Origin of the sequence: Paenibacillus sp. PDC88, assembly GCF_900106725.1 — a bacterium.
In the GTDB taxonomy this organism is placed as follows: Bacteria; Bacillota; Bacilli; order Paenibacillales; family Paenibacillaceae; genus Paenibacillus; species Paenibacillus shunpengii.
On record NZ_FNNT01000006.1, the window covers coordinates 115,343 to 230,685 of the forward strand.

106 protein-coding genes, 1 pseudogene and 1 riboswitch (2 of these 108 running past the window's edge) are annotated in these 115,343 nt (G+C 45.5%); of the genes and pseudogenes, 32 read left to right on the forward strand and 75 right to left on the reverse strand.

The window, feature by feature from the left end; all coding sequences use genetic code 11:
- Window positions 1-1,662, forward strand: partial view of an ABC-F family ATP-binding cassette domain-containing protein gene (locus BLW49_RS18465; RefSeq protein ID WP_076312008.1) — the 3' portion only. Its footprint begins 285 nt before the window's first position; the window shows 1,662 of its 1,947 coding nt (coding positions 286-1,947); its start codon lies beyond the left edge, outside the window; it ends in the stop codon at window positions 1,660-1,662.
- A 637-nt stretch (window positions 1,663-2,299) separates the two neighbouring features.
- On the opposite strand, the gene tsaD is transcribed toward BLW49_RS18465, so the two are convergent.
- From tsaD to BLW49_RS18495, 6 genes are all read right to left on the reverse strand, one after another.
- Window positions 2,300-3,346: a tRNA (adenosine(37)-N6)-threonylcarbamoyltransferase complex transferase subunit TsaD gene (gene tsaD / locus BLW49_RS18470; protein WP_090726073.1), complete on the reverse strand. Its 1,047-nt coding sequence runs from the start codon at window positions 3,344-3,346 to the stop codon at window positions 2,300-2,302.
- Window positions 3,343-3,864: a ribosomal protein S18-alanine N-acetyltransferase gene (gene rimI, locus BLW49_RS18475; RefSeq protein WP_076312010.1), complete on the reverse strand. Its 522-nt coding sequence runs from the start codon at window positions 3,862-3,864 to the stop codon at window positions 3,343-3,345. The genes tsaD and rimI overlap by 4 nt, the downstream gene beginning before the upstream one ends.
- Before the next feature lie 20 nt (window positions 3,865-3,884).
- Window positions 3,885-4,706 carry a tRNA (adenosine(37)-N6)-threonylcarbamoyltransferase complex dimerization subunit type 1 TsaB gene (tsaB, locus tag BLW49_RS18480; RefSeq protein WP_090726075.1) on the reverse strand — a complete coding sequence of 274 codons (822 nt, stop codon included), beginning with the start codon at window positions 4,704-4,706 and terminating at the stop codon, window positions 3,885-3,887.
- 2 nt (window positions 4,707-4,708) lie between these two features.
- Window positions 4,709-5,191: a tRNA (adenosine(37)-N6)-threonylcarbamoyltransferase complex ATPase subunit type 1 TsaE gene (gene tsaE / locus BLW49_RS18485; RefSeq protein WP_090726077.1), complete on the reverse strand. Its 483-nt coding sequence runs from the start codon at window positions 5,189-5,191 to the stop codon at window positions 4,709-4,711.
- 162 nt (window positions 5,192-5,353) lie between these two features.
- Window positions 5,354-5,539 (reverse strand): H-type small acid-soluble spore protein, encoded by a 186-nt coding sequence (locus tag BLW49_RS18490; RefSeq protein WP_370510356.1) that lies wholly within the window; start codon window positions 5,537-5,539, stop codon window positions 5,354-5,356.
- Between the two features lies 1 nt (window position 5,540).
- Window positions 5,541-5,864, reverse strand: a complete 324-nt coding sequence (locus BLW49_RS18495) for a hypothetical protein (RefSeq protein ID WP_090726079.1) — start codon at window positions 5,862-5,864, stop codon at window positions 5,541-5,543.
- Between the two features lie 173 nt (window positions 5,865-6,037).
- Between BLW49_RS18495 and BLW49_RS18500 the strand changes: the two genes are divergently transcribed.
- The 4 genes from BLW49_RS18500 (at window position 6,038) to ligD (ending at window position 9,898) form a co-directional block, all read left to right on the forward strand.
- Complete coding sequence (locus BLW49_RS18500) at window positions 6,038-6,967, forward strand: non-homologous end joining protein Ku (RefSeq protein ID WP_090726081.1); 930 nt, start codon at window positions 6,038-6,040, stop codon at window positions 6,965-6,967.
- A 182-nt stretch (window positions 6,968-7,149) separates the two neighbouring features.
- Window positions 7,150-8,013, forward strand: a complete 864-nt coding sequence (locus BLW49_RS18505) for a VOC family protein (protein ID WP_090726083.1) — start codon at window positions 7,150-7,152, stop codon at window positions 8,011-8,013.
- Between the two features lie 31 nt (window positions 8,014-8,044).
- Complete coding sequence (locus BLW49_RS18510) at window positions 8,045-9,001, forward strand: ATP-dependent DNA ligase (RefSeq protein ID WP_090726085.1); 957 nt, start codon at window positions 8,045-8,047, stop codon at window positions 8,999-9,001.
- Window positions 9,002-9,004: 3 nt separating this feature from the next.
- Window positions 9,005-9,898, forward strand: coding sequence for a non-homologous end-joining DNA ligase (gene ligD / locus BLW49_RS18515; protein ID WP_090726087.1), 894 nt, complete (start codon window positions 9,005-9,007; stop codon window positions 9,896-9,898).
- Window positions 9,899-10,037: 139 nt separating this feature from the next.
- Here ligD and BLW49_RS18520 read toward each other — a convergent pair whose 3' ends face one another.
- Together BLW49_RS18520 and cls are read right to left on the reverse strand one after the other, a co-directional pair.
- Window positions 10,038-10,925 carry a YitT family protein gene (locus BLW49_RS18520; protein ID WP_076312598.1) on the reverse strand — a complete coding sequence of 296 codons (888 nt, stop codon included), beginning with the start codon at window positions 10,923-10,925 and terminating at the stop codon, window positions 10,038-10,040.
- 184 nt (window positions 10,926-11,109) lie between these two features.
- A complete protein-coding gene (gene cls, locus BLW49_RS18525) occupies window positions 11,110-12,549 on the reverse strand; it encodes a cardiolipin synthase (RefSeq protein ID WP_090726089.1) in 1,440 nt (479 codons plus the stop codon).
- A 277-nt stretch (window positions 12,550-12,826) separates the two neighbouring features.
- On the opposite strand from cls, the gene BLW49_RS18530 reads away from it, so the two are divergent.
- Entirely contained in the window at window positions 12,827-14,179 is a 1,353-nt protein-coding gene (locus BLW49_RS18530) for a hemolysin family protein (RefSeq protein WP_090726090.1), read from the forward strand.
- Window positions 14,180-14,283: 104 nt separating this feature from the next.
- Here BLW49_RS18530 and BLW49_RS18535 read toward each other — a convergent pair whose 3' ends face one another.
- The 4 genes from BLW49_RS18535 to BLW49_RS18550 all read right to left on the reverse strand — a co-directional run bounded on the left by BLW49_RS18535 (window position 14,284) and on the right by BLW49_RS18550 (window position 17,546).
- Window positions 14,284-15,363 carry an AI-2E family transporter gene (locus BLW49_RS18535; RefSeq protein WP_076312019.1) on the reverse strand — a complete coding sequence of 360 codons (1,080 nt, stop codon included), beginning with the start codon at window positions 15,361-15,363 and terminating at the stop codon, window positions 14,284-14,286.
- A 47-nt stretch (window positions 15,364-15,410) separates the two neighbouring features.
- Complete coding sequence (locus BLW49_RS18540; RefSeq protein WP_076312020.1) at window positions 15,411-16,190, reverse strand: ABC transporter permease; 780 nt, start codon at window positions 16,188-16,190, stop codon at window positions 15,411-15,413.
- The gene (locus BLW49_RS18545; protein ID WP_090726092.1) at window positions 16,187-17,092 is read right to left on the reverse strand and encodes an ABC transporter ATP-binding protein; all 906 of its coding nucleotides are present in this window, start codon (window positions 17,090-17,092) and stop codon (window positions 16,187-16,189) included. The genes BLW49_RS18540 and BLW49_RS18545 overlap by 4 nt, the downstream gene beginning before the upstream one ends.
- A 73-nt stretch (window positions 17,093-17,165) precedes the next feature.
- Window positions 17,166-17,546 (reverse strand): hypothetical protein, encoded by a 381-nt coding sequence (locus BLW49_RS18550; RefSeq protein ID WP_090726094.1) that lies wholly within the window; start codon window positions 17,544-17,546, stop codon window positions 17,166-17,168.
- Between the two features lie 314 nt (window positions 17,547-17,860).
- Between BLW49_RS18550 and BLW49_RS29265 the strand changes: the two genes are divergently transcribed.
- Entirely contained in the window at window positions 17,861-17,986 is a 126-nt protein-coding gene (locus BLW49_RS29265) for a hypothetical protein (RefSeq protein WP_256209821.1), read from the forward strand.
- Window positions 17,987-18,111: 125 nt separating this feature from the next.
- On the opposite strand, the gene BLW49_RS18555 is transcribed toward BLW49_RS29265, so the two are convergent.
- The 20 genes from BLW49_RS18555 to BLW49_RS18650 form a co-directional block, all read right to left on the reverse strand.
- A complete protein-coding gene (locus BLW49_RS18555; protein WP_083655764.1) occupies window positions 18,112-18,603 on the reverse strand; it encodes a hypothetical protein in 492 nt (163 codons plus the stop codon).
- A 59-nt stretch (window positions 18,604-18,662) separates the two neighbouring features.
- Complete coding sequence (locus tag BLW49_RS18560; RefSeq protein WP_090726096.1) at window positions 18,663-19,190, reverse strand: VanZ family protein; 528 nt, start codon at window positions 19,188-19,190, stop codon at window positions 18,663-18,665.
- Window positions 19,191-19,503: 313 nt separating this feature from the next.
- Window positions 19,504-20,808: a hypothetical protein gene (locus BLW49_RS18565; protein WP_090726098.1), complete on the reverse strand. Its 1,305-nt coding sequence runs from the start codon at window positions 20,806-20,808 to the stop codon at window positions 19,504-19,506.
- A 36-nt stretch (window positions 20,809-20,844) separates the two neighbouring features.
- Window positions 20,845-21,792 carry an LCP family glycopolymer transferase gene (locus tag BLW49_RS18570; RefSeq protein WP_371264581.1) on the reverse strand — a complete coding sequence of 316 codons (948 nt, stop codon included), beginning with the start codon at window positions 21,790-21,792 and terminating at the stop codon, window positions 20,845-20,847.
- Between the two features lie 99 nt (window positions 21,793-21,891).
- The gene (locus BLW49_RS18575; protein WP_090726100.1) at window positions 21,892-23,226 is read right to left on the reverse strand and encodes a UDP-glucose dehydrogenase family protein; all 1,335 of its coding nucleotides are present in this window, start codon (window positions 23,224-23,226) and stop codon (window positions 21,892-21,894) included.
- Between the two features lie 33 nt (window positions 23,227-23,259).
- On the reverse strand, window positions 23,260-24,279 hold the full coding sequence (gene rfbB, locus BLW49_RS18580; protein ID WP_090726102.1) for a dTDP-glucose 4,6-dehydratase: 1,020 nt from the start codon (window positions 24,277-24,279) through the stop codon (window positions 23,260-23,262).
- A 20-nt stretch (window positions 24,280-24,299) separates the two neighbouring features.
- A complete protein-coding gene (gene rfbC, locus BLW49_RS18585) occupies window positions 24,300-24,845 on the reverse strand; it encodes a dTDP-4-dehydrorhamnose 3,5-epimerase (protein ID WP_090726104.1) in 546 nt (181 codons plus the stop codon).
- 30 nt (window positions 24,846-24,875) lie between these two features.
- Window positions 24,876-25,625 (reverse strand): sugar phosphate nucleotidyltransferase, encoded by a 750-nt coding sequence (locus BLW49_RS18590; RefSeq protein ID WP_090726106.1) that lies wholly within the window; start codon window positions 25,623-25,625, stop codon window positions 24,876-24,878.
- A 38-nt stretch (window positions 25,626-25,663) separates the two neighbouring features.
- Complete coding sequence (locus tag BLW49_RS18595; protein WP_090726108.1) at window positions 25,664-27,112, reverse strand: oligosaccharide flippase family protein; 1,449 nt, start codon at window positions 27,110-27,112, stop codon at window positions 25,664-25,666.
- A complete protein-coding gene (locus tag BLW49_RS18600) occupies window positions 27,105-28,019 on the reverse strand; it encodes a glycosyltransferase family 2 protein (RefSeq protein ID WP_177178787.1) in 915 nt (304 codons plus the stop codon). Before BLW49_RS18600 ends, BLW49_RS18595 begins: the two co-directional genes overlap by 8 nt.
- A complete protein-coding gene (locus BLW49_RS18605) occupies window positions 27,988-29,205 on the reverse strand; it encodes a glycosyltransferase family 4 protein (RefSeq protein WP_177178788.1) in 1,218 nt (405 codons plus the stop codon). The genes BLW49_RS18600 and BLW49_RS18605 overlap by 32 nt, the downstream gene beginning before the upstream one ends.
- Window positions 29,206-29,231: 26 nt before the next feature.
- Complete coding sequence (locus BLW49_RS18610) at window positions 29,232-30,059, reverse strand: glycosyltransferase family 2 protein (protein WP_090726114.1); 828 nt, start codon at window positions 30,057-30,059, stop codon at window positions 29,232-29,234.
- A complete protein-coding gene (locus tag BLW49_RS18615; protein WP_090726116.1) occupies window positions 30,052-31,242 on the reverse strand; it encodes a DUF1972 domain-containing protein in 1,191 nt (396 codons plus the stop codon). The genes BLW49_RS18610 and BLW49_RS18615 overlap by 8 nt, the downstream gene beginning before the upstream one ends.
- 8 nt (window positions 31,243-31,250) lie before the next feature.
- Window positions 31,251-32,669, reverse strand: coding sequence for a glycosyltransferase (locus tag BLW49_RS18620; protein ID WP_090726118.1), 1,419 nt, complete (start codon window positions 32,667-32,669; stop codon window positions 31,251-31,253).
- Window positions 32,670-32,688: 19 nt separating this feature from the next.
- Entirely contained in the window at window positions 32,689-33,348 is a 660-nt protein-coding gene (locus tag BLW49_RS18625) for a sugar transferase (RefSeq protein ID WP_256209840.1), read from the reverse strand.
- 29 nt (window positions 33,349-33,377) lie between these two features.
- Window positions 33,378-34,286, reverse strand: coding sequence for a UTP--glucose-1-phosphate uridylyltransferase GalU (galU, locus tag BLW49_RS18630; protein ID WP_076312032.1), 909 nt, complete (start codon window positions 34,284-34,286; stop codon window positions 33,378-33,380).
- 251 nt (window positions 34,287-34,537) lie between these two features.
- Window positions 34,538-35,227: a CpsD/CapB family tyrosine-protein kinase gene (locus BLW49_RS18635; protein ID WP_076312033.1), complete on the reverse strand. Its 690-nt coding sequence runs from the start codon at window positions 35,225-35,227 to the stop codon at window positions 34,538-34,540.
- Window positions 35,208-35,957: a YveK family protein gene (locus BLW49_RS18640; RefSeq protein WP_090726120.1), complete on the reverse strand. Its 750-nt coding sequence runs from the start codon at window positions 35,955-35,957 to the stop codon at window positions 35,208-35,210. Before BLW49_RS18640 ends, BLW49_RS18635 begins: the two co-directional genes overlap by 20 nt.
- Window positions 35,958-35,995: 38 nt before the next feature.
- Window positions 35,996-36,754, reverse strand: coding sequence for a tyrosine-protein phosphatase (locus tag BLW49_RS18645; RefSeq protein WP_090726122.1), 759 nt, complete (start codon window positions 36,752-36,754; stop codon window positions 35,996-35,998).
- Window positions 36,755-36,872: 118 nt separating this feature from the next.
- Window positions 36,873-37,304 carry a hypothetical protein gene (locus BLW49_RS18650; RefSeq protein WP_076312035.1) on the reverse strand — a complete coding sequence of 144 codons (432 nt, stop codon included), beginning with the start codon at window positions 37,302-37,304 and terminating at the stop codon, window positions 36,873-36,875.
- Window positions 37,305-37,527: 223 nt separating this feature from the next.
- On the opposite strand from BLW49_RS18650, the gene BLW49_RS18655 reads away from it, so the two are divergent.
- Window positions 37,528-37,899 (forward strand): helix-turn-helix domain-containing protein, encoded by a 372-nt coding sequence (locus tag BLW49_RS18655; RefSeq protein WP_076312036.1) that lies wholly within the window; start codon window positions 37,528-37,530, stop codon window positions 37,897-37,899.
- Between the two features lie 244 nt (window positions 37,900-38,143).
- Here the strand turns inward: BLW49_RS18655 and BLW49_RS28855 are convergent, their stop codons facing one another.
- The 4 genes from BLW49_RS28855 to BLW49_RS18670 form a co-directional block, all read right to left on the reverse strand.
- Window positions 38,144-38,290 (reverse strand): hypothetical protein, encoded by a 147-nt coding sequence (locus BLW49_RS28855; RefSeq protein ID WP_177178789.1) that lies wholly within the window; start codon window positions 38,288-38,290, stop codon window positions 38,144-38,146.
- A 206-nt stretch (window positions 38,291-38,496) separates the two neighbouring features.
- A complete protein-coding gene (gltB, locus tag BLW49_RS18660) occupies window positions 38,497-43,092 on the reverse strand; it encodes a glutamate synthase large subunit (protein ID WP_076312037.1) in 4,596 nt (1,531 codons plus the stop codon).
- 586 nt (window positions 43,093-43,678) lie between these two features.
- Window positions 43,679-45,970 carry a YhgE/Pip domain-containing protein gene (locus BLW49_RS18665; RefSeq protein ID WP_090726124.1) on the reverse strand — a complete coding sequence of 764 codons (2,292 nt, stop codon included), beginning with the start codon at window positions 45,968-45,970 and terminating at the stop codon, window positions 43,679-43,681.
- A 170-nt stretch (window positions 45,971-46,140) separates the two neighbouring features.
- Window positions 46,141-46,731 carry a TetR/AcrR family transcriptional regulator gene (locus tag BLW49_RS18670; protein ID WP_076312039.1) on the reverse strand — a complete coding sequence of 197 codons (591 nt, stop codon included), beginning with the start codon at window positions 46,729-46,731 and terminating at the stop codon, window positions 46,141-46,143.
- 239 nt (window positions 46,732-46,970) lie between these two features.
- On the opposite strand from BLW49_RS18670, the gene BLW49_RS18675 reads away from it, so the two are divergent.
- Entirely contained in the window at window positions 46,971-48,128 is a 1,158-nt protein-coding gene (locus BLW49_RS18675; protein ID WP_090726126.1) for an MGDG synthase family glycosyltransferase, read from the forward strand.
- A gap of 123 nt (window positions 48,129-48,251) precedes the next feature.
- Here BLW49_RS18675 and BLW49_RS18680 read toward each other — a convergent pair whose 3' ends face one another.
- From BLW49_RS18680 to thpR, 3 genes are all read right to left on the reverse strand, one after another.
- Complete coding sequence (locus BLW49_RS18680; protein ID WP_090726127.1) at window positions 48,252-48,944, reverse strand: metal-dependent hydrolase; 693 nt, start codon at window positions 48,942-48,944, stop codon at window positions 48,252-48,254.
- A 120-nt stretch (window positions 48,945-49,064) separates the two neighbouring features.
- Window positions 49,065-49,958 (reverse strand): cell wall hydrolase, encoded by an 894-nt coding sequence (locus BLW49_RS18685; RefSeq protein WP_076312042.1) that lies wholly within the window; start codon window positions 49,956-49,958, stop codon window positions 49,065-49,067.
- A gap of 314 nt (window positions 49,959-50,272) precedes the next feature.
- The gene (thpR, locus tag BLW49_RS18690; protein ID WP_090726128.1) at window positions 50,273-50,827 is read right to left on the reverse strand and encodes an RNA 2',3'-cyclic phosphodiesterase; all 555 of its coding nucleotides are present in this window, start codon (window positions 50,825-50,827) and stop codon (window positions 50,273-50,275) included.
- 612 nt (window positions 50,828-51,439) lie between these two features.
- Here thpR and BLW49_RS18695 point away from each other — a divergent pair.
- Window positions 51,440-52,396, forward strand: a complete 957-nt coding sequence (locus tag BLW49_RS18695) for a D-2-hydroxyacid dehydrogenase (RefSeq protein ID WP_090726130.1) — start codon at window positions 51,440-51,442, stop codon at window positions 52,394-52,396.
- A 151-nt stretch (window positions 52,397-52,547) separates the two neighbouring features.
- Here the strand turns inward: BLW49_RS18695 and BLW49_RS18700 are convergent, their stop codons facing one another.
- A complete protein-coding gene (locus BLW49_RS18700; protein WP_256209823.1) occupies window positions 52,548-53,582 on the reverse strand; it encodes a TRM11 family SAM-dependent methyltransferase in 1,035 nt (344 codons plus the stop codon).
- Between the two features lie 21 nt (window positions 53,583-53,603).
- Window positions 53,604-55,316, reverse strand: a complete 1,713-nt coding sequence (locus tag BLW49_RS18705) for a methyl-accepting chemotaxis protein (RefSeq protein WP_177178790.1) — start codon at window positions 55,314-55,316, stop codon at window positions 53,604-53,606.
- A gap of 258 nt (window positions 55,317-55,574) precedes the next feature.
- Between BLW49_RS18705 and BLW49_RS18710 the strand changes: the two genes are divergently transcribed.
- Window positions 55,575-56,840 (forward strand): glycosyltransferase family protein, encoded by a 1,266-nt coding sequence (locus BLW49_RS18710; RefSeq protein ID WP_090726134.1) that lies wholly within the window; start codon window positions 55,575-55,577, stop codon window positions 56,838-56,840.
- Between the two features lie 71 nt (window positions 56,841-56,911).
- A complete protein-coding gene (locus BLW49_RS18715; RefSeq protein WP_090726136.1) occupies window positions 56,912-57,967 on the forward strand; it encodes a glycosyltransferase WbsX family protein in 1,056 nt (351 codons plus the stop codon).
- Here BLW49_RS18715 and BLW49_RS18720 read toward each other — a convergent pair.
- The 9 genes from BLW49_RS18720 to BLW49_RS28860 all read right to left on the reverse strand — a co-directional run bounded on the left by BLW49_RS18720 (window position 57,955) and on the right by BLW49_RS28860 (window position 67,525).
- The gene (locus BLW49_RS18720; RefSeq protein WP_076312048.1) at window positions 57,955-58,353 is read right to left on the reverse strand and encodes a hypothetical protein; all 399 of its coding nucleotides are present in this window, start codon (window positions 58,351-58,353) and stop codon (window positions 57,955-57,957) included. The two genes, BLW49_RS18715 and BLW49_RS18720, sit on opposite strands and share 13 nt — an antisense overlap.
- A gap of 113 nt (window positions 58,354-58,466) precedes the next feature.
- Window positions 58,467-59,411, reverse strand: coding sequence for an MsnO8 family LLM class oxidoreductase (locus BLW49_RS18725; RefSeq protein WP_371264585.1), 945 nt, complete (start codon window positions 59,409-59,411; stop codon window positions 58,467-58,469).
- 20 nt (window positions 59,412-59,431) lie between these two features.
- On the reverse strand, window positions 59,432-60,844 hold the full coding sequence (locus BLW49_RS18730; protein WP_047912221.1) for a deoxyguanosinetriphosphate triphosphohydrolase family protein: 1,413 nt from the start codon (window positions 60,842-60,844) through the stop codon (window positions 59,432-59,434).
- A gap of 325 nt (window positions 60,845-61,169) precedes the next feature.
- Window positions 61,170-62,066: a nickel transporter permease gene (nikC, locus tag BLW49_RS18735; protein WP_090726138.1), complete on the reverse strand. Its 897-nt coding sequence runs from the start codon at window positions 62,064-62,066 to the stop codon at window positions 61,170-61,172.
- Window positions 62,067-62,077: 11 nt separating this feature from the next.
- A complete protein-coding gene (locus tag BLW49_RS18740) occupies window positions 62,078-63,082 on the reverse strand; it encodes an ABC transporter permease (RefSeq protein WP_090726386.1) in 1,005 nt (334 codons plus the stop codon).
- Window positions 63,083-63,219: 137 nt separating this feature from the next.
- Window positions 63,220-64,875, reverse strand: a complete 1,656-nt coding sequence (locus BLW49_RS18745; protein WP_090726140.1) for an ABC transporter substrate-binding protein — start codon at window positions 64,873-64,875, stop codon at window positions 63,220-63,222.
- 13 nt (window positions 64,876-64,888) lie between these two features.
- Window positions 64,889-65,887, reverse strand: coding sequence for an ABC transporter ATP-binding protein (locus BLW49_RS18750; protein ID WP_090726142.1), 999 nt, complete (start codon window positions 65,885-65,887; stop codon window positions 64,889-64,891).
- Window positions 65,884-66,873, reverse strand: a complete 990-nt coding sequence (locus BLW49_RS18755) for an ABC transporter ATP-binding protein (protein ID WP_090726144.1) — start codon at window positions 66,871-66,873, stop codon at window positions 65,884-65,886. Before BLW49_RS18755 ends, BLW49_RS18750 begins: the two co-directional genes overlap by 4 nt.
- Window positions 66,874-67,351: 478 nt before the next feature.
- Window positions 67,352-67,525 (reverse strand): hypothetical protein, encoded by a 174-nt coding sequence (locus BLW49_RS28860; RefSeq protein ID WP_177178791.1) that lies wholly within the window; start codon window positions 67,523-67,525, stop codon window positions 67,352-67,354.
- Window positions 67,526-67,885: 360 nt separating this feature from the next.
- Here BLW49_RS28860 and BLW49_RS18760 point away from each other — a divergent pair, with 360 nt between their 5' ends.
- Window positions 67,886-69,715 carry a 5'-nucleotidase C-terminal domain-containing protein gene (locus BLW49_RS18760; RefSeq protein ID WP_076312054.1) on the forward strand — a complete coding sequence of 610 codons (1,830 nt, stop codon included), beginning with the start codon at window positions 67,886-67,888 and terminating at the stop codon, window positions 69,713-69,715.
- A 441-nt stretch (window positions 69,716-70,156) separates the two neighbouring features.
- Here the strand turns inward: BLW49_RS18760 and BLW49_RS18765 are convergent, their stop codons facing one another.
- The gene (locus BLW49_RS18765) at window positions 70,157-71,908 is read right to left on the reverse strand and encodes a proline--tRNA ligase (RefSeq protein ID WP_090726146.1); all 1,752 of its coding nucleotides are present in this window, start codon (window positions 71,906-71,908) and stop codon (window positions 70,157-70,159) included.
- Between the two features lie 485 nt (window positions 71,909-72,393).
- Here BLW49_RS18765 and BLW49_RS18775 point away from each other — a divergent pair, with 485 nt between their 5' ends.
- On the forward strand, window positions 72,394-73,068 hold the full coding sequence (locus BLW49_RS18775) for a 3'-5' exonuclease (RefSeq protein ID WP_076312057.1): 675 nt from the start codon (window positions 72,394-72,396) through the stop codon (window positions 73,066-73,068).
- Window positions 73,069-73,079: 11 nt separating this feature from the next.
- On the opposite strand, the gene BLW49_RS18780 is transcribed toward BLW49_RS18775, so the two are convergent.
- From BLW49_RS18780 to BLW49_RS28865, 3 genes are all read right to left on the reverse strand, one after another.
- Window positions 73,080-74,084, reverse strand: a complete 1,005-nt coding sequence (locus BLW49_RS18780; protein ID WP_076312058.1) for a helix-turn-helix transcriptional regulator — start codon at window positions 74,082-74,084, stop codon at window positions 73,080-73,082.
- Between the two features lie 231 nt (window positions 74,085-74,315).
- Window positions 74,316-75,080, reverse strand: coding sequence for a hypothetical protein (locus tag BLW49_RS18785; RefSeq protein WP_143042136.1), 765 nt, complete (start codon window positions 75,078-75,080; stop codon window positions 74,316-74,318).
- Between the two features lie 198 nt (window positions 75,081-75,278).
- On the reverse strand, window positions 75,279-75,434 hold the full coding sequence (locus tag BLW49_RS28865) for a hypothetical protein (protein WP_177178792.1): 156 nt from the start codon (window positions 75,432-75,434) through the stop codon (window positions 75,279-75,281).
- Window positions 75,435-75,731: 297 nt separating this feature from the next.
- Between BLW49_RS28865 and BLW49_RS18790 the strand changes: the two genes are divergently transcribed.
- The 7 genes from BLW49_RS18790 (at window position 75,732) to BLW49_RS18820 (ending at window position 81,558) form a co-directional block, all read left to right on the forward strand.
- Window positions 75,732-76,172, forward strand: a complete 441-nt coding sequence (locus BLW49_RS18790; RefSeq protein WP_090726151.1) for an MreC domain-containing protein — start codon at window positions 75,732-75,734, stop codon at window positions 76,170-76,172.
- Between the two features lie 63 nt (window positions 76,173-76,235).
- Complete coding sequence (locus BLW49_RS18795; protein WP_090726154.1) at window positions 76,236-76,940, forward strand: AIM24 family protein; 705 nt, start codon at window positions 76,236-76,238, stop codon at window positions 76,938-76,940.
- A 118-nt stretch (window positions 76,941-77,058) separates the two neighbouring features.
- Window positions 77,059-77,102: riboswitch (PreQ1 riboswitch) on the forward strand.
- Between the two features lie 250 nt (window positions 77,103-77,352).
- A complete protein-coding gene (gene queC / locus BLW49_RS18800) occupies window positions 77,353-78,015 on the forward strand; it encodes a 7-cyano-7-deazaguanine synthase QueC (protein ID WP_076312061.1) in 663 nt (220 codons plus the stop codon).
- Window positions 78,015-78,509, forward strand: coding sequence for a 6-carboxytetrahydropterin synthase QueD (gene queD, locus BLW49_RS18805; protein ID WP_047912229.1), 495 nt, complete (start codon window positions 78,015-78,017; stop codon window positions 78,507-78,509). Before queC ends, queD begins: the two co-directional genes overlap by 1 nt.
- Window positions 78,502-79,281, forward strand: a complete 780-nt coding sequence (gene queE / locus BLW49_RS18810) for a 7-carboxy-7-deazaguanine synthase QueE (RefSeq protein WP_076312062.1) — start codon at window positions 78,502-78,504, stop codon at window positions 79,279-79,281. The genes queD and queE overlap by 8 nt, the downstream gene beginning before the upstream one ends.
- Before the next feature lie 291 nt (window positions 79,282-79,572).
- Window positions 79,573-80,070 carry a preQ(1) synthase gene (queF, locus tag BLW49_RS18815; RefSeq protein ID WP_090726156.1) on the forward strand — a complete coding sequence of 166 codons (498 nt, stop codon included), beginning with the start codon at window positions 79,573-79,575 and terminating at the stop codon, window positions 80,068-80,070.
- A 219-nt stretch (window positions 80,071-80,289) separates the two neighbouring features.
- Window positions 80,290-81,558 (forward strand): MFS transporter, encoded by a 1,269-nt coding sequence (locus BLW49_RS18820; protein ID WP_090726158.1) that lies wholly within the window; start codon window positions 80,290-80,292, stop codon window positions 81,556-81,558.
- Between the two features lie 104 nt (window positions 81,559-81,662).
- Here the strand turns inward: BLW49_RS18820 and BLW49_RS28870 are convergent, their stop codons facing one another.
- The 3 genes and pseudogenes from BLW49_RS28870 to BLW49_RS29515 form a co-directional block, all read right to left on the reverse strand.
- On the reverse strand, window positions 81,663-81,839 hold the full coding sequence (locus BLW49_RS28870; RefSeq protein ID WP_177178793.1) for a hypothetical protein: 177 nt from the start codon (window positions 81,837-81,839) through the stop codon (window positions 81,663-81,665).
- Between the two features lie 82 nt (window positions 81,840-81,921).
- A complete protein-coding gene (locus tag BLW49_RS18825; protein WP_090726160.1) occupies window positions 81,922-82,704 on the reverse strand; it encodes a helix-turn-helix transcriptional regulator in 783 nt (260 codons plus the stop codon).
- A gap of 17 nt (window positions 82,705-82,721) precedes the next feature.
- Window positions 82,722-82,991, reverse strand: a pseudogene (locus BLW49_RS29515) (AraC family transcriptional regulator ligand-binding domain-containing protein); the annotation flags it as partial.
- A gap of 76 nt (window positions 82,992-83,067) precedes the next feature.
- On the opposite strand from BLW49_RS29515, the gene BLW49_RS18835 reads away from it, so the two are divergent.
- Complete coding sequence (locus BLW49_RS18835; protein WP_076312063.1) at window positions 83,068-83,661, forward strand: NAD(P)H-dependent oxidoreductase; 594 nt, start codon at window positions 83,068-83,070, stop codon at window positions 83,659-83,661.
- A gap of 112 nt (window positions 83,662-83,773) precedes the next feature.
- On the opposite strand, the gene BLW49_RS18840 is transcribed toward BLW49_RS18835, so the two are convergent.
- On the reverse strand, window positions 83,774-84,733 hold the full coding sequence (locus BLW49_RS18840; protein WP_090726388.1) for an EcsC family protein: 960 nt from the start codon (window positions 84,731-84,733) through the stop codon (window positions 83,774-83,776).
- A gap of 187 nt (window positions 84,734-84,920) precedes the next feature.
- On the opposite strand from BLW49_RS18840, the gene hmpA reads away from it, so the two are divergent.
- Window positions 84,921-86,126, forward strand: a complete 1,206-nt coding sequence (gene hmpA, locus BLW49_RS18845; RefSeq protein ID WP_090726165.1) for an NO-inducible flavohemoprotein — start codon at window positions 84,921-84,923, stop codon at window positions 86,124-86,126.
- Here hmpA and BLW49_RS18850 read toward each other — a convergent pair.
- Complete coding sequence (locus BLW49_RS18850) at window positions 86,121-86,642, reverse strand: Crp/Fnr family transcriptional regulator (RefSeq protein ID WP_090726167.1); 522 nt, start codon at window positions 86,640-86,642, stop codon at window positions 86,121-86,123. The two genes, hmpA and BLW49_RS18850, sit on opposite strands and share 6 nt — an antisense overlap.
- A 112-nt stretch (window positions 86,643-86,754) precedes the next feature.
- On the reverse strand, window positions 86,755-87,657 hold the full coding sequence (locus BLW49_RS18855) for an S-layer homology domain-containing protein (RefSeq protein ID WP_090726169.1): 903 nt from the start codon (window positions 87,655-87,657) through the stop codon (window positions 86,755-86,757).
- Window positions 87,658-88,033: 376 nt separating this feature from the next.
- On the opposite strand from BLW49_RS18855, the gene BLW49_RS18860 reads away from it, so the two are divergent.
- From BLW49_RS18860 to BLW49_RS18890, 7 genes are all read left to right on the forward strand, one after another.
- Window positions 88,034-89,779 carry an ABC transporter ATP-binding protein gene (locus tag BLW49_RS18860; protein ID WP_076312068.1) on the forward strand — a complete coding sequence of 582 codons (1,746 nt, stop codon included), beginning with the start codon at window positions 88,034-88,036 and terminating at the stop codon, window positions 89,777-89,779.
- On the forward strand, window positions 89,769-91,565 hold the full coding sequence (locus tag BLW49_RS18865; RefSeq protein ID WP_090726171.1) for an ABC transporter ATP-binding protein: 1,797 nt from the start codon (window positions 89,769-89,771) through the stop codon (window positions 91,563-91,565). Before BLW49_RS18860 ends, BLW49_RS18865 begins: the two co-directional genes overlap by 11 nt.
- Before the next feature lie 243 nt (window positions 91,566-91,808).
- A complete protein-coding gene (locus BLW49_RS18870) occupies window positions 91,809-92,876 on the forward strand; it encodes a WXG100 family type VII secretion target (RefSeq protein WP_090726173.1) in 1,068 nt (355 codons plus the stop codon).
- Between the two features lie 114 nt (window positions 92,877-92,990).
- The gene (locus tag BLW49_RS18875) at window positions 92,991-93,458 is read left to right on the forward strand and encodes a DUF5381 family protein (protein ID WP_090726175.1); all 468 of its coding nucleotides are present in this window, start codon (window positions 92,991-92,993) and stop codon (window positions 93,456-93,458) included.
- Window positions 93,459-93,581: 123 nt separating this feature from the next.
- On the forward strand, window positions 93,582-94,052 hold the full coding sequence (locus tag BLW49_RS18880; protein ID WP_090726177.1) for a hypothetical protein: 471 nt from the start codon (window positions 93,582-93,584) through the stop codon (window positions 94,050-94,052).
- Window positions 94,053-94,244: 192 nt separating this feature from the next.
- Window positions 94,245-95,072, forward strand: coding sequence for a hypothetical protein (locus tag BLW49_RS18885; RefSeq protein ID WP_090726180.1), 828 nt, complete (start codon window positions 94,245-94,247; stop codon window positions 95,070-95,072).
- 107 nt (window positions 95,073-95,179) lie between these two features.
- Entirely contained in the window at window positions 95,180-95,353 is a 174-nt protein-coding gene (locus tag BLW49_RS18890; protein WP_170862328.1) for a hypothetical protein, read from the forward strand.
- A gap of 75 nt (window positions 95,354-95,428) precedes the next feature.
- Here the strand turns inward: BLW49_RS18890 and BLW49_RS18895 are convergent, their stop codons facing one another.
- From BLW49_RS18895 to BLW49_RS18925, 7 genes are all read right to left on the reverse strand, one after another.
- A complete protein-coding gene (locus BLW49_RS18895; RefSeq protein WP_076312075.1) occupies window positions 95,429-96,202 on the reverse strand; it encodes an ABC transporter permease in 774 nt (257 codons plus the stop codon).
- A 27-nt stretch (window positions 96,203-96,229) separates the two neighbouring features.
- Window positions 96,230-97,006: an ABC transporter ATP-binding protein gene (locus BLW49_RS18900; RefSeq protein ID WP_090726182.1), complete on the reverse strand. Its 777-nt coding sequence runs from the start codon at window positions 97,004-97,006 to the stop codon at window positions 96,230-96,232.
- Between the two features lie 13 nt (window positions 97,007-97,019).
- Entirely contained in the window at window positions 97,020-98,027 is a 1,008-nt protein-coding gene (locus tag BLW49_RS18905; RefSeq protein WP_090726184.1) for an ABC transporter substrate-binding protein, read from the reverse strand.
- On the reverse strand, window positions 98,020-99,477 hold the full coding sequence (locus BLW49_RS18910; protein WP_090726186.1) for an aryl-sulfate sulfotransferase: 1,458 nt from the start codon (window positions 99,475-99,477) through the stop codon (window positions 98,020-98,022). Before BLW49_RS18910 ends, BLW49_RS18905 begins: the two co-directional genes overlap by 8 nt.
- Before the next feature lie 71 nt (window positions 99,478-99,548).
- The gene (locus BLW49_RS18915; protein ID WP_090726189.1) at window positions 99,549-100,106 is read right to left on the reverse strand and encodes a MarR family winged helix-turn-helix transcriptional regulator; all 558 of its coding nucleotides are present in this window, start codon (window positions 100,104-100,106) and stop codon (window positions 99,549-99,551) included.
- Between the two features lie 468 nt (window positions 100,107-100,574).
- Window positions 100,575-100,823 carry a hypothetical protein gene (locus BLW49_RS18920; protein WP_090726192.1) on the reverse strand — a complete coding sequence of 83 codons (249 nt, stop codon included), beginning with the start codon at window positions 100,821-100,823 and terminating at the stop codon, window positions 100,575-100,577.
- A gap of 708 nt (window positions 100,824-101,531) precedes the next feature.
- Window positions 101,532-103,046, reverse strand: a complete 1,515-nt coding sequence (locus tag BLW49_RS18925; protein WP_090726194.1) for an arabinosylfuranosidase ArfA — start codon at window positions 103,044-103,046, stop codon at window positions 101,532-101,534.
- A 198-nt stretch (window positions 103,047-103,244) separates the two neighbouring features.
- Between BLW49_RS18925 and BLW49_RS18930 the strand changes: the two genes are divergently transcribed.
- A complete protein-coding gene (locus BLW49_RS18930) occupies window positions 103,245-104,150 on the forward strand; it encodes an ArsR/SmtB family transcription factor (RefSeq protein WP_083655773.1) in 906 nt (301 codons plus the stop codon).
- Between the two features lie 44 nt (window positions 104,151-104,194).
- Here BLW49_RS18930 and BLW49_RS18935 read toward each other — a convergent pair whose 3' ends face one another.
- The 8 genes from BLW49_RS18935 to BLW49_RS18975 form a co-directional block, all read right to left on the reverse strand.
- Window positions 104,195-104,980: a C40 family peptidase gene (locus tag BLW49_RS18935; protein ID WP_076312081.1), complete on the reverse strand. Its 786-nt coding sequence runs from the start codon at window positions 104,978-104,980 to the stop codon at window positions 104,195-104,197.
- A gap of 407 nt (window positions 104,981-105,387) precedes the next feature.
- Window positions 105,388-106,551, reverse strand: a complete 1,164-nt coding sequence (gene mmsB / locus BLW49_RS18940) for a multiple monosaccharide ABC transporter permease (protein WP_076312082.1) — start codon at window positions 106,549-106,551, stop codon at window positions 105,388-105,390.
- Entirely contained in the window at window positions 106,544-108,094 is a 1,551-nt protein-coding gene (gene mmsA, locus BLW49_RS18945) for a multiple monosaccharide ABC transporter ATP-binding protein (RefSeq protein ID WP_076312083.1), read from the reverse strand. The genes mmsB and mmsA overlap by 8 nt, the downstream gene beginning before the upstream one ends.
- A gap of 36 nt (window positions 108,095-108,130) precedes the next feature.
- On the reverse strand, window positions 108,131-109,216 hold the full coding sequence (gene chvE, locus BLW49_RS18950; protein WP_090726197.1) for a multiple monosaccharide ABC transporter substrate-binding protein: 1,086 nt from the start codon (window positions 109,214-109,216) through the stop codon (window positions 108,131-108,133).
- Window positions 109,217-109,476: 260 nt separating this feature from the next.
- Window positions 109,477-110,682, reverse strand: coding sequence for a response regulator transcription factor (locus BLW49_RS18960; protein ID WP_076312086.1), 1,206 nt, complete (start codon window positions 110,680-110,682; stop codon window positions 109,477-109,479).
- Entirely contained in the window at window positions 110,679-112,538 is a 1,860-nt protein-coding gene (locus tag BLW49_RS18965) for a cache domain-containing sensor histidine kinase (protein ID WP_256209827.1), read from the reverse strand. The genes BLW49_RS18960 and BLW49_RS18965 overlap by 4 nt, the downstream gene beginning before the upstream one ends.
- On the reverse strand, window positions 112,528-113,529 hold the full coding sequence (locus tag BLW49_RS18970) for a substrate-binding domain-containing protein (RefSeq protein WP_076312607.1): 1,002 nt from the start codon (window positions 113,527-113,529) through the stop codon (window positions 112,528-112,530). The genes BLW49_RS18965 and BLW49_RS18970 overlap by 11 nt, the downstream gene beginning before the upstream one ends.
- Before the next feature lie 147 nt (window positions 113,530-113,676).
- Entirely contained in the window at window positions 113,677-114,354 is a 678-nt protein-coding gene (locus tag BLW49_RS18975; protein ID WP_090726205.1) for a nitroreductase, read from the reverse strand.
- Window positions 114,355-114,578: 224 nt separating this feature from the next.
- On the opposite strand from BLW49_RS18975, the gene BLW49_RS18980 reads away from it, so the two are divergent.
- Window positions 114,579-115,343 carry the 5' portion of an acyltransferase gene (locus tag BLW49_RS18980; protein WP_090726207.1) on the forward strand. The gene runs 435 nt beyond the window's last position, so only the first 765 of its 1,200 coding nucleotides appear in the window; the start codon lies at window positions 114,579-114,581; its stop codon lies off the right edge, out of view.

The following is a 115,343-nucleotide window of genomic DNA, read 5'->3' on the forward strand; positions in this document are numbered from 1 at the left end:
GCAGAAGCTGAGCTTCGGCGCATGGAGCAGCAGATCTCGGATCCGAAGTATATGGAAGACGAGAAGAAATACGCAGAATTACTGGAGCGATACGCCAGACGTTCCGATTGGTTCAAGGACCGGGGCGGTTACGAGATTGAAACGAAGATTCGCAGCGTGCTGCACGGGATGGGATTTGGCGAATTTCCGGCGGACACGAAGATATCTACACTTAGCGGCGGTCAGAAGACAAGACTGGCACTTGCCCGAATATTGCTCCTGGCTCCGGATCTGCTCATGCTGGATGAGCCGACGAACCATCTGGATATCGAAACACTGACCTGGCTCGAAGACTATCTTCGCAGTTACTCCGGCGCACTGCTCGTCGTATCCCATGACCGGTATTTTCTTGACCGGCTGGTAACGAGCATCGTCGAAATCGAACGTCATCGCTCCAAGAAATATACAGGCAATTACAGCCGCTATATGGAGATCAAAGCTGCAGAATACGAGTCTCAGCTGAAGCAATATGAGAAGCAGCAGGATGAAATCGCGAAGATGGAGGCTTTTGTACAGCGGAATATCGTCCGTGCATCTACGACCAAGAGAGCCCAGAGCCGGCGCAAGGCACTGGAGAAAATGGACCGTCTGGATCGTCCGCAGGGCGAGCTGAAGAAGGCACACTTCTCATTTGACATCGCTTATATGTCCGGCAAAGAGGTGCTCCAGGTTCGAGACCTCTCGGTAAGCTTCGAGGATCCCAGCAAGCCGCTGTTCGAGCATGCCCAATTTGATCTGCGCCGCGGCGAGACAGTTGCCCTCATCGGACCGAACGGAATTGGCAAATCTACATTACTGAAATGTCTCACCGGACAGATGAATCCACGAACCGGGACTATTAACTGGGGCACCAAGATTAAGGTAGGCTACTACGATCAGGAGCAGACCGGCCTTAATCCGCAAAATACCGTGCTTGAAGAGCTGTGGAGCGAGTATCCTCACATGGAGGAGGCGCGTATTCGGACTGTGCTTGGTAATTTCCTGTTCAGCGGAGATGATGTGACCAAGAAGATCAGTTCCTTGAGCGGCGGGGAAAAAGCACGTGTCTCGCTTGCCAAGCTGATGCTGCAAGAGTCCAACGTTCTCATTCTCGATGAGCCGACGAACCATCTGGATCTGTTCAGCAAGGAAGTGCTGGAGTCTGCTCTGATCGACTATGAAGGCACCCTGCTGTTCATCTCACATGACCGCTACTTCCTGAACAAGATGGCAGAGCAGATCATTGAATTGAATCCGGACGGCACACAACATTTCCTAGGAAATTATGATGACTATGTTCAGAAGAAACAGGATCTTGAGGAGATTGCCCAGGAACGTCTTGAACAGCAAGCGGCTGCCAATAAGACCGTCGTGGTAGAGACAACACCAGAGAAATCCGGAGCTGCCACCTTCCAGGCGGAGAAGCAGGCGAAGCGTGAGGAAAGAAACCGGCAGCGGAAGCTGGACAGCCTGGAGGTACAGATTGCAACCCTTGAGGAGCAGATTGAAGTGCAGCAGGCCGAAATGGCCAAGCCTGAAGTGTATCAGGATTACATGAAGCTCCAGGAAATTCAACAGCATATTGAGACATTAAAGTCGAATCTCAGCACTGCTTATGAAGAATGGGAAGCTTTAGCCGATTAAAAAAGGTTTCAAATTATGATCACAATTTGCAGCATTCCAATAATTAACAACATTATCCACAACAAAAGTGGATAATATATCCATTGAAACAGCCGATGAGGCTGTTTTTTTGGCGTTATGGTAGGTGTTTTATAGAAAAAACCAATATTATCCACTAAATTGTCCACACTATCCACAATTTTATGGTTACTGGATGAAGTTATTTTCATTCATTTTCGAAAACACGTCCAATTTCGACTTTTGCTATTTATCCCCAAAATCTTCCGGATATGTGGATAATTTTGTGCACATATTGACATTTTACGACTTTTGAGTAATTGCTGTGTTTAATTTCGACATAAGAAAAAATACATGGCGTGATTGCACACGCAAGTGGCTATTATAATTCGCTAGTTTATAGGCTGTATTCTTCCTTATTTATTATCTTAGCTAATGCTCGTTCAATTCCGCCGTAACTCACAATCCTCCATGCTATTTTCCGCCCTTCAACAACAAAAAAATCGTAGTCACATACATTGGACCAAAAATAACCGAAACCAATATCCTGGCGAGTGAAATGATTCCTCGACAAATGCAAAGAAGCTCGTCTGTATTGAGAGACGAGCTTCTATTGTCTTCTATATAAACTTTACCACACTTACGACTTAACGGACCACGCTTCGAGTGACAATCCAGGCTGAGCCTGCAGATCAAGACCGGCCAGCTCGCCTCGCTGCCATTTCAGATGTGCTGCCGCGCCAATCATGGCTGCATTATCTGTACAATATTCCATCGGTGGAATCAGCAGATGAATACCTTCCTTGGCGCAGCGCTCTTCCAGCGCCTTACGAAGACCACGGTTTGCAGCGACGCCTCCGCTTAACAGGAGCTGCTTCGAACCGTAGGCACGCACGGCTCGAATGGCTTTTTCAACCAGCACCTCAACAACGGATTCCTGGAATCCCCGGGCAACCGCTGCCGGGTCCAATGTCTCCTTCTTCATAGAGGCCTGGTTCACCACGTTAAGCACGGCGGATTTGAGTCCGCTGAAGCTGAATTCATAGGAATCGGCCTCGAGCCAGACTCTAGGCAGGGCCACAGCGTGATCTGCCTCATGCGCCATACGATCCACATGGGGACCTCCCGGATACGGGCAACCTAGTGCACGCGCCACCTTATCATAGGCTTCGCCTACCGCATCGTCACGAGTCCGGCCGATGACTTCAAATTTCCCTTCCGCTTCCATATGAACCAGCTCCGTATGTCCTCCGGACACCACCAATGACATAGCTGGATACTGCAGCTCCTCGATCAAACGATTCGCATAGATATGCCCCGCAATATGATGGGTTGCAATGAGCGGCTTGCCGAGTGCCATCGCCAGTGTCTTCGCGGCAACAATACCAACGAGCAGTGCCCCGACAAGACCTGGTCCCTGAGTGACTGCAATGGCTGATAGATCCTGCGGCTTCACTCCCGAAGCGGCAATCGCCTCTTCGATCATTAGTGTGATGACCTCAACATGCTTGCGGGATGCCACCTCCGGAACGACACCGCCAAATGCCTTGTGCGTCTCCACCTGGCTGGAGATGAGATTTGCTAATACCTCGCGTCCGTCCTTGACGACAGATACCGAGGTCTCATCACAGCTGGTCTCGACTGCAAGTATATAACTGGATTGTAATGTATCGGATGAATGTGTCATGAATCCTTTAAACTTCCTTCCTCTTTACCATCAGAACCATGATCGATGCTGGCAGGCAAGTCCGCCCACATGATCAGCGCATCTTCATTATTATCGGAATAATACCCCTTACGAAGTCCTGATGGCTTGAATCCTTTTTTCTTATATAGGTTCTGGGCTACGGTATTCGATATCCGAACTTCAAGTGTCATTCTCGTCATGCCGAGGTAAGCTGCCGTCTTCATCATCTCATGGAGCAGCTTCTCGCCCAGCTTGCGTCCACGATAGGCTTCTCTCACCGCAATATTCGTAATATGGGCCTCATCCACGATGGTCCACATTCCGCAATAGCCGATAGCCTGACCGTCCAGTTCCATGATCATATATTTTGCAAAATGATTCTGTGTCAGCTCATTCACAAAAGCCGTTTCCGTCCACGGCAGGGTAAAACACTCTTGCTCTATGACGAGTACATCTGGAATGTCCTCCAGCTTCATGAATCTAAATTCTAACCGCCCGGTCTGCTCCTTGCTCTCCATGCCTCAACGTACGACTCCCTTCATCCTTTGCGTAGAAGATTCGCTTCTGCTTCCGCAAGCTGTGTGTAATTCGGTATGAGCGTATGCACATCATCGTGTTGACCTGCCTTAAGCTTCAGCGAACCCAGCTTGCCCACATATCTTCCTTCCATGTCATACGGCATCAACACAAGCTCGCAAGACAAACGTTCTCTCAGTTTCTCGATCGTCTCTTCGTGCTGCGACACGTCCCCTGCAAAAATAATGCCAGCAGGCCGGCCCGCAGCATCGGTCTGTTCATACTGCGCAGCAAGCTTCTGCGTCCATGGCTCGACCAGCCGGATGCCATCCTCTTCAAGCCGGTGCACCGGCTTATCACCATCGGACCCTTCAAACCATGCAGTGTAGGCCTGTCCTCTTCTTGCATCCATCAGGGGAACGACCCAGTATTTGGACTGCTCTGACTTCGCCCGATTTCCGGAATCTGTTACAGCTGCTTCGATGCCCTTATTGCCCTTGAAGGAACCGAGCCCTCCCCAAGCAAGTGCCTCCAGACTGGACACAGCTGCAACAGGCACATCCCATGCCCAAGCCAGCGTCTTCGCCGCTGTAACAGCGATGCGAATACCAGTGTAGGAACCAGGTCCGATCCCAACGGCAATGCCGCCGATTTCAGATCGCTCTATATGTTGTTCTTTCATTAGATCCTCCAGTGCCTGAACCACATGGACGGCATGATTCCGCTCCGCACGTGAATTCGACTCAGAGAGCACCGTCTCGTTCTCCATTAATGCCGCAGCGAGTACCGCTGTTGACGTATCCAACGCCAAAAACCGCTCACGCGGCTTCCGTTCTTCCTTCATCCTCAATCGACTCCACTTCTCTTCAAATCTTCGCACCAATCCGTGTACGGCGAGCCATAACCATTCAAGCGAATGATACGATCTCCCGTCTCTGTTACCGTCATCTGGATATGCAAATGTGCCTCCGGCAGCAGCTCCGAGATAATGCTGGACCATTCAATCAAGCTTACTCCACTGCCATAGAAATATTCATCCAGCCCGAGTCCCTCGGCTTCGTCAAGCGTTATCCGGTAGACATCCATATGATATAACGCAAGTCTGCCTTCATATTCCTTAATCAATGTAAAGGTCGGACTATTCACAACGCCCTCTACACCTAAATACTGTGCAAAATATTTGGAAAATGCCGTCTTCCCTGCACCCAGATCACCATCAAGGGCGATAACCGAGCCAGGCACAGCGAGCTTGGCCAGACGGGCAGCGAGCCGCTCCGTATCCTGTACACTACTGGAGTGGTACACCCACTCCTGATGCTCGTATTTCAATATGCTAACCTTCTTTCGATCTATCGTAAGCAAACCATTCGCTAGTTATCAGGGCAAATCCTTCACCTCATTATATAGTTCCCCATCTGTCCAAGCAAGGTAAGGAAGACACACAAAACCCGGGGTACCATAGCCCCCGGGTGCATATTCACTATCATATGATTAGCTCTCGACCAAACGATCCACTCGTACCGTATGTGTCTCCAGCGGGTTGTTGCCGATCTGCACGGTTGCCATTTGGTTTTCTACATCCACATGCTCAATCCATATAGGCTGTTCACCATCCAGCTTAACCGAGATATTTTCCTTCGCTTCATAAATCGCTTTTGCACGGTTTGCATCCATCATGTTATAGGTCTCCTTCTTCATTATTAATCTCCAGCTCATGCTCATCAAATAGGGCATCTGAAGTGCTGTCTCCGATATAACCATTGTCGTCAGTGACCTGGCCACCGCCCAGGCCTTCGTTCACCATACGATCCACGTCAAATGCCGTCTCTTCTATACTCTCTTCGTCTCTTGCTTCCGGCGTGGTGACCTCTTCCCAGTCCACCATATCGGCTGCGAGCATATCCGTGCCGCTGAGCGCATCCCAGAATCGATCCGATCCAGCCGCATCTCCATTTTCCCTGTCTCTTCTGTCCGGCTCGTACATATCACTTGTTCTGGACATGTCTTCTCTCCTTCACCCTTTTTAATCCGTAATATGTCCGGATGAAGCACCAATCATGCATCATTCTCTGACTAAGCCATTCTTCACGTTCCATGAATAAGATTACAAACGTCTTTTTTTGCCCATAATATGAAGAAAGATCACGCTACAGATTATTTGAAGGAGGGATCGTCATGCATACCGTTTGGAAAGGAGCCATCAGCTTCGGACTGGTTCACGTCCCTGTCAAAATGTTCTCTGCTACGGAGGACAAGGATATTTCGATGCGATACATTCATACCGAATGCGGCAGTCCGCTCAGCTATATTCGTAAATGTCCATCCTGTGAGGTTGAAGTCAAATGGGAGGAGATTACGAAGGGATACGAGTATGAGAAGGGAAAATTCGTACTGTTTGAGAAGGATGAGCTCGATCAGCTGTCTGAGCAGGCCAATAAGAACATTTCGATACTGGATTTTGTGAATCTAACGGATATTGATCCGATTTATTTTCAGAAGACCTACTATTTATCTCCTGATCAGTCCGGAGGTAATGCGTACCAGCTGCTGATGACGGCTATGCGGGAAACGGGCAAGATCGGAATTGCCAAGATCTCCATCCGTTCAAAGAGCAGCCTTGCCGCCATTCGGGTGCTTGAGGATTGCCTTGCCATTGAAACGATCTTCTACCCTGATGAGATCCGCCCTGTATCCCAGGTGCCTAATCTGCCCGAGAATATTGCCGTGAACGACAAAGAGCTGAACATGGCCAAGCTGCTGATCGATCAGCTTAGTACGCCATTCGACCCGGAGAAATATACCGACGATTATCGTGAAAGACTGCTTGAACTCATTAATCATAAAGTCGCAGGCGAAGAGTACAAGATTGCTCCTGCCAAGCCGGAAGCGAACGTCGTCGATCTTATGGCTGCGCTTCAAGCTAGTATTGAGGCCACGCAGCAGCAGCCGCCGATTGTTACCGATCCAGGACCGGCCAAGCCTGCCAAGAAACGGACGACTCGTAAAAAGGCCGCCTCCGCAGAAGACAACCATCGCGATGAACCCGTTGTCAAGCCAAAGACAACGAAGCGAAAAACCGCCAAAAAGAAAGAGACCGGAGCTTAAGCGTTTCCAGTTCCACAGGCAGATTAATCGGGTTCTGCATCAGGATATTCAGCACAGCTGCCATTGACGCGTCCAAGGGTACACTATATACTAACTTACATAAAGTAACTTAGTGTAGGTTAGTAATTTTAGTTTCTTTAACTACTCCATCTATGGACATGATCAAGGAGGCAAATACAAACATGACATACTCTATTCATCCCGCAACGACACTCGGTGAAGTGAAGCTTCGCGTCAGCGAGCTTACACGCTCTATTGATTTTTATGAACGGGTCGTAGGACTCAAGGTGCTGTCTCAACAAGGGAATCAGGCTGTACTGACCAGTGACGGTGTGCGCTCACTTGTCATACTGGAAGAGCTTGCGGACGCCAAGCCGATCCGCCCAAGAAGCCACGCTGGACTGTACCATTATGCAATTCTTCTGCCGGACCGTGAGTCTCTGGGCCTTGCGCTTCGCCACCTGATCGACAGCGGAATTGAAATTGGGCAAGGCGATCACAGTGTTAGTGAAGCACTCTATATTAATGACCCGGACGGGCACGGCATTGAGATATACGCTGACCGGCCACGAAGTGTATGGCGCCGCGATGAGAACAATCATTATATTATGGGAACCGATCCTGTCGATGTTCACGGACTGCTCGCGCTGGCGGGCGACAAACCGTTCACAGGACTGCCTGCAGACACCGTTATCGGTCATGTGCACTTTCATATATCCAGTCTCCCAGCAGCCCGCGAATTCTACAACAAGCTGCTCGGGTTTGATATCGTGCTGGATGATCCGCGCTTTCAGGCTGTATTCGTGTCGGCTGGCGGGTATCACCATCATATCGGACTTAATATTTGGGCGGGTCAAAATGCTCCGGCTACCCCTCACGATGCGGTAGGAATCGATTATTTCACCATCGTATTTGAGGGTAAAGAAACGTTCGAAGATACACTGCTGCGTCTTCAGTCCGGCGGATATAACGTAACTACTCAGGATTCAGAAGGCTATGTTACCGATCCATTTGGTATTGGCATTCGTTTGACCTATCAATCATAAATAATTTCAGTATGTAAGGAGAAGCAGCTGCATGGAACTTAAACCGGTCATTCCTTTTGAACCGATTCGAACGAATCTATTTCCTGTCGGCCCTCCCTGGATTGCTCAAGTAAAATGGGACGGTGTCCGGATGCTAACGTATTATGACGGGCAAGAAGTGAAGCTCATTAATCGCAAACGGAATGACCGAACCCTGCAGTATCCCGAATTCACACAAGCGGATGTCTATTCATCCGCTTCTTCTTTTATCCTCGATGGTGAGCTGATTGCATTCAGAGAGGGCAAGCCGTCTTTTCATGAAATCATGAGGCGAGACAGTCTTCGAAGCGAGCGCAGTATCCGGCAAGGCCTGAAGAGTGTTCCGGTTACCTACATGGTCTTCGATATTCTGTACCTCAATGGAGTATGGGTTACGGACAGACCGCTGTCGGAACGGCAGCAGCTGCTCGCTGAGATAATCAAGCCTCATCCGCAGGTTCAGCTGGTACAGAATTTTCCGGATGGCAATGCCTTGTTTGAAGCGGCCAAAGCACAGCAGCTCGAAGGTGTCGTCGTCAAGGATCTGAACAGTACCTACGCGCTAGACGGCAAAGACAATCGGTGGCAGAAACGCAAGAAGAACGGAGATTTGTATGCCGTAATTGGCGGCGTTACATTCAGAGACAAGGTCGTTAATTCTCTTCTGCTTGGTCTGTATAACGAACAGGGAGAGCTGGAGTATATCGGACATGCCGGAACCGGCAGATTTACAGTGCAGGACTGGCGGAACCTTACCGAACAAGTGCTGAGCATGGGTGTACAGCATATGCCTTTTGTCAATGTACCGGGTAGAAATCAAGGGGCACTGTGGATACAGCCCAAGCTGGTCGTACGTGTTACCTTTCTCGAATGGACTCCCGGCGGAACGATGCGCCACCCTACAATAGAGAGCCTCGCCCCTCACGTCCCTGCAGCAGAATGCCAAGTATCACAGAAGGAGGAGAGCTGACCTATGCCGCGTTCGATCAAGGGCACGATTCAAATTGAAGGACAGGATATTACGATTACGAATCCAGACAAGCCGCTCTGGCCAGAAGCCGGTGTTACCAAAGCCATGTATTTGCAGAAGCTGGCAGAGCTCTCCCCCTATCTGCTGAAATACTGCAGGAACCGCCTGCTCACGACGATCCGGTATCCGCATGGGATTCATGGAGAATTTTTTTATCAAAAAAATGCGCCTGAGCCCCTCCCTCCCTATGTCAAGACAGCTGTCCACGAAGGGATCAATTACATCGTAATGGAGGACCTGCCAGTCCTTCTATGGCTTGGCAACCTTGCCGCGCTTGAGTTTCATCCTTCGCTTCATTATGCAGGCAGTCAGCTGCCCTGTGAATGGATGATTGATCTCGACCCCAGCCTGCCGGAAGAACCCCGAATAATGGAAGCTGCGCACATCGTCGGGCAGACCCTAAGTTCACTTGGCATTCAATCCGTACCCAAGACATCGGGCGCTACAGGTGTGCAGATTATTGTGCCCATCCAGAGCGGGATTACGTTCGAGGAGCTTCGGACGCTTGGTCATTTTGTCGGCATGTACGTGTGCCAGAAGCATCCAGACTTATTCACATTGGAACGACTGAAGAAGGATCGGGGCAACAAAATATATTTTGATTATCTCCAGCATTATGGTGGTAAAACCTTGGCCGCCCCCTACACTCCACGCGCCAGGGAACACGCCTCCGTCTCGACGCCTCTGTTATGGGATGAGGTGGCCGCAGACGTACGACCGAAGGACTTCCATTTGCTCAATATTGGCGCTCGTCTGGCCGAAAAAGGTGATCTCCTCTCCGCTCTGCCGCCGCAGCCACTGGAGAATATATTGAAGCACCTGAAGAATAAGAAGTAGATCACAACCGCACAAAAAGTGTGTATATCACGTATCTCGTACACCGGACTTCCGCGCATAATAAAATACCCGGTACTCCTAAAATGTTAGGAATACCGGGTTTCTTTATACAAATACCAATAGCCGAACGAATCGCTCGCTAATGAATGCCTTTTTTCTTGAAACGTCCGCCTTTTACATCATGAATATTACCAATCGCTACGAAGGCCTGTGGATCCCAGTCCTCTACGATGCTCTTCAGCTTGGCTTCCTCCAGACGCGTAATGACGACGAAGATCACCTTCTTCTCATCCCCGCTGAATCCGCCTTCTCCATCCAGGTATGTAACCCCTCGGCCAAGACGATCTGTAAGAGCTTCTCCGATATCCCGGTACTTCTCACTAATGATCCATACCGACTTGGATTGATCCAAACCTTCAATCGTGACGTCAATCATCTTCATCGCAATATAATATGCAATCATGGAATACATCGCGTTCGGCCATCCAAACACGAAGCCTGCCATAACGAAGATGAACACATTAATGACCAGCACGACCTGTCCGACCGAAAATGGAGATCTTGCACTTAGCAGAATGGCAACAATCTCCGTCCCATCCAGAGAACCTCCTGAACGGATGACGAGTCCTACCCCCACGCCGAGGATCACACCGCCAAATACAGCACCAAGAAGCGGCTCATTCGGCGTTAACGCCTGAACGTGATGCAATAGATGCGTTCCGATCGACATAATAACAATACCGAACAATGTAGATACCGCAAAGGTCTTGCCAATCTGCTTATACCCAATCAGAAGAAACGGCAGGTTGAACAAGGTCAGCAATACACCAAGCGGCAGGCCGGAGAGCTGTGACACCATAATGGATATCCCTGTGATACCACCATCAATTACGCCATTGGGAATTAGAAAAATCTCAAGAGCTATAGCCATAAGCGATGCACCGACCAAAATCATGATGGCACGCTGCAGCAGCTTCAAGCTAATTGGAGAACTGTTTGCCTTCGTCTGTTTGCCCGGACTCGGCATCATTTCCTTCGTTGTCATATTTGACATAGAATCCCCCCTATTCTTTTAAGCTTTCTATGTCCGCAAGACATGACCTGAGACTTTATTATATCATATTCCGACTCCATAAAACACTAAAAGAGTAAGCAAAGACGAGATAATGGAATAGAAAGCAGGTTTTTATGACAGAAATCATCCCAAATCCTTAGAGTAGAGGAGATAATAACCTACATAGGATTTCGGTGGATTTGCCTAATTTTGAACGCTGACTAAACGTGCTTAATTCGACCTTCATGCTGTGCGTAAGATCGCCTGTAAAATCCTGCACCAGCCTATCGATCGCACTCTTTGAATACATGACCGACGTCAGCTCAAAATTGCTGTAGAAGCTGCGCATATCCAGGTTGGCCGAGCCCACTGTAGCGAGCAAATCATCGACGATAATAACCTTCGAGTGAATGAAGCCTTTCTTATAACGATAGAACTGAACTCCCGCCGTCAGCAGCTCTTCTACATAAGACAGCGTTGCCTGCAGCACAATCGCGTAATCCGCCTCATACGGAATTAGAATGCGTACATCCACACCCGCATAGGAGGCTGTCTTCAGTGCAGTCATCAGCGCATCGTCTGGTATGAAATACGGTGTTGTAATGTAGATCCGCTTGCTCGCTTGTGTAATGGCACTGAAGCATACCTCCTGAATCAGATGCCGCGTCTCATCCGGTCCGCTCTCCACAATCTGAACCTGCTCATTGACCTGGCAGTCATGCGGCGGAAATAAGGAAGATATAAGCTCCTCATCTACGGTCTGACCGGATACCATCTCCCAGTCCTTGAGAAAGGTTGTCTGCAGGAAGTACACCGCATCCCCGCTGATCCGCATATGCGTATCACGCCAAAATCCCATTTTCTGCGATTGACCCCGGTATTCATCCCCGATATTCATCCCACCGGTATATCCGATCGTTCCGTCGACGACAACAATCTTGCGATGGTTGCGGTAGTTCAGCTTGCGAAGCTTCATCGCAAGGCCGGGCGGCAGAAAGAAGTGGATCTCGATCCCCTCATTCTTCATTCTCTGAATGAAGGGCTTAGGGAGGGTTTTGCTGCCGAATCCATCACAGATGATGTTGACTTTCACGCCCTGCTTGGATTTTTCAATGAGGAGATCCTGAAACATGGTGCCGATAATGTCATCACGAAAAATATAAAACTGAATGTGAATATGATGCTGCGCCTTCTCTATATCATGCAGCAGGGAAGCAAACAGCGGTTCACCTTCTGTAAAATACTTCGTTTGGTTGCAGCCCGTAATCGCACTGTTCGGAGTATGGGACAGCAAGTTAAACAGCCTGGTGTGTGTTGTAAATGTCTCTCTCTGCATGTCTTCTGCCTTCGTTATTACGTTGGTCTGCGAAGCAAGGTGCTGATGAATGTGCTCCCACACCTCCGTCTTCACATGCTTTCTCATTCGCTTGTAGGGACGGCCGGCCAGGAAATAGAGAGCTATTCCAATAACAGGCAGGGTGATGGAGATTAGAATCCATACTCCTGCCTTGGCCGGTCTCTCATACTCCAGTACAAACAAGAGGACGGTTTGCAGGAAATAAAATAAGATCAGTATAACGATGACCAGCCACATCATATGCCAGCCCCCTTCTTATGTAAGGATTCGGAGTCATCTATACAGTGTGACAATTTTTTGCAAGAAACATGCATGTCAGAAGGAAAAAATATAGGCTGTCCGCACAAAAATAGCTTTGTAATTAAAGTACTTGACATTCACTGTACTTTAGGGCGTATTTCCACGCGCACTGAATTGAGCTATAATATTCGATAAACTGAATCAAGTTCATACATGATTTATCTGTTGAATTTGATTCGCTTTATAGTTTAAATTCATGAAGAGGAAGAGATGTGAAATGGAAGAAGGTAGTAGGTACGCGTTATACCTGGTCCTAGTGGCCGTATTGATTGGTTTTTCGGCATTTTTTGTCGCAGTAGAGTTTGCGATTGTACGTGTAAGGACGAGTCGATTGGATCAACTGATCGCAGAAGGGAATAAAAGAGCCGCCGCGGTTAGGCAGGTGGTTGCTAATCTGGACGGCTATCTATCCGCCTGTCAGCTGGGGATCACGATTACCTCGCTGGGACTCGGATGGCTGGGGGAACCGACCATAGAGAAGATTCTGCACCCTCTATTTGAAAGAATGCAGTTACCGGAGGCCGTAGGATCATTATTGTCCTTCTTTATCGCCTTTATGGTGATTACTTACTTACATGTCGTTGTCGGCGAGCTGGCACCGAAGACGGTTGCAATTCGAAAGGCAGAAACGGTCGCAATGTTAACGGCCAAACCGATCATTTGGTTTAACAAAATCATGTACCCATTTATTTTCGTCTTGAACGGCTCTGCCAATGGTCTTGTGAAGCTGTTTGGCGTTAAACCTGCTTCTGAGCACGAAGAGGCTCATTCTGAGGAAGAGCTGCAGATTATTATTAACGAGAGCTTCGAGAGCGGCAAGATTAATCAGAGCGAATTTGGATATGTAAGCCGGATCTTCGCCTTTGATGAAATGCTCGCTAAGGAAATCATGGTTCCCCGAACCGATATGGTATGCTTGTACGTCAACAAATCCGTCGAAGAGAATCTTGCCATCATTCGTGAAGAGCAGTACACCCGGTTCCCGGTCGTGAATGAGAATAAGGATGATATTATCGGCATCATTAATACGAAGCAATTTTTCCTGGAATATTACGGAGGCAGCTCCTCCGACATTGATATCGCCAGCCTCATTCATCCGATTCCTGCAGTTCACGAAACAACTCCGGTGAAAGAACTGCTTCACAAGATGCAGCAGGAAGGCAATCATATTGCCATCCTGGTTGATGAATATGGCGGAACCTCGGGTATGGTTACGATTGAAGACGTGCTGGAGCAGATCGTCGGAGAGATTCGGGATGAATTCGACGCCGATGAGGAAGAAGAAATCCAGTTCGTGGATGAGAACTACATCATATTTAACGGGAAGGTATCCTTGTCCAAGGTGAATGATCTACTCCTCGCCAACCTGGACACAAACGAATGGGATACGATTGGAGGATGGCTGTATAGTCATCAGCCGGAAATGAATGAACAAGAAGAATACGAATTTGAAGGACTTACCTTCGTTCTGCTGGAGGCAGAGAAGAACCGCTTCCTGAAGGTCGCTGTTATTCCTAGAGAACCTCTGACTACCGCAAAAGGCGAAGAAGAAGCCGCACTCGCAGAGTAATTCGTTATTATATAAAGAATAAGGCCCGCATGTCTGTTCGTGACAGATCTGCGGGCCTTATTGGTTTTTATTTTTAATAGAATACGAATTCCGGCGCTGTAAGGCTATGCCTTCTCCCATTTGTCCTTGAAGAAGATATGATACACCTTGGTGATTACGATCTTCAGCGTCATATAGAACGGAATGGCAAGAATAACCCCCATCAAGCCTGCAATGTCGCCACCCACTAGCACCACAACAATCGTCGTGATCGGATGGATATCGAGCGATTTGTTGAAGATATACGGTGCCAGCAGGTTATCCTGAATTTGCTGTGCAGCAAGGATAATAACCAGTGCCCAGATCGCCATCGAAGGGGACTGGATAAAGGCAATGATCACAATCGGCACCGATGACAGGAATGCCCCGATGAAGGGGATGAAGTTCATAATGACCGCGATCACGGTCAGCAGCAGGGCATACGGCAGATCGATAAACAGAAATCCGATGTACATCAGTACGCCAAGCGCCACATTGATGATGACACGCCCGACGATGAATCCACTGAGAGAGCTGTCGATCTCATCCATCAGATCCGTCCCCACGTCACGGAAACGCTTTGGCATGAAGCCCACAATCTTCTCCCCGAATTTCCCGCCTTCCTTCAGCATGAAGTAGAGAATAATCGGAGTGACAAACAAGACCATAATGAAGCTGGAGAAGAAGGAGACTACACCGGACATGTAATCGGTAAGCACGGTAAACCCTTGATCAATAACCTCAGTGATCCGAGACAAAATATTGCTTCCCTCCGGCAGGAACTGAGCCAGTATTCCGCTCTCTTCCAGCTCCTGGACCTGCTCTGTCAGCATTTTAATCAAATTCGGCGCATTCTCGATGAACGCGAGGAACTGCTCCCGCAGCGACGGCCAGATCCCGATAATAAATCCAGCCATAATCAGACCGAATACCAGGTAAATGAGGAAAATGGCGAGCGTCCGATTGACTCTTCGTTTATGCATCAGCTCAACGAGCGGCCTCAGCAGATAATAGAAGAAGCCTGCCAGCATCGCCGGCACTAAGATTACGCTGAGTAAAGAAATCAGCGGATTAAAAATAAATTTGACCTTGTCACCCAAGAAGATAACAAGCAGGATCAGGATTATACCGATACAGAATCGGAAAAACCTGTTGGTTTGAGCCAAGTTCACTTCCTCCATTCATGTCCTAATCGAATGACCAGACTTCTATTCTAGGCTGCCACGTCTCTCTTGTGAAAGACATACCAGGCTATACCCATAAATAGAACATAATAAACAGCAAGCACCGTAATGGAGAAGCCCAGACTCATTACACTGTCACTCGAACCGAACATATATTGACTAAGGTCCATATTGGTGAACAGAATGTATTTCGCCCAGGAATACCGTTCCGGATCGAAGATTAGACCAAAGATCCCTTGGGTGAACAAGATAAATAGAGACAACCCGATGGCAAGCGCTCCAGATCTGAATACGGTGGATACCATGAATGCGATCGCCAAGGTGATAAACAAGTCCACATATTCATACAGCCAGCTGACGAGCGCATAGCCTGCAGGTGTGTAATCCCCCGGCATCTCTGACACAACAGGCTCTGTAGACATCAGCACCGAGGAAGTAAGCAGCGATAACCCTGTCATCAGCAAGGTCGTCAGCAGACTGAATAGCAGTACCGACACATATTTGGAAGCCAGAATCTTGCTTCGGGTCCATGGCCGAATCAGCAGCAGCTTAATCGTCCCCCAAGAGAATTCACCTGCCACCGAATCTGCCGCAATGACGACCGCAAAGATCGTATTCAGAAAGCTGATGAACGACACCGTCAGCATGGCGCCTTCCCAATAGTGGGTTGAAGCACCACCCCCTGTGCTGGACAGCAGATAAGGAATCAGAATCGACATCACAATAATAATCCCGAGCATCACCCAAGTCCGTACACGGCGATAGATCTTCATATTCTCATTATGTACCAGCATCAAAAAGTTACTCATGGACGCTTACCTCCCGTCATGGCCAGGAACTGATCTTCGAGGGTGCTTGTTCGCGCCCGTATACCATACACCTTGATGCCATGTTGGACTAGTCTTGCATTCAGCTCGGCGGCGTCATCTCTTGTACAAGATATGCTCAGCACCGGACCCTCAGTACGTCCCTGTCCTGCCAGCTCGAATGCCGACTCGGGATCACTCACCTCAAACGTATATTCTAGGACTTCAAGAGCTCCACTCTCCGGTCTCAGCTGCCGAACATCAATCAGCTTCCCATCCTGAATAACCGCGACCGTATCACACATCAGCTCCATCTCGGACAGCAAATGACTCGATACGAAGACGGTCGTCCCTTCGGTAAGGGTGAGCTTGCGCAAATAATCTCTCAGCTCGCGAATACCCTGCGGGTCTAATCCATTCGTCGGCTCGTCCAGCACGAGCAGCTTCGGACGATGCAGAATGGCTTGTGCGACGCCAAGCCGCTGACGCATGCCGAGAGAGTACGTCTTGACCTTGTCATGGATCCGGTCTCGGAGGCCAACGAGCTCAATCGCTTCCTGGATCCTCTCTTTGGTCACGCCCGGTGACATCCGGGCAAAATGAACCAGGTTCTGGTAGCCTGTCAGGAACTTGTACATCTCCGGATTCTCTACAATCGCGCCAACCTCACGGATGGCATCCTCAAACTGCGTCTTCACACTGTGACCGGCGATGAAGATATCCCCGCTACTAATGGACATCAAACCAACCATCATGCGGATTGTGGTCGTCTTCCCCGCGCCATTGGGCCCTAAAAAACCAAAGACCTGGCCTGGATAAATATCCAGAGTCAGGTCTTGCACGAGATGGCGGGAAGAAATGACCTTACTTACACCTTGCATACGAACGACAGGTTCTTGGTGCATGTCATAGTTCACTCCCTCTTGATCATGCTCGAATCGTAATTCGAGCAAGGATTCTCACTTATAAGCTTCGTGCCTAGTGTAACATAATCTGTGAGAACCTGTCCCGCGTATTCGAGGGAATGAAGCAATTCTGTTCCTCTTGCGCTGCTTCGGGAGACGGCGAATGCTCCTCTTCTGCAGTGGGAGCGGCTTCCTGCTGCTCTTCCACAGCCTCTTCACCGTTCTGGCAGCAGATACAATAGCCTAGCGGCATTTCATTTCTGTAGAATCCGGTCCGGAAGACCTGATTAGGTATGATATGGGGAAGGTCTTTCATCCTGGATATGGACTGTTCATATGATAGACTACCTGAGACTTTGGCCTCTTCTATTCCTCTCGACTCCATTGGATATTCCGTGTCTACCGACAATATCCTCCCACAGGCGACACAATAAAATCGACTTGTCACGATCACTTCAGCCGTCCTCCATTCATAAAGACACATAGTTTCATTTCCTGTGAAACCAACTTCAGGGGCAATCGTCCAACCAACCGCATAAATCGATTCTTTTCGATACAAATTGTATCTTGAACATAATAGAGTCCCATATTTTTGTCAAGAATTTTCGAGGGTTACTAGATATTTAACCAGGAAAAGGGCGGGAAAACGCTTATCTAAGAGATATTTTCACTTGTTTTCATGAAAAACATGCCATAAGCATTCACAGAGCAGGACTTCCAATGATACAATTTGTATTGAAGTACATTTTTCTCTAGGGGGAACGTGTGTTGAAGAAAACGATTCGTAAACTAAGGAGAAGCGCATCAAGAACGATCTCCGTGGTTCCGGTCGCTGTTATCGTTGGGGCTCCGGTCTTGACCTACTTTATTGTACGTATGGTTCTGCAGAAATAGGACAAATTGTAAAAATATTCGTCTTATGACCTATGTACGAGCACACGACAAAAAGCACCTCATTGCTAAGAGAGAACAGGCTCTTGGCAATAAGGTGCTTTTTCCCCATTAAATACGAATCTAAGCTAGAACTCTTGTGCCTTATCAAACGACCACAGGACGCGCCATTCTCCGGACTCCTGAGAAGCATATACGGGCTGTACAATCTTAAAGTTACCAAAGGAAGAATGGTAGATCTGGGTCACGGTGAATTCATAGACTTCGGCCAGCGCTTCTTTTCCTTCTATGAGCTGAACATCAAACAGCCTCTTCGGTTCAGATACTTCATATTTAAAGGTATTCGTACCAAAATGCTGCATGAACACATGGGCCCTGGTCTGGACATAGTCCGGCTTCTTATATCGTTCCTGCAGCAGAGAATGAAACAGCTCCCATGAGCTCCCGAAATCGCCCTCTTGCTCATATGTATAGAATTGTTCAATGGCTTTACGTGCATCTTCTTCTTCATTAGACTTCATAACCCCTTGAATACTGAAGAAGAGCAGAGCTAACAGACCCACGATGAGTAAGGTAGCCGCGATCTTAAGCAGACCATTTGCTCGTCGTTTACGCAACATCAAATAAGCCTCCTCCTCTCTTGTCCCTTGTAACTCAAGGTATGAGAGAGGAAGAGGCTTTAGACCTTCCTTTTGTGCTGCACATACTGAACCAATACATATAGAAGAATAGCTATACAACCTCCGGTCAAGTCCAGCAATACATCATCGAAGGAGGGCGTCCTGCCTGCGGAGAATCGCTGCAGAAACTCATCTGCACATGCAATAAGTAAAGTAATGACCAACGGCACCCAATAGACTTTAAGGGCAGGTCCCCACCGCTTTTTCAGGATCATATGAGCGGCCAGCGTTAAGATACCATACACGAACATGTGAGCACATTTGCGGAATACGAACTCCGTGAAGCCATATGGATTATTGCGGAGCGAATTGGTATGACCTCCATAGCTGATTCGGATATCAGGCAGCTCGAAATCAATATCCAGCTTCTGAACCGTTTGGATGAGAAGAGGGCGAATGGTCTGCTGCTGATATGTCCTTGTGGACATGAACAGAATGAACAGAACCCAGAATAGCAGGAAGAGAGCTACGATTATTACTTGCTTTATTCCTCTTATATTTGATCTATTCTTTTGTCTGCTCAACATAACCACCTCTAATACTAAATAATAATGACGGATTTTATAATGGAATTGCGACAACTAATTCAAAATTATACATGGACAAAATGTCTGATTCGTGTAGACGAAGTTCCAAAAGAATATAAAGGGCGAGGTTTGCGTCATTTACCTTTGTGTATTAGCTGTTGAAATGTATTTAGATTTTAACGGCTTTTTAAAGCCACTGGTAGATCGCTCTCCAAACAGCTAATTAAGAAACTGTTTAGGCTGGAAATACCCTCAAATCTTATTATATTGAACTATCGCACTAGAATAGACAATCTGTCTTACGAAAATATTTTCAAGCAGTATTTGTTTCTTTTTTATTAGAGGTAAGGTAAAAAATAAAAGTTATTAAAAACAAGGCTATTGTAATATATTGGTCTCTAAAAATTTGTGTAGCATAAGCACAAGTAGTAATAGTAATCAATAATGACAAATAGATTATTATTTTTTTTATTCTTCCCCCTTTTATTTCTATGCACTTATACAAAACTAAAGTATATATATGAATTGTAAAGCCTAAGAAAAACAAGCCACCCAGTATTAATAATAATGAGGAACTATTTATTCCTAAATGTACATGTATTGTTTGATTATTTAAATTAACATTTGAAAAACCAATTCCTTGACTAGAGGCATCAAATTTATAGTAAGCTAAGTAGTTTAAATAAGCTCGTTCATTATGAGGACTTGGGACAGAATTTGGATCATAAATAAAATTACTAATGAAAGTATCTTCAGAAACATATTCGTATTGTGAATTAGAAAACGTAATGCCAACGAAAGCAATAGATATGAATAAAAGAGTCAACAGTGTAATTTTAGTTATTACGAATTTATCAGAAGTCAAAAAATTTATTAAGAAAAATATAAAAACGAATATCAATAGGGTTTGAATTAACATTTTATTATCTATTGCTATAGACAAGTATCCCATTATTGAGAATTGAACTGCAAGCCAAACAATCATTAATTGTGACTTAGTCTTCTTGATTTTATACATGTTAAATAACACAGTAACTATCCATAAAAAATTTAGAACACTTACTCCATTCATCCCAACTAATCCAGTCCAATGGTCAAATGGATGTGGATTCCCTGCTAAAAATCTACCTATTAGAAACGAAGTAGTCTTAATTTGAATAAATATAATTATAGTATTTATAACAAAATGAATGTTGAGCAAATAGAAACATACACTATAAAGTTTTTCCAATACATCTAGCGAGTAAGTTTTTTTCAGGTACGAAAAATATGCAAAATAACATAAAGGTGTATATATCATCAAAAGATTATTTATTACATTTTCATTAAACCCGAATTTTTCGATATTCGATCCAATAATCATCAATAGCACTAAAAAAGAAGTATAACCTACAAAGGATATATTAAATCTAATATTTCTTAAATGAATTAGAGAATATATCAAGAGGAAAAAATCCAATATATAGAACAGCTCATAATTAACTTTAATAAATCTCAACAGAAACAAATTTGATATTATAAAATAAAATAATATCATATCAATTGTTCTAATGTGTTGTTTTACTAGCTGTTTATCATCATAGTTATAGATATTAAGCCTTCTGTATACATATTCCATGTATTGTTACACCTCAATATATCTCATCTTTGAAATTTAATTACGATCTAAATTTCTATTTATAACTTTAGTGATTCTTTCACGTTCATTTTCATCTACAATAAAGTAATATAATCCGTTAATTCTTTGTCCATGCCCCTTAATTTCAACCATTTCTAATCTCTCTAGATTCCTAGAATAATTAATTATAAAGTGTTTCATATCTTCGAACGTAACATCAGTCTTAACATATGTCTGCAATTCCTCTAGTATTTTTTCCAAATTAGTCACGGTAGATATCTGCATACCATTTTTAATAACCTGTTGCAATATTGTACGCTGGCGTTCATTTCTTCCTAAATCACCACGAGGATCACTAAATCGCATCCTCGAATATTTTAGAGCACTTTCTCCATCAAGTTTGATAGTACCTTTTTCAAAAATCTCACCTTCATATTCGAAGTGGAATGGATTGTCCACTTCTATACCTCCTAATATATCAATCAAAGAGGAAAATCCTTCCATATTAATTTTCACATAATAATCAATAGTTGTATCCAAAAATTGTTCCACAGTTTCTATAGACATATTCACTCCACCAAAGGCATATGCATGGTTGATTTTATCCATTGATTCCATGCCGACAATCTCAGTTCTAGTATCACGAGGAATGTTGAACATCAACATTGTTTTCTTTTTTGGATTTACAGTAAGCACAATCATTGTATCTGAACGACCAATATCATTCTCACGTTCATCAACACCTAATAGCAAAACCGAAAATGGAGTGGTCTCTTTAATTTTTTCTGCATAAAGTTCTTTAGGTTCTTCTTCTTGACCACCGCTAATTATGGACACCGGATTAAATGGTTCACGAGGCTCATATATAGAATTAGCTGTAGATTTAAGTGAATCGTATGTATACCATACAAATCCAAATCCTATCAAAACTACAGCAGCTATACATCCTAGTGTAACTTTGAACCATCGTTTAATTTTGACCATATCCTTTCTTAAATATATTCTTTCGCCATTACTAACATAAAATATAGGTTTTCCTTACATAATGGTGTTTGCTTTAAAATACATAAATACAGCTATGTCCTAGGACATAGCTGTAGTATAAGAATCTGAAATATTGTCCGCATTCGGACGTCCGACAGAGTAGTAGATAAATGAGGCTTCCTTCACCTTCGCAGGATCATATACATTTCGACCATCAATCAGTATTGGCCGATACATCGATCTGGCTAACTCGGTCAGATCCACTTCACCGAACTCCTGCCATTCCGTGAGCAAGCATAAGGCATCACTGTCTTTTGCAGCAGATTGAGCATCATCACACCAGTAGATAGAGTCATTATTTACTTCACGCCGGAAATTTTCTGTAGCTACGGGATCATATGCGTATACCGAAGCACCTGCACGAACCAGTTCCTGAATAATCTCAATCGCAGGCGCATCACGAATGTCATCCGTATTTGGTTTAAATGCGAGTCCCCAGATCCCAATCCGCTTCCCTGTCAGAGAACCAAGGGCTAGCTGCAGCTTGTGAATAATATTAAACCGCTGATCCTTGTTCACTTCTACTACGGATTTCAAGAGCTTGAATTCATAATCCACATTACCCGCAATTTGAATAAGCGCCTGAGTATCCTTCGGGAAGCAAGACCCTCCATAACCAATCCCTGCCTTCAAGAAGGAGCTTCCGATTCGACGGTCATACCCCATTCCCTCTGCAACTCGGGTAACATCGGCTCCTACCTTCTCACAGATATTTGCAATCTCATTAATGAAGGAGATCTTGGTCGCAAGAAATGCATTTGAGGCATACTTAATCATCTCCGCAGATCGGATATCAGTCTTGACGATATTATTTGTGAGTGGAGCATGAAGTGCAATCAGCGTATCTGCCGTCTCTTGATCCTCACTACCGATAACAATACGGTCTGGATTCATCGTATCCCAGATGGCCGTACCTTCTCTAAGGAATTCTGGCAGAGAAGCAATAGAGAATGAATACTGACTATACTCAGAGATGATATGCTTGATACGTTCGTTCGTACCTACTGGCACTGTACTCTTCGTTGCAACAATCTTACGTCCGTTCATCGCAAGGGCTACTTCACGCGCTGCCTGTTCAATAAATTGCAGGTTCGCTTCTCCATTCGGTAATGATGGAGTACCTACGGCAAGAATGATCAGATCCGATGCCTGAACCGCAGTTTGCGTATCAAAAGTAAAAGACAGCCTTCCGGCTGCCTTGTTCTTGTCTATTAATTCTTTTAGTCCTGGTTCATATATTGGAACTTCACCACGTTCCAGCATTTCGACCTTGGCAGGGTTATTATCGACACAAATAACTTGATTGCCGATATCCGAGAAACATACACCTGATACCAAGCCAACATATCCGGTTCCAATGACGGTAATGTTCAAATTGGTTCCCTCCAATTTCTAATACAATCAAATTTATGCTTTGAGAGAAGTTGCATACTGAGATTTGTAGTATTCTTGATATACACCAGATTTAATTCTAGTCCACCATTCTTTGTTGTTTAGATACCATTTAATTGTGTCCTCAATTCCTAGGTCAAATGTATATTTAGGTTCCCACCCTAATTCATTAGTTATTTTTGTAGGATCTATAGCATATCTCCGATCATGTCCCTGGCGATCATCAACATACCTTATTAAATCATATGGTTTATTTAATGCACTTAGAATAATTTTCACTATATCAATATTCTGTCTTTCATTATGCCCACCGATATTATACACCTCACCTGGTTTACCTTTCTGAATTACTAAATCAATCGCTGCTGCGTGATCAGAAACATGAAGCCAATCTCTAACATTCAAACCATCTCCATAAACTGGAAGGTGATTATCCTCTAGAGCATTCGTAATCATGAGTGGTATTAATTTCTCAGGGAAGTGATATGGACCATAATTATTTGAACACCGAGTTATATTTACATTCATTCCATATGTTTCATAATAAGAACGCACTAACAAATCTGCTCCTGCTTTACTTGCAGAATAAGGACTATTAGGCGATATAGGAGTTTTCTCTGTAAAGTATCCTGTCTCTCCAAGAGACCCATAAACTTCATCAGTTGAGATTTGAATATATTTATTAATTTTATTTATTCTAGCTGCCTCTAAGAGAACTTGTGTGCCGACAACGTTCGTATGTACAAATATGGTCGGATCAGAAATACTTCGATCAACATGTGACTCAGCTGCAAAGTTTACAATAACATCAACTGCCTCTTGTTGTATCACTTGATTTACTAACTTAGAATCACAAATATCTCCCTGCACAAAAGAATAGTTAGGAAGATTTTCAACAGTCGTTAAATTCTCAAGATTCCCAGCGTAAGTAAGTTTATCAAAATTGATTATATATATATCAGAATGTTGTTTTAACATATAGTGAATAAAATTACTCCCAATAAATCCTGCTCCGCCTGTGACTAACAATTTCATGATTTTTCGTCCCCTTCAATTTAAAAGTCATTATCTGCTTCTTTAAATGTAGGATGAAGCTGATCTTTATCAGACAGAATTACATTAGTAGACGGCCAATCGATGCCTAACTCATGATCAGACCACAAGATTCCCCTGTCATTTTCTTTAGAATAAAGAGAATCTACTTTATAAGCCACTTGAGTATGAGGGCTGATCGTACAGAAGCCATGAGCGAATCCCTTGGGAATTAGCAGTTGCCTTTTATTACTTTCACTTAATATTACTGCCACCCATTCTCCGTAGGTAGCTGAATTTTTACGAATATCTACTGCAACATCATAAATAGCTCCTGCCAAAACCCTCACTAGTTTGGTCTGAGCTGCGGGACTTAATTGGTAATGAAGGCCTCTTAAGGTTCCAGCTTCTGCAGAATAAGAATGATTATCTTGAATAAAATCATGCTCAATCCCTGCTTTACTAAAAACTTGCTTGTTATAGGACTCCATAAAAAAACCCCGGTTGTCACCAAACACCGGGGTTTCAATGATTAGAACATCAGGTATTTTTGTCTGTATGATATTCAATTATTTCACTCCCGAAATTTTTTTAATAACTTATTTGGATGCAACAGCTCTACCGAATGTTAAATCAAGTTCCTCTTTATTCATCAACTCGTTCGCATATGCTAGAGAATCATGTGTACCAGCGTCAGTCCACCAACCTGAGAGTATATCGTAGGTCAACATGCCTTTCTCAATATATGCATTATTTACATCTGTTATTTCTAATTCTCCACGACCAGAAGGCTTTAATGTGCTGATTATATCAAAGACATCTGCATCATACATGTACACTCCAGTTACTGCATAAGGACTTTTCGGAGATTTAGGTTTTTCCTCAATTGACGTTATTGTATTGCCATCGAGTTCAGCAACTCCATAACGTTCAGGGTCTTGTACTTGTTGCAATAGCACCTTCGCACCTGTTCCCTGCTTCTTGAAGTTGTTTACATACTCTGTTAAGGAGTCTGAAAAAACATTATCTCCAAGAATAACAACCATAGACTCATCTTTAGCAAAATTCTTAGCCAATCCAAGTGCTTGAGCTATTCCACCAGCTTGATCCTGCACCTTATAAGAGAACGTAACACCAAACTCAAACCCACTGCCTAATAAATTAACGACATCGCCCATATGGTCACGTCCAGTGACAATGAGGATGTCGTTAATGTCAGCTTCTTTTAATTTGTAGATTGAATGATAAATCATTGGATACTTACCAACAGGAAGCAAGTGCTTGTTTGTTACCTTTGTAAGTGGGTACAATCTTGATCCTGTTCCGCCAGCTAAGATTATTCCTTTCATGCATATCACTCCTATATTTTATTTATTAAGTCTATATTTCAAGACTGTAATACCTTTGATCTTTTAATTGATTTTCTTAATTTATCTAGAATCATAAATAAATAACTATCTTTAAATAATACCAGTCCAGTAAGGTAGACAACTGTACCAATTAAAATCTGTACAATAGTCATGGTAATAGAACTAACGTTAAATAATGGTGAAATATAGTAGATAGCAAAAAACATGACAAGACTTGCAGACAGATATTTCAAAAAGGAAATTGAAAGAGATTTAAGATTAAAATATTTTCTTGCAAAATACATTGACATTACTGCACCAACTCCTTCAGCTACTAATAAAGCAATTGTAGTTCCTGTAGCTGCAAGAGGTTTTACTAATAAGAAATTAACTATCAAACTGCATATTGCTCCAAAAGCTATAGAGATCGAGTATTTATTTTGTTGATCAGTAGCAATTAACGTTTGAATTCCGAATACATTTGCTAACCCTACAAATATAATAACTGGACTCATAATCATTAATACTTGATTGACTTCTATATAGTCGGCTCCAAAAAACCAGTTTACAAAATTCGGAGTTATTGCAATTAATCCGAAAGTCATTGGTATTGTTGTTATTAAGACAAATTGTAGAGAGATGGAAATATACTTTTTAATAGTCCCAATATTTTGATTTAAAAATTCTGTAGCCATTCTCGGCAAGAATATAATCCCAATTGAAGTTACAATCCCTTGTACTAATCGTATAATTTTATTAGATTGAGCATAAAATCCAACTTCCGTCTCTCCTGAGACATTTCCTAGAATGATTCTGTTAACTATAACGTATATTTGGATCATTAATTGAGGTATAAATAATATGAGGATTGGTTTGACATGCTTTGTAATGTCACCCTTTCCAACCTTTAAAAACTTCAATTCTTTAAGTAAGGGAACCCACATTATCAATTGACCTACAAAAAGAGTTATTGCATTTAAAAATACAAATAACAGCAGATCTTCATCATCTCTTACAAAAGCAAAAATCAATCCAATTCCTAATATTTTCACAGCCAAGTTTCTTAATGTAGTTTTTTTAATTTGCTCTTTTCCTATAAAGTACCATGAAATATCTAGAGTTGAAGCAAGGATGGAAAGTACGTTTGCTAAATATAGTGCTTTATGATTACCTGATGCGAATAAGAAAACAATATAACAAATCATGACGAATATAGAAACAGTAGCCTGAATAATGAAAATAGAAAAAAATTCTTTTGATAGAGCATGGTTATCAGATTGTATCGCTATTTGTTTACTCCCATATAACGGTATACTTAGGACAGAAAAAAGAATAAACAATTGTACAACTGATGTGACATATGCATCAATACCTACACCTTCAGGTTGTAATACTCTTGATACATACGGAATTGTAATAAGTGGAGTAATCATTATTAGAATTTGATAAGATAACGTGAATAGATAATTACTAATTAATTTATTCATTTCGTGTTTCCCGACTCATGTGATGTAATGGCTTTAAGATATGTCTAATACGCATTTTTTTTAATCTAAGTTCGTACCTTAAACGATCTTTTATTGGAACCCTAAGCTTTCTGGATAAATTTATTCTCATATATTTTAATGGGTGATTATATTGAAATTGCATAATTTCAGTATGATAATATGGGTATTTTTTATTAATGATCTTAGTTGACCGTTCTATTAATTTGGTTTTTTCATCTCCAAATGAAGAAGCACCGATATGTTTTACATAACAATCATCACATATAATTAATTTATACCCTAAATTTTTCGCTCTCAGGCACCAATCAGTTTCTTCACCATATCCTCTGTTAAATGTTTTCGCATCAAAAATACCAACTTCATTTATAGCTTTCCGTTTCATATACATACAGAACCCAACAAGCATAGGTACCTCTGGATAGTTTGTTTCCTGTAAACTATCTATAGCATTCGTTATTTCATCAATTGTGAATTCATTATTAACTTTTTCATAAATAGTAGGAATAGATGAAATTACACCATAATTCGTTAAAGGATTTACTGCAGCTATCTTTTCATTCAAATTAGATGCATCAATAAGTTTAGTTAACCAATTTTTAGTAACAATAGTATCACTGTTTAAAATTACAACATCATTTTGAGTAAGATTAAGTCCAAAGTTAACATTCCCAGGGAAACCCAAGTTAACTTTATGTCTGTAACTAAATATATTTTTGTATTCATTTGTATAATACTCACTGATCTCCATCACTTCTGGGTCGGTACTGCAATCATCCAGTAAATAAAGATCGTAATGTGTTGCTGATGTATTGTTTAATATACTCTCTATACAATTACGCACTTCTGATACTGAATTATAAATCGGTAAAAGAATATCCACTTTCATGCGCATTGGCTCCTCTGTATAGCTGCGCGATATTATTTGCGCAGTTAGTTATATTGAATTCTTCCGCTCTACTTCTTCCCCGATCTACAAGTAACTGCACATCTATTTCGTTATTCAAAATCATACTTACACAATTGTATAATTGTTTAATATCACCAGGCTTATATTTCAGTCCATTTATCCTATCCTCAACTATCTCATCTAGTCCTCCAACATTTGTAACAATAATTGGATTTCCAAACCTAAGTGATTCTACTGCAACTCTGCCGAATGCCTCGTCCCTAGAACAAACAACTTCTAAATCCGCTTTATTCCTTAATGAATTCACGTCAGACGTATAGTCTACAAATTCAATAAAGTCAACAATCTGGTATTCTTCAATTTTTTTCATTAACATTTCATAATACTGTTCTTTACGCTCTCCGACTATTGAGATCTTAAAATTGAATATTTTTTCATCTCTCATCATTTTTGCTAATTCAATTAAATCTTCTTGTCCTTTGATTTCATATACAGTACCAAAGCAAAATATATTGAAAATTTTATCTTTTGATTTAGTTAAGTTAACTTCATATAGAGGTATTCCATTATAAATAACTTCTATTTTTTCGCTAAATAACTTAAATTTTGAATTTAAATTAAAAAAATCTTCTTTCAGATTTCCTGAAATGAAGATTATCTTATCACTTTTTGTTATAATATTGTTTGAATATTCAATTAAATCCTCTCTTGTGAATCCAAACATAGATTCCGCATTTTCTCTAATATGCCAAAAATGTGGCTTATTAGTCATTTCAGCTAAGTCACTTCCAAAGCTAACCACACTCGAGTTTGTATGAATTATTTCAATATTTTCATGTGTTATAAAGTTCGCAATCCTTTTTAATTCTTTTTTTCTTAAGAGTTTAAACACTAATTTCTTTAGTATATTAATAGGGAAATTAACGTTGTCATAAAAATAGTAAGCACTTCTAAAATTGATATCTCTTTTTTTTAGTTCGGAGTCTAAAGTTCCCGCTGCCATTAGAGGTTTTTTTTCCTTGCTAAATCGATCCTTGAAACTAAGAGTTTTTGGTATCAGTACAAATGCTTCGATGTCCTTAGGTAAACTATCTAATAAGTTTATCAAGGAATATGTTGCTCCTCCTTTAGTATTTTCATGTGCAACGTACAATACTTTTATCATAACTCCATCTCCATACCCCATATTGATTACATTGTACTTTCTCGTTTAATTTCATTTGTTATATTTTCACAAATCATTCGTACTTCTCTATTAAAAAGTACAAATAATTTAGTTTTTATTTGACTGACGAAATGTCGCTTAATTATTATTTTCCTATTGTTCTCAATCAGTAGCCGTTTTTCTTCTTTAAATGATGTGCTTCCATAATGAAAAATAAAAGTATCGTCTGCAAGGATATTTAAATATCCTTTTTTAGCAGCTCTATAAGAAAAATCCACTTCTTCTCCATATCCTTTCCCAAAAGTTTCTTCATCAAATAATCCAACTTCTTCTAATACTTTTCTTTTTATGAACATTGCATGCCCCACCCCTGTGGGAATTATAGGGTACTTCTTTATAGATATCCTTTCAATTAATTGAGAGAACCCTTCAACAGTGTAACCATCTGGTAATCTATTGTCCTCATTAAAATTAGGAACGGAACTAATTGTACCGTTATTAGTTAGGGAAGTAACGGTTCCAATTTTGTCCTGCATGTAAGCTGCATTATGTAATTTATCTATCCAGTAGTTTGTCACAATAGTATCAGCATTCAGAATGATTACATCATTTTGAAGTGATTGCTTCATACCCAAATTAACAGATTTAACGAATCCTAAATTCTTAGCATTATTAATAATGGTTACTCGATTATCACAAATACTGTTTAATAAATCATTTATTCGCTGATCAGGAGTAAAGTCGTTGATAATTATTACTCTGAAGGGAATTTTGTTGATTTTTTCTAATACAGAGACTAAACATTCCTCTGTTTCGTGGAATCCACTATATACAGGTATAATGACGTCAATCATTTATAGCTATCTCCCTTGTTTTGATTATAGCACTTGATTGGACATTACTTTCCTGACCTAAATAATCGAGGTATTGGGTAAAAGTTGAATTTGCAACATTGAAATATGCTTCTGACACCGCACTCCAAGAATATCTTTCATTAAGTCTCATCCTTGTAATCGATAATTGGTTTGGAGTATTGAGTGAATTCAAAAATGCCTCATCAATTCTATCTCGATTGAACAGCATACCTGCACTTCCTAATACCTCAGAGCTAAATGGACCATCAATAGCAATTATTCTTTTACAATAAGCCATCGCTTCGAGCAGGGCAGGATTTGTTCCTCCTACTGAATTTCCATGAACATATGCAAATGCTTCACTTCTTAATACAGCCAATTCTTCTTGATCATAATTAGCAGGCAATATAATAACCCCTGCATTATTATGGTAATTCATTATTTTTTCTGAATAATCTGTCCCTCCTTTGTAACCAACAAGGACAAATTTATAGCCTTTCTTATATAGTTCGGATTTTTGAAAACCCTTGATTATTTCTAATGGTAAGTTATCTGGTTCAAACCTTGTTATTTGAATGAAATATTTATCTGTTATCAAATCATATTTTTTGAGAACTTCTCTGGATACTGAAGTAGAAACTTCCAGCTGTTTTGGTGCGCCATAAGGAATAAATATAGTATTTTTCTTAAATACACTTTTATAATAATTCTGTATAGCTTCAGAATCTGAAATTAGATTTTTGCACATTATACTTATTAAAAATGAGGATAAAAAATAATATAATTTAAAAGGTAACGACCACTTAGCTCTTCGCCATTCCAATCCGTCTGTATTTACGGCCATAGGGATTCCTGATAATCGGGTCATTAATATCCCTGGTAAATTTGCATTGTTAAACCAAAAAACAAAATCGAATTCATTTCTATGCGACAAAATATATTTACCAGTTCTGAACGAAGTAATAAATGTGTCTAGAATTCGAGATTTACTTCCTTTAATATATAGTAATTTACTATTTCCATATGTTACGCTTTGCTTGAATGGCTCATTGGATCTACAAAAAATTATATTTTCAATATCTTGACTATTCAAATTCTCAGTAATTTTCTCAACTGCAGTCTCAAAACCACCGTAGTTAGCTGGTAATCCTCTTGTACCGCAATATCCTATTTTTTTCTTCATCTTACTCCTTACCTTTCTGTGAGTTGAGTTTGATAAAGTCTATTTATATTTACTGCATGATGATGAAATAACCTCTCTTCAAAACTGCTGTTTACAATCCGCTCATTCATTTCAGTTAAAACTATAGGATTTTCTAAAATAGACTGAAGTACCTTTTCCAACTCAGATACTTCAACAATAAATCCATTCTGTCCATTAATTAATTGATCTTTAAAACCGACATTATTTGTCACAAGTACTGGAATTCCAAATGATAGTGCTTCTAGTCCTATAAAACCATAGGTTTCTTTCCATAGACTTGGTACAATTAACAGATTGATGTTACTAAATATGCTTTTCAATTCACTATGTTCATATTTACCGTGAAAGCTAAAAAAATTCGAATCGTAAATTTCTTGAAATTGCTTATTATCTCCGTGAGAATGTAAATGCCAATTCACAACGCCTCTTTGCGCTAATGATTGTAGTGTACTAACCAAAAGTCCGAACCCCTTATAGTTTTCCATCGGTCCCAAAAAAGCGAGGTTCACTTTAGCCCTATCCAAAGGAATTATTCTTCTTTGATCCCGTATATCTCCATGAGTAATATTTATTACTTCTCCAGTTGAGATGGAATGTTGTGAATAAACTTCTTTTGAAACTACACTATTAAAGTGGATGGTATCAATTTTGTGTAACATATTCTTATAAAAAGATCTTAATTCTGCGTATAAAACACCTTGTCTTTTCTTTTCTGACGAATCATTGAGTTGACTATAATTAGAACTGTAATTTGAATTAGTACTTAATCCAGAAGAAACCTCACTATTTTTTTTAGCTGTACTTTCTTTTTTTCTTTTCCGAATCAATTTCATTAATTTATTTTCCTTAAATCTTCTATAAGCCGAAGATTGCATAATTACAATTTGTTTGATGCTGTAGCTTCTGCCAAAATTACATTTCACACATGAAAAACCTTCATTAAAGTCTGAACATATTTCGTTTTTGTGGTTAAGTAGATTTACTCGAGGACATATTCCATAATAATCATGAGTTGTAAATATTGTTTTTATGCCCTTCCTTTTGGCCTCTTCAATAAAATCAGGAGGAAGGCCCATTAGAGTATGAAAATGAATAACATCAGGTCGTTCATTTGATAGAAACAAATTAAAATTATTATCCTTGCTATGCATCATAAATTTTTCAGGTGAACCTACACCGCCTAAAAGTGCAACTGGTAACGGATTTACCATTTTAAATACTTTAATACCTTGATATGTTGACTCTTGTTTTATTCTAGTTTTTTTACCTAAAATGCTATATTCAGCTGGATATAACAAAGAAACATTATGCTCTTCTTTCTGTTTAAGCATTAAGTCTGTAGCATACTTTGTTAATCCTCCAGTTCTATATGGGGGTAATCCGAGTGAATAATGCAAAACTCTCATAATATTCTCCCTTTTCTAGCTAAAATGCATCCTTTGCTCCAAACAACAACCTTACCGTCTTCATAATAATTCCGATATCATACCAATACTTCCGCTTGCGAATGTACTCCAGATCCATCTCAACCATTTCTGCGAAGCCAACACTGTTACGGCCGCTAACCTGCCACAGACCTGTACAACCCGGTGTTACATGCAGTCGTTGCTTGTCGTATAAGGAATATTCTTCGACTTCTCTTGGCAGCGGTGGTCTTGGACCGACCAGGCTCATGTCACCACGAACGACATTCCATAGCTGAGGAAGCTCATCCAGACTTGTTTTGCGAATTAACCGTCCGATCTTGGTGACTCGCGGATCATTCTTCATCTTGAACATGGCCCCACTGACTTCATTCTGAGATAAGAGCTGCTCTAGCAGCTCCTCCGCATTGTGAACCATGGATCGGAATTTATACATATAGAAGACTCTCTCATTCTTGCCTACACGTTGCTGCTTGAAGAATACCGGACCTTTCGGATCCTCCAGCTTAATCAATAGGGCGAGCAGCAGAAACAGCGGAGATAGTATAATTAATCCTAGCAGCGAGGCGACCATATCCGTTAATCTCTTCATAATAAGGTAGACTTGATTTGCTTCTGTTCGTTCGAGCGTTGCTTCATAGACTCCAGACTCTAGTGCAATCTCTGCATCATTCGTCCGCGGATTCGAGCTCACTCGAATTCACCTCCACCGATTGCCAGTCTCGCAACCGATTCCTTTTCAAGTATGTCCCCTAGTGCGTTTAGAATCGGAATACGGAGCTCTTCATTTTTTAAGGCAAAGTCAATTGTCGTCAGGATAAAGCCTAGCTTCTCGCCCACATCATAACGAGTCCCTTCGAAATCATATGCGTATACTCCCTCTGCTTCATTCAGCCGCTGGATCGCATCCGTCAGCTGAATCTCTCCATGAGTACCTGCCTCTTGATCATCCAACAGTTCAAATATTTCAGGCGTCAGAATATATCTTCCCATAATCGCGAGATTAGAAGGGGCTTCGCCAAGCTTCGGTTTCTCAACAAACCGGTTGACTGCACACAAACGTCCTTCCGAGCTGAGTGGGTCTACAATCCCGTAACGGTCTGTATGCTCTTCAGCTACGGTCTGCACACCCACAATGGATCTGCCTACCATTTCATACTGTTCAATCAGCTGCCGGGTACATGGCACTTCGGCTTCAACAATATCATCACCTAGGAGTACAGCAAATGGCTCATCACCAATAAAATTACGCGCACACCAGACGGCGTGACCCAGCCCTTTTGGCTCCTTCTGTCTTATGTAATGAATATCCACATTGGATGATTTCCGAACTTCTTCGAGCAGATCGAACTTGCCCTTAGACTGTAAGGTATGCTCTAGCTCGAAGGCATTATCGAAATGATCCTCAATTGCTCTCTTCCCTTTGCCCGTGACAATAATAATATCTTCAATTCCGGATGCAATCGCCTCTTCGATGATGTATTGGATGGTCGGTTTATCAACAATCGGCAGCATTTCCTTCGGCATCGCCTTTGTCGCAGGTAAGAATCTAGTACCTAGCCCTGCAGCTGGTATGATGGCTTTTCTCACTTTTTTCATACATCATCACCTTATCCTTCTCTATTTATATTGAATGACTTAAAAGCACGAGTTGTACCGTTTACGTAAAAATATGAATGTAAGCGATACAATTCTTACTTTCAATTTCATAACAGGGCATTAAACCCCACCTCACATCACACCCTCGACGATGAACGTCTAAGGTACACTGACCCACAGTGTGACCGAGTGCCTGCAGTGATAGAGGTACAGCAGGCATTACCTGTTACTGACATAATTCACTTACTTCATCAGCGTTCGCCGTAATAATAGTAGTAATTGGATTGATTCTTGTTAAGCTGAATGTTGTTAAGCACAACACCTAGGATTCGGGCATTCACATGTTCCAAGTGGCCCTTCGCCTTCTTCACGAGATCTTTCTTCACTTTGCCTGAATTGACGACGAGCACAACACCATCACACAAGGAGCTGATAATCATTGCGTCCGTAACAGCAAGCACTGGCGGTGTATCGAACAATATAATGTCATATATTCCTTTTAGTTCCTCAAGTAAAGCTGTCATCTTCTTCGACCCCAGCATCTCGGAAGGATTGGGAGGAATCGGTCCTGATGGCAGGACGTCCAGATTATGAACAGCGGTCTTCTGCAGCACTTCTTGAACCGGATACTGTGCGGCAATTGCACTGGATAGTCCGGCATGGTTCGAGACTGTGAACACTTGATGCAAGGAGGGTTTTCTTAGATCCGTATCAATCAGCAGAACCTTCTTGCCTTCCTGTGCATAGGTCACGGCCAGGTTACTAACGGTTGTCGTCTTCCCTTCTCCCGATTGAGCGGAAGCCACCATAAGTACCTTGATCTGATCATCAATTGCTGAGAACTGGATATTCGTCCGCAGTGTTCTATAGGCTTCCGATATCGGTGCCTTCGGATTGACTGCAGTTACTAGATTATGCTGATTACTGGTTGATCGTGGCATAGTTCGCCTCACCTACCTGCCCTTGTGAAATAGATGTATGATGTGATGACTTGACATCGTCCTTCTTGATTCTTGCGATGACGGCGACAACTGGCAATCCCAGCTCTCTCTCCAGCTCCGCTTCCGTCTTGAAGGTATCATCCAAATATTCAAGCAGGAATACGAGACCAACGGACAGCATCAAACCAACAACAAAACTGATTAATATGCTCATCATCAAATTAATATTCACAGGAGGGACATTTGCCTCCAGCGGTGCTTGGTTCAGGATCGTGACATTATCCACCTGCATGATGGAAGGAATCTCACGCTCGAATATTCTGGCGACGGCGTTTACGGTCTTGGCAGCCTTCTCATAGGAAGTCGCTGTCACGGCCAAATTCATAATTTGTGATTCGTTCGCAGCAGATACGGTAATCATGGAAGCTAATTGCTCTGTAGTAAAACCGAGATCTGGGTAAGCCTCGAGTACTTTATCTAAAATGGCTGAGGATTTAATAATCTCCGTATAAGAATTGATCAGCATGACATTCGTTTGGATCAGCGTATAGTCAAGCATCGCCGTTCCTTGCCTGTCATAGGTCTGGTTCACGATGATCTTGGCCTCGGCTGGATATTGCGGGGTCGTCATATAGGTCTTAACTCCTGCACCAATACAAGCAACGATCACAATAATGGCAATAAGCCAAATCCTTTTTCGAATAATATTCATGTACTCCTTGAGTTCCAAAATCCATTCCTCCTTCATTCTTGTAGCGCGCAAAAGTCTCACCATAGCAGCAACCTGCGCCGCGTACTCACTGGCTCTGCAAGCTCTACTAATCTGTCATCCCATACTCTTCGTGCGTTGGTTTGCAGCTGCTCTACCATTTCGGTTCCAAACCTTGCTTCGATGCGATCATAAGCGGCTGCTAGAGCAAAATTGCGACGCTGTACATCATGTGCGTCTGATGAAATGAAATGAAACCCATTTTGTTTGCAAAAATGAAAACACCATTTCTGAACTTTTCGACCGAAAAGCCCTAAGAACGATTGAGCGGTGATCTGACATAATGCACCTTGACTCATATATTGCCCGAGTAATTCAGGATCTCGCAGCAAGACAGCGTTACGCTCTGGATGTGCAATGATTGGTATGATATTGCGGACCTTCAGTTCGTGAAGCAGATTGGGAAAGAACGAAGGCACCTCTCGGCTCGGCAGCTCCAGCAGCATATATTTACTTGAAGCCAAGGTAAGAAGCTCCTCATTATTCAACAGATCGATAAGTCTGGGGTGAATTCGAATCTCCTGACCCGAGCGAACTTGCAACGGGATGTTATGTTCCCTGAGTTCCAAGTTAAACAACTGTACGGCTTCTTCCACTTGATGACTCGGATTATCGTGACTCACATTCAAGTGATGCGGGGTAGCAATAATCTTAGTGATTCCTGCTGCAACAGCAGCTTGTGCCATAGCCAGTGAACGCACCATGGATGTTGGTCCATCATCCAGACCAGGCAAGATGTGACAATGAATTTCAATCATAAGCGTGCACCCTCAATACTATGTCCCCCCTCATCAAAATATGTTTCACACATTTATATTGGGGTCAAAGAACTAATGCAGGAACATGATAAATATAGTAAAATGGCGTTAGCACAGGCTAAGCCTGAGTATTAATCCGTGAATACGGATATGGTATGTCTTCGACTATTGTCCAAGCTTCCAGCTGCTTCTGGAAATAGGAATGTACCGGATACTGCAGCTGATAAATCATCTGATTCAACTGACCATATATATATAGTCTGTGTTCTTCATGAATATGTAACTTTGCATAATATAGTGTGAAACTTCCTAACTCCTGCTTCCACTGCAATGTACAGTCGAGATGAATGACATTGTTCTTCTGACCTTCCAGCTCTAACCCAACGAGAAGCTCAGGTACAGGAGGAATGATGAGGTCGCTTAAGAAGTGAATGGACTTCTGATTCAACCCAAGAATAATAATGGGACGGCTCCTGCTGTTAATGACTTGCTCTTCATACTTGTGAATATACATACTTGCGTTAATGCCCTGACTACTGACCTGTTTCATAGATTTCCATCCCTTACATAATTGCGATCCCAGGTATGAATGAATGAATCGGGGTCAAGGCTAGAAATGTGCGATAAAATGATACAATTTGTAACCTTGATGTATCCAATTTACGATACAAATCGTATCGTGTCAATAGATTTTTGGACACATCGTAACTTATATGACAAAGGCAGCTAGATTCGGTAAACGTTCATTTAGTAACCAGGAGGAATAAAAATAGATGGATTACGGACACCGTATTGCAGAATTAAGAGAAAAAAGGGGAATGACTCAAGAGGAGCTCTCCAGTGTGCTGGAGATTACGAGAGCTTCACTGTCTCACTATGAGAAGGGAAGGCGCAAGCCGGACTTTGAGACCCTCACCAAGCTCGCTGATACCTTCAATGTATCTGTCGATTATCTGCTTGGAAGAACGAGTCAACCGGAGATGGTGCTCGATGACGATGTGAGAGGATTTGTCGACGCATTGGAGCTCTCCGATCGGGAGGTACTGAGTAAATTCGAGCTCATGATTGACGGCAAGCCGTTGTCAGAGGAAGAAGCTAGGAGATTTATCGCCTTCGTACGAATGGAACGTAATATGGACTCGTGATGCTCGTTCTGGTATCTGATCATTTAGTCCCATATCAATAATTATCATTGTAGAATTCTGACTGTAGTCCCTCGATGTGAGGGACCTTTTTTATGTTCAATATATCTCTTATGCCAGTTTCACAGAGGTAAGTTATCCACCCAGCAAATACTAACATTGCAAGCTGCGACATGAGCTTCATGCATAAGGAATATATATCACAGCTCTTACTTGGGTTCGTGCTCATCTCTTCCCTATAGCGAACTTATCTATCCTGAGGGGGAACAAGAGATTGCCATTCCTTCGGATCGATGCCACATTGCTTCAAAACATCCACGATATCAAGCGGTTTCCTCGGGTTGTTCTGGTTCATCGGTTGATCATCGCTCCTGCTTGGATAATCCATGTTCATACCGGACAACCTCTCCTATACCTTTTTATATGTATGTTAAATTAACTAGACCTATTATACGAAAAATTTCCTAGTAATGTTGTCGTCTCATGGCGGAATGTCAGGTTTTCGAGGTTCTAATTTTGTCGAATAAAAAAACAGGACTTGATAGCGTCCTTCTTAAGTGAAGGTCCTGCTATAAAGTCCTGTTCGATTAATAAGTTCAATTACTGACCAGCACGTGCCAGTTCACGCATGTTGGCTTCAAATGCTGCAAGCAATGCTGCATCACCTGTAAGTCCTTCTGCCTGTACCTTCTCAATCTGTTCAAGCATGCGCTTGAAGTCCTTAGGAATGATACGTACGAAGCTGCCAACCTCCTGCTGCCAGTTCGCAAGAATCTGCTCACCACGGCTGCTGCCTGTGTACTGAACGTGACGACTGATCATTCCACGCAGATCTTCTTCCTCTGCCGAGTCCTCGACGCGCTCTAGCAGTACCATCTCAAGGTTAACACGTGACAGAATTGTGCCTTCCGGATCGTATACGTATGCGATCCCTCCAGACATACCTGCTCCGAAGTTGCGGCCTGTTCCGCCCAGGATGACAACACGTCCGCCGGTCATGTATTCACAGCCGTGGTCACCCACGCCTTCTACAACGACACGCGCTCCCGAGTTACGTACTGCAAACCGTTCACCAGCGATTCCGTTGATGTACGCTTCGCCGCTAGTCGCCCCATACAATGCTGTATTACCGATAATGATATTATCTTCAGCAGCAAAGGTTGCGCTTGGTGAAGGCTTCACGATCAATTTACCACCGGAAAGACCTTTACCTACGTAGTCGTTGGAGTCCCCTTCAACAGTGAGGGTCATTCCCTTAGGTACAAAGGCCCCGAAGCTTTGTCCTGCAGAGCCGACAAATTTGAATTGAATCGTATCCTCCGGCAGTCCAGCTGCGCCATATTTGCGCGTTACTTCACTGCCCAGAATGGTTCCGACTGCACGGTTCACGTTCGTAATCGGAAGCACAGCTTCAACCAGCTTACCGGATTCAATTGCAGGCGCAGCGAGTGGAACCAGCTTCTGCATATCCAACGTCTCTTCGAGACCGTGATTTTGTTTCTGAATACGAGTTCGAGCAGAGTTCGCAGCATCAGCGACATGGAGCAGAGCCGACAGATCAATGCCTTTCTTCTTCCAATGCTCAGCTGCAACTTCAGCATCCAGACAGTCTGTGCGTCCTACCATCTCTTCAATGGTACGGAAGCCAAGCTCTGCCATAATCTCACGTGTGTCTTCCGCTACAAAACGCATGAAGTTCACAACATGAGCAGGATCACCCATGTAATTCTTCCGAAGCTGAGGATTCTGGGTAGCCACGCCTACTGGGCAAGTATCCATCTGACATACACGCATCATAATACAGCCCAGAGCAACAAGCGGTGCAGTGGAGAAGCCATATTCTTCTGCGCCAAGCAGAGCAGCGACCACGAGATCACGGCCGTTCAGCATCTTGCCGTCTGTCTCAATGACGACACGATCACGCAGATTGTTCAGCATGAGCGTCTGATGCGTCTCTGCCAGACCAAGCTCCCACGGCATCCCCGCATGTCTGATCGAGCCTTGAGGTGACGCACCTGTTCCGCCATCATATCCGCTGATATGAATGACATCGGCACGGCCCTTGGCAACACCGGCTGCGATCGTACCTACACCAGCCTCGGATACAAGCTTAACGTTAATATCTGCTCGTGGATTGGCATTCTTCAAGTCATAGATGAGCTCTGCCAGATCCTCGATCGAATAAATGTCGTGATGCGGTGGTGGAGAGATCAGGCCGACACCTGGTGTCGAGCCGCGGACTTCAGCTACCCATGGATATACCTTACGTCCCGGAAGCTGACCGCCCTCACCCGGTTTAGCCCCTTGAGCCATCTTAATCTGGATCTCATCGGCATTGACGAGATAGTTCGATGTTACACCGAAACGTCCGGATGCAACCTGCTTAATCGCGCTGCGGCGAGAGTCTCCGTTCGCGTCAGGTGTGAAGCGAGCCGGATCTTCCCCGCCTTCACCGGTATTGCTCTTGCCGCCGATGCGGTTCATTGCAATCGCCAGATCCTCATGCGCCTCTTTACTGATGGAACCGAAGGACATCGCACCTGTCTTGAATCGACGCATGATAGACTCTGCGGATTCAACTTCGGACAATGGGATCGCCTCGCCATTTGACTTCAGCTTCAGCAGGGAGCGAATGGTCAGCTTCTTCTCATTCTCGCCTTGAACTAATTTCGCATATTTCTTGTAGAGGTTATAATCTCCCGTTCTTACTGCGTGCTGCAGTGTGTGAATCGTCTGCGGTGTGAAGAGGTGATCCTCTCCATCATTACGCCATTGATACTCACCACCGGAATCCAGCACTTTATCGTTACCGTCTTTGTCCGTAAACGCACGGTTATGATGCACAAGTGCTTCTTCTGTCACTTCCTCGATACCGATACCGCCGATACGAGAAGGTGTCCATGTAAAGTAACGGTCTACAAAGTCACTATTCAAACCGACAGCCTCAAAAATCTGAGCCCCGCGGTAAGATTGAATGGTCGAGATCCCCATCTTCGACAGAATCTTAACGACCCCTTTGGTAGCCGCTTTGATATAATTCTTCACGGCTTTGTCATGAGAGATGCCGCGCAGCATGCCTTGCTGAATCATATCATCCAATGTCTCGAATGCGAGGTAAGGGTTCACTGCACTTACGCCGTAGCCGAGAAGCACCGCATAATGATGCACCTCACGAGGCTCACCGGATTCAAGCAGGATGCTGACCTTGGTCCGTGTCCCTTGACGAATCAGATGGTGATGCAGACCTGATACGGCCAGCAATGCTGGAATGGCTGCATTCTCCGCATCCATACCGCGGTCGGACAGAATGAGTATATTATGCCCTTTCTCGATTACACGGTCCGCTGCTTCGAACAGAACCTCCATTGCGTTCTTCAGACCTTCGGCTCCCTCTTTCGCCGGGAAGAAGATCGGAATCGTCATGGAACGGAAGCCTGGTCTGCGGATATGACGAATCTTCGCAAATTCCTCATTGGACAAGATCGGAGTCGCCAGACGAATCTGTCTTGCACTCTCCGGTTCCGGAATGAGCAGGTTGCGCTCGGATCCAATCGTCGTCAGCGTCGATGTTACGATCTCTTCACGAATCGCATCAATCGGCGGGTTGGTTACTTGGGCAAACATTTGTTTAAAATAGTTATAGAGTCGTTGAGGACGATCTGACAAAATCGCAAGCGGTGCATCATAGCCCATGGAACCTGTCGCTTCCATGCCTGTCGATGCCATTGGCTCAATGATCTTGCGCAGCTCCTCGAAGGTGTATCCGAATGCCAGCTGAAGCTGGTTTATGTTATCATGCTTCGGCTCCGGAAGCTCTGGAGCATCAGGAAGCTCGTGCAGATCTACCAAATGCTCGTCAAGCCATTCTTGGTACGGCTCTTCGGAAGCAATCTGTGCCTTCACTTCGCTGTCAGAAATAATGCGTCCTTCCCGGGTATCAACAAGCAGCATGCGTCCTGGACGCAGTCTGTCCTTGTACAAGATATCTTCAGGTGCAATATCCAGAACACCCACTTCTGAGGAGAGAACAATACGGTCATCCTTCGTTACATAGTAACGTGCAGGACGCAGTCCGTTCCGGTCCAGAATGGCTCCGATCTGCACACCGTCCGTAAAGGCCATTGCAGCAGGTCCGTCCCATGGCTCCATTAGTGTGCTGTGATATTCATAGAATGCCTTCTTCTCAGCATCCATTCCTTCGTCATTGCTCCAAGGCTCTGGTACCATCATCATGGCCACATGAGGCAGGGAGCGTCCGCTCAAATACAGAAATTCCAGTGTATTATCGAACATTGCCGTGTCAGAACCGTCTGCGTTAATGACCGGTCTGACTTTGGACAGATCATCTCCGAACACTTCACTCTCAAACAGCGACTGACGTGCATGCATCCAGTTCACGTTACCGCGCATCGTGTTAATCTCACCGTTGTGAATCATGAAACGGTATGGATGCGCTCTTTCCCAGCTCGGGAACGTATTCGTACTGAAACGGGAGTGCAGCAGCGCCATCGCAGACTCAACACGCTCGTCCTTAAGATCAAGATAGAACTGGCCAACTTGTTCTGTGGTCAGCATGCCTTTGTATACAATCTTACGGCAGGACATACTCGGGATATAGAAGGCGTTCGCATCCTTCACCTGATCCGAGTAGCGGATCGCCTGCTCCGCCCGGCGGCGGATTACATACAGCTTCCGTTCAAAATCAAGCTCATTCTGGATGCCTTCAGCACGGCCGATAAATGCTTGACATACATAAGGCTTCGCAGCCAGAGCCGATTTACCCAGCATCTCGTCATACGTCGGAACTTCACGAATTCCAAGGAACTCCTGTCCTTCCTCCTGTACGATCTGTTTCAGAATCGCAAGGTGGGCACTACGAACCTCTTCATCATTTGAAGTAAAGATCATCCCTACTCCGTAATGACCCGCTTCAGGAAGACCAAAGCCAAGGCGTACAGCCTCTTCTGCAAAAAAACGGTGTGGAAGCTGAATCAGAATTCCGGCTCCGTCACCCGAATTCGGCTCACTTCCCTGGCCGCCACGATGCTCCATATTACTCAGCATCGTCAGGGATTGACTAACAATATCATGGGAAGGTACGCCTTTGATGTTAGCTACAAAGCCCATACCGCAAGCGTCTTTTTCGAACTGAGGGTCGTATAGACCCTGTTTAGGAGGTAATCCAGTCTGTCTCATGGAACGCAACCTTTCTATTACGAAAAATTTGGTGAACATCCGTGACAAAAGTGACCAACGAAGGGACAAGCAACACTTGGATGACAGCGCCGTAACAAACTTGTTTAAGATCCGCTCAGGCTCTCGCTGCCAGCTGATTCTGCATAAATAAAACACAGGGTAGAACCGATTTATAAGTATAGTTCTATCATTTTAACATCGACCTTACATCAGCGCAATTCAAAATTTCTATAGGTTTGATAATTTATCTTTTGCATTACAGCTTTAGTGCATCAACGTTTATTTCCGGCATTTTTTTGGATATTTATTCATACCCGAGTCCACTTCAGAACACTCATTAGGCCCCTCATGTTTTTGATTGTTCTTTATTATTTGCTCTCGCCTGTCACATTTGAATGGAGCAATTATCTAAAAATTTGTACAATCCTTCTTTGTAAGCCCTGCCATTTTTCGTCTGCTTCTATCATTCCTAGATTCCTATGTAATGATGGCAATGTCAGTATCACTTCAATAACAAAAAAAACAAAGCTGCATCCTATGTTAATTAGGACACAGCTTCGCTTGTAAATCATGCTTATAGTTAGAGCTAGATCGTCACCGCATCTCCGCTGGTATGCTGCGCATCCTCTGCAGCGGAGCTCTGTTTTCTTTGGCGTCCGCTCCACAAGAAATAGAACAGTGTCAGCAGCAGAGAGATGCCGGCATATATTCCGAGCGTAGCCGCCTTATCCCACATGAGATTGAAGTTGCCGCTCATAATGACAGCTTTGTACCCGATCAAGCTATGATACATCGGCAGCAGGGAGCTGATCGGCTTCATCCATTCAGGCAGCAGCTCGAGCGGGAACGTTCCGCCGCTTGTTGCCAGCTGGAATACTAGAAGTACGATGACAAGATAGCGGCCGACCAGATCAAGCCAGGTCACCAGTGCCTGAACAATCATCATGGAAGTAAAGCCAACAATAATCGAAAATACGTAGAACAACGGTACACTCGCGACTTCAAGCTTCAAGCCGTACAGCATGAAGGTTGCCAGAATCACCGACTGCAGCACACTCATTCCCCCAAAGGCAAGGAAGCGGCTTACAAACCGGCTCCACGGCCCCGCATCCGGTACGCTTGTTTCTCGCAAGTTCATAATAATGGTCGTAATCAGTGCCCCGACAAACAAGCCGATGGACATAAAATACGGAGTGAGGCCTGTGCCGTAATTGGCTACACTTCGGGTCTCATCCTCGATCGTTTGGACAGGCTCAGCAAACATGCTGACCACTTCATCCGTCTGTTGCAGCTCAGAGGTATCTGACGCTGCATCCTTCAATTTGGTTGACAGCTCGCTTGAGCCATCCTTAATTTCACTCAGCCCGTTGTGAAGCTTACCGGCGCCATCTGTCAGCTGAGCCGAGCCATCTGCCAGCGTCGTCACGCCTCCTGTCAATTCACCAATGCTGCTAAGCAGCGTGCCGGTTCCGGTATACAGCTCTGATGCTCCCGCACTCAGAGTTTCTCCGCCGCTGGCTGCTTCAGACAGCTTCTCACCAAACAACGCCAGGTTGGAATTCAGCTCTCCTTGACCTTGTGCCAGCGTATCTGCACCCGCAAGCAGCTGCTCCTGACCGGCTGCCAAGGCAGACGCTCCTGCGGCAAGCTCCTTGTGCCCCGAGAGAAGCTGCTGCGTGCCCGCCGCAAGCTTCTCATTCCCTTGGTCCAAGGCCTGGGCTCCGCTGAGCAGCTGCTGATCTGCCGCATGAAGCTGCCCCGCTCCTTCGGCCAATGACTGGCTTGCAGCAAGGAGCTTCTGCACTTCTGAACTTGCGGCAAGCTCCGGGTTCGACTCGGCCAATTGCTGAAGTCCTGCCGCAAGTGTCTCTGCCCCGGCTGCGAGCTGACCGCTTGCTTCCTCTGCAGCAGAGAGTCCGCTGCTCAGCTGCGCACTTCCCTGCTTCGCGCCTTGCAAACCTTCGTCTAGTGCGCTGGCTCCCTGCTCCGCAGAAGCAAGACCTTCGCTCAGCGCCGCTGCGCCATCTCGTGATGAAGCAATGCCATCCTTCAGTTCCACAGCGCCGCTCTGTAATTTGCCGGTTCCTGCTTCCAGCTGACCTTCTGCCGTGACAAGCTGGTTCAAACCGGCCGACAGCTCATTAGCTCCCGTGTGAAGCTGTCCTGCTCCGTCATTTAATGTCTTCACCCCGTCTGCCAGAGGATCCATTCCTTGCTGCAGCTCCAAGGTTCCCTCCGTCAGCTTCTTCAGATTATCCTGGAGGGTCACAGCACCGTCATCGAGCTTAACAGCTCCTTCGTTAATATCCTTTGCTCCATCCCCTGCTTCGCCAAATCCATCGGATGCTTCAGAGAACTTATCCAGTAATGTTTCTGTATAGGATTCGGTTACAGCAGAGGATACCTGCTTGCTGATCTCCTTGATCGCCGTATTTCCAATCTGAGCCCCGACAAAGTTATAGCTTCCGTTCGGTTCATAGATCAGTTCGGCCGGACTTGGCTTGTCATCAAGCAGTGTTGTCGCCCGGGCCGAGAAATCCTCAGGAATGGTAATCTTCATGTAAAACTTATTGTTATCTATGCCCTCCTGAGCTTCCTCATTATTGACGAACTGCCAGTCAAACTCGGGGTCCTCCTTCAGCTCCTCTATCAGATCCTCACCGATCGTAAGACTCTCGCCTTCAAATTCAGCTCCCTTATCCTCATTAACCACCGCAATGGGCAGCCGTTCCAGATGGTTGTACGGATCCCAGAAGGCTGTCAAATAGATCCCTGTATACAGAATCGGAATACAAATTACCGCAATGATGGGAATTAGTACTTTGGGATTCTTGACTGCCCTGAGTAAATCTTTAGAAAAAACAGATAATGATTTCATTTCTCCTTACTCCTTCTCCATTATACGATTTGACCAGAATCCCCATTCGGTCATTTCAATCGAAAAAAATAAACATTTCTGCACGAGAGATGTTTGGTCTTTAATAAGCTGAATATGAATAAGCCGGCTTCCACTTCCTGCTGCGTGAATACCGGCCCTGACTGCTAACGCTATCCCATCACTTCCTGCGACAGACCGTTTACAAGAAACAGCTGCAGATATTGCTTAATCTCTTCCTTGCTTAGCGGTTCATTGATCCGATTCCAGTCGGAGGTGAGCGCAATATACAGCTTGAACATAATAAATGCGACAACCTTCGGATCACACGGCTTGATTTCACCTTTGTCCATTGCGGTTGTCAGCTGCTTCTCCAGATAGCCCGTTATAACAGCTTCTACCTTCTCATGGCCTGCCTTCGCCTGCGCTGTACCGAATTCTCTGACTTCTTGAGACAGCTTGATGAGCAGCTCATGCTGCTTCCTGAACTCAAGCAGGGCATCAAGAATGCGATACAAATTCGTGACAAAGGTCTGTTCCGAATCAAGCTCTCGTTCTGCAAGCTCCTTCATCTCCAGAATGACGTCATGCAGAATCTCATCGAACAACTCTTCTTTATTCGTAAAAAAAGTATAGATCGTGCCTTTCCCCACATTTGCGATCTTCGCTACCTGATCCATCGTCGTCGCTTTATATCCAAATAGAGCAAAGGACTGGGCTGCGGCCTGAACTATAAGCTTGCGGCGATCTACCTGTGCCAACATGTCTCCTCCCTCTGTGATCTATTCATTAATGACCAAAAATCATTTTTAGTCATTCGGTCAAAAACAACTTTATCACTTTTATTTCTTTTTAGCAAGAAAAATCACATTAATTGAGACTTCTTACATGCCAAATTCGTTTAATGTATTGCAGGGTTTTATTATTGCAGTTTCGTCATATGATTTAGAGATCTTTATACATACCGAACAGCCAAATCTCATTTTATGAAATAGGTGAATTTATGAAGAAGAAGAGAGTGCTCTTGCTGTCAGAAGGTTTTGGTACCGGACATACACAAGCAGCACATGCCATTGAGAAGGGGCTCAAAATTCTGTACCCTCATGTGAATGCACGTGTCATTGAGCTTGGCAAAATATTGAATCCTACGGTAGCGCCCTTCATTCTGGGTGCCTATCGCAGAACGATTACGATGAGCCCCAAGCTGATTGGGATGATCTATCGAACCAATTATAACCGAAGCTTGACCGGATTTAGAAGACTCGCGCTTCACCGGCTATTCTATAACCACGCCAAGAAGGTGCTGACTCAGCTGAACCCGGATGTTATTATTTGCACGCATCCTTTTCCGAATGCGGTGATTTCCAGATTGAAGCGTCTTGGACTCGACATCCCGCTGTACACCTTAATAACGGACTACGATGCTCATGGTACCTGGATTAGTCCGGAGGTCAATCAGTACCTCGTTTCTTCTCCCAAGGTTGAGAGAATGCTGCTTGAGAGAAACGTAGATTCGCAGCGAATTCGCATTACCGGCATACCGGTCCATCCCGACTTCTGGAACAAGCAGCCGAAGGATGCGGTCCGAGAGGAGCTTGGTCTGAGGAATATTCCTACGGTCATGATCATGGGGGGAGGCTGGGGGCTGCCGCTTCAGGATCAGCTCATGGAAAACATCGCTTCCTGGAAGGGCAAGATTCAGCTCGTCTTCTGCGTCGGCAACAATGAGAAGCTGGCCGAGCGATTAAGAGAATCCACCATGTTCCAGCATCCTGATATTCATATCATAGGCTACACACGCAAGGTTAGCAAATTAATGGATGCTTCAGACCTTCTCGTGACGAAGCCGGGCGGCATGACTTGTACTGAAGGTCTGGCCAAAGGTCTTCCTATGCTGTTTGCTCCCCCGCTGCCCGGGCAGGAGGAAGAGAACTGTGATTATTTTGTTAAATCCGGATATGGTACTGTTCTTCAGAACTCGTATGTACTTCATCAGCAATTCTCAAGATTACACCATCTGTATGCTAACGGCATTGCAGCAAGCGGTGCTGACGCCCGGCTGAATGAGTATGAGCCAGAGGCCTGCACAAGAACCGTGCATGAGCTGCTGATGCAGAGCTCGACCCGCCGTACTCCGGTTATGCAATATGCTTCCCGCTAATACGTCATCCCATTCTATACCATATCCAAAAAAGAGCTGCATGCCCATTCGTCCACGGTCGGCGAATTAGGCAAATGCAGCTCTTATTATATCTTCAGATCTGTTCATAATCTGTATTACAAGTTACAGTGTTGTGCTCGCTCCCGGCTCCAGTATTACGGTCTCAATCTCTTCCTGGCTCTTCTGGCTCAGAAGCTGGCGGAATTGATTCGGATCCTGCTCAAGCGCAGGGAAGGTATTGTAGTGAATTGGAATGACTTGCTTCGTGCGAATCCAGGTGGCTGCAATCGCTGCATCCTCTGGTCCCATCGTCAAACCATCGCCGATCGGAAGCGCAGCAATATCAATATGGTTCAGTTCTCCGATGATACGCATGTCGCCAAATAAAGCCGTGTCTCCAGCATGATATAAAGTCTTGCCGCCCATGGTCAGCAAAATACCTGCAGGTTGTCCCAAATAAACGGGCTTGCCGTCGATATCAAGGGACGAGCTGTGGAAGGCCAGTGTAAACTTCACTTTGAAGCCGTCAAACTGATGGCTGCCTCCTGTATTCATATGATGCGCCTTCACGCCTTGATTCTTACAATAATCAGCCAGCTCGTATACGGCTACGACCGGGCAGTCATTTGCTCTGGCAATAGCAAGGGTATCACCAAAATGATCGGCGTGTGCATGAGTCAACAGCACCGCATCCACTTTGACCTCTTCCGGGGCAATCGTTGCCTTCGGATTCCCGGATAGAAAGGGATCGATTATAACCCGTTTGCCTTCAGCTTCAACTAACAAACAAGAATGACCATAGTACGTAATTTTCATTGATTATTACCTCCTATGCATAGGTTATATCCCGTGTAATAACGGACATATCACATCCATTATATCACTTGTCGAATCCATTTCATAAATCATGAAGAAGGTATTATGAAATGAATCTGCCTATTTATAAAAGGTATGGTGACCAATTGTTTTCACCTTTTCTTGAGAATGGTGTACGGTAAGGTCGTCAGCCAGGGTAATAGATAAGAAGAAGAGCGTATCATCCGGTACTTCCTTGCGTCCGTGCATGGCTTCGTTTACAGCTTGAATAGCGTCCTCGTTAGGCGTCACACGGTCCATACGGCCGTTCGCAACAGGACTGAACTGATATTTCTGGTATATAACATCCTTAATGGTATCGGGATAATTGGCTGACCGCAGCCGGTTTAAGACAACGTTAGCTACAGCTACTTTGCCTTCGTACGGTTCGCCTTCTGCTTCTGCCATCACAATTTTTTGCAGCATAAGCAGTTCCTTATCCGTCACGGGGTAGTCCCAGGTTGATTTGTCTTTATCTGCCTGAGTTAATAATTCCGTACGGGTAAAGAATAAAGTTTCGGGGGGAGTGGTCTTCATTTTTTCAGCGGTTAATTGAGCAAGTGCTTTTTGCTTCTCCAGCTTCTGTTGCTTCTCAAGAGCCGCCAGCTTCTTCGCTTTCTTGGCTTGCTGTTCTTTGAGAGCTTCTGCTTCCAAATGTTCAGCTGCCTTGATCGAAATATAGTCCGTGGCAATACGCGGTGTGCCAACCGCAGTCACCGTTTGATTCATCATTTCATGACTTGCAGATGTTTGTGTCATAGATTTCACAGCAGTGGCTCCGTCCCCTTCAGAGCTTGTCCTGTGAATACGATCTGCCGCATCATCATGAGCGTTCTGAGCCGTCTCGGGCATTTCTTTCGTTGCACTATCCCCATATACTTCAACAGCCTTTACAATAAGGCTGGCCCCCAATATAAACACCAGCAGCACGATCATTAGAGGTGCTACCCAGCGAATCTCTCTATTTGTATTCATAATGACCTCCTGTTATATCGGCACAATTCTACTTAACTGTAACCAAAAATGCAAGGTTTGAATAACAGAGAATACACCAATTACCGTCTCTACAACAGGGAAAAGTGCTCCATGCGGGTGCTTGTCCACATCAAAAATTCCGTTGATCTATCAAGCTTTTTCGCACCCGAACACCTGATCCCAAAAAATACTAAATAAAAAAATATAATTTTTTTGTGCTTTATTTTTTTCGACTCAAATTATATCTTTTTTCTGGTTGTAAAAGCTATAAATGGTTATAGATTACCATATTAAGGAGTCTATGAATTTATGCATTATAATTCGTATTTTCCTATCAATTCATACATCGGCTTCTGACCCATATTTGTCTTATATAATACAAATTCTTCCAACAGCCAAGTGTCATCCCATACACCACTCATAAGCTCATTCAAATTAAAAGAGCCATGATTGAATTTGCGTGCCGTTGTAATATGGGGACGATAGGGACGATCCTCAGGTACAAACCCTAAGGGTATCGTTGATTGTACGATCGACTGCTGCAGTGAAAATAGGCTGTCCAGCTCACCTTCCAGCCCTCTCCATAATACTCTCGGTGCCTGATCGGAACCAAAAATGCCCGGTTCCCCAATCTTAAGCGGAAAAGGCTGCACGTGATTCGCCGCTTCCTGCAAAGCTTCATGCAGTTTGTCCATGACCGCTGGTTCCGTATCACCCAAGAATTGCAAAGTGATATGATAATCCTCTTGATGAGTCCGATTTCGAAAAGGAAGCTGATCCTTGTGATGCTCCATCCATTGATGCAGCTTATTTTTTATTTCATCTGGTATTCGGACAGCGGTAAAGAGTCGTACCTTATGATCTGACATATGCATTTATCCTCACTTTATGTTTTTTAGCAAAATGAATTCAATAAGTTATCGTCATACGCCTTCCACATACAACCATTATTCACCATAATATATTAACAATATCCTAGTACTAGTACCAGGTTCTAATTGAGGTGTATTAGGTATATTTTCCATAGAAACATATGACTTACAGCCTATTTCACACCAAAATAATTGGTTTAAATTATCTGCCTTACCTCTAATTCATCATTTCCTTATCCATCTGATCCTATGTAAAGAAACAAGCAGTTTACCGCACCAAATAGAAGATAAGAACCATGATCCGCTTCTCTATTTCATCGTTAAAATTTTTTTCTTACTATATAATATGTATCCAATGCCATAGTAGGTTCAATGTTACCGTTCATGTCATATAAGCATACAGAACTTACCACCTCACTCACAGCAATACCAATATATAACATTTAAACATAAATTTATATTTATCTAGAAACAGCTTTACTATTTAGCATCACCGTATGAACTTCTTCTATTATATATACCCACCGTTTATCGAACTGCGTTATAATTGCCCGCTTGGTGCAACACTGCTACACTAGAGCTATTATGGTAGCAGGAGGAGATCTCGATATGAGCAGTATTGTAAGCTTACACGCATTTACAGAGTCACAGCAACAACTAGTTCAAGAAATAGCCCCTGATTACAAACTCACAATAGGTAAAGCCAAGGAGCTGGATCCTTCCATCCTGAAGAACGCCGAAATCCTGGTGGGCTGGGCCCGAAACCATGCAGATACGCTGCTTGATCCAGACAGTAAATTAAAATGGGTTCAAACTTGGTCTGCCGGAGTGGATTATCTGCCTCAGGCCGAGCTGAGTGATCGAAATATTCTGCTGACGAATACAAGTGGAATTCATGCCATACCGATCTCTGAGATGGTCTTCGGTATGCTGCTATCTATGTCCCGCATGCTGAAGCAAGCCATTCTCAATCAAGCAAGTCGGAATTGGGACTCAACCGATACTGCGATGAGCGAGCTTCATGGCAAGACCATTGTCATCACAGGTGTAGGAGAGATTGGGACCGCAACAGCCAGACTGGCAGAAGCCTTCGGTATGAACGTGGTCGGTGTACGCAGATCCGGCAAGCCTGCCCCTCATGTAAGCAAGATGGTGAAGATGGAGCAGCTGGAGGAAGTATTGTCAGAAGGTGACTACATCATTAACATCCTCCCTCTTACAGAGGATACGAAGCATTTGTTCAACGAACAGACTTTTAGTGCAATGAAGACGGGTGCTTGCTTCGTCAATGTAGGGCGAGGAGCAACCGTTCAGACATCTGCTCTGGTTAAAGCATTAGAAGAGAAGAAGCTCTCCGCTGCAGCACTCGATGTATTCGAGGAAGAGCCGCTGCCAGCTGATCATCCACTGTGGGGAATGGACAATGTTCTGATCACTCCGCATTTTGCCGGCAGCACACCGCATTATTCTGAACGCGCATTCGAGGTCTTCCTTGAGAATCTAAAGGCCTATGTCAAAAATGAGGATCTGCCACGTAACCTGGTAGATTACAGCCGATCCTATTAACCTGCCTGAGGATGGTCAATCGTCCATCACCTGTGCTTCATTCATTAGCTCAATCTGAACAATAAAATAAGGTCTGATGCTCTCTGCGGTGAACTGCAGACTCGTATCAGACCTTATTTGCCTTTTACTTCAATTTTGAATAGATCACTGCTTATCCTTGATGTTCACACAACCATATATCTCGAGTAAATGACCCCTTCGTAACCTGGATATGATGCTGGATCCTCCATCCTGACCTGTTTAATTGCTCCTCCAATGGTTCTGTGCTTATGATGACCGCTTCATCCGCAAGTCTCCCCAGACTCCGCAGCATTCCTAGCTGCTCCTCCATAGACAATACGGAACACAGATTGTAGGGCAGATCAAGAACAGCACGGTCAGCATGACCCGTCAGTTCATTCATGTCCCCCAAGGTAACAAGACTTGCGTCATAACCATAATGCTCGAGATTGACTCTCGCCCCCCGAATTGCCAGCGGATTCAGATCGTTGCCTCTAATCTTAATTCCCATCGAGAGGGCTTCGATTAATACATTCCCCATACCGCAGCAAGGATCCATCATCGAGACCTTCTCCCCTTCAGGAGCTGCCACATTGACGATTGCTCTTGCGATGCGTGAGCTGAGGCCGGTCGAATAATTATAAGGCTTATTCTTATGCTGCAGCCATATGGGCTCCGCATACCGGACGATACCGAATACCCATGTGTTCTCCAATTGCATTAATCCATAGGTTATGTCAGGGTCCTTCATTTTAGCCGTTCCTGTAATGCATTCCCCTGCTCTGCGTTCAAGCTTCCGTTGTTCATCATACGGACAGTGAACCCCTTCCTTAATATATACAACTTTAAACGTGCGATCCTGCGGCACCTGAATTGAATGCGAATCGATGTCTGCAAGCAGCCCGTCATACTCCTTATTCTCAGCGATGACCTCAAGACGCAGCTTCATGAAGGGACTTCGTGACGGGTCAATGAGGCGACTGGAACGAAGATAAGCTTGCTCTGGGGGGACAGTCGTGCCCAGAAGCCGCTGCAGCTCCAAATGACAAAGAGCCTGTTCACTCTCGTGACAGGCATAAATGTATATTAAATCTGTAGGATGATGTTCTTTATTGTGTGTATGTGTCATTAGCAATCTCAGCAATTCCCTTCTGAATGGTGAATGCAGCAGCCGGGGGCTGCTCATTCACTGTTACTTACGCTCCTATTATACTCGAAGCGCCGATACCGAAGCGAGCAGTTCTTCTGACAGCTTCTTAAGCTGCTGGATATTCTCTGCCACACCTTCAAGGGAACCCGACTGTTCTTCTGCAGAAGCAGACACTTCCTCCACACTGGCTGCGGATTGCTGAGATATCGCAGAGATCAGCTGGCTGAAATCGTTCATTTGTCCACTGAGATCTTCCATTTCAGACAGGCCATTAGAAATCTCTTGAATGACCTCCACCATCTGATGCACTGAGCTCGTAATCTGGTTGAAGGCTTCATTTACGGCTTCCATCTGTGCCGTTCCTCTTCTCGTCTCTTCTACACCGCTTTGCAGCGATTGAACGACCGACTTAGATTCCTGCTGAATTGTTTCCGTCAGCTCATTGATTTGACCTACTGCCTGTGAAACATCATCCGAGAGTGTGCGTACCTCTTCAGCTACGACAGCAAAGCCTTTCCCATGTTCACCCGCTCTCGCGGCCTCAATCGAAGCATTCAAGGACAGAAGGTTTGTCTGTTTGGCAATATCACGAATGACATGCAGCAGCTGGTAAATGTTCTCGTTAGATTGATCCAGCTTATTCACCTGCTCCATGGAGATGGATACCCGACTTGCGATTTGTCTCATCTGTGCAATGGACTGACTCATTGTTTCTTTACCCAGTGTACCTTGTTCAAGTACTCGCTCCGACATCCCTCTAAGCTGTTCTCCTTTGGCTGCATGGTCCTGAATATGCTCGTTCAACCGCTCAACGGTTCTTGCAGAAGACTGTGCTGTTTCTGCCTGACTTTCCACCGCTTTGGCTGATTCCTCCATCGATAAGGCAATCTGCTGACTGCCAATCTTCACCTCTTCGGATGTGGCTGCCAGATGAGTGCTCTGCTCACCAATGATCTCTGAAGAGCTCTTAATTCGATTCACAATCTGAATTAGACTCGACTTCATTTGGTTAATTCCTTGTCCAAGTGTAGTCAGCTCATCCTCCATATCACGTTCGATATCCTCCACAGACAGATTACCTGCGGCTATCTCTTTGACATTGTTCTCAATCTGCTTGATCGGCTTAACCAATGTCTTGATCAGCGCAAAAGTACTGATGATCGTCATCACCACAATAAAGGCAATCCCGATAAAGAGTACAATTTCTGACGTTCTCGCACTATCCTCAAGCTCTTGGGCGGACCGATCTGCTTCTTCTTGAATAAAAGCGGATAAAGACATCAGCTCACTTTGCATTTTGTCGAATGAAGCCTTGCCCTTCATGAGCACTTCATAAGCCAGCTCAATATCATTCGCATCACTTTGATTCATCGCTGAAGTGTTGATCTTGAAGTATTCCTCCCAAGCTGCAGAGAAGGCGTTATAATATTGCCTTTCTGTATCTGTTGCAATCAGCGAGTCGTATGCCTGACGAACAGCGGTCAGCTGTCGTATGTAATCCGTACGTTCCTTGGCAATAGCCGCTTTGCTCTCCTGATCGGAGACGGACGCCAAGAAGTAACTGTAGCTTAAGGATTGAATATGTTCAGTCGTGAAGATCAGATCGTCGATCTTGCTAATGGACGGCATCCAGTTTCTCGTAATGCTCGTCGTGTTCTTTTCCATCGTTCCGAGCAGTGTTAAAGTAATGACCCCAATTGCGACGACATAGATAAGCAGCGGTACCATGACAACCGATATTCTTTGCCTGATACTCTTTAATTTAAACACCTGTTCTCCCCCTGTGCAGCTATACAAAGCTCTTTGTATTGTAGTCTGAAGCCATTCCATAAGACACTTAAACGATGAAATGGATTCTCTCCTACTATTATTTCGGTAATCAGCTTACAAATGATAAGATTTGACCACTATGTATATTTCAAATTGTTTCGAACGCCCTTTTTATCAACACTTAGGTAATTGTCCTGAAACAAACGGGGCTGACATCATAGACTAGAATAAATCTGACGATTAAGGATCGGGTCAACTATGAGAAAAAAAGAAAAAAAATCGGAAATCCGAAGCACTACTACTGGGCGTAATCAGATCCCTTCTAATAAGAGACAGAGTAAATCTTTAAGTAAGCCACTAAGTAAATCCCAGAGTAAGTCTCCAGGCAGATTCAAAAATAAAACCCAGGAGAGCGCTCAAGACAAACTTCAGAGTACACTTCACGACAAACTCCAACACAAATCCAAATTCAGAGCCTCAGCCAATGCCACACCGGCAGCCCCAATAGTCATGCGTCCTTCCCGGATGGAAACTGCTCAAGAGGATTTATCACTACAGCCAAACCGAAGTTGGTTATCGCATCAGCGTCAGCCTGTGCCAGACGTCCAGACCCATGATCCCAGAAACGCCAAATCCATGCGGCTCGCACTCCTGATTCCGTTGACAGAACAGTTTACTCCGTCAATGGAAAGCCAGATTGCAGACTCGCTGCGCATGCTGGTCAAAGAAGTCATCATTCTCAAGATCAATGAGAATCTTCAAGATAGTCTGTCGACTTATAAGCCAGATCTCTTACTATGTATCGGCAATCAAGCTGCACAATTCATTACGCCTGAACTCCTATCACAATCAATTCATACAAAAACAGCCATCTGGTTGAATGATCCTTATGAGCCTTGCGAGAATATCGCTTTTGCATACCATGACTGGGACCTTGTCATCACACAGAACATGCTGCATCTTCCTGTATATGAGAAATACGGTTATAAACACATTGTCGTTATGCCATATAGTGCGGATCCGTTAGTTTACAAGCCTCATCAGCCACAGCCCCATTTCCATTCCGATCTCCTCATTGTTGGAGATTATTCAGAGGAACGTCTCCTCTATGTTCATGTCATCCGCCAGCGATGTGAGGGTAAGAAGATCCGAGCGTTAGGTCGAAACTGGGAATCTGTGGATCAGATTGAGATTTGTCAGCCCGATAGCGAGATGATGCTCAGTGCGTACTATAACGGAGCCAACATGATCGTTCATTGGGATGCTGCACGTCGTCCATTGTATGAGATCGCAGCGTGCGGGGTATTTCAAATAGTGGAGAACTCTCCGGATATTCACGAGCTGATGAAGCCTGGCGAGGATGTTGTCATCTTCAGCAACCCCGAACAGCTTGGCTCCAAGCTCCAATACTACAGCGAGAACACGGATCGAAAAAGAATGGTTGCTTCAAGAGCTCTCTATAGCAGCAAATACGACTATTCCTTTCTACAGTCTGCTATGAAGCTAATCTACAGTCTGCTATGAACTAATCCCGCAGTTAAACAATCTATTCTATTAGCTAGCTAACCATACTCAGGATTAGGTGGTGTCCCTGCATGAAGCTGATCGCTTATTATTTACCTCAATTTCATCAAATCCCTGAGAATGATCTGTGGTGGGGAGAAGGCTTTACCGAATGGACGAATACACAAAAAGCACGTCCGCTGTATCCAAATCACCGACAGCCAAAGGAGCCACTAAAGGATTATTACTATAATCTGATGGACCCGTCGGTTCGGGAATGGCAGGCTAGCTTGGCCCGATATTATGGCATATATGGGTTCTGCTATTACCATTATTGGTTCAAAGGAAAACGGCTGCTCGAAAAACCGCTTGAAGCCTTGCTTCAGTCGGATACTCCTGATTTCCCCTTCTGTCTCTCCTGGGCCAATGAGCCGTGGACACGCAGATGGGATGGCAGTGATGATGAAATCCTCATGCCCCAAGATTATGGAGATGAAGCCGATTGGGCTGAACACTTCATTGAGCTGCTTAAAGCATTTAATGACAAGAGGTATATTCGTATTGAGAATAAGCCCTTATTCGTAATCTATCGTCCGGGTCTGATTCCAAGGTGTGAGGAAATGCTCGAATACTGGAACAGGCTTGCGGTGCAGCATGGACTTCAAGGCATCTATTTTGTAAGGACGCTGGGCGGGTTTGATATTCCGAATCAAGCCGGATTTGAGGCGAGTGTTGAATTTGAGCCGCATTATACCTTTGCGCATGCACATACGCAGGGCCTGTGGAGCAAGATAAAAAAGAAGGAGAACGAGCACCTGGTATTTGACTATGATGGTGCCTGGGAGATGATCTTGTCCCGTTCTCCTCATCGAAGCGGAGAGCAAATTATACCTGGTGCTTATGTGAATTGGGATAATACCCCGCGCAGAGGATACCACGGGCAGAGCTGCATCGGATCCAGTCCGGAGAAATTTGCTTACTATCTGACTAGACAAATAGAGCGGGCAGCTCAGGTATACAACTCTTCATTTCTGTTTGTCAATGCGTGGAATGAATGGGCGGAGGGGACCTATCTAGAGCCGGACAAAGATCACGGCTTCGCCTATTTGGAGGCGGTCAGAACCGCGCTTCTGAATTATGCGCCATGAATCGCAAGTGTAGGGAGACCACTGCTGGTATCCACAATAATCATATAGTTGAGGCCGTCCGTACCCTTAAGCATGAGGCCGGGCTGCGTCGGTAAGGTTGCAGGATAAAACCGCGTTGAGACAGTACTAGCTGCTACTGGAGGAACCGTAGGTGTTCCTACGGACATAAGCCGGGATCCAGCCACCACATTTTGGCCTGCGCTCAGATTTAGACCTGCACCCAAATTCCCTTGGATTGTTGCATTATCATCTACAAACATGCCGCCGCCCCATATACTCATACTGCCGGCGATATCCAAATTTCCAATTGTAGAGTTTCCGACAACCTGAAGCTGACCAAGAATCGTTTGATTTCCCGTTACAAGTACCTGATCAAAAGTCGGCATAATTCTATCACTCCTTCCTTTTTACTATCCATTCTATGTAATTACTTCTCTTTTGCTATATAGCAAAAGTACAATTCAATGGCTATTTCAATAGAGAATGATAGTCTGCCTAATCAGGAGAGCTGCATTGCTTCCGCCAGCAATTGATATGTCACCAGCCTCTGCTCGTAACGGGCGGCACGGGTTGCGATCAGCAGGCTGCTGGATTGTGTACGCTCACTCAGCTTGATGAGTTCTTCCCTTACCTCCTCCGGGTTCCCGACAATGACTGGATATTCAGCAGCAGGGAGACCTGGAGATGTCTTCTCCTGATGCTTGACGGAAGCTTGTTCCTTCCAGGAATGGGCTTCTTCCGTCGTTGGAGCACAGATTACACTGACTGCGATAAAGGCCTGAGGTCTAACCATGCTTTTGGAAGGAACAAAATTTGCCTTATATCTCTCAATCATCTCCGCCCCGTCGTGCTCACTCATAAATTGGCCAAATACATAACCTGTTCCTAAACTTGCAGCATAGTCTGCACTCTTCACATTCGTGCCAAGCATCCACAGACTGGGGCCCCTGACCGGGACTGGCTTCGCAGCCACTACTTCCCCTTCATAGGTATACTCCCCTTGAAGGAGCTGCTGAAGCTCCTTGACCCGATCCGGATAATTCACCACCTTCTGCAGAAAATTGCCCGCCAGAGCCATCGATAGATGGGCAGATCCGCCGGGAGCACGGCCAATGCCAAGCTCGATTCGTCCAGGATACAGGGTAGAGAGCAGGTTATATCTTTCTGCCACTAGAATTGGATGATGATAGGGCAGGAGTACTGCTCCTGAACCAAGCTTAATCTGGCGGGTTCGGGCCCCGATATGGGATAGCAGCACTTCCGGGCTTGCCGATTCAACGCCTGGCAGATTGTGATGCTCAGAGGTCCAATACCTTGCATACCCGAGACGATCCCCTTCCATTGCCAGCTCTACCGATCTGCGGATGGCTTCTTCCGGCGGGCTGTCCATGAGACTTGGCACAAGATCCAGTATGCCGAGTTCAATTCGCTTCGTTTCCATCATGATGTAATCTCCTTATCTGCTTAGTCCAGGTCATATATAGAGCCGACCTTCAGTCCATAGAGCTCGTTATATATCTTCTCGGCAAAAGCATCCGTCATCCCCGCAATGTAATCAATAATCATATGCTCCCAGGTCCATATCGGGCTCAGACGAGCCTGATCCTTCTCATAACGCTGCAGCCAGTCGGTTGGAATAATGGCCTTCGAAGTAACCGGATCATTGAAGGCATGCCAGAGTCTGCGGATGATCCACTCGCTTCTTTTTTGCAGGCGCTGGACTCTCAGATCCTTGATCATCGTCACCCACGCGAAGCTCTTCAGCACACTAACGGTACGAAGCATGTCGAGGTCTTCCTTTCCTTCCTTTATAAAGGTAACCTTCTTCCAGTCGCCCGTATCAATAATTCCCAGAGCCGCTACGAATAAGCTGACCCAATACGCTTTGACCTCCCGCCGAGTACGGGAATAGTCATGATCGCAGCCCGGAAGCTTCTCATTCCAGATCCGCAGGAATTCGTTCAGTACCTCATCTACTTTGGGCTCAATCTTCTCAGGCATCCATCCCATCCAGAACGGGTCATCCAAGGTCATAATCTTGTCTACGATCAGTCTTTTGACATAAGGATCGTGCAGGAAGTGCTCATGCACCTCAATCTTTCCAGCCTTGATTCCATCCTCCAGATCATGCGCGGAATACGCAATGTCATCACATAGATCCATCAGCTGCGCTTCCAAAGTCTTCTGGCCTGCGGGTATGCCCCATTCGCTGCGTATCTCCTTAATGTAGCTCCATTCATGATGGTACATGCCCTTCCTGTTCTCCGTGCCGGGATAAGGATATTTATTGATGCCCAGGAGCACCGCATCCGATAGATTAAGGCCGTCTATATTCTCACGCTTCTCCAGAAACATGATCAGCCTGAAATTATGGGCATTCCCTTCAAAGTGCTCGTATTTCCGGCGCATCGTCTCTTCTACGGTCCGATACTGATGGTTCGAGGATTTCCCTGTTCCGCTCGGATCTACGATCGACAAGGTCTTGTCCTCAATCAAGTCGTTCAGAATGCTCCCCAGCACTTCCTCCCCTTTATGACCGAACGGAGGATGTCCAAAATCATGGGCGATCGAGGCGCATTCGACGACCTCGGGATCGATAACAAGTCCCGGATTGTCGGCACGAAGCTCTTCAACATCGGGGTAGCGTCTTAAGAGACTCTTGGCTGCTTCGCGCGCAATCTGGGCCACCTCAAGTGAATGTGTCAGCCGTGTCCGATAATAGTCACCTGTTCCGGCTCCAAACACCTGAGATTTGCCCTGCAGTCTTCTAAAGGTTGGGGAATGGATCAAACGGGAATAGTCGCGTTCATACGTCGCCCTTGATCCTTCCGATTTATTAAGTTCAGCATATTGTCTATGTTCTCTCAGCTTCTCCATATAACTCCTCCAATGATTTGAACGTTCCACTTATATAAGAATGAATCCTATCTCTTCATTCTATTTATTACCCTAAATCATTTCATAATGCCTTTAGCTGCTGTAATCAATGCCAAGAATTCTACAATTGAACATTATTCGATGTGCAGAATTCTTATTGTGAAATTGTATCCAGTATAACCCCAATGCGTATCATTTCACTAGTTACACTTCTTCCACTATATTATTACAAGAATAAGCCGCATCTCTATATGAGAGGCGACTTATCTCAGCTACCTATATTAGAAGTATCATAGCCACTTTCTTCCCGCTGTACCCTCACCCTCTATCTCCGCATCTTCGGATCGAGAATATCTCGCATCCCGTCACCCAATAGATTAAATCCAAGCACCGTCAGCATGATCGATACGCCAGGAAAAATGAGAGTCCACGGTGCGGTCTGGATAAATTGTCTCGAATCCGACAGCATCTTCCCCCACTCCGGAGAAGGAGGCTGGGCTCCCATTCCCAGAAATCCAAGTGCGGCAGCTTCCAGAATCCCCGTCCCAATCCCGAGCGTGCCTTGCACGATGATGGGAGTGAGACTGTTTGGAAGGACATGACTTAAGAGGATGCTGCCATTTTTCATACCAATCGACTTCGCTGCAGTAATGTACTCCTCCTGCTTCAAAGAGAGCACTCTCGCCCTGACCAGTCTTCCATAGGTCGGAATGTTGACGATGGCGATCGCTACCAGTGCATTGAATAAGGAAGGCCCCAGAATGGCAACGATGGCGATCGCGAGCAGAATACCTGGAAAGGCAAGCAGGATATCAAACAGCCGGGAGATCAGCATATCCAGCCATCTTCCATAGTATCCTGCAATGATGCCGAGCATCGTCCCAACTACAATCGAGCCTACAACTGACGCAAAGCCCACCCATAAGGAAATGCGTGCCCCGTACACCACACGGGTAAATACATCACGACCCAGATCATCCGTACCAAACCAATGCTCAGCAGATGGAGGCTTGAGTCGATCAGCGAGCACCTGCTCTTTATAATCATAGGGAGTAAGCAGAGGGGCCAATACCGCAACGCCGATAAAGAACACTAGGATAATGAGCCCTGCTACTGCCATTTTATGATGAAGAATTCCCCGAATAGCCTCACTCCATGGACCGGATACTTCTTCTGCTGCATCAACTCCGGCTTTACCGCTGCCTAGACTGACTTGTCCCATATCCGTCCCTCCTATTTGTACTGAATTCGAGGATCAATCGCCGCATACAAGAGATCAACGATCAGATTGATTAGAACGTAGATAAAAGCGATGATCAGAATGCCGGATTGTATGACAGGATAATCCCGGAAGCTTATCGCATCATAGATGTATCTCCCGACACCGGGCCAGGCAAAGATCGTCTCTGTCAGCACAGCTCCGCCCAGCAGCATTCCCATTTGCAGGCCAATAACTGTCAGGACAGGAATGAAGGCATTCTTTAATGCATGCTTGTAAACGACAAAAAATTGTCGCATGCCCTTCGCTCTCGCAGTTCGAATATAATCGGAGCTCATAACCTCAAGCATGCTGGAACGTGTCATTCGGGCAATAACCGCCATCGGAATCGTTCCGAGTGCGATACTTGGCAGGATCAGATGCTTCACTGCTGTCCATATTTGATCAGAACGTCCGGCGATGATCGCATCAACGACATTTAGACCGGTAACGGATTCGATGGGATCCCGTACATTCATGCGGCCGCTTGAAGGCAGCCATTTCAATTCGTTAGCGAATAACCACTGTTCCATCAGACCAAGCCAGAAGATTGGCATGGATACCCCTACTAATGCAATGACCATACAGATATAGTCAAACCAAGAATTATGCCGCCAAGCACTTATAATTCCTGCGTTCACTCCAATAACGACGGCGAAGATCATACTTGCCAGAGCAAGCTCCAGCGTCGCCATTAGATAAGGGACAATTTCCTGGGCAATAGGAATTTTGGTGCGGATGGATTCCCCAAGGTCACCTCGTACCAGTTCACTCAAGTACGTAAAATATTGCTCTAGCCATGGTTTATCGAGCCCCAATTGATCACGCAGCGCCTGCTTGGATTCTTCTGTCGCTTTCTCACCGAGGATTGTCTCCGCAGGGTCTCCAGGGATCGCGTGAATAATCGAGAATACGATAATCGTCATCCCCAGCAGCACAGGAATAAGAACTAAGAGTCTTTTGACAATATATGTACCGATTTCTCTCACCTGCCTGTAGTCAATTTAAATGTTGTATAAAGAGAGAAGAAGAACAAGCCGCAGTAAACTGCGGCCGTCAGCTATGCTATTTTTGAACTTCTTCGAGCTGTAAAAATCTCATCGTGTCAGGCGATATCTCATTCAAAATAGATCGATTCATACGACTCATTGCCTGTCGGCGCAAGTACGAGTCCCTTAAGATTGGCTGTGGCTGCAAGCAGCGGTGTCGTATGCACGAGAGGAACCCATGGCGCATCCTCCTTGATGATAACCTGAGTCTGCTTGTACAGCTCTTCACGTTTGGTCTGATCTGTCTCCTGCTGTGCTTCGACCAGGATGGTATGCAGCTCGTCACTTGAATAGTAGGTATAGTTATTGCTTGGAATGGCGTCCTTGTCCAGAAGCGTGTAGATGAAGTTATCCGGATCACCGTTATCTCCAGTCCAGCCCAGCATGAAGATATCCTCCTTCTCTCCTGCCTGCAGGTCATCAAGATAAGTCGCCCATTCTGGTGACTCAATATTTACCTTTACGCCAATCTGTTCAAAGTCCGCCTGGATTACTTCCGCCACTTTTCTACCATCCGGCATGTACGGACGCGGAACAGGCATCGCATAGAAGGTGTATTCGCCTGGCAGCCCATCAGGATAACCGGCTTCAGCAAGCAGCTGCTTTGCTTTTTCCAGATCATATTCGTAATCCTGAATCTCGTCATTATAGCCCCACAAGGTCGGCGGCATCGGATTCACGGCCGGTACCGCTTGTCCGGAGAAGAAGGCATCGATAATTCCCTGCTTGTTCACCGCATGGCTCAGCGCTATTCTTACCTTCGGATCGTTAAACGGCTCGTTGTTAAAGTTAAAGCCCAGATAAGCTACGTTAAAGGGCGGGCGTTCAATCTTCTGCAGCTCACTGTTGCTCTCAAGCGTTGTCAGGTGATCTGGACTCAAGTCCTCCATCAGATCGATCTCACCGTTCTGTAAGGCATTGAATCTCGCCGTGTTATCAGGTATGGAGCGCACAATGACTCTTTCAAGCTTAGGAAGGCCCTCCTTCCAATACTCGGCATTCTTCTCCAGGGTGATGGAATCGTTACGTTTCCACTCCTTGAAGACGAAGGGTCCGGTTCCTACCGGCTCACTCTTGAAGTTCTCCTTCTTCTCCTGAATCGCTGCCGGGCTGGCCATCCCGAAGGAAGGCATCGCAATATTTTGGAGGAATGGTGCTTGTGGATTATTTAATGTGAATTCAACGGTCAGATTGTCTACAGCCTTCACTTCCTTGATGATCCGGCTTCCTTCCGGACCAAACATGGAGTCATAGTAATCAAACGAATCACCTTCGAATTTGAACTCACTATCCGGATCGTTCCAGCGGGTGAAGTTGAAGACAACAGCCTCTGCATTAAACTCTGTACCGTCATGGAATTTAATATTCGGTCTCAGGTTGAACACATATTTGAGTCCATCTGTAGATACTTCCCAGCTCTCGGCAAGCTCACCTTCCACCTCTGTCGTCCCCGGTTTATACCCGAGCAGTGTGTCGAATATCTGCTGCGTAATCTTCAGTGATTCGCCATCCGTGACAATCGATGGATCGAGCGCTACTGAATCGCCGCCTCTTCCCATCACGAGCTCCGTCTGCACTTCAGCAGCCGGTGTTTCTTCGGATGCTTCCGGCTCTGTTGAATTGCCTGGATCTGCGGTGCCCCCTCCCCCTCCGCTGCAGCCTGCAAGCATGATCATGACCGCAAATACAAACCCTAATACTCGCTGATGCTTACGTCTTCTCATCTACGAATTCCCCCTATGTATCTGATTGAATGGATTCAACATATAAGTGGCAGGCCGTAAAATGCCGGCTGTCCGTCTCAAGCAAAGCCGGTCGTTCTTCCCGGCATACGGGTACAGCATAGGAACAACGGGTATGGAACGCACAGCCTTGAGGTGCATTCGAAGGGCTCGGCACTTCCCCGGTGAGCACAATCCGTTCCTTCTTCACGAATGGGTCGGGCTCCGGAACAGATGACAGAAGCGCCTTCGTGTAAGGATGCTGAGGATTGTCAAACAGCTCCTTCTTATCTGCAAGTTCCACGATCCGCCCCAAGTACATCACAGCCACTCTGTCGCAGATATGCTTCACTACACTAAGATCATGAGCTATAAAAATGTAGGTCAGCGCAAACTGCTCCTGCAAATCCTGCAGCAGGTTGACGACCTGTGATTGAATCGAGACATCAAGGGCGGATACAGGTTCATCGAGCAAAATAAGCTTCGGCTGCAGGGCAAGTGCTCTCGCGATGCCGATTCGCTGCCGCTGGCCGCCTGAGAATTGATGAGGATAGCGCTGAATATGAGACGGGTTCAGCCCCACGACATCTATAAGCTCTCGCACACGTTCTTTCCGCTCGGCAGCTTGTCCAATCCCATGCACCTTGAGCGGCTCCTCCAGAATTCGGCCCACTGGATGACGCGGATCAAGCGAAGAATACGGATCCTGAAATACGATCTGCATCTCTCTCCTCTTCTTCCGCAGCGCTTCCTCGCCCAGCTCTGTCAGCTCGACTCCGTCAAAACGTATGCTGCCTTCCGTAGGTTCGATGAGACGCAGCAGCGAGCGCCCGGCCGTCGATTTGCCGCAGCCGCTTTCTCCTACAATGCCAAAGGTTTCTCCCCGGTTCACATCAAAGGAAAGGCCATCTACAGCTCGCACGACCTCCTGATGCTTGCTGAATCTTCCGAGCACGCCTCTGCGGATAGGATAGTACTTCTTCAAGCTGGTGACATTCAGCAAAGGCTCCTTCATATGGCATCCTCCCGTGGAAGCTCCTCCAGCCAGCAGCGGCTGTAATGACCTGTGCTTCGTTCCGTAAGCTCAGGCAGCTGTTCCGTACAGATTCCCATGACATACGAACATCGAGAAGCGAACCGACACCCCTTCATCTGACTGCTCATGACAGGAACTTGTCCAGGGATGGAATATAAACGGTCGCGGGAATCAGCAAGCTGCGGAACCGAGCGAATCAGGCCTTGCGTGTACGGGTGCTGAGGCCGGCTGAAAATGTCCCTTACAGTCCCTTGCTCAACCACCTTGCCTGCATACATGACCGCAACCCGATCACACATTTCAGCCACGACGCCGAGATCGTGAGTAATCATCAGCACAGCCGTACCGTGCTTCTTGTTCCTCGCTCGAAGCAAATCGAGAATTTGGGCCTGGATCGTCACGTCAAGAGCTGTAGTCGGTTCATCTGCGATCAGCACTTCCGGGTTGCAGGAGATGGCCATCGCAATCATGACCCGCTGTCGCATACCGCCGGATAATTCATGCGGATACTGGCTGATAACCTTGTCAGGCCGGGAGATTCCGACATCGGCCAGCAGACTGACCGCCTTACGCATCGACTCCTTGCGGCTGATACGCTCATGAAGACGAAGGGTCTCCATCATCTGCTGCCCAATGGTAAAGAGCGGATTCAAGGATGTCATCGGCTCTTGGAAAATCATGGAGATGGTCTTGCCGCGAATACGGCACATCTCCTTTTCCTTCAGCGGAACAAGATCCCGCCCCTTGAGATAGATCGCTCCTTCCACAATTTTTCCAGGAGGGCTTGGCACAAGCCGGAGGACCGATAAGGAGGTGATGCTCTTCCCGCAGCCGGACTCTCCGACGAGACCAACAACTTCACCGGGATAGAGAGCAAGATCAACGCCATCTACAGCAGGCACTTCCCCCTTGCTTGTCATAAAGCATGTCTTCAAATTCTCAATTCGAAGTACAGGTTCACTCATGCTGATCCCCTCTTTTTTTTGAATGTAAGTATGAATATGGCAGTTAATCTATGTGAGCGGCAAATAGCCGAAATCACCTATACAAGTGTGAAATTTAACGGTGAGTGTGACAGCTGCAATAATCGAACTTAGGTCAAATAATAGTCTGGTGAACCCATTTCGCAGCTCATTACAGAGAAGTGGAATTTGATGATGGTCTAGTTGATTAAGATCGGAGTATGTCTATTTGTTTGACATAGTGAGGTTTAAATTTAAGAAATAACATGAAGCAGGGTGTTTTTGTGATAAGTTGTCCATACTTTACAGTAAATATTGGTAAATTTCAATAGGTTATCTGTCATGGTTTTCAATATTATATATATCATGTAATATATTCTAACTTCAAATTAACGTATAAAAGGCGAATGATCCCTGTTATCGGGAAGATTCGCCTCCACATGAACTATTATGTCGTCTGTACTCTGCAACCCCCTGCTCCTTACCCTCTTCCGAACAGGCTTGAGATCGCAATTAACAATCTTGTCTTTAATGTCTTATTTACAACTGACTTCTCTGACCCATTATTATAGAACGAAGGCTGCCGCTCATGTCCTAGATAATGCAGCTTCAGTTCTTCCATACGTACCATGTTTACCATCAATTCATCTCTCATCCGTAACCCTCTCCCTGTTCCTCTATTTGAACTCATTGTACCGGTAATCCAGCTGTTCAACGTCGGCTTAGGGTCTGAACTGCAAGTATGAAAATGAATCGGTCTCGAGACGGAGTCATCATAACCCTTCCTGCTTCGTTATTCAGATGCGCGTACATCGCACAGGAACAGATCAGGACCTGGAATAGAAACTTACCGCAAAGGGATAATATGGTATACTTCGAGCTATTTTGTAACAATTTGTGAAAAAAAGACCCTCACGTCAAGTTGGCGGCAGATATTTTACATAAATGATGAAGATTATATTTAATTTCTTTGATAGAATGTGCTTAAGTTAAAATTTGGGAGGGTTGGCCATCTATGTTTAAATGGAAAACAGCAATTTCTTCAGCTGCGGCTGCTGCACTATTATTTAGTTCTTTAGGACTTGCCAGCGCCGCTTCAGAAACAACAGGTTCTGTTTCTACTCCGAACAACAGCGGGACACACATTACACTATTACATACGAATGATTCACACGCCCGCGCAGTCGAGTCTTCACCGAATATGGGCTACGCCAAGGTAGCAGGGATTTTTGACAAATACCGTGCGGAGAACCCGAACACCCTGTTTCTCGATGCAGGGGACGCTGTACACGGGACGACCTTTGCTACACTGGTAAATGGAGAGAGTATTATAAAAGTCATGAACGAGATGGGCTATGATGCCTTCGTTCCCGGCAATCATGAATTCAATTATGGCTGGGAGCATCTCGTTACACTGACTGACAAGCTTAATTTCCCAACGATCAGTGCTAACGTAAGACTCAAAAGCGATGGGACAAGCCTGTACGAGCCTTATATTATTAAAGAAGTAGATGGAGTTAAGATCGGTATCATTGGATTAACAACGCCAGAGACAGCTTATAAGACGAACCCTAAGAACGTAGATGACATCGATTTTACCGATCCTTCGGATGAAGCTCAAAAATATGTAGATGAAATCCGCGATGAAGTAGATGTTGTCGTTATGCTCGCCCATATCGGTCAAGATGATTCAGATATGGACAACACCTTTGACATTCTGGACGAAGTCGACGGCATTGATATCTATATCGACGGACACAGCCATACGGTGCTGGAGGACGGATTCGTTGCTGACAATGGTACACTCGTTGCAAGCGCCGGCGAATATACGAATTATGTCGGTGTGGTTGATCTATGGGTAGATGAAGGCAAAGTCGTCTCCAAGAAAGCAACCTTGATTGATGAGACCGAAGCTGCAGGCATCGCTCCTAACGAGAAAGTAGCTGCTCTTGTGGCTTCTGTTACAGAAGAACAAGCGCCAATTCTGGATGAAGTCGTTGCTACGATCTCCACAGATCTGGAAGGTACACGCGAGAAGGTTCGTGCAGGCGAGACGAATCTGGGTGATCTGATCGCAGATGCACTTCGGGAAGTATCTGGTGCTGATATTGCCCTTACCAATGGCGGTGGAATTCGTGCTTCGATTGAGAAGGGTGAGGTAACCAAAGGAGAGGTTATCACGGTTCTTCCATTTGGTAATCAGATCGTTACTTTGAATGTTAAAGGTGAAGACGTCATTGCTGCCTTAGAGAACGGAGTAAAAAGCTATCCTGAAGCGAGCGGCGGATTCCCGCAAATCTCCGGTTTCAGCTTTAAGATTGATCCAGCCAAGGAGCCAGGAAGCCGCGTGCATTCCGTAATGGTAGGCAACGAGCCTATTGATCCTGAAGCTACTTACACACTGGCAACGAATGATTTCACTGCTATCGGCGGTGACGAATATGAAATGTTTACCAAGTATGCTCAAGCCGGTATGTACGGCTCCCTGGACGAAGCATTGATTACACATCTGCAGAAGCTGGGAAGTGCGGCTGTAACGACAGACGGACGTATCGCAGAAGCCGCAGCTCCTACAGTAACCACTCCTGTAGAAGAGACACCGGCTCCAGAAGCACCAGTGGAAGAAGAACAACCAGATACAACGACCAAACCAACGAAACCAACGAAACCAACAACACCTTCTGTCGAGAAACCAAAGGTATATGTCGTTAAATCTGGTGATACACTCTACTCGATCTCGAAGAAACACGGTACAACCTGGCAAACGATCCAAAAGCTCAACAAGATTAAAAATGCTCACTGGATTTATCCAGGTCAAACATTAAAATTACCTTCTGCTTCTTAAAAACGCACTATCTATAGATCAAAAGTCGTATGATATGGACTGGGCTTCTAAATAAATTCTAAAAATATTCAAAAAACTATTAATATCCTTAACAAGAATCCGATATTATAGTTATATAGTAATTATTTAGGAGTGAATCGAGTGTGACATATGTAATAATTTACGTACAGAATAGGTACTAAGTCACACTAACCTATGAATGATCTTTATAGCAAACCCACGAGATAAGTAAGACGAAGAATATCATATGACGACATTAGATTTTGATCTAAGCTTGATGCCATTCAAGAAAAGTCCTGAACTCAAGGTTCAGGACTTTTCTCTGTTTCCAGCCATTTAATGTCAGCTATCAGAAAATGATAGATTGCCTCTATACCAAGGTTAGGATATATGGCAGGGTCAAATCTTGCAGAATCGAATATATTATATTATCCATTTTGACTATCTCAAATAGGGTATAAGATGCAGCTTCGCCAGATCAATAATTTCCGCTAGAGAACAGCTGGACGCAAGACTTCCTTCAGGCTTCGCTTCGGTATACAGCTTGCATTCCACTCGCCCGTCGGCAGCCTCTCTTCCTACAATAATTCTCAGCGGTATCCCGAACAAATCAGCATCCTTGAATTTGACTCCCGGCCGTTCATCGCGATCATCGACCAGGATTTCGAGTCCCAGCTGAGACAAGGCTTTCTCCATCTCGTTAGCAAGCTCCATCTGAACCGAATCCTTGCTTGATACAGGAATAATATGCACATGATACGGGGCAATCGATGCAGGCCAGTGCATCATACCGTCCTCGGCATATTGCTCTGCCACAGCTCCCACTAAACGCGACACTCCAATTCCGTAGCATCCCATGATCGGCACCTGCGGCTGCCCTTGCTGATCGAGGACAGAAGCTCCCATTGCATCGCTATATTTTGTACCCAATTTGAATATATGCCCTACTTCAATCCCTCGCTCGAAGGACAGCGCTGTACCGCATGAGGGACAAGTATCACCGCTGGCTGCATTTCTCACATCATGAACTTCATCCCAAGTGAAATCCAGTCCAGGCACGGACTGAACGTAATGATAGTCCTGCTCTCCAGCGCCAGTAACACTCGTCGTCATCTTCGCGACCGCGTGGTCAGCAATGACTGTCATCGAAAGATCATATGGACCCAGATATCCAACAGGCAGATTTAGCTCTCTGCTCATTTCTTCCGGCATGAGTTCAAGGGTGTGTGCTCCAAGCACCTTCTGCAGTTTAATCTCATTGACCTCATGATCGCCGCGAATAAGCACGGCTATAGGTCTGCCATCAGCCACATATAGCAAGGTCTTGATTACATCTTGAGCTGCCATTTTTAAAAAAAGTGTTAATTCGCTAATGGTCTTCACACCCGGTGTGTGTACCTTCACCTTAGCCGTAGTTCTATGCTGCTCCTGCTCGGCATCCAGAGCTTTGCTGTTATCCTGATTCGGACCGATTCCATACCGCGCCTTCTCCAGATTAGCAGCATAGTCGCAGTGGGTACAGAAAACAATGGTATCTTCACCGATGTCCGCAAGTGCCATATACTCATGGGTCTCACCACTGCCTCCAATCGTTCCGGCATCGGCTTCGACCTGCTTGAATCTCAGACCCAGGCGTGTGAATATGCGGGAGTAAGCTTCACTCATTGCTGTATAGGTCGTATCCAAATCCTCATATGTCGATGAGAACGAGTATGCATCCTTCATTATAAATTCCCGGCCGCGAAGCACACCAAATCGAGGTCTTCGCTCGTCCCGATATTTGGTACTGATCTGATAGAGTGTCACAGGCAGCTGGCGGTAGCTCTGCACATTATCACGTACAAGAGATGTAATGACTTCTTCGTGAGTTGGCCCCAGCGCAAAAGGACGTTCATGCCGATCTTGTAATCTCATCAGCTCTGGTCCATAATCGTCTGATCTCCCGGATTCGTCCCATAGCTCAAGCGGCTGCAAGGAAGGCAGCAAGGTCTCTTGTGCACCAATACGGTCCATTTCTTCACGAATAATTCGCTCAATCTTAAGAAGCACTCTTCTCCCCAGTGGTAAGAAGCTGTACACTCCAGAAGCCGTTTGTCGAATCATGCCTGAACGCAGCAGCAGTTTGTGACTACTGATCTCCGCTTCTGCAGGCGCTTCTCTTAAGGTTGGGGCGAGCAGCTGACTTTGTTTCATACTGGTAATCCTCCTTGTGTGTGTGCTAAAACGCAAAAAAGACACTCTCGTCAGGGACGAAAGTGTCGTGGTACCACCCTAATTTTAATCTTGCTCGAACAAGCCGGGCATGCCCTTCCTTCAAAGCGAGATCCTCTGTTTTCGGCTTAACGTGCCGAGCTTCCGGCAAATGGATACAAACAAATAACCTATCCACATGCAGCTCCAAGGTAGGAGTATAAGAAGCTTGCCTGGAGATCTCTCAGCACTAACGGATCTCTTCTCTGACAGGAAGCTATTACCATATACCATGTCCTTGTTCATTGCTGTTCACATTTTACAGAGCAGAATAATAGATTTACTGATTATTGTCAATCCTTTTCCATATAACGTGCTCACTTCTATCATTCTAAACACCAAGTGGAAAGAAAATACGCTGACAGTCTTGCAGCTACCAGGTAATATAGTATACAGGCCTCATCTCAAGCAGAAAGGAGTTATTAATCATGTTAGATTATATTATTTATGATTTGGAATTTACCGTTAGTCGAAGCACACGCTACACTTCTGAAATTATTGATATCGGTGCAGTCAGGGTAGCTCCCGTGGGCGAAGAAGGCACACTGGCTGTAATGGATACATTCCACACGTATGTAAGACCATCTAATAAATCGGTGCTCTCTGCGGACACCATCCAGTTTACAGGCATTACACAAAAGGATATCGACGCAGCTCCGCTGTTCCCTGAAGCAGTAAAAGAGCTCATTAACTGGCTTCCTGAGTCCTACTATCTATGCTCATGGGGTCCGGATGATAAGAGCAAATTCGTCTCCCATTGCCGTACACACCAAATGAAGGTCAACTGGATCATGAATCATAACGATGTACAGAAACAAATCTCGCGAATCCTTCGCAAAGAAGGCGGTCCACGTCAGCTTGGCCTTAGTCAGGCCCTAATGCTATGCGGCATCGAGTTTGATGGAACCCAGCACCGTGCACTGGATGACGCTCTGAATACAGCCAAAGTATTTATCCATCATTTCAACCAACTCAAGCTGGAGCAGAATAATGCAGCCGAAGAGGAAGGAACCAAATCCAAGCTCGTATATTCCAGCGGAGATGAAGACAAGCACAATCCATTTGGAGATCTGGCAAAATTGCTGGGATCGTCCGATTCGTGATATTCGTAATATTAAGCCTCTATACCACCCTCATTCTCATACAACGCCAGCCAAGTCTTGAGCCTCGCTCGCAACTCATTTCGATACTGCGGGGGCTCGAGAATTTCCGCATCTGATCCAAATTGGACAAGCCAGTCCATGAACTCCTTATGATCATTCAAGGTTACCTCAAGAAGCAGGCTTCCTCCTGGCTCCTCTATTAACACGGGTTGTACCAGCATCTCACTTCTTCTAACCCGATCTGCAGCATGCGCCTTAAATCGAACCTTGTATGTAGTGTGCTCGTGACCTTTATGTACAGACCATGTTTCTTTAAAAAACGATTGCAGCTCCGCTGTTTCGCGTCGAAATGTCTGTGTCATGATTTCTACCTCTCTGATACAGCTCATCCGGAGAGCTTCAACACGATTCGTTTGATGACAATGACCAATTACATAGAAATGATGCTCCTTCGGAAGCAGATAATAGGGATCAATTCTTAACCGATCGCCAGCTCCTCCATCCATATATCCCTCTGTTCCTTCAGCTGGTGAAGAGTACGCCACTTCCATCGTATTCTGATAGACAGAAGCTTGGATAATGGATACCAGTACCTTCTCATCCTGCTCAGTGTCATAACCAGCTCCCAGCTTCATAACCGCTGCAAATTGCTCTGCCCATTCTACTCGCTCATTGTTCTTCTTAAGGCTTGCAGCCATGACCTTCTCATAAGCACTTTCAAAAGCAGAGGGCAGGATCGGCTTAATCTGATCCATCTCCTCTGCTACTTTTGCAAAGGCTGCATCTTCTTCCTCTGTCCAGTTCAGCGGATAAAGTGCAAATCGGCTAATAAATTGATAGCCCCGGCCATGTCCCATATTCACAACCGGAATATGCATCGCACTTAGGGCATCCATATCTCTGTAAATTGTACGCTCCGTCGTCTCACAGCGTTCAGCAAGCTCTCTCGCCAAGATACCAGGCTTCGCTTGTACCAAGGTAATAATGCGCATTAATCGAATAAGTCGCTCTGTCATGCGTATCCTCCTGCAACGATAAACTCAACATATTAAAATGAACTCATGTTCTATAGCTATCTATCCATATAGTCCATTCTATCTAGTAAAATTCTTATCGTCATCCTTTCACATAGTACTTTAGACTTATATCGGTTATTACCCTTTATTTCATTATGTATAACTTCATACGATAATAAACGCTGCAGACAACGGATGATATCGTTCTAGACTGTTCGTCATCAAATCTCATTATTTGGCCTGCTTCTCCATAAAATCTTCCTCATCTTCTTCAAGATAATAGGTACCGGATGATTCTCTGACGGTGTCGCTATGCTCATCATTTAATTTCTCGTATGTCATTTGATAATATTCGCCTAACTGGATCAGGATCTGAGCTTCGCGGTAATATTCTAGATCTCCGGATCTTACAGCCATAATCAGCAGTTCATCCGTATGCCGCTTAATGATTTCGCAGCCTTCCTCTGTTCTTCCTCTTTCAAAAGCACGAAGTGCCTGCTTCATGATCCCCGTCGTCTCGCTCAGCTTTACATGTTTCTGAACTCTCAGATCGGGCTGCTTGTTCATAAGCCCCAAGTGAGCCGATATTTGTAAATAGATCTGCTCCCTTCGCAAGAGAACGCGCTGTTCCTGTTTCGTCTTGAAGGCACTCCAGTAGGCGGAGCACACTGACTTCTTACCGGCAGATTGTGAAGATACTGCCAGCTCAAGCAGTAATGTTTTGGTTTTTCCTTTATAAGCGCTTCCCATTTGCAAGACCCAGCCGGCATCCGTTTCCTTGGCTCTGGCTCCGTGTACTGCTTTAATAACAACTCCGTCTTCGGGCTTAAGCAGCAGCTCTACATCACGATATAAGAGCTTGGGCATGAGCTTGGATTGTCTCTTGGCAGGAGGACCGCTGCGCCACTCCATCAGCAGATATAGTGAGTTTTCTCCAGAGACAGAAATTACTTCACGATTCCAGGTACAAAATACGTCCAATATCGAACTCATCATTTCTCCTCCCCTGTAAGGCTTTTCTTAATACTAACAGTTCAAATCGACAACTGATTGTCACGGAACATATGTTCGGTACAAAATATTGCAAAAAAATGTGACTTTACGCGTTCCAGCTTTGCTCATTCGACTTAAAACGACAAAAAACCACCGATCTCAAAGGATCAGTGGTTATCGTGAGTGACTTCATATATGCGTTTAAACTGTTACTACATTATCCTCGGTATTCAATCGCTCGTTATCTATTGGAGCCAATGTATAGCCGTCGAATACATATCCGCTTCCTACTGGTTTTCCGTTTACTGTAATCATAATCGTCTTGTGTACTTCTTTTTCCATTTGATTGTTCATCATTGTTATCGTTCTCCTTCTATTATCCTTGCGTTCTCATTTGTTATATATGTTTATTCGCTTCGTATCCTAGGCAATTATGAAATGGACGGTGATGAGCTCTAAGTTCGTGTCGTTCCTTCTTCTACTTACCCTCTTATCCACAAGATTAAACAAGAACATTACAAACTTTTCATTAGCAAACAATGGTGAAATATGAAACAATTAATAAAATAATCTCGTATAAAAATAACAGATTTCGCTGAACTCACAACGGGTAACAACCACTTGTATGTATTCTCAAGATAAGGTGGTGATGGAATGAAAAATTCAGGAATCAAGCTGTCACTTCTCACTATGGTCCTATACAGTATCACTCTATTCATATCCGACGCCCGAACACATGCGGGATTCTGGGAGAATCTATATAACGGTTACGAGCAGTACTCTAAGCTCCCTGAGGAAGTCAATCAATTGCAGCAAAGCTATGAGCAAACGATGAATGAGCTGAACAGCGCCAAGCAAAACATGGAGGCCTTCCAGGAGAGAAACGAAGACCTGATTCAGCAGAATGAGGAGCTCATGAAGCAGAATGCCAATCTGAATCAGCTTGTTTCACAGATGCAGCAGGCCGAGGCTGACCGTAAGGCTGCGCAGCAGAAGGTCATCAATACGGCAATTGTGGGTGTCCTGCTCGTCATCGGGTATTTTGTGCTCATCCGAGTTATTCGGTTCCGAATGCGCAGAGCTTCAAGACACTAGATCCCGCCAGGATTACAATGCACATAGTGACAATCAATCGATTAGAGGAGATTATCTCGATCAATGCAAATCTCACAAAGTATGGATGCGCCGGGTATGTCCGGACAAGCAGCAACCTTTTCACTGACGGAGCAGGACAAGATTCATATCCTCCATCCTCAGCAAATCGTTGCCTATCGGGGGCCCTCAAGCGGTCGGAACGATCGTTTGACAAACATCCAGGGCATGTACCGCAAAAGAAAGCTGATCCGCTCTGAAATGAGCGGGCCTTGCCAGTTTGTATGTGCCCTCCCGCCTGGTATTACGATGAAAAGAATCGACCTGGAGGAGCACAGCGATCTGCTGTACGATTTTCGTCATTTACTATTTTATAGCGATGGAATTGAAATGCAGACCCGAATTCTCAAGCTGAAGAACATGCTCATTACCCGGGATGCGATCAAGATGAAATTTTCCGGAAAAGGTACGATCGGGATCCTGACCCAAGGACAGGTCTGTGAACAAGAGCTTCATCCAACCGCTCCATTATATGTGGATGCAGGCAGCATCATTGCCTATCCGGAGAATGCGAAGCTAGAGCTTACTGTGTACGGCAATCACCTTGCCAGTCAGCATATGAACTACCACTGGAAGATGACCGGTCACGGAACCGTTCTGTTCCAGGCCGGCCGGGAGAATCAGAAGCTGGAGAACGATATTAATGATGAAGGCTTCTTTAAGCGCTTGATGCGTGAAATGCTGCCCTTTGGCAATGTGTGGATCAAGTAAAATGTGGATAATGAAAAATAGCTTCTAATGTTCGGTTTTTCTGATATAATACTTACTGGAACTTTTGTTATGATTAGCTTATATGACAACTGAAAATTGAAATCCATGGATGAGATCCATGGGAGAGGTTCGCGAACTCCCTCTATAAAAAACTATACAGATTGTCAAAGATGAACTTTAAATTTACTGTCTGGGCCTGTAACCTGACTATGGCTGTAATACAGCTTGGTTAGAGTTACCTGGATTGTTTTTTTCTTATGCCTGTCATCTTGAAACGTCAATCTATATATGAGCCCTGCCCGTAGAGCAGAGGCCTGTTTTTTGTTGAACGAGTTAGGGAACCTCTCTTTTCTTCCTTTGAAGCGTACTGTATTTACGGCACGCAAATTCTAGAAGATGGAGAGGTTTTTTTATGTTTAAAAATGAAAAAGCAATCGTCGTATTCAGCGGCGGTCAAGATAGCACGACCTGCCTGTTCTGGGCGAAGAAGCATTTTGCTGAAGTGGAGGTCGTTACCTTTGACTACGGACAGCGGCACAAGCTGGAGATTGAGGTAGCTGCCGATATCGCCCGCGATCTTGATGTAGAGCAAACCGTTCTTGATATGAGCCTGTTGAACCAGCTCTCGCCGAACGCACTTACACGCAGCGACATTGAGATCACACAGGAAGAGGGACAGCTGCCGAGTACTTTTGTAGACGGCCGAAATCATCTCTTTCTAAGCTTCGCAGCAGTAATGGCCAAGCAAAAAGGCGCACGGCATATCATTACAGGCGTGTGCGAAACAGATTTCAGCGGATATCCGGATTGCCGTGATGTGTTCGTCAAATCGCTGAACGTCACGCTCAATCTGGCGATGGACTATGAGTTTGTCATTCATACGCCGCTCATGTGGCTGAACAAAGCCGAAACATGGGCGCTCTCGGATGAGCTGGGTGCATTTGATTATGTACGCGAGCGTACATTGACCTGCTACAACGGCATTAAAGGTGACGGCTGTGGAGAGTGTCCTGCCTGCAAGCTGCGCAAAGCAGGGCTTGATGAATATTTGACTGAACGAGGCGGTGCAAAGTGATGAGACCAGAACCCGGCACATTTCGGATTGTAGAACGGCTGCAGCGTATAGGTGAGGACATTCAGCAGGAGCAGCTCCGCTATCACCGGAAGCGGGTCCTTGTCAGCAAGGAGTTTACCTTTGACGCGGCGCATCATCTGCACTGCTATGAGGGTAAATGCAAGAATCTGCACGGCCATACCTACAAAGTCGTCTTCGGTATCAGTGGTATTCCTGGTGAGACGGGGATCACCGTGGACTTTGGAGATGTCAAAGAAATTTGGAAGACACAAATTGAAGGCTATCTCGATCATCAATATTTGAATGAAACACTGCCAGCGATGAATACAACGGCGGAAAATATGGTGGTCTGGATCTATGAACAAATGGAGGCTGCGCTGCAGAGTGAGCCTTATAAGACACAAATCGAAGGTGGACGGACCGAATTTGTGAGACTGTTTGAGACTCCAACCAGCTATGCGGAAGTCAGACGGGAGTGGATGCTTGATGAATAGCACAGATCTATCGACTGCTCCGTCCGAGCGAAAATCTCCCGCTCATCGTCCCATCCCTGTGCTCGAAATCTTTGGCCCTACCGTTCAAGGAGAAGGGATGGTCATTGGGCAGAAAACGATGTTCGTCAGAACGGCTGGCTGTGATTACCGCTGCTCATGGTGTGACTCGGCGTTTACCTGGGATGGCAGTGCCAAGGATCAGATTCGTCTGCTGAGCAGCGAGGACATCTGGAGTGAGCTTACCTCAATTGGCGGTGACCGTTTCTCCCACGTTACGATCTCCGGAGGGAATCCGGCCTTACTGCCTCAGATGGGAGAGCTCGTGAAGCTGCTGCAGGCTAGAGGCATTCGTACGGCCGTCGAGACTCAAGGCTCCAAATGGCAGGACTGGCTGATGGATATCAGTGAAGTCACACTATCTCCGAAGCCGCCAAGCTCAGGAATGACAACGGACTGGCAGAAGCTTGATGAGATCGTTCAGCGTCTGGCTAACCGGGCGAGTGACACAGCTTACAGCCTGAAAGTCGTCATTTTTGATGAGAAGGATCTGGAGTATGCACGTAAGGTGCATAAGCGCTACCCGGAAGTATCCATGTACTTGCAAACAGGCAACCCGGATGTTACCACTGGTGATGTGGAGAACCATGCCTCTTCCCTGCTGCATCGATATGAATGGCTGATCGACCGAACGATGGAGCTGCCTGATATGAATGAGGTGAGGGTGCTTCCACAGCTGCACACGCTAGTGTGGGGCAATAAGCGCGGAGTTTAGCGGAGCAATTTTCAGTATATGCAGTGAGGTTTTTGGATGAAGAACGACTTTTGACGCAGTCAACCGGAGTGATTCAGCCAAAAACCGAACGCTTTTACATCGGGCCTGCGAGCCGAATATCAGCGAGCAGTGCCCACCAGCACACAATAATAATGCGGAAGCAATTTTCAGTATATGCAGTGAGGTTTTTGGATGAAGAACGACTTTTGACGCAGTCAACCGGAGTGATTCAGCCAAAAACCGAACGCTTTTCCTCGATAAATTGTTCCGCACCCAAGGAGAATGATGACAATGGCCGGACGCCAATCCGATGAACTGCAGGATATTACCCTGCTTGGCAATCAAGGAACGAAATACAATTTTGAATATGACCCTGACATCCTGGAGACCTTCGATAACAAGCATCCTTACAGAGATTACTTCGTGAAATTCAACAGCCCGGAGTTCACGAGCTTGTGCCCGATTACCGGACAGCCTGACTTCGCGACCATCTATATCAGCTACATTCCAGACATCAAAATGGTCGAGAGCAAATCGCTGAAGCTGTATCTGTTCAGCTTCCGCAATCATGGAGATTTCCACGAGGACGTAGTCAACATTATCATGAATGATCTCATCAAGCTGATGGACCCGCGTTACATTGAAGTATGGGGTAAATTTACGCCAAGAGGCGGAATTTCCATTGATCCATACTGCAACTATGGCCGTCCGGGAACCAAGTATGAAGAGCTGGCTACGCAGCGCTTGTTCCAGCATGATATGTACCCGGAGAAAATCGATAACCGTTAATCGAGATTCCAAGCTAACAGGTGTATGGAGCCGTTTCACTTTGCAGTGAAGGGGCTCCTTTTGCTATTTACCGTTATTCCGCTATTGCAGGTTAAGTAATTTTTGCCATATGATGAGAGAATCTTCGTTGCTTACGGTTGTTCAGTTAACTATGCAGGGGATGATTGGCATCGATTACACCTTATCTTTTCTTCCCTGTACTTCAAAGGAGACCATCACATGTCACTCAATTCGTTAACAAAAGCCGGCGGTTCTGGCGCCCGGCTGCTGCCGCGTCCGGGCAGTGATCCGCAGACTACCATTTTCCCCATTCTGATTGCCATTGGTCTAGTGCATCTGCTCAATGATTCGGTGCAATCCGTCATTCCCGCGATCTTTCCGGTGCTGCAGGATAACATGGGGATCAGCTACAGTCAGATGGGATGGATCGCATTCGCCCTGAATATCACCGCTTCGATCATGCAGCCGGTCGTAGGTTATTTCTCCGATAAACGGCCAACGCCAGCACTGCTTCCGATCGGTATGGCGTTTACCTGCTCAGGCATGATCTTCCTTGCCTTTGCCAATAGTTATCTGGCCATCCTGCTGGCGGTGATTATGGTCGGATTAGGCTCGGCTGCCTTCCATCCTGAAGGCTCCAAGGTATCCCATATGGCGGCAGGCAATCGCCGCGGTTTGGCTCAATCTATCTTTCAGGTTGGAGGTAATGCAGGACAGTCGCTGGCACCGCTTCTAACCCGCTGGGTATTCATTCCTTTTGGACTCATGGGCTCACTTGGCTTCGCAGCCCTGGCAATGGTCGGAATTGCCGTTCAAATCTACATCGCGAGATGGTACGGAAGAACCCTTCGAAGCGCAGGATACGCCAAGAAAAAAGCAAACGCAGGTGTAATGAACCCTGCAGTAAAAAACAAAATTATGTATGCCTTTGTCGTACTCGTTCTGCTCGTATTTGTACGGTCCTGGTATATTTCATCGATCGGCAGCTACTATGCCTTCTTCCTGAAGGATACCTTTGCGCTTTCGACGGAAGATGCACAGATTTTTATTTTCTTGTTCCTGGGAGCAGGTGCAGTGGGTACCTTCCTGGGCGGACCGCTGGCGGACCGTTTTGGTAAACGTAATGTCATTTTGGCGTCTATGGCACTGGCCTCTCCGCTTGCACTGATTCTGCCTTATGCGAATCTGTTCTGGACAGGAGTACTGCTGACCATCATCGGATTCATCATGCTGTCCAGCTTCTCCGTAACCGTCGTCTATGCCCAAATGCTCGTGCCCGGCAAGATCGGTACCGTATCCGGCATGATCACAGGTCTTGCCTTTGGACTCGGGGGCCTTGGCTCATTGGTGCTTGGCAACTGGATCGACGCAGCAGGAATTAACACGGTGATGTTCGTCTGCAGCTTCATGCCGCTGCTGGGGGTACTCACCTTCCTATTGCCAACCGATAAACGTCTCGCCTCCTGGACGGAGCATACCGCTTCCTAAGGAAATACGTAGAATTGTACAGGTAACATAGAAAAGCGCTCGGGAATCATCCCGGGCGCTTTATTTCTGTCTGCAGCAACCACGCTGTAATATAAGAGGCTTGTTTATTGCTTAGGCCGCTTCTTTACTAGTAGTGATATAAGCAATTGCACGACGATATATATAATACCTATGATAATGAATGGAGCAGGGATACCTGCCGTCATCATAAAAAACACAATCACCAGTCCAATCAACGTATAAAAGAGACGTTTCCCCGTCCTTCGCCTAGTATTCTTCACTTCTGCACTCCCTTCACTTAAAAAGCGATATTACGTTAAGCCTTATAACGCTAATTGATCGCAAAGGTTGCACGAAAAAAAATTACTTCGCGCCAATTGTACGATATTGTCCTGGAGCGAGCCCTGTCCATTTTTTAAAAGCATGCTGAAACGCACTGTCCTCCGAAAAATGAAGCAAATAAGCAATGTCCGCAATGGACTGCTCCGGCTCCTTAAGATATCTAAGCGCAAGCTCCTTGCGAATATCATTGAGCAGCCTTGTGTATGTCGTATTCTCCTGCTGAAGCTTAGCCTGGAGCGTTCTCGTGCTCATATGAAAATACGCTGCAGCATCCGATATACTTGGCAGGCTGACCCTGAGCTGCTCCATGATCCACCTTGTGAGCTCATCCGTAAAATGACGGCCGGCCTTCAGCTTAAGGAGTACATCTGAAGTCCGTTCTTCAAACCATCCGGCAAGCCGGACATCGGCATAAAGCACCGGATACTCCAGTACTTTCTGAGGAAAATACAGACTTGTATGCTCCTTATTAAACTCGGGCTGCACACCCAGCACTTTCCTGTACTCATCTCCGCTGTCCGGTTCCGGATGCATGAGCGTTATCCTGCTGAACTCGATAGCTCTGCCGCTAAGCCGAATCATGATATGAACAAGCGAGCTCACCATATCGTCTACACAATGTCTTGATGGCGGATAAGACAGCTCTTCCAGCGATAAAGTGAGTACCGCCTCTGAACCCTGCCTAGAGAGCCGTATATCATAGCCGCTGCAGACCGTTGCATAATATCTTTGATAGGCGTGAATACATTCCCCAATGGTCCCCGAATGCACCATCGTATACCCCAGCACTCCAAGATCCGCCATCTCTCCATCTGAGAACCCTGGTGAAGTCCAAAATGCTCATCCTCCAGAAGCTCTGCCGCCGCACAAGCAAGCTTCACATGCTGCTCTGCCCCAATGCGGGCTTCCGGATCCTGCAGCAATCTGGGGTCCAGACCATTGTCCCGGCAAAAGGTGTCCACATCATAACCGGATAAAGAAACGCTCTTGATCATGGTATATAGCATCGTAATGGATATGCCGTAATCGACGATCTCCCCCACCTCCCTTAAAAAAGCAGAACAGAACATGAATTCTGCGTGATAGATCATAAGTATAAATTCAAACTTCCTATATGATGAGTAACGAAGAACATTTCACACGCATCCATTAGGAGGATTAAATGATATGAGTAAATCTCAACTACCCGTAATTACGATTATACTAGGACATCCTGATCGTGACAGCTACTGCACCGCACTCGCTCAAGCTTATATGAAGGGAGCTAGAGAGCAAGGAGCAACCGTTCACTTGCTTGAGCTCGGCGAGCTGAGCTTCAACCCCAACCTCAAATACGGATACAGACAACGGACTGAGCTGGAGCCGGACCTGCTGTATGCTCAGGAGATGATCAAGCAATCGGATCACATTGTCCTGATCTATCCCCTCTGGTGGGGAAGCATGCCAGCGCTTCTCAAAGGCTTCTTTGATCGGATTCTTCTTCCCCACTATGCTTATCTGCAGCGTCCGAGCAGTCTGCTCTGGGATAAGCTTCTTACCGGCAAGACAGCCCACCTTATTGTCACGATGGACACTCCATCCTTGTATTATCGGCTCATATATGGAAGGGCAGGACACCGAGTGGTCACACAAGGTATATTCGGTTACTGCGGAATCAAGACACGAAAAATTACCGAAATCGGTCCGGTTAAAACATCGACAGACGTTAAGAAACAGCAGTGGCTGAGTAAAATCCACAAGCTTGGAGCCAAGCTGGCCTGACGTTACAGAAAAGTTATGCATCAAGCGATAGGATTGATTCGTATCCTGCTGTGGTTCCCATGCCGTTATCCACATGCCCATGCGGGGTTGCTGTATGACTGAGCGTAAGTCTCTACGCAAGCTCTGCCAATCGTTTGAGCAAGCGGCGTTTCTTATACAGCATTTTCCCTGCTTCAGACACATCGGACAGCGTTCCTTTGTTGCTGATGGACCCAAATATAATCCCTGCGATGGGAATCATCTGAAACAGCTGCTTCCAGCCAAGACTGTCCCGATACGTATTGACCACCTCGCGCCAGCCCTGGATCTGGGATATGACCTCAGCATTCGTATGCTCTTCATCGAAGGTAGCGAGTTCGGTTAGGATCGCTTTCTTTCCGACGATGTCGGCGGAAGAGAACTGAAGACATTTGAGTACAAATACTCGCTCCATGGGATCATTCGGATCATAGCCGTAACAGATGGCGATCTCTTGGAGCGTCTTGAGTGAATTGCCAAGAACCAGCGTCATGTCTGCAGCCATCGTAATAAATCCGCCGACCCCGGTAGCTGCGCCGCTTGCCGCTGCAAATTTCACGCGCTCCGAGATAATGTCATCTGCTACCTGGTCCATTACCAAGACAGGCAGGTGTGATACCTGTTCAAGTGAAATGGCAGAGGCCTCTTCATGGTCAGCATCCTTCTGCTTCTGGCCTTTGCCTGTTACACTCGCAGTGACGCTTGAAGCGGCTGTGCTCAGCTGTTTGAACAGCGTCTTCATACTGCCTTTCTTGTCTTCTTCCTTAGTGGAACCTTCCTTAGTGGAACCTTCCTGAGCTTCACCTTGCAGTATGTTATTAATCCGGCGAAGCACCGTTTTTGGGTTAACCAGAAATTTACCGCCATTCTGAATAAAAGCACCCATTTCATTCAGGACATCTCCCAGCTTGTCGCGAACAATCTTCGGCGTCAGCTTATCCAGCATCACAAAGGGCAGCCGGCCAAGCTTTTCCCAAAAAAAGATATCCTTCTGCTCGTTCTCCCATTTCTCTATGTCAGCCAGCTGGCTCTTCAATTCATCGGCATGTTCCATCTTCATTATAATGACGTTCTCCTTCTATTCATTTCTCTTAAATTTCACAACATGTATACGATTTAGAATGGAGAAAAGATGCATTTCTATTCTTCATTTCCTGTTCACATTAGGTGTGATCCAAATCACAATTCGTCCCTTATGTCTCTTCTATACTTGAACTAATTCAACAGAGGGGGCTTTATTTATGTTAAGTACTCAAGATATCAAAATCATTCAATCCACGGTTCCTGTGCTCGAAGTGCACGGCAATGAGATTACACGGCGGTTCTATAAGCTGTTGTTTGAACATCATCCCGAGCTGCTCCATATTTTCAATCATGCCAATCAGAGTCAAGGCAAGCAGCAAGCAGCACTAGCCGCGATGGTATACGCTGCTGCCAAATATATTGATCGACTTGAAACTGTACTGCCTGCTGTTACCCAAGTCGCCCATAAGCACCGCAGCCTCGGCGTAAAGCCGGAGCACTATCCGATTGTAGGCAAATATTTGCTGATGGCCATCAAGGATGTACTGGGTGAAGCCGCTACAGATGAGATTATTGAGGCGTGGGGGAATGCTTACCAGGTCATTGCCGACGTATTTATCCAAATGGAGGCCAAAATGTATGAGGAGGCTTCAGATCAGCCTGGAGGCTGGGAAGGCTTCCGTGCATTTGAGGTCGTAAAAACCGTGGACGAAAGTGACATTATCCGTTCCTTCTACTTACAGCCTGCAGATCAATCGCCGCTCGCTCCGTTCAATCCTGGGCAATACATTAGTGTGAAAGTTGAAATTCCAGGTGATTCATATACCCATATTCGTCAGTACAGCTTGTCGGGCGCTCCCGGTCTGCCGCATTACCGGATCAGTGTCAAGAAAGAGACCGCCAGAGGGGATTCACCTGCGGGCAGAGTATCCAGCTATCTCCATGATCAGATTTACGCAGGCGACACCCTATTGCTGTCAGCACCTGCAGGAGACTTCAAGCTTGAGATCCAGGATGATCGTCCGCTTGTGCTCATCGGAGGAGGCATCGGCATCACTCCCCTCATCAGCATGCTTCAGTCTGAACTGGCCAGCGGCGCAGAACGTGACATTACGTTCATTCATGCAGCTCAGCACATGAAGGTCCAAGCCATGGGACCACAGCTCCGGCAACTGGAACAGGAGCATGACCGTCTGTCTGCTTATTTCTGTTACAGCGATCCTCAATCCGAAGATGAGGGCTACGACAGAGCAGGGAGAATCGATTCAGCCTGGCTTGCAGAGGTCGTTCAGACGACAGATGCTCATTTTTACTTCTGCGGACCGACCTTGTTCATGAAGAGTCTTCGGGGCATGCTGCTGGACTGGGGTGTACGGGAGCAGGATTTGCATTATGAATTCTTCGGACCCAAAGAGCAGCTATAAGTCCGGCTCCTGCACTTCCGATGTACCTGCTCTCAGCAAACGGTTAACTGTCTCTCTTCGGAGACCAATCAGCTGTCCGATCTCGGATTGGGTGAGCACATCGGTCATTTTCTCTGGAGCGAGGTAACCTTCCAGCCATCCCTGAAGCCGGCGAAGTCGTTCTGCGGGACTGGTCTCTGTCATTTGATCCATTCTCTCCTGCATCATTCTAACCTTATTTTGCAGCAGAAGTGCGATATCCCGATACTTCGCGGGCTGCTCCGACAAAGCATGGTACCATGCTGTGGAAGGGATCACTTCAATCTCACATGTAGTTAGAGCTATAGCCGTTCCGAAACAAGGACCCGGACTGATCAGGCTATGATGAGGAATGGTTTCTCCGGGTACGATGAGATTAACGAGATAGGCATTGCCATCCTCCTGAATTCGGACGATTTTTAGCAAGCCTTTATGAAGATGATACAGCGGCCCAGTATCTCCCTGACGAAAAAGAATCTCGCCTTTATGTAAAATCATGTTTTTCCTCCAGCTTTCTATAATACATTTGAGTGATGATACTGATTCATCTTAACAAAAAAGAAGCCCGGAATACATTCCGAGGCTTCCTTTATATTCAGAAACATTTTTATTAAAAAGGCTCTACGAGCGGCGTATATCCGGATGGGATATTGGTTTCCGCTGTACGCTCCGTAATGACCTGTGGATACATCTTGTCCGGGTCAGGCTGGATAATCTGATATTTAATTATCGCTTTGCCATCCTTCCCAAGCTCTACCTTCTTGATCTCAAGTCCATAGCCCGGATTTGGCAGCTCCAAGCTGAGCTTGACCTTAATCGTCTTCTCATCTACGGTTTGGGAAGTCACTTCAGGTACATAAGCCTGCTGGCCGCTCCCCGGAATATCCGTACCTGGTTGTTCCTCAGAACCCCCGCCGTTTCCATAACGATCTACAACCTCTAGTGCGTTAAATACCATTTCCGCTGCCTCCATTCGGGTCAGCTCTTCATCCGGTCTGAATTCATCCTTATCGTTCAAACTGACGATATTCATGTTCAGCAAGGTTTGAATTGAGCTCTCATATTCCTTGTTGATCTTGTCACCATCGGCAATAAAGTTGTAACGAAGAATCGCAGGATAGGTTCCTGTCGTATTCAGCCCTTCATACAGCAGCTGGGCAAACACTTCTCTCGTCAAGCTGTTACTCGCATCGAATTGTTCAGGAACGGACAGACCGTGTGCTTTGGCAGCATTCACTGCTCCATCATACCAGCGTACGGCTTCAGCATTTGCTTCATCTTTCAAGTCATAAGCATTTACGATCATTTGAATACCCTGCGCCTCAGTCAACCGCTGCTCTGGATGAAACAGCTGGCTCGTCACTCCGCTCACAATCCCTTTGCTTCTCAGTGAATCCAACAGACTTAGCTGCTCCTTCGAGCTGACATCATCAAATGCATAAGCGGACGCTCCGCCCAGTGCCATCGCGATACTCATTGCAGCTACAGATGCTTTAATCGTTCTACGCTTCATTAGTAACCAGCCTCCATCTTTAGTCAATCTATATTTTCCATCTCGATTTACACTCTAAACGAGCTCCGGCTCCAAAATGTTTCACTTGCCCCAGGTTCTCCGCTCCATATCCTTAATTAACCTTAGATTGAAGTCTCTCCATCCGTCTCTTAAATTATTTCCACTGATATTTACATATTTGATGGTTTGACAACGAAGGTATTATGCATAAGAATTAAATGTATGTTGTTTACCGATGAATCTTCTAGCTTTCGGTTAGGAATGCGAACAAAACGTTTATGTATGTGAAGGGGCATGCATGCTTTTTTTTGATAAAAAAGGCATCTGCCCTTTTCTTGCCGTGTCTAACTAAAAAAATAAGGAGATGACTTGCCTTATGCAAGATCGAAGTATGCTTCGCCATTATGTCGGTTCTCACTGGCCTTCCTACCTCGCTGCCATCCTGCTGATTATCATCTCTAATATTGATCAGGCTTTACTCCCCCGTGTGGTTGGTAATTTTACAGATGAACTCCAGCTTCAAACACTCACCATGGAAAAAATTATTTATTACAGCCTGCAGCTGCTCCTCATTGCCATCTCTTATAATGCGCTGTTTGGCCTGGGTCAATTTATGATAATGCGGCTCGGACGCAGATTTGAGTACGTCACTCGTGAGAAGCTGTTCGGTAAATTTTCTGAGCTGAGTGAGAAATATTTTGCCAAGCAAGGTACGGGAAAACTGCTCAGCTATGTGATGAACGATGTAACCTCGGTACGTGAAGCGATTTCAAATGGAATTAACCAGACAACGAACGCTGTCTTCCTGCTCCTGTCCTGCATTGTCATGATGATGATTGACGGAATCCCCCTAACTCTGATTGCAATCAGCGTCGGTCCACTGCTTGCCATTCCGGTGCTCGTTGTCTATTTCGGACCACGGATCCGCGAGAGATCCAAGCATGTGCAGGAAGCACTTGCATCCATGACCGAGTCTGCTGAAGAGCAGCTAGGCGGGATTCGAGTAACCAAGACCTTTGCCATAGAGGAGACCCAGCAGAACCGATTCGGTGCCTCTGTTGATGCCATCCGGGATAAGCAGCTGCGGCTCGTAAGGCTGTCCTCTTTGTTTCAAGCCCTTCTGCCCCTGCTCGGGGCCGTGTCTCTAGTCATCTCCATTGTCATCGGCGGTTATATGACGATACAGAATACGATCAGCCTGGGAAGCTTCGTCGCGCTAACTCTGTATCTGCGCATGATTATGGGTCCCCTTCAGCAGATTGGGAATGTGATCAATATGATGCAGCGGTCCAGCGCATCGCTCGACCGGGTAAATAACCTGCTGGCTGAAATTCCGGATGTCCAAGAAGTGCCGGATGCTGTTCCTCTAAGCAAGGTGGAGGATATTACGATTCGTAATCTATCCTTCAAATATCCTGGAAGCAAGGAACATGCCCTGCATAACATCAATCTTACCCTTCCCGCTGGCAAAACCATCGGCATTGTGGGCCGCACAGGCAGCGGCAAGAGTACACTCGTCAAGCTGCTGCTGCGAGTCTACGAGCCGCCTGCTAACACCGTTTTTATCAGCGGTCTTGATATCAGGCAATTAACGCTTGAGAGTCTCCGTTCCAAATTGTCCTATGTTCCGCAGGACGGGTTCCTGTTCAGTACGACGATTCGGGATAATATTGCCTTCAGCGACCGCAGTGCATCCCAGACTGAAGTAGAAGCTCCGGCGAAGCAGGCGATGATCTTTGATAATATCATCCAGTTTCCGAAGCGATTCGATACCCCTCTCGGGGAACGCGGAGTCACCTTATCTGGAGGACAACGTCAGCGGACCAGTCTCGCAAGAGGACTGATGAAGAAGGCACCCTTGCTGATTCTTGATGATAGTATGAGTGCTGTCGATGCCGTAACCGAAACCGGAATATTGAACAGCTTGAAGAAGGAACGAAAAAACAAATCCACACTCATCATTTCTCACCGCATCAGCGCGGTCAAGCATGCCGATCTCATCGTCGTTCTGGAGGAAGGACGGATCGTGGAGCAAGGCAGCCATCGGCAGCTCATGTCACTAGGCGGACAATATGCATCCCTTGCCCGCATTCAGGAGGAGGGGTTAAATCATGGCATCTAAACCGAATCGGAGTGCATTTCGTGAAATATTAAGCTATGGCCGGCCGCACCGGATGAAGTTTGTACTCATCTTCTTCTGTTCACTGCTCGGTATAGCCGCTGAGCTGTCACAGCCATATCTGATCAAGATCGCAATCGATGATCATCTTGCAATCGGAAATACAGAGCTTCGTTTTCTCATCTACATTGCTGTTCTTTATTTGGTTCTATCCATAATTAGCTTCATATTTACGTATATCCAGAACAATCTGCTCCAATTCACCGGGCAGAGCATCGTCGCATCGCTGCGCAGGGATCTATTCAAGCACATCACAAGAATGTCCATGTCCTTCTTTGACCGCAGACACAGCGGCAGCCTGGTCACGAACGTATCCAGTGATACCGAGACGATCAGCCAGTTCTTTACTCAGGTGCTGCTCAGTCTGATTCGTGACGGCATGATGCTCATTATGATTCTCTTTTTTATGTTCCAGCTGGATGTTACCCTTGCGGCATACTCCTTGGCTGTGCTTCCGGTCATTGCGATCGTCGCCGTCCTGTTCCGTAATTATTTAAAGGAGACTTATCAACAAGCAAGAACCCGGCTGTCCAGACTTGTCGCCTTTATTGCAGAGAACCTGTCGGGGATGTTCTTGATTCAGGCTTTTCATCAGGAGAAGGAGCAGCTGAAGCAGTTCAACAAGCAGAATGAAAGCTACTATTCGGCCAATATTCGTCAGGTCCGCTCCAACGTTATATTTAACCGGACCTTTGATATACTGGGCAACATCGCTCTTGTATTGATGGTCTGGCTAGGGGGGCAGGCTGTGCTCGGCAAATCTCTTGAAGTTGGTGTGTTATACGCCTTTATCAGCTATATCCGTCAGTTTTTTCAGCCGATTAACCAAATTACGATGCAATGGAATACGTTCCAGTCCACCACCGTTTCCATGGAAAGAATATGGAGCATTCTCAGTACAGAGCCCGAAATTCCAGATCCGAAGGATGTGGATGCCGTAAGTCTGACTGCAGATCAAGTGAAGGGCAAGATCACATTCGACGATGTGTCCTTCGGTTATTCAGCGGACCAGCCTATCATTCATCAATTGAATCTTACGATACGGCCTGGAGAAATGATTGGTGTCGTAGGCACGACCGGTGCGGGCAAGAGTACGGTGATCTCTCTGCTGAACCGTTTCTATGATGTAACAGAGGGCAGCATTCTAATCGATGATATCGATATTCGGCGGCTGCCACAGCAGAGCCTCCACCGGATGGTCGGTCTCATTCAACAGGAGCCCTTCCTCTTCTCAGGCTCAATCATTGACAATGTGCGGATGTTCCGTGAGGAGATCAGCCGTGAAGAAGTTATCGAGGCGTGCAGCTATGTGGGTGCAGATCTGATGATCTCCAGATTGCCGGAGGGCTATGATACGCATCTGTCAGAGCGAGGAAGCGGACTATCTGCGGGAGAGCGGCAGCTTATATCCTTTGCCAGGATTGTTGTCTTCAAGCCCCGCATTCTCATATTGGATGAAGCAACAGCAAATCTCGATTCCCATACCGAGCAGTTGGTTCAGTCTGCACTTGATTCGGTTTCCGCCGGAAGGACGACGATCGTCATTGCGCACCGGCTGTCCACCGTGATGCATGCAGACCGTATTCTGGTCATGAAGGATGGTTCCATTGTCGAGTCTGGCAGCCATCCAGAGCTTATGCGGCTTGGCGGCTATTATAGAGAACTATACGATCATGCCCTGGAATCCGGTACGACTTCTAAGGAACATACGCATAATGATGCAGGATAGACCTGCTGTCCACTAGAGCCGACCGGCAGTTTTTACTGCTAAGTCGGCTATTGGTTCATGATGCAAAAGCTGGACTTTGGATGCAGTTCTCCGTGATGTGTCTCTTACAAAAGTCCTGTTTTATCCGACTTTCGTTGCCAATGCAGCGTTTCTGACCTTACAATTAATGGGTATATATACCAAGTTGATGACTTCACAGCTTCTATATAAGTAAGAACCCACTATACAAACGAGGTGAACAAGGTGACTAGAATTGTTGTCCCTCCTGAACGAATTCAGGAAATATCACAGCAATTTGCTCAAGCTTCTACGCTCACTAGCAGTATGATCTCTAACCTGAACGGACAGATTCTGTCTTTGCAGAGCAGATGGGCAGGCATTACGCAAGAACGTTTCTTTCAAGAATTTCAGGTCGCTCGCGGACAAATGGAGAGCTTCACCACTTCTGTTGCATCCATTGGAACTGAGCTTCGCTCCATTGCTGTTAAATTTGCCGAAACCGATCAGACGGCAGGCAACGGAATACATACGGACGGTAATTCTCAAGGACAACAGGTAAAGGAAACTTTGTCCAACCTCTTTGATCAGGGGTCAGACACATGGAATACCGCCAATGGCATACGTGGAAACTTGGCACTCGCGGGAACTGGCATGTACAGTCTTCTGGCGAGCACGCTTGTGCTGACCAAAACCGTTGAATTCAAGCGCAGTCCAAAGAATCCTACGCGGGCAGTTGTCCATAATGCCAAGTGGGTCAATGGCAAGGGTCCGAATACTTTTCTTAGCAACCTGGCACGCCGAATGGATAAACAGTTCCGCAATCCTGGACTTGTCATGAAGGGACTTAAAGGCTTCGATAAGTTGGCAGGGACATTAAAGATGGGTAAGCTTGGGCTCGGCTTCAGCAAAGCGAATAGCTTCCCTCAGTGGACTCGCAACGTCGTAGCCGGCGTACCTAAAGGGCAATACGGCATGAAAATTTCCGCAATTCCTAAGATGATAGGAAAGAGACTATTTCCGATTAACGTAGGACTGAATGTCTTGGATGAAGGGATTAAGACCGCTGCGAAAATTAAATCAGGAACTCTTACCGGTACGGATATCGCCGTATCTGCTTCCAATGTCGTGATTAAGTCCGCTGCAGCTGGAGCAGGTGCAGTTGCTGTTGGAGCAATAGGTGGAGTTTTATTTGGGCCGGTAGGTGCAGCTGTGGGTGCATACGTTGGAGGAAGTGCAGGAGCAGCATTAGGTGGCATCGCTGCAGGAGTAGCAGAAAAAGGAATAAAATGGGTGAGCGGATTGTTTAAATAATCTAAGCCATCACTCCAATCACTTAAATCAATTTTTCATCAAAAGAATAACATCTGATAAAAGAGTCTCTCATTCTAGCATTAGAATAACCCAGACCCTTGGAGGAAGCACCTTATGACTCTTATTAACTATCGTCGTAAAACCGCTATACTTTTTACATTTATAGCACTAGTATTTTTTTGTATCGGTATATTTCTCATTTGGTCAACTATAACTGATGATGTAACTTTTCTAATACGTATTTATTATTTATCTGGCGCGTTTCTTTGTTTCTGGTTTATAGGACCCCTTTTTTACTGGAACCTACTTAACTCAATTAGTAGAAGTACCACTCTGTTCTCTTATAATGAAGAGGGTATTCAGCTGAACAATGGGAAGAAAATAACCTGGAGCAATATTAAAAAGATTGAGCATATTGACGGCAAAATGAGTCGATTTATTCTGCCCGTCCCTTCTCACTTCCTGCTTACTACAAGTCATGGAGAAATCAAAATAACTACTCATAACCTGCTGAGAACAAGGGAAAGCATTGTGCTCAAAGAGCTCCGTACCACCTGGAATCAAAATAAAAACAAAACCTAATCTATAAGCTACTCTGCTTAGGAAGTGCATTCGAGTTTTATGCCGAAGGGCATGTCGCACATAGCTCTGCAAAAAAGAATGTAACCGAGCTGGGCAACTTCCTTTTGGAGGCAGTATACTATCATGACTTCTGTTACCTTTGAACGCAAAACTGCAATACGTAACACTCTGATCTGCTTCGTGTTCATTATTGTCGGTTTATTTCTTACCTGGGAAGTCATTAATGGCAGGCATAGTATGATCTTTAGATTTTATTATGCTTCTGGCGCTTTCCTAGCTTTTTGGTTTATGGGCCCTCATTTTTATTGGAGCGCTGTCAGGATGGTCGGCAGCAATATTTTGTTTTCCTATAATAAAGAAGGCATTGTGTTAAACGACAATCAGACCATTCCTTGGCATCAGATCAAGAAGCTTGAGAGTATCGAGGGGAAAATGAATAAATTCCTGCTTCCCGTACCCTCTCACTTTCTTGTTGTACTGAACGACAAGTCCGAAAAAAGGATTTATACTTACAGTCTGCTGAAAGACAAGGACAGAGAGGTACTAAAAGAGCTTCGTTCAGCTTGGAATCAAAATAAACACAAAAAATCATGACCACTCCAAAAGTTTGAACCCATTCAAAACTGTCCTATATTTTATGGAGGCAGATCATGACTAAAGTAACTTATCATCGTAAAAATGCTATTATTCACACCTTGATATGTCTCCTCTTTTTTCTTATCCAGAGCATTTCTTGCAAAAATCATCTATTAATCAGCCAAAATATCGTTAGCAAAAGGAGATCTTATGGACAAATCATTAATTACGTTATCCATCGAAGAGTTTGGTTTTGCACTGGCTTCCTTGGGCGCAGATGATGTCGCAGCCGGCCTGCTGAAACCGATGTACGGTGAACTTAAAGAAAATGAATGGGAGCTAGTGCTGAGAGCAGCATCTCATAGTCTTCTATCCAAAGGCCTCATCGTACGTATGGAAGAAAATGAAATTGAATTCGTCCCTGAGCTTCTGGATATGCTTGTTCATTTTGCGAAGAGCCGGAGCATGCTGAGAGGCTACACCGATTGGGACGGCCAGGAGAAAGTTCTGACAATTCATAAAGGAACCGAATCCGGTGATCCGTACCTCTATCACTTATCTATTGATCAGCGCATTCACCTATTTACTTGGACAGAGCCGAGTGAATGGGAAGAGGAATTATATCGCCTATACGTGGGACAAGCACGCACTCTCCCGCTTGACACCTCCTCCCGTTTCCAGCTGCCTGAATCACAGTGGAGCCAATTGACAGAGAACCCTTCTCTTGAAAATGCCGATCGTTTAATAAACGAATGGTCTGTCAATGCCGCGGATAAGGATCTGATTGTATCCTGGTGCGCAGATTTTCAAGCATCCGGACGAAGCCTGGATAACCTCAGCATTATGAATTATTCACAGGAAGAGCTGCCGGCTGCAGAGAGCATATTGCTGCTGCTCCATACAGACAACCATTTCTGGAGCGTATATGATGCACCACAGGAATCAGATGCCGAAACGCTCATCACGATTGAACGTACTGGTGAGAACAGCCTCCGGAATCAGCTTCAGGGCATGATCAAGCAATTTGCCAATCAGTAATACCTAATTGTATAGCTCACCTCCTTATCCTGCATGAACAGGTATAAAATTCAGGTTTGCTTGAAAAAATACTTGAGTATGCGAAGATGGGAGGAGGTGTGTTACTGATGAGCAAGTCTAAGAACCAAGCTACAAAAGCCGAGGTCAACTCCACGAAGCTGAACAAGCTGCCGGTACCTGGGGAGAATGACACTGAATTTTCTGCTGAAGAAGCAGCTCATGTGTTTGAGAAGCAGCCTTCATCCCAAAATAACAATCTGGAGCAGGATCCAAATCTGTAGTTCAACAGAGCTGAACCTCTCTATACCAAAATAAAAGCTTCACGGCCACCTTATGCCGTGAAGCTTTTTTTCACATTACCTGCGCAGCGCATTGGAGCTGACTACCCCATAACGGGACAGAAGTTTTCGTCCGATCAGTCCTACGATTCGATCCGTGAGAAATCCCATGAGCCCCAGGCACAAGAGTCCAACAAAGATCCAGTCGGTGCGGAAGAAGAGCCGTGAGTTCCAGATCAGGTAACCCACTCCCTCATTGGAAGCAATCATCTCTGCTCCAATAATCGCCATGAAGGAGGTCCCCATAGCTAACCGAATGCCTGTGAACATATAAGGCACGGTCGCTGGAACAATGACATGAAGAACAATTTGCCACTCTGACGCCCCCATGCTTCTGGCTGAACGAATCTTATCCTCTTCCACAGACAGAACACCCGTGAGCGTATTCAGTGTGACGATAAAAAAGGTTGCGTACAGAATGAGCATAATTTTGGACGTCTCCCCGATGCCAAACCAGACAAGGAACAGTGTAATGAAGGCAATCGGCGGAATAAACCGGATAAAATTCAGAAACGGCTCGGCGAATAGCCGGATCGCATTCACCTTCCCAATGGTAATGCCTACAGGTATAGCCAGGAGACTGCCAAGAGTCCAGCCCAGAAGCACCCGGTACGAGCTGATTCCTATATATTGGAGCAGTGTACCATCCATGAACAGCTCATAACCGCCTTGCAGTGTATAGATTGGTCCCGGTAGAATTTCCGGTTCATATACAAGTGACAGCAGATGCCACAGAATGATAAGTGCGAACCAGAAGGTGATATGCAGTGCAGCTTTTTTATACTTGTTCATAAAAATCTCCGCCTTCCGATATCCGCTTTATTCATCAAAATGGGATTGAATTTGGTTATAGACTTCATGAAACTCAGGTGCAGACAGATCTCTAGGATAGGCAAAAGGGACATCATACACATCCGTAATTTTGGAGGAGGGACCTGCAGACATAATACCAATTCGCTGCCCAAGAAGCAGCGCTTCCTGAATATCATGCGTTACAAAAATCACCGTCTTGTCTGTCTCCTGCCAGATCTTCACGAGCTCTCGCTGCATCGTTCGTCTCGTCATCGCATCCAGCGCACCAAAGGGTTCATCCATCAGTAAAATAGCGGGGTCATTGGATAGAACTCTGGCCAGCTGAACTCTCTGCTTCATGCCGCCTGACAGCTCCCTGGGGAACTTGTGCTCATGGCCCGCAAGCCCTACCATGGATATATATTGATCCGAAATTTGCTTGCGTGCTGCAGCCGGTATCCGCTTCATTCGAAGACCAAACTCCACATTCTCCCTCACCGTAAGCCAAGGGAACAGGGAAGAGTCCGCCTGCTGAAATACAACCGCACGATCCTGTCCCGGTCGTTCAACCTCTTTCTCCCCAACCTTGACCTGCCCGGATGTCTTGGACACGAATCCTGCGATCAGACTGAGCAGTGTAGATTTACCGCAGCCACTTGGACCAAGCAGGATAAAGAATTCTCCTCCTTTGACGGTCAAATTAACGTCCTGAATGATGTAATGGAGCTCCCCTTGAGTCTGATGAGTAAAACTCTTATTAAGCTGCTCGATATAGATCTCATTGGCACTTGCTGCTGCTCTCATACGTATCCCCTCCTTATTCCACTTCAACCCGATCCGGAAAAGCGGTGCGAATCAGATCCAGATTTATCTTCTCTTTCAGATCAAAATCCGTTTCAATCGTACCCGAACCTATCATGTATTCCTTCTGTCCGACCAGTCCTTCATAGGCCTTCTCGCTAAACCCAACGTTCCATGGATTATTGGGCAGGTCCTTCAGCGTAGCTTCTCTCGGCTGCTTGACTTCCTCATACAGAATATCAGCCGTTTCATCGGGATTAGCTTGGGCGTATTTGGAAGCTTCGTCCAGCGCTTTTAGAAAAGCAACCATGCCGTCTTTGTTATTTTCCAACACTTCATTGGTTGCAATTAATCCCGTACCCAGCCGCACAGGCGTCTGTGACATATCTGTCAATTCATGAGCTTCCTCCAGTGCGCTGAATTTCTCATTCAGCACAGCCCCGTATATCCAGGTTGCATCAATCTCTCCTTTTTGAAGAGCAACATAAGCTTCGTCAAATGCCCCTTGGCCTATGAGCTCAACCTCGGATAAGGACACTCCATTCTCGGATAGATACACATCCCATAAGTAAGGAATAAAGGTACCTCTGGAGAAGCTCAGCTTCTTCCCCTTCAAATCCTCCGCACTCTTGATCTCATTGCGCACATAGAGCTTCCACTCCTTGGCGCCTTGATCGGTAGCGCTGCCTGAAGAAGCGAAGATGGAGTAGTCTCCCTTGCTCACTGCATTAATAAGCGGATAATCCGCTCCAAAAGCAACATCTACCTGTTTAATGAAGAGCGAGTTAATTCCTTCTGCAGGTGTTGCAAAAGTGATAAGCTCTGCGTCAATCCCGTGTTTGTCGAAGATCCCCTTGCTCTTGGCCACACGAAATATCGGATTTGTTGAAATATCTGCAATTCGGAGCTTAAGCTTACTGCCTTGCCCTTCTGCAGAAGTTCCGCAGCCGCTAAGCAGTGAGACCGTAAGAACAAGGGCAGCAAGAAGGCTTACATAACGGATGATCGCTCTCAATTTACTCATTTTGATCCCCGTCCTTTCGCTGCGTGACTTCGTCCTGAGTCGCTACGCAGAAGGCTCCCTCACCATAGGATTCCGTTCCCAGTATTTCAACGGCACTGACCGCTCCTCTTGGAGCTGCACCAGGCAATCGGAAATCCGCGACATCCAGTGGAGCAATTTCCACTTCAACAGGCTGTTCGAGCTGGGGAACCCAGTTATAAGGAACTCGGTAAGCACGATAAACCATATTGGCATTTATTTTATTTTTGTATGGAGAGATGTACTCCCACACAATCTCATGCTCTCGTGTGACTTCAAAGATTCGCCCATCTGCTCCTTCGGTAATAAGCGTATTTCCATTCGGGAGGCGCTGGGCGGAGCTGATATAGGGGCTGTAGAACCGGTAAGCATCAAGAGGTACAATATATCCTGCCTCTGCCGGTGTATACTGCCATTCAATTTCGAGCGTAAGCGGGTTGATCTCAAGAATTCGGGAGTAGTCACGACGTGCTACCTTTACGCCGTCCGGTGCTTCTGGGTTCGGAGCTCCGAAGCCGGCCCAGCCCCCGTTATCGAACACAAGAATATTTCCTTCTCCAGGCAATCCTTGAGGTATCAGATGAGCATGGTGCTGTCCAATGATCCATCCGATTTGCTTAAGCTCCTCTGTCCCATAGTCAGGTCCCAGCTTCCATACGATGCTGCCTGTCTTCTTATCCGTAATGGCGATAATATTCGTCTCCCGCGCATCCCATATAATATTATCCGGATGGAATCGTTCATCGCCCGCATCGTAGTGCTTATTAGGTCCTAGAACCGATGCTGAATTGATATGCATCCAGTCTCCGGCATGACTACCAAAGCCTCGGGAGTTCGGATCGCGGTAAAGTGATCTTTTGGCATCCTCATCGAATCCGAGCTCTTCAAAGTGGTCGCTCACTGACCATTCCCATACGATGTTTCCTTCCCAGTCCACTTCAATAATGATGTCATCCAGCAGCTCCTTATCAGATATTTCTGGGCGGTGTACGTTCTTGTGAGCGAGAATGATCGTATTGCCGGAGTCTATCTTCGGCTCCTGACCAGGGACATAATAGCCTACCGGATTCCCTTCGCGCTGGTAATCATGATGCTGGCGAGCCATCCACTCTCCTTCATGACCTGGATCCTCAATCCACTCCTGCCGATCAAACTTCCAGACAATATTGCCATCCCAGTCGACCTGGACCAGATTTGCTTCATCCTGAAATCCGTATTTTGGATCTCTTTCCTTCGTGCTTCCCAGCACATATCCGCCTGGAAAAAGCTTGTTCGGAAATCCTCTTAATCCCTTCCACAGCCGCACTTCTCTGCCGTTCATATCAATAAGCAGTGCTCCCGTATCCGCCGCCTGAAAAATCGTGTACCCTCCCCATGCCTTCTCTGGCAAATATACCGTTGCCCCTGTTGGATAAATCGTTGGATGTCCCATATTCATTTCTCCCCTCATATTTGTGGTTTAACTAGCAAAGGATCATATAATTGCAGCAATTCTTATTATTTTTAGTAGGATATAAATCGGTTGGGTCTGTCTAATTCACTGTCTGATTGACTCTCTGACTCATTCACTGATTTAGCGGTTGTCTGATTCACGGACGCTTCTATCCGTTTAATTACATTGTCTGACAACCCCTCTACCTGTACATTCAGTCGGTTCAGAAAAGTGACAGCAGACTTAAGCTCCTCGTTTGTAAAGCATCCAAAAATCTCATCAATGATAATGGAGCCGCTATCCTTGTTCCGCATAATCATTTCCTTACCCGATGGAGTAATTCCAAGAACTACAGATCTCCGGTCGGTATCACTCCGCTTGCGTATGGCATAACCACTTGCCTCCAGCTTGTCACATAAGGCAGTCACCGCTCCTGAGGTAAAATCAAGCTGCTCTGCAAGATCTCCAAGCCGCTGATCCCCTTCACGCAAGACCGTATTCAGGATAAGAAGACCTGGGAGGGAGATGCCTTCCACCGATACCTTGTCTCTCTCCTTCACAAATCTTCGTACCACTTTGCGGAACAAATAATCGACCTCTTCCATCAGAATCCAATCCTTCTCCTGCATATCGCTCCTTTCAGGTGCATACCATGGAATGCAAAAAGGCCCCTAGCACCTCTTCACGCATGCATTCGCATCACGAAGGAAGAGATGGTTAGGAGCCTTTGGTTGGTCCAATCGGCTGACCGTTATGTATTGAGTTAGTTAGGCAAATGGTATGAATCAAATGCTGATCTTTCGCTTCATACCAAATGCTTCAGTATTAAAATAACGATTGCTTAATTAATGAACATTTACTTAATGACCACTCATTTAATGAGTTGTGGTGTAAATGTCTTGTTGCAAGATTAAACCAATTAATCCAACCTGTCAAGTATGTTTTTATATAAAAAAGCCCTGAACTCAGAATTGCGGTAGAATTCGTTTGCATTTGAGAAAGAAGCAATCAACATCATAAATGAATATACGAATGGGCCTAGGATCCGCCGAGTGTTTCGTGCGCTCGGTCTTACGGCAGCTTCTTTCTATTTTCAGCTACTGCTTAATATTTTTTAACTGCTTTTGTAAATCAAAATTAACGGGCTTAGGAAGATAAGCCCACTTTTCTCCATTTTGAATCCATTCTTTTAGATAACCCTCGTAGGTGTATTCTTGATCATCATCGTGAAAGCCAAACTCAAATCCACAGCATGGACATACGATAAATGATTTATATCCATATTCATCTATAGGAGGTTCTTCCAATTCGTTGTATCCACAAACAAGACAAGTGTATGTTTTCATGTTTATACCTTCTCACTAATTTTTTTGAGCCTGTCTCTTTAAGATAATACTTCACTCCAATCTTAACTAGTATATACGTTACTTGAATCATAGAAAAAGGATTATTGCCATCCTTCCTTGCCTGCATCTATTCCGGGAATCAGCAGACAACTTACGATCCGAGCCCACATTCACCTCGCAGCCCTACTTACAAAACAAGGCCAGAGCTTCGCATACTTGCGGCTCTGGCCTCACCCCCGCCCCCCCATAAAAGGGGATGCGAAGGTGCCTTTGAGGTTTGCCTCCAGCGATTAGCGGAGAGGTGATTGTGGAGAGAGGAAGCGTCAGCGCTCGTTTTTTGGCTGCTGATTCCTTCCTTGCCTGCATCTATTCCGGGAATCAGCAGACAACTTACGATCCGAACCCACATTCACCTCGCAGCGCTACTTACAAAAAAAGGCCAGAGCTTCGCATACTTGCGGCTCTGGCCTCACCCCCGCCCCCCCATAAAAGGGGATGCGAAGGTGCCTTTGAGGTTTGCCTCCAGCGATTAGCGGAGAGGTGATTGTTGAGAGAGGAAGCGTCAGCGCTCGTTTTTTGTCTGCTGATTCCTTCCTTGCCTGCATCTATTCCGGGAATCAGCAGACAACTTACGATCCGAACCCACATTCACCTCGCAGCGCACTTAGCTGGAGTAAATTATGTTCAGTTTTTTCAAAACCTCAACTCTTACTTCGCACTCACCTTCAACCGAATGACATTCCAGCTCGCCTTAGCAAGCTGTGCAGTTACCGTCGTACCATCGACGACTGCATTTCCATTCTTATGAGGAGCTACGCGATCTGGCTGCCCTGCTGTATTCACTGCTTTCAGATCATCGCTTTCGAGTACAATATGCTCAATGATCTGGCATTGGCCGAAGCTGCGCAGATCCACTTCCACAGGCAAAGACTCATCGAGATGACGGTTTACAGCAAAGACGGTAACCTCCTCGGATTCTTCATTATGGATCGCAATCGCTTCAAGGTAAGGAACGTCTGTAATTTCCTTCGTATCATATTTAGGAGATTGAATCAACGGCACAAGGGCTTGACCACGACCGTATACAGAAGTGTGCAGATAAGGGTAATAGATCGTTTGTTTCCAAGCAGCACCGCCATTCTCAGTCATAATCGGAGCAATGACATTGACCAGCTGAGCGAGACATGCCATTCTCACACGGTCGGAATGCTTGAGCAAGCTGATCAGCATACAGCCAACAAGCAGTGCATCCTCATGATTATAGACGTCCTCGAGCTGTGGAGGAGCAATTTGCCATGGATCCATCTTGCTGTCGTTCTCATTGGAGTGGAACCATACATTCCATTCATCGAAGGAGAGGAGCATCTTCTTCTTGCTGCGCTTCTTCGCTTTGATATAATCACAGGTTGCGGTTACAGTCTCGATAAACCGATCCATTTCAAGGGATCTCGCCAGGAACAACGCAGAGTCTTGTTCACGATTTCCGTAATATTGGTGCAAAGATAAATACTCTACATGATCATAGGTATGATCAAGCACAGTCGCTTCCCATTCGGGGAAAGTCGGCATGTTGATGCTGGAGCTTCCACAGGCTACGAGTTCAATGGTCGGATCTACCCACTTCATGACCTTGGCCGCCTCAAGCGCGACTCTACCATATTCTTCTGCCGTTTTATGTCCAATCTGCCATGGGCCATCCATCTCATTACCAAGACACCAGGTCTTAACATTGTGCGGATCCTTGTAACCATGCTTAATACGCAGATCACTGTAGTAGGAGCCGGAAGGATGATTGCTGTACTCGACAATATTACGAGCAGCGTCTACTCCACGTGTACCCAGGTTAACGGCCATCATGACCTCGGTATTAGCCTTCTTCGCCCAATCAACGAATTCATTGAAGCCAAACTCATTGGTTTCCACTGTACGCCATGCCAGCTCGAGACGGCGTTTACGATCTTCCTTCGGACCTACACTGTCTTCCCAATTGTAACCGGATACAAAATTCCCCCCTGGATAACGGACAATCGGAACCTGAAGATCCTGGATAAGTCTCATTACATCCTGACGTAAACCTGCTTCATCCGCAGTCTCATGACCTGGTTCGTAAATTCCTCCGTATACCGCACGCCCTAAATGCTCTATAAATGAGCCATAAATTCGTTTATCTACTTCTGCAATTCGAAAATCTTTGTCGACGATCATCTTTGCCTTATCTGCCATGAATTATGCCAACTCCTTAAATTAATTTAATTATTAATCCTTTAAGTAACTCATAATTCCCTCTTTTATTAAAATCCAAATAAAACTTAAATGCAATAACAATTTTGAATTTTATAAAATATAATTGAATTTATTTAATAGTTAATCCTATAATAAGAGTTAAGAATTAATCAACGGATTCAGGAGCGAATAGAACTTATGATAAGAGCAAATGCTGAGGATAAATGGCTTCCTCTGTATGAAGCGTTAGCCAGCGGTGTCCGGCTATCCATCATCCGGCTTCTTGCAGAGCAGCCTATGAATATTAAGGAGCTTGCTGCCTCTCTAGACTTAAGCAGTGCAATTGTAACCAGCCACGTCCGCAAACTGCAGGATGTCGGTATTGTTGAATCCAAAATGATTCGCAAGGATGGCGGAACACATAAGATCAATTCTCTGGCCGTCGATTGGATTGAGATTGTGATGCCGAATAAGGTTCAGCAGCTAGCACGCAAGTATAAGGAAACCTCTATTCCGATTGGGCATTATACCGAGTTTGAGGTGTATCCGACCTGTGGATTGTCAACAACAGAAAAAGTCATTGGACAGTATGATGATCCGCGTTATTTTCTCGATCCCGAACGTGTGAATGCACACATCTTATGGTTTGGCCGAGGATATGTAGAATATAAAATCCCTAATTACCTGCTGCAAAACGAGCATATAACAGAGATTGAAATTTCATTTGAGATCGGTTCTGAGGCTCCTGGCGTTAACCCCAATTGGCCTTCTGACATTTCCTTTACTTTAAACGGCATACCGCTCGGAAAATGGACAAGCCCCGGAGACTCGGGACATGGCAGAGGTGTCTTCACACCGGAATGGTGGCATGATGAAGTGAATCAATATGGACTCTTGAAGGTCATTCGCATCACAAACGAGGCTACTTTTATTGATGGACAACGCATGTCGGAGATGACCATACAAGATATTCCGATAGAACGTAATCAATGGACATTCCGTCTAGCTGTTGAACAGGACGCGAAGCATGTCGGTGGATTAACATTATACGGTGAAGGCTTCGGTAATTATAATCAGAACATCATTCTGAGACTTTACCACTAAAAAAAGCCTCTTCCGCCAGGAAGAGGCTTGTCTTAGATATTATATTACAGCGCGCTGCCGCCATACAGGAAGCGGTATTCCCAATGCTTGCCTTTGTAAGTATCGACTTTAACACCGCCGGATTCCGTAGAGTACGTATGAAGCATTTTGCCATTACCCAGGTAAATCGCGACATGCGTAATTCTTGCTGAACTCTTATTGATTCCGGAGTACGAGGATTTGCTCGAACCTTTGTAAGACATGAAGAACATCAGGTCACCGCGTTTCAGAGAAGAAATGCTGGATTTTGCATTCCCTTTGTTCTTAACATATGTTCCTTGTTGACGAGAATCCGCTGGAAGCGTAATACCCGCTCCATCCATGAATGCACGTCTTACAAAAGAAGAACAGTCAAATGTCTTGGTGCTGCTGCGTGGTGCACCGAACTCATAAGGCGTTCCAAGGTATTTCTCACCTGCGTCGATCACTTTCTCCACAGTTTTTGAACTTGTGCTGTTCGCAGAGACGCTGCCGCCGCTAGAAGAACTGCCGCTGCTTACTGTCTTTGTATATTTAGAAGAAGAAGAAATATATCCTGTGTTTCCTTTTGTATCTTTGACTTTAAGCCAGCTGGATCCAGATGTTCCAAGAACAGATACGGTTTCTCCCTTTTTCAGCATGCGAATGACGGATGAAGAAGTGGTTGCTTTCTCTCTCAGGTTAACACCGTAGAGTACTTCCTTAGTTGTTGTAGCTGCATAAGCCTGGCTTGAGAATACAGGCATGCTCACTGAGCCGAACATTAATGCTGATGCTATAGTTGCAGTTAGTATCTTTTTTGTAACCTTCATGTTGTAGAACCTCCTGAAGTTTTAGGTTTTGTTAATTCCTCATGACATCACCTTGCCATCAACTGTCCCCATTGTAGGACAGGCAAGCAACCTAAATCATCTGACTTTAGTCCTAATCACCCCTTTATAAATATAGGTATATAAAACTATATAAATACGTTATATGATTTAATTCTAAACTGCATTATAATGATATAAACAAATCAAAATATCCTTATATATCAACACATTATTACAAATAAGCAAGAAAAAACAGCCTTAAATTTATTAGGTATATAGACCTATAAATAAAAAGGCTGTTATATGAATTGGATAAACTTACTAGTAGCTACATTGGATATTATATCCGTCAATAAATTTTGTTTTTAATTATTAACCTTTTTGTAACCTTTTAAATCGTTTACAAATTATGCAGATCTCTTATTTTTATTGTAGATATCAAACGCTACAGCTAACAACAGTACTAAACCTTTAATTCCCTGCTGCCAGTCGATACCGAGCCCGATCAGCGACATCCCGTTATTCAGCACACCCATCACCAGACCACCAATAATGGCGCCAAATACGGTTCCGATTCCGCCTGAGGCAGAAGCACCGCCGATAAACGCAGCCGCGATGGCATCAAGCTCAAAGTTTGTACCTGCTCTTGGAATAGCCGCATTCAGTCTTGCCGTAAAGATCAAACCAGAGATCGCAGCAAGAACACCCATGTTAACAAATACCCAGAAGGTGACCTTCTTCGTTTTTACTCCGGACAGGCCTGCAGCCTTCTCATTACCACCAACCGCATAAATGTGACGTCCCATAACGGTCTTATTCATAACAAAGGAATAACCTATAATAAGCACGGCAAGCAGCACCAGGATGTTCGGAATCCCTGCATAGCTGGCAAGCGCTACGAAGAATACGTTAACGACGATAGCGATAAGCACCATTTTCGTTATAAACAGCGGCGTAGAACTGGTCTCGAATTTATACTTCTGCTGATTCTTACGTGCTTTCACTTCATTAATAATGTAGAGTACGGTTACAATAATCCCTGCAAGGATCGCTACCAGATTCGTCCCCGCATTCCCGAAGTCCGGAATGAAGCCTGCACTAATCTTCTGAAATCCTTCCGGGAGAGGAGAGATGGACTGACCTTCCAATACAATCATCGTTAGACCACGGAACAAGAGCATCCCGGCAAGAGTAACGATAAAGGCAGGTATGCGGACATATGCAATCCAGAACCCTTGCCATGCGCCGATTAGGGCTCCGAGCAGAAGCGACAGAATGACCGCTACGACAGGATGCAGATTCATATCCACCATCATTATCGCGGCACATGCACCTACAAGGGCAGCTACGGAGCCTACGGACAAGTCAATATGACCTGTAATGATAACCAGCACCATACCAATGGCAAGGACGAGAATATAGCTGTTTTGCAAGATGAGGTTCGTAATATTGATTGGCTCAAATAACAGTCCTCCACTAAGGGCGCCGAACAAGATCATAATGAGTATCAATGCTATTATCATGCCGTACTGGCGAATATTATTTTTGAGCAGCTGCATTAAGTTATCCATTTGTATGCCCTCCCGATCTGGTCGTCTTCGTCATGTATTTCATCAACAGCTCTTGATTCGCTTCGCTCCGATCCACCTCACCTGTGATCCTTCCTGCATTCATAACGAAGATTCGGTCACAGATGCCGAGTATCTCTGGAAGCTCTGAAGAAATAACGATAATCGCCTTCCCTTCATTTGCCAGCTCCTGAATAATCGAGTAAATTTCAAACTTGGCCCCTACGTCAATTCCTCTTGTAGGCTCATCGAGTATGAGAATATCCGGCTCGGAATAGATCCATTTGCTCAGCACAACCTTCTGCTGATTACCCCCACTGAGGTTCTGGACCTCCTGATGGATGCTGTTCGTTTTGATCTTCAAGCGTTTACGCATTTGCTCTGCAACGATCACTTCTTCATTCTCATTAATAACAGAAGCCTTCTGCAGCTTGTTGATCCCGGTTAACGAAATGTTCCGTTTAATATCCTGGATCAGTACGAGCCCATAGTCCTTGCGATCCTCTGTTACATAGGCAAATCCATTATCTATCGCCTGATTGATTGTGTTATTGTGAATGACCTGTCCTTCCTTGCGCAGCTCGCCTGAGATTTTCTGTCCGTAGGCCTTTCCAAAAATACTCATCGCGAGCTCCGTCCGTCCCGCTCCCATGAGACCAGCAATTCCTACAATCTCTCCGCGCCGTACATTGAGATTGACTCCATCCAGTACTTTGCGATCGGCATGATGCTCGTGGTATACAGTCCAGTCCTTGACCTCAAGCATCACTTCACCAATGTTTGGCTTGCGTTCCGGATAGCGATCCGTTAGATCACGGCCAACCATGCCGCGGATAATTCGGTCCTCGCTCATATCCTTCGATTTCATATCCAGTGTTTCGATCGTCTTGCCATCTCGCAGAATTGTTACGGAGTCCGACACCTCGGATACTTCGTTCAGTTTATGTGAAATGAGAATACAAGCGATCCCCTGCCTCTTGAACTCCAGCATCAGTCTGAGCAGATTTTGACTGTCTGTCTCATTCAGCGCTGCTGTCGGTTCATCCAGAATAAGCAGCTTCACCTTCTTGGACAGTGCCTTCGCAATCTCGACAAGCTGTTGTTTACCGACACCAATATTCGTGACCAGCGTGTTAGGATTCTCATCCAGCCCCACTTCCTTCAGCAGCTCTGAGGTCTTCGAGATTGTCTCCTGCCAATTAATCACCCCTTTGGTTGCCCGTTCGTTACCTAGAAAAATATTCTCGGCAATAGACAAGTACGGGATAAGCGCAAGCTCCTGATGGATGATAACAATCCCTTTCTCCTCACTGTCCTTGATCGTTTTGAACTCGCATACCTGATCCTCGAATAAAATATCTCCCTCGTAGGAACCGTAAGGATATACTCCGCTCAGGACCTTCATGAGTGTTGATTTGCCCGCACCATTCTCTCCGCATAAGGAATGAATCTCGCCTGCCTTCACTTTCAGGTTTACATTCTCCAGTGCTTTAACACCGGGAAATTCCTTTGTAATCCCACGCATTTCAAGTATATATTCAGCCATGATTTCACCTTCCCGCATCAAAAGTTAACAGTCATTCTATTTCAGCCCAACTTCTTCTTTGGTGTAATATCCGGAATCAATCACTACTTCCTCCAGATTCGTCGCATCCACAGATACCGGCTCAAGCAGGTAGGACGGCACGACCATTTTTCCATTATCGTAGCTCTCCGTATCATTCACTTCTGCTTCGGTGCCAGAGAGAACGCTTTCAACCATGGCAACCGTTCGCTCCGCCAACTGGCGAGTATCCTTAAATATGGTTTGTGTCTGCTCTCCTCTAACGATGGATTTAATGGAGGACAGCTCAGCATCCTGACCGGTTATTACAGGCATCGGATTGTTCGAGCTTCCGTACCCTACACCTTTCAGGGAAGAAATGATGCCAAGGCTCAACGAATCGGCTGGAGCGAGAATTGCATCAATCCTCTCATTCGAGTAATGCGCACTGATCAAATTATCCATCCGCTTCTGCGCTTCCGCTCCATCCCATCTGAGCGTAGCGATTTGACTCATTGAATTCTGTTTGCTTCGTATAACCAGCTGACCGGAGTCAATGTACGGCTGTAGTACAGACATGGCACCGTCAAAGAAGAAGTAAGCATTGTTATCGTCCGGTGATCCGCCAAACAGCTCGATATTAAACGGTCCCTTGCCTTCCTTCAGGCCCAGCTTCTCCTCTATATAAGATCCTTGAAGTACACCGACTTGGAAATTATCAAATGTAGCATAATAGGACAAATGCTCTGTATTACGGATCAATCGGTCATAAGCAATGACACGAATGCCTTGGTCATGAGCCTTGCTGATCACATCGGTTAATGTATTCCCGTCAACGGATGCAATCACGATGACATCCACGCCTTTAGTAATCATGTTCTCGATCTGTGCAATCTGATTCTCGACTACATCCTCCGCATATTGCAGATCGGTCTTGAAGCCTTTCTCTTCAAACAGCTTCACCATGTTATTCCCATCGGCTACCCATCTCTCCGCCGATTTCGTTGGCATGGCAATACCGACATAGCCCTGACTTTCGCTGCCGCCTGTCGTCTCCGCAAGATTACATGCACTCAAAGAGATAACGAGCACGAAGAGAAGAAGATAGGTTAATGCTTTCTTCATCGTTTCCACCCTTTCGCTTATACGATTGTGCCTGGATTAAAGCTTTTATAGTTAGCGCTTTCATATCCATTGATCCCTTGTTTCTTCTATATGATATCTCATCCCTTCTTGAAGCGTCTTTGCACATTTGCAACCGTTTTTATAAAAATCAAACCTTTCTTGGTCATGTCCAGACAGGAGTCCTGTGGCAACAAAAAAAACGCCTTGCGGCGCTTTTTTAAAAAGAAGAGCTATGTCTTCCATGAATCTATATTGGTCCTCTATACAAAGGCTTCGCCCTTACGATATTTATTCGGGGAAATGCCCATGACCTTCTTGAATGCCGTGCTGAAGTAGTGCTGACTCTCATATCCGATATGATCTGCAATCTCATGCATGGTAAGACTGCTGCTATTCAGCAGCTGTATCGCCTTGTGAATCCGAATTCCAGTCAGCAGGGCAATAAACGACTCTCCGAGCTCCTTCTTCAGCATACGGCTTAAGTACACCGGTGAAACTCCCAGCTCGGAAGCTACCAGCTCCAGCGTCAAAGCATGGTTGTGATAATGCTCCTGCAGGTATTGCCGGGCTCTTCGTACGAGCGGAGATAGCGAAGCCTCCTGATAGATGCATTCCTTACACAGATTGTATGCCTGCAGCAGTTCCATCTCCACTCCAACATCCTCAGACGCGGTGTGAATGGTTACACCCAGATTCTCCTTGGCCGCCTCCTCGATCTTCATGAGCAGCTCTGGAGTGAACCTGCTCCAGCTGATCCCCACAATCAGATCAGATCCATTTCTAAACACAAGCGCTTCCGAGGTGCCAATCAGCTCTTCAACAATGTTCTTGACCGCATACAGATACAGCTGGCGATCGCCTTCCTTCAAGATCGTATTCGGCATGCTTGCCTCCGGCCAGCGGATCACGAGACAGCTTGCGGGAGAATCTGCAGGAAGAGAAAGCAGACTGAGCTGCATTCTAAGCTCCTCTTCATTCAGTCTGCCTTGTACCCATTCCTGTCCCAGCTGCTCTCGCAGCACCTCCCTTCTCTTGTGGAGATGCTCCCTGGCAGATGCCTGTTTCTCCTTCTCCAGCTGCTCCTCATCGAGTGAGGCCTTAATTCGCTGCAGCACCCTCATCAGTTCATCCGTTTCAACCGGCTTCAATATATATTCCTCCACACCCAGCCGAATCGCTTGCTGCGCATAGCTGAATTCATCATACCCTGTAATGATAATACATCTGCATTCCTGCTTCTGCTCTCGAAGGGCCTGAATGAATGAGATACCATTCATGATCGGCATATTCATATCGACGAGCACAAGATCAGCTCCCCGTTCTAGTACAAGCTCCAGTGCTTCCGCTCCGTCTTCGGCGAGTCCGATGACCTCCATGCCAAGTGAGGCCCAGTCTACCGAATCGCTGATTCCTTCACGAATGATGGGTTCATCATCAGCGATCAATACTTGATATGGCTTATTCATAGCTCCTCCTCCTGTTCGTGGTCAGCCATGACTTGAGGCTCGGTCAACAAAGGATGCTTAATTGTGACCGTCGTTCCTTCCCCCAGCGTGCTGTCCAGCTGTACCCCATAGTCTGTTCCGAATGCAAGCTGAATTCGGGCCTGCACATTTAACAGGCCATAGCTCTTCTGTGACTCCATCTCTTCATGCTGCTTATCTATGGTCATCAATGGATTGGCAAGCTTCTCCCTCAGCTGCTGAAGCCGCTCTTCATCCATACCCGCCCCATTATCTGTGATCGTCATCAGAAGATAGTCGGTTTGCTGTTCTACCTGAATTCGAATGATACCTGCACCGCGCCTAGCCTTGATCCCATGATAGATTGCGTTCTCCACAATCGGCTGCATGATCAGCTTGACGACATAGAATTTTCTGGCCTCCTCCTGCAGCTCGATCTGGCAGTTCAGCCGGTCCCGATAACGGGTCTTCTGGATCTGTAAATAGCTGGTGATATGATCTATCTCTTCGGATACCGGAATCATGCTGCTGCCCTTACTGAGCCCGATCCGAAACAATCGGGATAACGATTTCACCATTTCGGATACATCTTCTGCCCCCTGCTTGCGTGCCATCCAGTGGATGGTATCCAGTGTGTTATACAAAAAGTGCGGCTTGATGTGGGCGGTAAGACTGCGCAGCTCAGCTGCCTGCTTCTGTTTTTCTTTTCTCCGATTCATGGCCATCAGCTTCTTGATCTCCTGCAGCATCCGGTTAAAGCTGACACCGAGCATTCCGACCTCATCCCCACGGTTACCGAGATTTCGCAGCGTCATATCACCTTTTTCCGCCTTCTGCATCAAGCTCATCAAGTGATGAATCGGCCTTGAGATGGATTGTGACAGCACATAGGCTGCCGTTAGTCCAAACAAGCAAACAATAAATAAATAGCAAATCACATAAAAGTGAATTTCTCTTACGGCAATTGCTGAATCACCCGTATTGAACACCCCAATGGTACGCCAGCCTGTGTAAGAAGAGGTTTGATATTGAAACTGAAAGTTCTGTTCTCCGACTTGTTTCGTAAAGGTTCCATAGGAGGCATCTTCAAACCAGGATCCCTCCAGCTGAGTAATGATGGACTGATCCGGTGCAAAGATTTTATTCCCATCCTGATCCTGAATCATTAAATATCCATCTTTACCTAGCGTGACATCCCTTGCAATGCCAGCGATCGAGAACAACTTCAAGTCAATCAAAATAACACCTCGCGTCTCACGGGTCTCCGGATCAACCAAAGCCCTGGATACAGATACCACTTCATCCGGTGTATAGTTCACATGGGTAGTGACTCTCCGCTCTCCAGGGTGCCCGATGACCGTAAAGATCCCTTTATGATCCACGGCATCCTGATACCAGCTCTCTTGAGTAAGATCTGTATCGTCTACAGCATACATTTCGTTGCTTATATATTCCCCTTCATTATTAATAATCAGTATGCCTGCAATGTCGGGATGAAGTGTCGTAAATCCCTGCAAAAAAGCCTGAACACTTCCTGAGCTCTTCACCTGCTCTCTTGCTTCGGGATCACCATCAATAAACAGCTGAACATCCTCATCAAATTCGGTGAGATAGGTAATGTTCTGCAAATTCTCAATGGACTTGTCGAGCGACTGATTCACTTTTCCGATCAGCTGCAGTGTATTGTCTTCGACCTGCCTTTCCACAATTCGATCGACTGTCCAATTTACAATTAGTCCAAGACCCAGCGCTGGTACGATACCAATCAATACAAAAAGAATGGAGAGCTGATAACGCAGCGGCATTTGACTGAATTGAAGCCGGTTCCATAACCGTGGAGATCTGCGTTCATTTCGCATAATACTGCTCCACATTCTGTTTAGTAACAACATTAATTCCGGTATCGACCTGGACTGGAACCGGTGACACCTCGTCTGTCGCAGAAGGAGCTGGAATCGTTAGATCATGATGAAGATGGAACAAATATTGTAAGGACCAGTAGCCCATATTCCAAGTTCCCTGTGCGATGCTTGCCGCAATAGCACCTTCCTTAATCAGATCAAGTGTGGCTTTGTTCGTATCAAAGCTCACAATTTGAACCGGACCCCCCTGCTGCTGAACCGCTTTAGCGACACCGACACCGCTTGCTGCCTCGGTGACAAATACTCCGGCAAGATCCGGATACTTCTCAAGCAGTGCCGCCGTCACTTGCTCTGCATCTACTGCATTTCCTTTTCCGTTGACTGTGTCGACCACTTCCATCATTGGATAGGCGGCCTCCAGCGTATCCTTGAATCCTTGAATCCGCTCTGTATGATTATGCTGTCCAGGTACAGTAACGATGGCTACCTGCCCCTCTCTTCCTGTAAGCTTTGCGATCTGGGCTGCTGCTGTCGATCCTGCGTTATAATTATTCGTTGCCAGGAATGAGTAAGCTTTGCTGTTCGGTGCTCCTGAGTCAAACAGCACGACAGGGATGTTTGACTCAATCGCGCGGTCGATAACGCCATCGAGTCCATTCGTATCAATAGCAGAGATGGCAATGCCTGCTGGTTTCTTGGCAATCACCTGGTCCAGCACCATAATCTGCTCCTGCAGGTCGTACTCGGTTGCTCCTCTATATTCGATGGACACATTCAGAGCATCAGCCGCATCCTCAAAGCCCTTCAGGACACTCTTCCAGTATTCCGAGCCGGATTGAAAGGTGACCATCACATAACGCTCCGAAATATCTCCTCTTAGTCCTTCACCCGCGGTTCCTCTATTGTCCACGTCCTCTGTTTTATATTGAAATATATAAACCAAAAAAGCGAATATCAAAAGCGCATAGATCAGCATCATCTTCTTCAACGTAGCTACGCCTCCTCTGTGCGTTACAATGCCGGTATTTAAACCGCTTTCATTAACCATTATAAATCGAGCTGTCAAGACTGTGAGCTTCATGACAACAGACCCCCATCGCTGAAGGTCTGTCACCACACTATATTATGGAAGAGCCTAGTTTAGGAAATGAACCATTTGGTGCAGCGCTTCTCTATCCGATGTATGCTCATTATAAGGACTGTCTTCAACAGCATAGCCAAGAACAACACCAGAGCGGATAATCAGATGATCCGGGATCGACAGCTTCTCTCTAAGTATTTGAGGATAAGCAATCGAATTGAAGGCGGGAACACTCTGCACATGATGATGCTCAGCGGCCAGCACAAGATAGCCGGCGAAGGTGCCTAGATCCATGGTGGACCAATCCGTCAGCGATCGTTCCTGACAGATAATAACCAGGGCTGTTCCATCGAAGAACTTAATGTTATTGCGTCGATTCAGCTCTCTTGCCTTCTCATCCTCACGATCGATCCCCATGCACTCAAACATATGTATGCTGTTACGGACACTCCGTTCCTGCATATATTCAGGCCATTCCTTCGGAACTGGAACATCCGTATGGTATGGCTCTGAACGATCAAATGCAGCCAAATAGGCTTCTCTGACCGCTTCCAAGGTGTCGCCTGTAGCGACAAATACTTCCCAAGGCTGGGTATTCGCCCAGGATGGTGCACGCAGTGCATCCGTTAATATATTATCAAGTGTCGCCTGCGGGATCGGCTTGCTCTTGTCAAATTTGCGGTGAGACTTTCGGGTCTGAAACAGGTTCTTACTTTCTTCACGATGGTTCATTATTGCTTCTCCTCCATTCCTCTACTCTATATATCTGGAATTGACGATTCTTCATGAACGATAATATATACAGACAATAATTACAAGCACACACAGTCCCGAGTTGTAGTATACTTGCTCATGTTGTTTGTCATTTCATCTATTCTTAATGTTGATTCGTTACAATAATGACTCCAGTGCCTGCCTTCTTGGCATCAGAAACAACGATAGGAGGTTATCTAATATTGAAAAAGCCTAGAATCGAGGAGCTGACACCTCTGCGGGGACTCGCATTCCTCGCGATTGTGATGCAGCACAGCCTCGCAGAATATATATACCGGGCAGATATTCTCGCGCCTGATTCCACCATGCTTATGATTGTGTATCATTTGACAAGGTTCGGAACGCCGACCTTCGTGTTCCTGTCTGCCGTACTGCTGTTCTATAACTATGAGAAGAAGCTGCACTATCCGAGCTTTATTCGCAAAAGATTCGGAGATATCTATGTCCCGTTCCTGTTATGGACGGTACTATACTGGCTGAGTGTAAGACTGACGGCTGGCACGAACTGGCTGAGTGCTGACACCTGGACAAGCCTTGTTAGTGAATGGTTTGTTCCTCAAGCCGGTTATCAGCTGTGGTTCGTCATTATGGTGTTCCAGTTCTATCTGCTGTTTCCGCTGTTCCGGAAAGCTGCTCAGTTTCTGAAGAGCAAACTGGCGCCTCTGGATCCGAAACGACAGAACCGTACGGTTGTCACTATTATCGTACTCACTGGCGTCGCCTATGCTTATCTGTTATATCTGTCGTATTACGAGATGGGTGCTTGGGCAGAAGAAGCAGGCGGGATAACGCAAACACTGCTTGGTTACAGATCTTATTCTTTTGTTATGTATTTCTTTTATTTTATACTTGGTGCTCTGGTTGCCTTCATGCTCGAAAAGTTTCGCAAATGGGTACTCAAAATCATGCCCTGGACAGCGTTCTTGTCCATCGCATTATTCACTCTG

Excerpts from the sequence above, each read along its gene's own strand:
- BLW49_RS18655 (WP_076312036.1), top strand. The coding sequence starts at position 37,528 with ATGGATTACGGACACCGTATTGCAGAATTAAGAGAAAAAAGGGGAATG.
- BLW49_RS18620 (WP_090726118.1), bottom strand. The coding sequence starts at position 32,669 with ATGAGAGTTTTGCATTATTCACTCGGATTACCCCCATATAGAACTGGA.
- BLW49_RS18820 (WP_090726158.1), top strand. The coding sequence starts at position 80,290 with ATGTCACTCAATTCGTTAACAAAAGCCGGCGGTTCTGGCGCCCGGCTG.
- BLW49_RS18725 (WP_371264585.1), bottom strand. The coding sequence starts at position 59,411 with ATGATGGAAACGAAGCGAATTGAACTCGGCATACTGGATCTTGTGCCA.
- BLW49_RS18650 (WP_076312035.1), bottom strand. The coding sequence starts at position 37,304 with ATGAAACAGGTCAGTAGTCAGGGCATTAACGCAAGTATGTATATTCAC.
- BLW49_RS18905 (WP_090726184.1), bottom strand. The coding sequence starts at position 98,027 with ATGAGTAAATTGAGAGCGATCATCCGTTATGTAAGCCTTCTTGCTGCC.
- BLW49_RS18745 (WP_090726140.1), bottom strand. The coding sequence starts at position 64,875 with ATGAGAAGACGTAAGCATCAGCGAGTATTAGGGTTTGTATTTGCGGTC.
- BLW49_RS18595 (WP_090726108.1), bottom strand. The coding sequence starts at position 27,112 with ATGAATAAATTAATTAGTAATTATCTATTCACGTTATCTTATCAAATT.
- cls (WP_090726089.1), bottom strand. The coding sequence starts at position 12,549 with ATGATGTGGCTGGTCATCGTTATACTGATCTTATTTTATTTCCTGCAA.
- BLW49_RS18635 (WP_076312033.1), bottom strand. The coding sequence starts at position 35,227 with ATGCCACGATCAACCAGTAATCAGCATAATCTAGTAACTGCAGTCAAT.
- BLW49_RS18785 (WP_143042136.1), bottom strand. The coding sequence starts at position 75,080 with ATGATGAGTTCGATATTGGACGTATTTTGTACCTGGAATCGTGAAGTA.
- BLW49_RS18665 (WP_090726124.1), bottom strand. The coding sequence starts at position 45,970 with ATGAAATCATTATCTGTTTTTTCTAAAGATTTACTCAGGGCAGTCAAG.
- BLW49_RS18540 (WP_076312020.1), bottom strand. The coding sequence starts at position 16,190 with ATGAGTAACTTTTTGATGCTGGTACATAATGAGAATATGAAGATCTAT.
- BLW49_RS18850 (WP_090726167.1), bottom strand. The coding sequence starts at position 86,642 with ATGATTTTACATAAAGGCGAGATTCTTTTTCGTCAGGGAGATACTGGG.
- BLW49_RS28865 (WP_177178792.1), bottom strand. The coding sequence starts at position 75,434 with ATGATGAACAATCAAATGGAAAAAGAAGTACACAAGACGATTATGATT.
- BLW49_RS18910 (WP_090726186.1), bottom strand. The coding sequence starts at position 99,477 with ATGGGACATCCAACGATTTATCCAACAGGGGCAACGGTATATTTGCCA.
- gltB (WP_076312037.1), bottom strand. The coding sequence starts at position 43,092 with ATGAGACAGACTGGATTACCTCCTAAACAGGGTCTATACGACCCTCAG.
- BLW49_RS18510 (WP_090726085.1), top strand. The coding sequence starts at position 8,045 with ATGGAACTTAAACCGGTCATTCCTTTTGAACCGATTCGAACGAATCTA.
- BLW49_RS18570 (WP_371264581.1), bottom strand. The coding sequence starts at position 21,792 with ATGGTCAAAATTAAACGATGGTTCAAAGTTACACTAGGATGTATAGCT.
- BLW49_RS18715 (WP_090726136.1), top strand. The coding sequence starts at position 56,912 with ATGAAGCTGATCGCTTATTATTTACCTCAATTTCATCAAATCCCTGAG.
- tsaB (WP_090726075.1), bottom strand. The coding sequence starts at position 4,706 with ATGAAGGAAGAACGGAAGCCGCGTGAGCGGTTTTTGGCGTTGGATACG.
- BLW49_RS18730 (WP_047912221.1), bottom strand. The coding sequence starts at position 60,844 with ATGGAGAAGCTGAGAGAACATAGACAATATGCTGAACTTAATAAATCG.
- chvE (WP_090726197.1), bottom strand. The coding sequence starts at position 109,216 with ATGAAGAAAGCATTAACCTATCTTCTTCTCTTCGTGCTCGTTATCTCT.
- BLW49_RS18520 (WP_076312598.1), bottom strand. The coding sequence starts at position 10,925 with ATGCCGAGTCCGGGCAAACAGACGAAGGCAAACAGTTCTCCAATTAGC.
- mmsB (WP_076312082.1), bottom strand. The coding sequence starts at position 106,551 with ATGGATAACTTAATGCAGCTGCTCAAAAATAATATTCGCCAGTACGGC.
- BLW49_RS18750 (WP_090726142.1), bottom strand. The coding sequence starts at position 65,887 with ATGAAGGAGCCTTTGCTGAATGTCACCAGCTTGAAGAAGTACTATCCT.
- BLW49_RS18975 (WP_090726205.1), bottom strand. The coding sequence starts at position 114,354 with ATGAACCATCGTGAAGAAAGTAAGAACCTGTTTCAGACCCGAAAGTCT.
- BLW49_RS18685 (WP_076312042.1), bottom strand. The coding sequence starts at position 49,958 with ATGAATACAAATAGAGAGATTCGCTGGGTAGCACCTCTAATGATCGTG.
- BLW49_RS18890 (WP_170862328.1), top strand. The coding sequence starts at position 95,180 with ATGAGCAAGTCTAAGAACCAAGCTACAAAAGCCGAGGTCAACTCCACG.
- nikC (WP_090726138.1), bottom strand. The coding sequence starts at position 62,066 with ATGGGACAAGTCAGTCTAGGCAGCGGTAAAGCCGGAGTTGATGCAGCA.
- BLW49_RS18590 (WP_090726106.1), bottom strand. The coding sequence starts at position 25,625 with ATGAAAGGAATAATCTTAGCTGGCGGAACAGGATCAAGATTGTACCCA.
- BLW49_RS18895 (WP_076312075.1), bottom strand. The coding sequence starts at position 96,202 with ATGAACAAGTATAAAAAAGCTGCACTGCATATCACCTTCTGGTTCGCA.
- BLW49_RS18555 (WP_083655764.1), bottom strand. The coding sequence starts at position 18,603 with ATGTTGCGTAAACGACGAGCAAATGGTCTGCTTAAGATCGCGGCTACC.
- thpR (WP_090726128.1), bottom strand. The coding sequence starts at position 50,827 with ATGTCAGATCATAAGGTACGACTCTTTACCGCTGTCCGAATACCAGAT.
- queD (WP_047912229.1), top strand. The coding sequence starts at position 78,015 with ATGAGACCAGAACCCGGCACATTTCGGATTGTAGAACGGCTGCAGCGT.
- BLW49_RS18760 (WP_076312054.1), top strand. The coding sequence starts at position 67,886 with ATGTTTAAATGGAAAACAGCAATTTCTTCAGCTGCGGCTGCTGCACTA.
- hmpA (WP_090726165.1), top strand. The coding sequence starts at position 84,921 with ATGTTAAGTACTCAAGATATCAAAATCATTCAATCCACGGTTCCTGTG.
- BLW49_RS18610 (WP_090726114.1), bottom strand. The coding sequence starts at position 30,059 with ATGATTGACGTCATTATACCTGTATATAGTGGATTCCACGAAACAGAG.
- BLW49_RS18840 (WP_090726388.1), bottom strand. The coding sequence starts at position 84,733 with ATGGAACATGCCGATGAATTGAAGAGCCAGCTGGCTGACATAGAGAAA.
- BLW49_RS18885 (WP_090726180.1), top strand. The coding sequence starts at position 94,245 with ATGGACAAATCATTAATTACGTTATCCATCGAAGAGTTTGGTTTTGCA.
- BLW49_RS28855 (WP_177178789.1), bottom strand. The coding sequence starts at position 38,290 with ATGAACATGGATTATCCAAGCAGGAGCGATGATCAACCGATGAACCAG.
- BLW49_RS18500 (WP_090726081.1), top strand. The coding sequence starts at position 6,038 with ATGCATACCGTTTGGAAAGGAGCCATCAGCTTCGGACTGGTTCACGTC.
- BLW49_RS18960 (WP_076312086.1), bottom strand. The coding sequence starts at position 110,682 with ATGAATAAGCCATATCAAGTATTGATCGCTGATGATGAACCCATCATT.
- rfbB (WP_090726102.1), bottom strand. The coding sequence starts at position 24,279 with ATGAAATTGTTAGTCACAGGCGGAGCAGGATTTATTGGGAGTAATTTT.
- tsaD (WP_090726073.1), bottom strand. The coding sequence starts at position 3,346 with ATGACACATTCATCCGATACATTACAATCCAGTTATATACTTGCAGTC.
- BLW49_RS18765 (WP_090726146.1), bottom strand. The coding sequence starts at position 71,908 with ATGAAACAAAGTCAGCTGCTCGCCCCAACCTTAAGAGAAGCGCCTGCA.
- BLW49_RS28860 (WP_177178791.1), bottom strand. The coding sequence starts at position 67,525 with ATGAGAGATGAATTGATGGTAAACATGGTACGTATGGAAGAACTGAAG.
- BLW49_RS18900 (WP_090726182.1), bottom strand. The coding sequence starts at position 97,006 with ATGAGAGCAGCAGCAAGTGCCAATGAGATCTATATCGAGCAGCTTAAT.
- BLW49_RS18605 (WP_177178788.1), bottom strand. The coding sequence starts at position 29,205 with ATGATAAAAGTATTGTACGTTGCACATGAAAATACTAAAGGAGGAGCA.
- BLW49_RS18865 (WP_090726171.1), top strand. The coding sequence starts at position 89,769 with ATGGCATCTAAACCGAATCGGAGTGCATTTCGTGAAATATTAAGCTAT.
- BLW49_RS18755 (WP_090726144.1), bottom strand. The coding sequence starts at position 66,873 with ATGAGTGAACCTGTACTTCGAATTGAGAATTTGAAGACATGCTTTATG.
- BLW49_RS18675 (WP_090726126.1), top strand. The coding sequence starts at position 46,971 with ATGAAGAAGAAGAGAGTGCTCTTGCTGTCAGAAGGTTTTGGTACCGGA.
- BLW49_RS18880 (WP_090726177.1), top strand. The coding sequence starts at position 93,582 with ATGACTTCTGTTACCTTTGAACGCAAAACTGCAATACGTAACACTCTG.
- BLW49_RS18680 (WP_090726127.1), bottom strand. The coding sequence starts at position 48,944 with ATGAAAATTACGTACTATGGTCATTCTTGTTTGTTAGTTGAAGCTGAA.
- BLW49_RS18915 (WP_090726189.1), bottom strand. The coding sequence starts at position 100,106 with ATGCAGGAGAAGGATTGGATTCTGATGGAAGAGGTCGATTATTTGTTC.
- BLW49_RS18965 (WP_256209827.1), bottom strand. The coding sequence starts at position 112,538 with ATGCGAAATGAACGCAGATCTCCACGGTTATGGAACCGGCTTCAATTC.
- BLW49_RS18490 (WP_370510356.1), bottom strand. The coding sequence starts at position 5,539 with ATGATGGATGCAAACCGTGCAAAAGCGATTTATGAAGCGAAGGAAAAT.
- queF (WP_090726156.1), top strand. The coding sequence starts at position 79,573 with ATGGCCGGACGCCAATCCGATGAACTGCAGGATATTACCCTGCTTGGC.
- BLW49_RS18780 (WP_076312058.1), bottom strand. The coding sequence starts at position 74,084 with ATGACAGAGCGACTTATTCGATTAATGCGCATTATTACCTTGGTACAA.
- queE (WP_076312062.1), top strand. The coding sequence starts at position 78,502 with ATGAATAGCACAGATCTATCGACTGCTCCGTCCGAGCGAAAATCTCCC.
- BLW49_RS18835 (WP_076312063.1), top strand. The coding sequence starts at position 83,068 with ATGAGTAAATCTCAACTACCCGTAATTACGATTATACTAGGACATCCT.
- BLW49_RS18930 (WP_083655773.1), top strand. The coding sequence starts at position 103,245 with ATGATAAGAGCAAATGCTGAGGATAAATGGCTTCCTCTGTATGAAGCG.
- BLW49_RS18775 (WP_076312057.1), top strand. The coding sequence starts at position 72,394 with ATGTTAGATTATATTATTTATGATTTGGAATTTACCGTTAGTCGAAGC.
- BLW49_RS18790 (WP_090726151.1), top strand. The coding sequence starts at position 75,732 with ATGAAAAATTCAGGAATCAAGCTGTCACTTCTCACTATGGTCCTATAC.
- BLW49_RS18495 (WP_090726079.1), bottom strand. The coding sequence starts at position 5,864 with ATGTCCAGAACAAGTGATATGTACGAGCCGGACAGAAGAGACAGGGAA.
- BLW49_RS18615 (WP_090726116.1), bottom strand. The coding sequence starts at position 31,242 with ATGAAGAAAAAAATAGGATATTGCGGTACAAGAGGATTACCAGCTAAC.
- BLW49_RS18560 (WP_090726096.1), bottom strand. The coding sequence starts at position 19,190 with ATGTTGAGCAGACAAAAGAATAGATCAAATATAAGAGGAATAAAGCAA.
- BLW49_RS18920 (WP_090726192.1), bottom strand. The coding sequence starts at position 100,823 with ATGAAAACATACACTTGTCTTGTTTGTGGATACAACGAATTGGAAGAA.
- rimI (WP_076312010.1), bottom strand. The coding sequence starts at position 3,864 with ATGGAGAGCAAGGAGCAGACCGGGCGGTTAGAATTTAGATTCATGAAG.
- BLW49_RS18670 (WP_076312039.1), bottom strand. The coding sequence starts at position 46,731 with ATGTTGGCACAGGTAGATCGCCGCAAGCTTATAGTTCAGGCCGCAGCC.
- BLW49_RS18825 (WP_090726160.1), bottom strand. The coding sequence starts at position 82,704 with ATGGCGGATCTTGGAGTGCTGGGGTATACGATGGTGCATTCGGGGACC.
- BLW49_RS18530 (WP_090726090.1), top strand. The coding sequence starts at position 12,827 with ATGGAAGAAGGTAGTAGGTACGCGTTATACCTGGTCCTAGTGGCCGTA.
- BLW49_RS18875 (WP_090726175.1), top strand. The coding sequence starts at position 92,991 with ATGACTCTTATTAACTATCGTCGTAAAACCGCTATACTTTTTACATTT.
- galU (WP_076312032.1), bottom strand. The coding sequence starts at position 34,286 with ATGAAAAAAGTGAGAAAAGCCATCATACCAGCTGCAGGGCTAGGTACT.
- BLW49_RS18710 (WP_090726134.1), top strand. The coding sequence starts at position 55,575 with ATGAGAAAAAAAGAAAAAAAATCGGAAATCCGAAGCACTACTACTGGG.
- BLW49_RS18720 (WP_076312048.1), bottom strand. The coding sequence starts at position 58,353 with ATGCCGACTTTTGATCAGGTACTTGTAACGGGAAATCAAACGATTCTT.
- BLW49_RS18700 (WP_256209823.1), bottom strand. The coding sequence starts at position 53,582 with ATGAGCAGCCCCCGGCTGCTGCATTCACCATTCAGAAGGGAATTGCTG.
- ligD (WP_090726087.1), top strand. The coding sequence starts at position 9,005 with ATGCCGCGTTCGATCAAGGGCACGATTCAAATTGAAGGACAGGATATT.
- BLW49_RS18545 (WP_090726092.1), bottom strand. The coding sequence starts at position 17,092 with ATGCACCAAGAACCTGTCGTTCGTATGCAAGGTGTAAGTAAGGTCATT.
- BLW49_RS18695 (WP_090726130.1), top strand. The coding sequence starts at position 51,440 with ATGAGCAGTATTGTAAGCTTACACGCATTTACAGAGTCACAGCAACAA.
- queC (WP_076312061.1), top strand. The coding sequence starts at position 77,353 with ATGTTTAAAAATGAAAAAGCAATCGTCGTATTCAGCGGCGGTCAAGAT.
- BLW49_RS18855 (WP_090726169.1), bottom strand. The coding sequence starts at position 87,657 with ATGAAGCGTAGAACGATTAAAGCATCTGTAGCTGCAATGAGTATCGCG.
- mmsA (WP_076312083.1), bottom strand. The coding sequence starts at position 108,094 with ATGGCTGAATATATACTTGAAATGCGTGGGATTACAAAGGAATTTCCC.
- BLW49_RS18645 (WP_090726122.1), bottom strand. The coding sequence starts at position 36,754 with ATGATTGAAATTCATTGTCACATCTTGCCTGGTCTGGATGATGGACCA.
- BLW49_RS18565 (WP_090726098.1), bottom strand. The coding sequence starts at position 20,808 with ATGGAATATGTATACAGAAGGCTTAATATCTATAACTATGATGATAAA.
- BLW49_RS18925 (WP_090726194.1), bottom strand. The coding sequence starts at position 103,046 with ATGGCAGATAAGGCAAAGATGATCGTCGACAAAGATTTTCGAATTGCA.
- BLW49_RS18600 (WP_177178787.1), bottom strand. The coding sequence starts at position 28,019 with ATGAAAGTGGATATTCTTTTACCGATTTATAATTCAGTATCAGAAGTG.
- BLW49_RS18505 (WP_090726083.1), top strand. The coding sequence starts at position 7,150 with ATGACATACTCTATTCATCCCGCAACGACACTCGGTGAAGTGAAGCTT.
- BLW49_RS18795 (WP_090726154.1), top strand. The coding sequence starts at position 76,236 with ATGCAAATCTCACAAAGTATGGATGCGCCGGGTATGTCCGGACAAGCA.
- BLW49_RS18935 (WP_076312081.1), bottom strand. The coding sequence starts at position 104,980 with ATGAAGGTTACAAAAAAGATACTAACTGCAACTATAGCATCAGCATTA.
- BLW49_RS18860 (WP_076312068.1), top strand. The coding sequence starts at position 88,034 with ATGCAAGATCGAAGTATGCTTCGCCATTATGTCGGTTCTCACTGGCCT.